This is a genomic window from Bacillus cereus group sp. MYBK220-1 (assembly GCF_051916445.1).
Classification (GTDB): domain Bacteria; phylum Bacillota; class Bacilli; order Bacillales; family Bacillaceae_G; genus Bacillus_A; species Bacillus_A cereus.
Window position 1 is genome coordinate 1 of record NZ_JBQAGQ010000009.1, and the last position, 115,343, is coordinate 115,343.

The following is a 115,343-nucleotide window of genomic DNA, read 5'->3' on the forward strand; positions in this document are numbered from 1 at the left end:
CAGCGTTCATCCTGAGCCAGGATCAAACTCTCCAATAAAGTTAGTTTGTCTAGCATCTAAAATAAAAATTGACGTTTCACGTTGTTTGTTTCGTTCAGTTTTCAAAGAACTTGTCCGCCGCTTCAGAAGCGACTTCATCATATTAACATCTTAATTTTTCGATGTCAACTAAGTTTTAAAATTTCTTTTTTGTCGTTTTCTGCGTTTCCGCATCAGCGACGTTTATTAATATACCATCACACTTTTTAAATAACAAGTGTTTTTTTATAAAAATATAAAAAAATTATCTACCCTACTTCCTTCTATAGAAGTAACTATTATCCTTACTACTGAAAATAGTTATTCTAATTGTATGCTAATACACTCCGTTCAACCAAATTGTATTTCACAATGCCTTCCCAAATTTTCATTCTCTTCTATATTAAAGCTTATAATCATTATCCTTCTATAAAATAACTATACAAATTAGCCTTAAGAAAAAATCCCATCTACATTAAACAGCCACTCGCGCGCATTATCCCCTTCCTTCTCATTCAAAAATTTACCCCCTACAAATTAACAACATTCCAATCCTAATACAAACTTAAGGATATTGTTAGAATTTTTTTACATTTAATTAATGAAAAATATCCATTTTTTGTTATATAGTAAGAAAGGACGCACTCAACTATAAATAAACCAATGGAGGAATTATTTTATGGATAGGTTAACAAAGTTTTCATTAAAAAACCGAGCTGCCATTATCATCATGATTTTTCTCATTTCCATACTCGGTGTTTATTCCGGCTCTAAATTACCTATGGAATTTTTACCGAGTATCGACAATCCAGCAATTACCGTCACAACCTTATCTCAAGGACTCGACGCTGAAACGATGACAAAGGATGTAACTGATCCTCTCGAAAAACAATTTCGCAATTTAGAACACGTCGACACCATTACTTCTTCTACATACGAGGGATTATCACGTATCGACATTGCGTATACATCAAAAGCAAACATGAAAGATGCAGCACGCGAAGTCGAAAAAGCCGTCAATACAATTAAATTACCTAAAGATGTAACCAAGCCCGTAGTTAGTCAATTAAACACTTCTATGATTCCACTCGCCCAAATTACTATCCAGAAACAAAACGGTTTTTCAAAAGCAGATGAAAAACAAATTGAAAAAGAAATCGTACCACAACTCGAAAACATTGATGGTGTTGCCAACGTTATGTTTTTCGGAAAATCCACCTCTGAATTATCTATCGTACTTGATCAGAACCAATTAAAAAACAAAAACGTAACATCACAGCAGGTACTAACTGTTTTACAAGGAAAAGAAACTTCTACTCCAGCTGGGGCAATTACTGTTAATCAGGAAGAATACAACCTCCGCGTCATTGGGGACATAAAAAATGTAAATGACATTAAAAACATCACTGTGGCACCCCAAGTGAAATTGCAAGACATTGCTCAAATTGAAATCAAACAACACTACGATACAATCTCACATATAAACGGAGAAGAAGGCACAGGATTAATCATCATGAAAGAACCGAGTAAAAATGCAGTTGCCATTGGAAAAGAGATTGATAAAAAAGTTAAAGAGATAGATAAGGAATATAAAGATCAATTTTCCATTAAACTTTTGGCTTCAACCCATGAACAAGTTGAAAATGCTGTTACTAGCATGGGAAAAGAAGTAATACTTGGAGCAATCGCGGCAACTCTAATTATCTTAATCTTTTTACGTAACTTCCGAACAACACTCATCGCTGTTGTCAGTATTCCATTATCCATTTTATTAACACTCTTTTTACTACATCAATCTAACATTACACTTAACATTTTAACCCTCGGTGGTTTAGCTGTTGCGGTTGGACGTCTCGTCGATGATAGTATCGTTGTCATCGAGAATATTTTCCGCCGTTTACAAAAAGATTCTTTCTCTAAAGATATCATTCTCGATGCAACGAAAGAAGTCGCAGTCGCAATTACTTCTTCTACTTTAACAACGGTCGCTGTTTTTTTACCTATCGGCCTCGTATCAGGAGCAATCGGAAAATTAATGTTACCTATGGTATTAGCAGTTGTATATTCTATATTATCATCCTTAATCGTTGCACTAACAGTTGTTCCACTTATGGCTTTTTTACTACTCAAAAAAACAAAGCATCGAAAGCCAAGTTCTTCATCACGATATGTCGCTACATTAAAGTGGGCTCTTTCTCATAAATTCATTATTCTACTTACTGCATTTTTATTATTTGTAGGATCAATTGCAGCTTATATATTACTACCGAAAGCAAACATAAAATCTGAAGACGACACAATGTTATCTATTAACATGACATTTCCAGCCGATTATAATGCTGAATCTCAAAAACAAAAAGCATTTGATTTTGAAAAGAAATTACTTTCTAATTCAGATATAACAGACGTTATTTTACGAATGGGATCTAGCGCAGAAGATGCACAATGGGGGCAAACAACTAAAAATAACCTCGCTAGTATATTCGTAGTCTTTAAAAAAGGTTCTGATATTGATCAATATATTAAAGAGTTAAAAAAGGAACATAAAACTTTTGAGCCTGCTGAACTTGATTATATAAAAACAAGTTATTCAAGCTCTGGCGGCGGTAATAACTTACAATTTAACGTAACAGCTACTAACGAAGCGGATTTAAAAGAGGCGGCTACTATCGTTGAAACAAAACTAAAAAGCATGAATGATCTTTCTAAAGTAAAAACAAATTTAGAAGACTCTAAGAAAGAATGGCAAATTCATATTGATCAAACAAAGGCTGAACAACTAGGTTTAACACCAGAAATAGCTGCGCAACAAGTAGCATTCCTTATGAAGAAATCACCTATTGGCGAAATTACAATTAATAATGAAAAAGCTACTATTATGATAGAACACAAAAAAGAAAACATTAATAAACAAGAAGATATTTTAAATACAAACATACTATCACCTATTAATGGACCAATACCTTTAAAAGACATCGCAACTATTTCAGAAAAACAAACACAAACAGAAATTTTCCATAAAGACGGAAAAGAAACAATCCAAATTACAGCCGAAGCTTCAAATGAAGATTTGAGTAAAGTAAACACAGCAGTAAATAAAGCGATGACTGACTTAGATTTACCTGGTGGTGCAAAAGTAAATATCGCAGGAGCTACTGAATCTATGCAAGAGAATTTTACAGATTTATTCAAAATTATGGGGATTGCAATCGGGATTGTATATTTAATTATGGTTATCACCTTCGGGCAAGCACGTGCTCCTTTTGCAATCCTATTCTCCTTACCATTAGCTGCTGTCGGTGGTATTTTAGGATTAATCATTTCACGAACACCTGTTGATGTAAATTCCTTGATCGGCGCATTAATGTTAATTGGGATTGTTGTTACAAACGCTATTGTATTAATAGAAAGAGTCCAACAAAATCGGGAACATGGAATGGAAACTAGAGAAGCCTTACTTGAAGCAGGTTCTACTAGACTACGCCCAATTATTATGACAGCTATTACAACAATCGTTGCTATGCTCCCACTCCTATTTTGCCAATCCCAAGCAGGAAGTATGGTATCAAAAAGTTTAGCCGTCGTTGTCATCGGCGGTTTGGCAGTCTCAACTGCTCTTACATTAGTAGTCGTTCCAGTTATGTATGAACTATTAGATAAAATCGGGAGAAAAAGACGCTCCCGTAGGAAAATAAGCACTTCTACAGAAACACCTGATATTTAAAAACAAAAGGCGTTATCTTCACAAATGAAGATAACGCCTTCTCTCTATTTAGTCATATAATCCATCATTTTTTCCACATATTGCTCTATAGGTTTACTAGAATCCACAATAAGGTATTCATTATTTGAAGGTCTTTTACTACCATTTAACCACTTTTTAAAACCTACTTCCGACTCCACCTTTTCAATTTGACTGATCATACGCTTACGTGTTTGCAGTCTCCTATTAATCTCTTCCATATCATTAAGATAACACTCAATATATTTATATTTCACACCATGTTTATTTGATAGTTCAATCCCTTTTTCAACCATTCCTTCATATAAACACGGACTATCCAATATAACACTATGCCCTTGTTCTAAATAAGAATCAATCAATACCCATTCGGCATCATACGCAAGCCCACCAACAATCGTTGATTCAATTCCTTTTACTTTTAATGATTTTAACAACGCGGATTTCAAAACATCATGATCTATAATTACAGCACCTGTTAATTTCGCTATATACTTAGAAACTGTCGATTTTCCTGACCCAGGAAAACCTGACATTTGCAGAAAAAACAAATTAAAGCTCCTCTCTAAATTACATCTGTTCTTCTTTATAATTAATCACAAATTCAACAATCATTACATCCATTCCTTCTATATTAAAATACAAAAGAACCCCCTACTTATAAATAGAGAGTTCTTCTTTATAATTTATGCCGCTTTTACCTTTTTCGTTGTTTTACTTTTTCTTTTCGTTCCTGTAAAGCGCTTGTGTAATATAGATGCTATCAAGCGTGAAATAACATTGAATAGTAATACCATAATAATTAATACAGCTGCAGATTTTGTCGCAATCAACTTCGCATCTGGAATAACTCCTTCAGAATTTAATTTCCAAATGTGAACCGCTAATGTTTCAGCTGGTCTAAACGGATTTAAAGGATGCGCAGGACTTGAGAAATCCGCTGCTGAATTTAAAATCGGGGATGTTAAACCCGCTGTGTAAATTAATGCTGCCGCTTCCCCAAATATACGACCCGCCGCTAAAATAATCCCTGTAATAATTTGTGGTAATGACGATGGGATAATAATACGAGCGATTGTTTGCCACTTCGTTGCACCTAATCCAAGACTTGCCTCTTTTACATTCTGAGGAACTTCTGAAATCGCATTTTCACAAACACGCGTTAAACCTGGTAAATTTAAAATAGTTAAAGCAAGAGCACCACCCATTACTGTGTATCCCCAACCTGTCATTGTAACGAACACTAACAAACCAAATAAACCAACAACAATAGAAGGTAAAGACGCCATCGTCTCTATACATAGACGAACAAAATTTAAAAAACGTCCTTGTTTTGCGTACTCTGCTAAATATATTCCAGCACCTAATCCAAGAGGAATAGATATAATAAGCGTTATAACAAGCATGTAGAATGAATTGAATAACTGCGGACCAATCCCACCACCAGCTCTTGTATTGCTTGGTTCTCCAAACAAGAAATTAGGATCCCAAAATCCCCATCCCTTTTGTAAAATCTCAAATACTAAGAACACTAGCAAAGCTACAACTAAAGCCGCAACTGCATAAAAGATACCTGTCCAAACTTTATTTACCGTTCTTGCATTCATTATTATCGCTCACCTCTTTGCCCAATCGCTCGAATTACTAAAATAAACAGGAATGAAATAACAAGTAAAATCATCGCTAAAGTCCATAGCGCATTGTTCCAAGCAGTTCCGTTCAATGTATTCGTCATGTCCATTGTTAAAATACCAGTTAACGTCGCTGTCGGACTATATATTCCTTCTGGTAATTTAATCGTATTCCCGATTACCATTTGAACCGCTAACGCTTCACCGAAAGCACGCGCTAAGCCTAAAACAACACCTGTTAAAATCCCTTTTTTCGCAGCAGGAACAATCACTCGGCTAATCGCTTGCCATTTCGTTGATCCTAGACCATAAGAAGCTTCTAAATAATCAAATGGAACAGAACGTATTGCATCAGAAGCGATACTAGCAATAGTAGGTAAAATCATAATACTTAATACAACAATACCTGCAATTAAACTAAAGCCTACTCCCCCAAACGAATCACGTAATAGCGGTACTAAAATCGTAACCCCTAATAATCCGTATACAACCGAAGGAATACCAACTAACAATTCTAGAACAGGCTTCAATACTTTATTTCCAAACTTTGGCGAAATTAAATTCATGAATATAGCAAGAGCTATAGCAATTGGTGCACTAATAATAACCGCACCTAACGAAACCACCGTTGAACCTACAATGAAAATTAAAGCCCCGAAGGATCCTTGATCAGCATTTGGATTCCATTTTGTCGATGTTAACATCTCAGTAAATGAGATACCACTTTGTGTAAAAGATTGAATACCTTTCCCACAAATAAACGCAATAATAGCTAATGTAATTAAAACTATAAAAATACCACAAAACGTAACAAGTGATCTTCCTATATATTCACTTTTCACGTAATTAATTTGTTTTTTCCCCTTCATCACAGGACAGACCCCACTTCACAGATTGAAATGAACAGGACTGGCCTTGCAGCCAGCCCCATAAAATTTTATTACTTATTTAATTTAGACATTGGAATGTAGCCCATATCTTCTACTTGCTTTTCAAAATCTTTACCTTTTACATAATCGATGTAAGCTTTCGTCGCTTCCTTCGCTTCACCTTTTGTTACCATATATTCGTAAGACCAGAATGGATATTTACCAGACGCGATGTTTTCAACTTTCGGTTCAGCACCATCAATTTTCACTGTTTGTAGTGCGCCTTTTTTCTCGCCCACCATGTAAGACATCGCTAAATAGCTCACCGAACCAGGAGTAGAGTTAATCGCTTGCTCTACTGCACCGTTAGAATCTTGTGTTGTACCAGTTCCATCATTAATTTTCGCGTCTTTCATAATCGTTTTTTCAAATGTAGCACGTGTACCAGATGAAGCTGGACGATTAATTACATTGATTTTTTCATCTTTTCCGCCAACTTCTTTCCAATTTGTTACTTTTCCAGTGAAGATATCTTGTACTTGTTGCATTGTTAAGTTATCAACTTTTACATCTTTATTTACGACAAGAGCGAATGCAATACCCGCTACCTTGTTATCTACTAATTCTTTCGCCTTTTCAGCATCTTTTATTTTATCTCCGGATGGAACATCTGAATTACCAATTTGTACTGCACCAGATGCTACTTGGTTAATCCCAGTTCCACTACCGCCACCTTGAACTTGAATAGAAACTTTTGAATTTTTCTCCATGAATTTCTTTCCAGCTTCCTCCGCAAGAGGTAGAAGAGCTGTAGATCCAGCCGCTGCAATCGTACCTGATAATTCTTGTTTTGTATTATCGCTTCCTTTAGCAGTGTCTTTACTAGTTGTATCTTCTGCTTTCCCACAACCAACTAATGCTCCTGCTACCACTAAAGCTGCTAAAGAAAATTTAATACCTTTTTTCATAACCATGTCTTGTACCCCCATTTGGATTATCACTTTTCGAATTCATTTTCTTTCGAACACAAATTCATTGTAGGACAACAATATTATGTGAGTGTTAAGCAATTTTTAATTTTAAGTAAATGACGATAATAATCTTTAAAAGCTAGAAATCCCAACATTTATAGTTAAATAATCCAACAAAAACCACACTAACTACGCCGCAATGTAAATATATTCTTAACAATGTAAATTCAATGTAAATGTTTTTCTCTCTTTTTCCCTTTTCGTTAAAGTTACATTTACAATTCCGCTGTATTTTGTAATTTTTATACACCTAATTTATGCACATTAAAAATAATTTCAGTAATATTTTTTAGTACAACTAAATAAATTGGAACAATTCTAAAAATAAATGAATATTTTTAAAGTACTAATTGACAACATAATCCAATGTAGTCTACTATATTACTAACAAAAAGTTTACCTTAGGAAACTTTTTAAACTCAAACTAAAAATATAGAGATGAGGTAACTTTTATGGTATCGGCTAATATAAAACCACTTTCCGAATTTAAAATAGGAGAGTTTGTACAAATTGAGAAGATACAATTAGAAGGAACTATGAAACGACGCTTATTAGATTTGGGATTTATCCCGGGGGCGACGATTAAAGTATTGCAACGCAGTCCACTTGGAGATCCGGTCGCTTATCAAGTGAGCAACACAACTATTGCACTGCGTAAAGAAGAAAGCTCCCTTATTTTCGGGGTATTAATAGGAGATGATTTCAGATGAGCAAACATCGTATCGCTTTAGCTGGTAACCCGAATACAGGGAAAAGTACATTATTTAATACTTTAACAGGCTTAAAACAACATACTGGAAACTGGACGGGAAAAACTGTTTTAAAAGCTGAAGGAGAATATGAACATAACGGAAGTAATTATACATTAATAGATTTACCGGGAACTTACTCACTATACTCAAATTCCGCAGACGAAGAAGTAGCGAGGGATTATATTATATTTGAAAAACCAGAAGTAACTGTAGTTGTTATAGACGCAACTGCTATGGAAAGAAATTTAAATTTAGCACTCCAGGTGATGGAGATGACAAATAATGTAGTCATTTGCATTAACTTAATTGATGAAGCCCAGAAAAAAGGCATCCTTATTGATGAAAAGAAATTAGCAAAATCACTTGGTGTGCCTGTCGTTAAAATTTCAGCACGTAACCGAGTAGGTATTGGTCATTTGCTAAATGTTATTGCAAAAGTAGCAAATAAAAAACTAATTCCAGCACCAATTAAAATTACTTACAGCGAAAAAATCGAAAATATGATTCAGGAATTAGAACCACAAATTTATAAAGTGTTCGGTGATACGTATCCAGCACGTTGGATTGCGTTACGTATATTAGATGGAGATAAAAATTTCTTAACTACACTTCAAAAACACCATAATGAACCACTTGTAAGGGAGGTCGTAATTAATGGAATCTCACTCAGCCAGTAAAGCTCTTCCATTAGACTATATTATTCAACATGCACAAACACTTTCAAAAGAAGATATACGAGATGATATAGTCGGAGATATTTACCGAACATCTGCAAGCATATGTAAAGAATCCGTCCAATATACAAATACTGATAAATTATATCGTTCCGAAAAACTAGATAAAATTTTCACATCTCCAATCTGGGGATTCCCAATTATGCTCGGTATTTTATCTATTATTTTTTATCTTACAATTGCAGGCGCTAACGTACCATCTGATATGATTGCCGAATTCTTCGGATGGGCCGAAGGATATTTAACATCTTGGTTCCAAGCTGCGCATGCACCTGAATGGTTACATGGCATTTTAATACTTGGTTTGTTCCGTGGTATCGGTGCTGTTATTAGCGTTATGTTACCACCTATGGCAATCTTTTTCCCTATGTTCGCGCTATTAGAAAACTACGGATACTTACCACGTGTCGCGTTTAATATGGACCGCTTATTCAAAAGATCCGGCGCACACGGGAAACAATCTTTAACAATGGCAATGGGATTTGGTTGTAATGCAGCAGCCATTATGTCAACACGTATCATTGAATCACCACGTGAACGTATGCTAGCAATTTTAACGAACAACTTCGTTCCTTGTAACGGTCGCTGGCCTATGTTAATTTTAATGGCTTCACTATTTATGGCTGCTGGTTATACAGGCAGTATGCAAACATTGGTTACTGCTGGCGTTGTAGTCGGAATGGTTGTAATTGGTGTTATTATGACATTAACTGTTTCTTGGGTACTATCAAAAACAGCCTTAAAAGGGGTTCCAACTCACTACACACTTGAGTTACCTCCGTACCGCAAGCCAAAAGTTTGGAATACAATTGTTCGCGCAACACTCGATAAATCAATCTATGTTTTAAAACGAGCTATAGTTGTTGCTGCCCCTGCGGCTGCATTAACTTGGTTACTTGCTAACATTTTTATTGGTGACACAAGCTTACTTATGTATTTTGTAAACTTCCTAGATCCATTTGCTAAAATGTTAGGACTTGACGGCTTTATTCTAGCTGCATTCATTCTTGGACTACCCGCTAATGAAATTGTAATCCCAATTTTATTAATGTCTTACTTATCAACTGGGGCCTTAACTGAAATAGATGATTTTAATCAAATTAAAAATCTATTCCTAGAAAATGGTTGGACTTGGTTAACAGCGTTAAACACAATGTTGTTCTCACTTCTTCATTTCCCGTGCGGAACAACACTAGTTAACATATACAAAGAAACAAAAAGTGCAAAATGGACATTCTTATCGTTTGCAATCCCTACCGTTATCGCCATTGTTGTTACATTCCTCTCTACACAATTGGTACATTGGTTAGGGCTTGTATAAAGCAAAGCATACATAGAAGGTATCCCCCTTCACATATGCTTTGCACGAAAGAAACCTGAAATTATTCAGGTTTCTTTTTTTGCACATCAGTATTCCACGGCTGTGCTCCATACGTTGTGAGTTTTTTATGAATAAAATATATAGTTCCTGGAAGAACTGCCATTAATATCGTGCAACTAATTCCTAATCCAGTAAACAACTTTCATCACCTTATTTCACTCTTTTCGGTAAAGCTGAACCTGAATGTTCAATTGTTGGATGAACATGAACAGTAATTTCAGCATTACTAAAGTAATTTTCGCCTTGATCCCAATTCTTACTTATTTTTGTCCATTCTTTATAATTATGTCGCTTATACACTTCCCCTAACTCTAATACATCTACCTTATATTTTTTTTGAACAAGCTTAATCGATTTTTGAATACGCTCCTCCATTTCTTCCGATATATCCTTCTCTAAACTCTTTTCATTCAAAACCTTTTTATGATCACTAAAGTGCAACTCAGCTATTGTACCTTCCAGAAATAAATGAATATTAAATTTCGGTTTTGTAGCATTCGTTGTGGATACTTTAATTTTTCGACGTAACTTATGAATTTCATATGTAATAAGTTGATTCTTTTTACGGATGGTAAAAAAACCTCCAATTTTTTTACCTATTATATAATTCATCCCTACTGTTTCTTCCCCACTCAAATTGCCTACACACTTATTATCCTTTCCACGAAACAATGCTGCACCGTTCATTTGTACTCCTTGTTTTGTTAGTTCCAGAATAGGTAATACAAAACTTCGGTTAGAGATCATCTTTTCCTGCACCTCACCAATTCTTGCAGCCTCAATCATTTGGGCATTTTTCGGAGGGTGTTCAGCTAACATATCAATATACTGCGCCGGTAAATTTTCAGGCTTGGCACTTTGTTTTAAAATAGCTTCGGCATTTTTATTAGAAACGAACAAACGAATATTTCTTCTCATCTCATGATCGCGAATATATACATCTAACGTATTTTGTAAAATGTATGGATGTGAAAGTAATTCTTCAGAGAAAATAATCACCTGTATATGAGGGAAAAATAATGTACGACTAATTTTTTTGGCGATTATTCTTATTTGTTCAAATACACTATCTGCTTTTGCACTAACATTAATATAATTTTCGCTATCCCCACCCCCTTGTCCACCCTGTTGAGACAATTTACTGGGGAGTACCATCTGATAGGTCCCTTTCATAATTGGATTCGCTTTCTTCTCCTTCACAATATCGTAAGCCGCTCCTACTACAAATCCTCTTTCTTCTATCTCTTCTAACTCAGAACACCCACTCATAAATCCAGTTAAAGCCATAACCATTATAATTTTAAGAAGGTGTTTCATTTCCACCATTCCTTCTTTTTATTTTATATACAATCAAAACGAGCAAAGGAGCTAACAAAACAAACCCCATATCTATCCAAGCTAAATAAGTCCCATAACTTGATAAAGTATTCAAACTACTAGGTATCATATTCACCATAAAAATAATAGGGGCACTTACGAAAATAAAAATTTGTTTCTTCACTTTCGGAAACATAGCACAAAACAATAAAGATGCGACGTCATAATACATTGCTGTAGTGTTATAAATAGTAATAATCCAAGTCGTAAAAAAAATCGCATCAAACCTTTCTAAAAATCCTCCACCAATTTCAATTTCTTTCCCTAATTCAATTGTTGGATATGTCAATCCACGTGTTGTCATATAAGTAAAAACACTAATACAAGTTACATAAATTAAAATGTATGACAGCACGTTTACCATCACCGCTTTCGCGACTGCCATTGGCGCTTTTTTCGCTGTCTTATCATTCAGCAAAACCGCATAAAATAACGCTACTTCAAATCCAATAAACGTAAAAATAGAATTTTTAACTCCAACAGCATATTGACTTACTTTCGTTTGAAAAGCTGGTAGTAAATTATTTATTTCCATTAAATTTATATTCAATAAAGAAAGAAGTACTATCGCAATTAAAACAATAGGTAAGAATAAAACATTTAACCTTAATAAGGCTGCTCTTGATCCTGCTATTCCATAAATAACAACTAATAAGAAGAAGAAAGACAGTAGTTGTATTGGTGTATCACTAAATAAATACGTTTGAGAAATAACTGAAATCATTCGCGATTCATATGCTGTCAAAGCAGCAAACGTTAATACTAAAATACTACTAATTGTGTATGCAACAGGCTTCGTCAAATGCGCACTCGTATATTGAACAAAATTTTGTTTTGGAAATAAGATAGCCACTCTCGTCACAAACCAGCCTAAAACTGCGCAGATCAATCCACCCAAAAGCAAGATAATCCAACCGTCCGAAAATAAAGTTTGGTTAGCGATATCTCTTGGCATAGACAATGCCCCTATACCAATAATGGTCGATGATACCGCAAACCCAATTTCACGAGATCCAATCTCTTCATCGCCATACTCAAATGGTTTCACTTATTTTCGCTCCTTTGGACGTATTGTAGAATCTTTTGTTTGTAAGTACTCTGGTCTATCTTTCAACATCGATTTTGGCATGCGAATAAATTCTTCTTTCCAATCTTTATAAAATGCAGGAGCAATTGGAGTTGTATACGGTATACCAACACTTGTTAAATTTGTAATATGAATAGCAAGTGCGATCAGAGCTAGAATGATCCCATACAACCCAAAAGCCGTTGCAGCTAATACAAAGACGAAAAGTAAAATTCGGAACGTAATCGTAATACTATATACAGGAAGCGAAAACGTAGCAATCGCAGTAACTGCAATAATAATAACTAAAAACGGATTTACAATCCCTGCATTTACCGCAGCTTCTCCAATTACAAGACCTCCTACAATCCCTATCGTTTGTCCCATCGGTTTCGGCAATCGGATTCCAGCTTCTCGTATTAATTCCATAGTCAAGGCCATCATTAACGTTTCAATATATGCTGGAAATGGAACACCTTCCCTCGCACCTGCAATTGAATAAGCCAGTTTAGAAGGAATAAGTCCTTGATGATAAGATACAAGTGCTACATACATAGCTGGTAACAAAACCGCAATTATACCTGAACCCATACGTAAAAATCTTAATAACGTTCCAATCACCCAGCGCTCGTAATGATCTTCTACAGATTGAAAAATATCAACAAACACAAGTGGTGCAATAAGAGCAAACGGGGATCCGTCTACTAAAATGGCCGCCTTCCCTTTCGCTAATGAGGCTATAATATTATCAGGCCTCTCTGTATTCAAAAACTGTGGAAATGGGGATAAATTATTATCCTGAATTAATTGTTCAATCGTACCTGTTTCCAAAACGACATCTGTCACTATTGATTGAAGACGGCGATCTAACTCTTTTACAATGTGAGGATTAATAATATCCTCTATATATACTAGGGTTACTTCTTTCTGCGATCGCTTCCCCATAATATAAGATTGGAACCTCAACTTTGGATCGCGTAAACTGCGTCGGATTAACATTTTATTCACATTAATATCTTCATTTAATCCAACTCTCGGTCCGCGTATTAAATCTTCTGTCACTGGTGGTTCTAAACTTCGCTTCTCCCAGGCCCTACTATTAATAACGATAGCGGTTTGAATATTATCAATTAATATAACTGTATCTCCCGCTAATATCGCATTCATAATATCTGGAAACTTCGTCTTTACACCCACTTCTGCGATAGAAATAAAACGATCCAATAACGTTTGAACAACAGCTTCCTCATTTATAATTTCTTCGTATTGCAGTGTGCGAATGACATATTTATAAACATTATCCTTATCTGTCAATCCACATAAAAACACAACCGCACAACGTGTAAAACTCCCAGCAAGAGCAACTTCTCTAATTGTTAAATCATTAGGTGAACCTAACTCATCCCTAATTTCTTTCATAACTTCAAATAAGTTACCTTCAAGCTCTAACAATTTCCCCACCTAGCTTCCTTTTCAACAAGTTTTTAGTTAGATTCCGCTAATAGAAGGAAATATATACAAAAAAAGAGCTATCTCTTTTCAAAGATAGCTCTAATAAAGTAAAACTTTAATCAACCCTCACCAATCGGGCTTTTACGGACAGTTTAATCCCCACCTAACTTCTTTGCTTCCGCTGAATTTTGAGGTGGGGGTCTTACTGCCCGTTAATGCAGGATAAACGAATTACTTTTCTACTATTATAGTGTTTTTCTTTATAAATACACCTTTTGTAAATCCACTAACTACAAACATCACAATTATATTAATTAACAATGCGACTATACCTACATTCAAATCTTTTATATACTGCGGGAAACTCGGAAACATCGTGGCTATAGTTGAACCAGATAAGGTAATATATGCGACCACTAATAGCCCAACTCCCATTCCTGCAATCGCCCCTTGCTTCGTAATAATTTGACGTGGAAACAAGCTACATACAAGTGCAGGGAAAAGTTGCGTAACGATACTGTATCCCATTAATAGAAGTGCTCCTATTGTTTCTCCTCCCTTAAATGTAAATAAAACTGCCACGAGCGTTACTACAGGCACAAATAATTTTGCCATCTTAGCAACTTGTCTATCTGAAGCAGACGGGACTATCGTTCGGTAAATATTTTTTGCTAACAGTGTAGAAGCCGCCATAACAAGCATAGACCCTGGAACCAATGCCGTTAATACTCCCGCACTACCAATAATTCCAATAAACCAAGGATCAAAAGTTTGTAAAGCAAGACGGAATAACGAAAGATCTACATCCGCTCCCTTTAACCCAGGAACTTGCAATATAGCAGCAAATCCTGCAAAAAATACGAAAAGTAAAACTAAAGAATACAATGGCATAATTGCTGCATTTTTACGAAATACTTTTTCATTTTTTGCAGAAAAAGCAGAAGCAAATGTATGAGGCCACATATAAAAACCGAGGGCCGTTAATATAATAGTAGAAACAAACCAAGAAATACTCATTCCTTCTTCAGGTAAAGATAAAAATCCCGGTTTCGCTGCCTCTACAGCCTCAAACATCGGCTGAAATCCTCCATAATAATGATACGGCAAATATATACCTAAAAACATAACGATAAACAGTATCATAATATCCTTCAAAGCAGCCGTCCAAGCCGAACCATGTATACCTGAAACCATTACATATATAGTTATAACAATAGCACCGATCCATACTGCAACAACAGGTGACACCCTTCCGTAAGAAGCTTCTGAAACGATAATTCCCAGTCCTTTTAACTGTAAAACAAGATATGGGATGATGGAAACAACACCAACAATCGAAACAATAAGTCCAAGCGCTTTACTTCTATATTTCTTCGCAAAAAAATCCGACTGTGAAACAAGGTTATGCTCTTTCGCATACTTCCAAATGGGTGGCAATAAAAAATACGATAAAAGATAAGCTAAAGCACCATATCCCAAAATATAAAAGGTAGGTGCTCCTTTACTATACGCCCAGCCGCTTCCCCCTAAAAATGTAAACGTCGTATAAATTTCACCTGCCATAAGGAGAAAAACAAAAATAGTGCCAAATCCTCTTCCTCCAACTGACCATTGTTCTAAATTCATATCTTTTCCATGTTGTGCCCGAATCCCTAAAAATAGTGCGAGAAACAAAAATAAAATAATGATAAGTAATGCAGTCATTTTACATCCTCCTTATTAGCAGGATCAAACACGTACACAAGCCACATACAAAAAGATGTAATAAACACTGATAATAATACCCAAAATAATAAAAATGGCATCCCTAATACGTAAGGAGTAACTGAATTCGCAAATATTGGCCCAACTACTAAACAAAGAACTGGGATAAGCGCTAGAATGTGTATTTTCTTCATCTCATTCTCCTTTACTTATAAAGTTCATAATGGCTGATACAAAGACTTCCACTCCAATCGGTAATGCATCTTCGTCAATCGTAAAACGAGGGTGATGGTGAGGATATATAATACCTTTCTCTTTATTTCCCGCTCCGATAAAAAAGAATGTCCCCGGTGCCTTTTGTAAAAACGCTGAAAAATCTTCTCCAGCCATCGTCGGCTGTAAACGAACAACCCTATCCCTTCCATAAAGTTGTAATGCCGTTTGTTCAATAAGCTCTGTAGCTTCATAATCATTTACAACTGGTCGATATCCATATTCATATGAAAATGTATATTTCGCTCCGTAAGATTCCGTAATATGCTTCACAATCCGCTCAATCTTCTTCTCTGTTTCACCTCGTAATTCATGTCTTAAACTTCTTACTGTCCCTTCAATCTCGGCTTGCTCTGGTATTACATTATGAGTTGTCCCAGCATGAAATTGCGTAACAGATATTACGAGAGAATCTAATGGATTCGTGAGGCGAGATACAATTTGCTGAAGTTGCGAAACGACTTGTGTTCCGATTGCAATACTATCCATCGTTTCATGAGGGATTCCAGCATGTCCACCTTTTCCCTCTATCTTAATTTTAAAAACATCCGGTGCAGCCATTGCAGGACCATAAATAACACCTATTTTCCCAACCTCTAACGACGCCCAAAGGTGAGCACCAATAATATAATCCACACCTTCCATTACACCTGCAGCAACCATCTCCTCTGCACCACCAGGAAAATTCTCTTCAGCATGTTGGAATAGAAAACGAATCTCCCCTTGAATCTTCTCTCTTTCTTCTACCAACTTATGTACAACCCCAAGTAATATCGCTATATGTCCATCATGACCACATGCATGCATTACACCTTTATATGTAGAAATAAAATCAAACTCATTTTCTTCATGAATAGGAAGAGCATCCATATCGGCTCGAATCGCAACTGTTTTGCCCGGATGTTTACCTACTAACTTTGCCATCACACTATATTTAGTCGGCCGTGACACTTCTAAATATGGGAATTTCCGAAGTATATCGAACACAAACTGCGATGTTTTCTCTTCTTGAAAAGATAACTCTGGATACTTATGAAAATGCCTTCTCCACTCAACTAACTGATTTTTTGACAAAACAAGTTCCTTTGCAACATCCATTTCTCTTCTCCCCTTCTTCACCAAGTTAAATGTTATTATAACGTGAATTGTTAATTTTTAAAAGAATCTTCTGAATTTTCAGTGTTAATAAACCAAAAAGAAAAAGCCATCCCAAAGATGACTTTTTCATTATTATAAAATAGTAATTGCTTGTTTTCCCATTTGCTCCCAAGCTTTCTCAAATTCTGCTCGCGGAACAGCCAAACGTGGATTATTTTTAAGAGGATCATTTACATATACAAAGTTTTGATCATATCCAATTACTACTGCACTATGCTCATAATATGTAATTTTCACTTCGCCTGAACTCGTATTCCATGTTTCAAAACTACTTTCAGCTAGCGGCTTAAACGTCGTATTAATAATGACCCATACCGGAGAGCCAGAACTAATTACTTTATATATATCTTGCATGTCTCTACCTGTTAAATTAATTACTTTTTCAGGAACATATTTTTCTGCTAAATCAAAGATTGGTTTATTGTATACACCATACCCAGGCTCTGCCTTTGTATAAATATTTCCCACAAATCCCTCGTAAGGATTTCCACGCAAACCATTTTGTTCAAATGGAACACGATGAATTTCGCTAGCAAGTTGCATCTTATCTACTTGTACACCTTTATATTGCAGCAACATAGCTAAACTTGTCACTTCACACCCTCTAGGTAATTCTGGTAATTGTTTAATAAACGGAACATCTTCAATCATAGCTGCTTCTTTCATTTCAGATAGAAACTCTAAGCGTAGAACTTGCGCCTTTTGCATGATTTTATCTTTTCCTATAAAAAATGCAGCAGCAAGTATAATCCCAAAAACAAAAAGATATTTTAACTTTTTCATTATAAACAAAACTCCATTAATTATTATTTTACAGATACACCTCTTATCATTGTACCCTTCTTCTTACTAGTTTGCTAGAAAGATCATGTGAATTATCGATCATAGAATTAATTATAAAAATTCTAATTATTTTTAATAAAAAGAAAAATAAATATACATTTACAGAATATTTTGCTAAAATCAAAATTGTTAACATAGTGAAGATATCACCATGTTAACAAACATTCTTAGAGTATTTAGTCATAGTTCGTTTTTTTACATACTCCATTCATTTCATAGCAAATAAACCGAGTGTGTGTTGCATCCCCCACTAATGATTAAAAACTCAGAATAAAACGAAGTTCACACATTCAAGAAAATACGGGGTGAGGGGCATATGAATCAACAAATTGAACAAACAGATTTAAAACGAACAATGAAAAGTAGACACCTATTTATGATTGCACTCGGCGGTGTTATCGGAACCGGGTTATTTATGGGATCTGGTCAAATTGTCCATAATGCCGGACCTGGTGGTGCTATTCTTGCATTTTTAGTCGGTGGATTTGTTATGTATTTAACGATGTTATGTCTTGGTGAATTATCCGTCGCTATGCCAGAAGCAGGTTCATTCCAAAGTTATGCAAGCAAATTCATTTCACCTGGTTTTGGATTTGTTGTCGGTTGGATGTATTGGTTAAATTGGGCTGTTACAGTTGGCGTAGAGTTAACAACTGTAAGTATTTTAATGAAACGCTGGTTTCCAGACGTTTCTTCCTGGATTTGGTGCGTTACATTTGCAGCAGCACTCTTCCTCGTAAACGCTTTATCAGCAAAAGCATATGCAGAAGCAGAGTTTTGGTTCGCAAGTGTAAAAGTCGCGACAATTGTCATTTTCATCGTGCTTGGTGGCGCTGTTATGTTCGGTCTACTAGACTTTAATGGAAAGCCAGCTCCAATGCTTCATAATTTCACTGAAAATGGCGGGCTATTTCCCAACGGTGCATTAGCTGTTCTTCTTACGATGATTACAGTAAATTACTCCTTCCAAGGAACAGAATTAATTGGAATCGCTTCAGGAGAAAGTGAAAATCCTGAAAAAACAATTCCAAAAGCAATAAAAAATACAATTTGGCGAACTCTCTTCTTCTTCGTCTTAGCGATATCAGTTGTTGTAGGTTTACTCCCATGGCAAGAGGCTAATCTAGTTGAAAGTCCCTTTGTACTTGTATTTGATGTAGCCGGTGTCCCATATGCAGCAGATATTATGAACTTTGTTATTATTACAGCTGTATTATCCGTTGCTAACTCTGGTCTATATGCAAATTCTCGTATGCTGTGGGCGATGGCAAAACAAGGAATGGCAAGCCCAGCATTTACGAAATTAACTAAAAAAGGTGTACCGCTAAATGCATTAATTTTCAGCCTAATTTTCGCTAGCCTGTCCTTACTAACAAGTGTATTTGCGGCAGATACTGTCTTTCTAGTTTTAACATCTATTGCAGCAATGGCTGCCGTTGTAGTTTGGATGTCAATCGCCGCTTCACAGTTTTTCTTCCGTAGAAATTTCGTGAAAAATGGTGGCGACATAAATGATTTAAAATATCGTACACCGCTCTATCCACTCGTTCCAATCGTAGCGTTCTCGCTCAATTTCATTACATTTGTTAGTTTGGCTTTCATTCCAGATCAAAGAATTGCTCTTTATTGCGGCATTCCATTTATGATTATTTGTTACATTTTATACCAAGTTAAATATAAAAAAATTGTCACACTTGAACAGCCACGAACTGTCACACAAGAAATAAACTAAATATACAAAATATTCAGCTATCTTTCTTATCATAAGATAGCTTTTTTCTATTTCTTGGATATCCTGGTATAACTTTATTTATCTTAAAATTTTCACAATCACGTTTTTCTCTGGAAAATAGTTTACAATGTAATCAAGTTACAAATGATATTCACCTTAAAAAGTGTGCATTTGTGTCTATTTTTTAACAATATATCAAAAACTATTGCCTTCTATAAATTAATAGGTTTATATTGTTTTATTGGCATAGTTTCAATCCAAGGAGAAAGGAGATTTTCAATCGTGCAACTAAAGAAAGCGTTTTGGAAGTTGGCTTCACTTCTTCCGTTATCATTACTTCTGTTCCTCGGTGGCTGTGATAAAAAACTCGCAGTATTAAATCCGCAAGGACCTGTTGCAAAAGCACAGTATGATTTAATTGTTTGGTCATTCTTGCTTATGTCATTAATTATCGCAATTGTATTCATTCTGTTTACAGTCATCTTGATTCGTTATCGTGAAAAACCAGAGAATATGGACTATGAGCCACCTGAACAACACGGTAACACATTACTAGAAATTATTTGGACGCTTGTTCCTGTTATTATCGTTATCGCATTATCGATTCCAACAGTAAAAGCAACTTATGCTTCGGAAGAGGTTCCGAAAGAGTCCAAACATATTAAACCAGTTGAAATTTATGTTACATCTGCAAACTGGAAATGGTTATTCAGTTACCCAGAGGAAAAAATTGAAACCGTTAACTATTTAAACATCCCAGCTGGTGTACCAATTCAATTCAAACTGACTTCTGTCGGCCCAATGAATGCTTTCTGGGTACCAGAACTTGGTGGTATGAAGTACACAATGGATGGCATGATTATGGATCTTTATTTACAAGCTGATAAGCCAGGTTCTTACCTAGGCCGTAGTGCGAACTTCTCTGGTGAAGGATTCACACACATGGAGTTCGAAGTTGAAGCAAAAACTAAAGAGAAATATGACAAGTGGGTTAAAGAAGTACAAGAAACTGCTCCTAAACTAACAGAAGCTAAGTACAACGAAATTGTTAAACCAGGTGTAGTTGGTCGTATGACATTCTCTAGTCACCACTTAAGTTATGTAGATCCAAAATCACTTGAATATTGTGATTATAACTACTACAAAAACAAAAAATAATAGCTATTATTCCAACAGATTGGAGTGAACACAGTGAAGCTTGATGAATTCTTTGTCACAGGTGACCCGATTATTTACGGTGCAGACGCTTCTATCGTTCTTGTGACATTAGCAATCATTTTCGTACTAACAAAGTATAAAAAATGGAAATGGCTTTGGGACGAATGGTTAACAACTGTTGACCATAAAAAAATCGGAGCTATGTATATTATTTCTGCGGTTATCATGTTATTCCGTGGTGGTATGGATGGTTTAATGATCCGTGCACAGTTAACATTCCCAGAAACAACTTATTTAAACGCTGAACACTATAACGGAATCTTTACAACGCATGGTACAGTAATGATTCTTTTCATGGCAATGCCATTCGTTATGGGATTAATGAACCTTGTAGTACCATTACAAATTGGTGCTCGTGACGTTGCATATCCGTTCTTAAATGCTTTAAGTTTCTGGTTATTCTTTGTCGGAGCAATGTTATTCAACATCGCTTTCGTAATCGGTGGTTCTCCAGACGCCGGGTGGACTTCTTACTTCCCAATGGCAGGTACAGAGTTTACTTCGGGCGTAGGAAATAACTACTACGCAATTGCATTACAGATTTCAGGTCTCGGTACGCTAATGACCGGTATTAACTTCCTTGTTACTATCTTAAAAATGCGTACACCTGGTATGACTTTAATGAGAATGCCAATGTTTACTTGGTCAATCTTAATTACAACAATTATCATTATTTTTGCTTTCCCAGTATTAACAGTTGCTCTTGCATTAATGACATTTGACCGTCTATTCGATGCTCACTTCTTTACGATGGCGAGCGGCGGTATGCCGATGTTATGGGCCAACCTGTTCTGGGTATGGGGTCACCCTGAAGTATATATCGTTATTTTACCGGCATTCGGTATTTTCTCTGAAATCATTAGTACATTCTCACGTAAACGTTTATTCGGTTACAGTGCGATGGTATACTCAATGGTTGCAATTTCTTTACTAAGTTTCGTCGTATGGCTTCACCACTTCTTCACGATGGGTGCAGGTCCAGCGGTTAACTCATTCTTCTCGATTTCGACAATGGCGATTTCGATTCCAACCGGGGTTAAGATCTTTAACTGGTTGTTTACACTGTATAAAGGACGTATTCGTTTTACGGTTCCAATGCTTTGGTCATTGGCATTTATTCCAAACTTCGTAGTCGGTGGGGTTACAGGGGTTATGCTTGGAATGGCAGCAGCTGATTATCAATACCATAACAGCTACTTCCTAATCGCTCACTTCCACTACGTATTAATCGCAGGTACAGTATTCGCTATGCTTGCTGGATTCACATTCTGGTATCCAAAAATGACTGGTCATATGTTAAATGAGCGCCTAGGTAAATGGACATTCTGGATCTTTATGAGCGGATTCAACATCTGTTTCTTCCCAATGTACTTCTTAGGTTTAGACGGTATGACTCGTCGTATGTACACTTACTCTGAAAGTCTTGGATGGGGATGGCTAAACCAAATCGCATCTGTTGGTGCGGTAATGATGGGTATCGGCTTCCTACTTCTTTGCTACAACGTAATTTGGAGTGCACGTCATGGTGAACGTGACACAACTGGAGATCCATGGGATGGTCGTACACTTGAATGGGCAACTCACTCTCCTGTACAACATTACAACTTCGCGAAGCTTCCTGAAATTAAAGAAGCTGATGCTTTCTGGTACATGAAAAAACGCGGAGAAACAGTTACACCAGCAGCAGAAGATATCAAACCAATTCACATGCCAAGTAACTCTGGTGTGCCTATTATTGCGTCTGGATTCTTCGGTCTTGCAGGTTTCGCATTAGTATTTAGCTGGTTCTGGCTTGCAGCAATCGGTGGTATTGGTATTTTAGCTTGCTTAATCTATCGTTCATTCGATTATGATGAAGGTTACTATATCAGTGTTGATGAAATTAAAAAAACAGAACATATAGCATGAGAGGTGAAATGATATGGCGGCTTTAGATAAAAGCTTACCTTTGGAATATCAATCCGAACAAAGCAGATTGAATATCCTAGGATTCTGGATTTTTCTTGGGGCTGAAATTATGCTGTTCGCAACACTTTTCGCCTCTTATCTAGTCCTTGCTGGTCGTACGGCAGATGGCCCAACACCAGCGCAACTGTTTGAACTTAAAACGCTTTTAATTCAAACATTACTACTTTTAACAAGTAGTTTCACATGTGGTATCGTAATTCACGAAATGCGTAAGCACAACCAAAAAGCGATGCTTGGATGGTTCGTCCTTACATTACTTTTAGGTGCAGGTTTCCTATTCTTCGAGATTGAAGAGTTCATTATGTATATTGGTGAAGGCGCAACAATTCAAACAAGTGCTTTCTTATCTGGATTCTTCGTTCTTCTTGGAACGCATGGAGCCCACGTAACAGGCGGTATCATTTGGGCAATTTGTGTTATTATCCAAATTTTAAAACGAGGTTTAACACCAGTTACAGCTCGTAAAGTATTCATTATCAGCTTATACTGGCATTTCCTTGATCTTGTTTGGGTCTTTATTTACACACTAGTTTACTTGAACGGGATGGTGGCGTAAATGGCTCAAAACAACAATCAAGCAAACGGACATGCGCATAGCGGATTCCCTTGGTCACACGTTTTCGGATTTATTTTATCGCTTGCATTAACGTTTCTAGCGTTATACGTGGCACTTTACACAACATTGCCACTTTCAACAGTCTTAACAACTATTATCATAATGGCTGTTGCGCAAGCATTGTTACAATTAATTATGTTCATGCATTTAAAAGAAGGAGAAGGAAGAGTTCAAATTCTTACTATGATCTACAGTTTCTTCGTTGCAACTGCAACAGTTGGTTTAACTGTATGGATCTTCTTCTCAATGTAATGTACATGAAAAAGACTGCTGAGATTCCTCAGCAGTCTTTTTTTATCCCCTCTATTACATCCACATTACGGAATTAACAGCATAATCATGAAAAATATACTTATTATGACAAATGTTAAGAAAAGTCTTTCTTTATGAAATCGAATCCATATGCGTTGCTTTTCTACCTATTATATGGCTAAATAGGTACTATATTTATTTGAAGGGAGAGAACGCAATGGAACATCATACTTCTGTTCTATCACTTATGGTTGTCGTTGCAATCGCGTTTTTCGTTCCCCTTTTGTTACAACGCTTTAAATTAAAAGCACTTCCTGTGGTCGTTGCAGAAATTATTGCAGGAATCTTTGTAGGTAAAAGTGGGTTTAATATTATTGAGCCAGATATATGGCTTCAAGTTTTATCAACATTAGGATTTATCTTCCTCATGTTCTTAAGCGGTTTAGAAATTGATTTTTCTATCTTTAAACAAAAAGGGAAAAAAAATACGACAAACGAACCAAATACATTTCAGGCAGCAAGCATTATCTTCTTATTTATTTTCATCTTATCTTATGCCCTATCATTACTATTCGTATGGCTAGGATTCGTAGATAATGCAATGTTCATGACTTTAATTATTTCAACTATTTCTTTAGGTGTTGTTGTACCAACATTAAAAGAGAATAACCTAGGAAAAACTGCAATCGGACAAATCATTTTATTAGTTGCTGTTATTGCAGACTTAGTTACAATGATTTTACTCGCTGTTTTCGTCGGATTAAATTCCGAAAGCGGCCAAAGTATGTGGCTCTTACTTATTCTATTCGGTGCCGGTATTGTCATTTACTTTATTGCAAAACGCTTTAAAAACATTCCATACTTAGATAGTTTAAAAGCTGGTAGTGTACAAATTGATACACGAGCTGTTTTTGCACTCATTTTAATCTTAGTTGGGTTATCGGAATCTGTTGGAGCAGAAAATATTTTAGGGGCCTTTTTAGCAGGTGTACTTGTATCGTTATTATCACCAAATGAAGATATGGTGGAAAAACTTGATTCTATCGGCTATGGTTTCTTCATCCCTATTTTCTTCGTAATGGTTGGTGTAAATCTAGAGGTGTGGTCTATTTTCAAAGAACCTTCTAGCATGCTAATGATCCCAATCTTAATTGTAGGACTCTTTATTTCAAAACTCTTACCATCACTCGTCTTAAGAAAATGGTATCCACGTAATATCGTACTTGGAAGTGCAATTTTATTAACATCGACACTTTCTTTAGTTATTGCGGCTGCACAAATTGGTGAAAAACTGGAGATCATCAGTCCGAGTTTATCTGCCTCTCTTATTTTAAGCGCAGTTATTACTTGTATTTTTGCACCTATATTGTTTAAAAAAATGTTCCCAAAAGTAGAAACACCAAAACCAAAAGTAGCTATTATTGGCGCGAGCAGAATTACCCTTCCGTTATCACTAGATTTAAAACGAGAAGATTATGACGTAACGCTATATATGATGCGTCAAAACAAAATAAATGATGAAGAAGCGAAATCGCACGACTTCCCTATCGTGAAATTGGATGACATCACAATCGCATCATTAACTGAACAAACAGCATTTGATGCAGATCGCGTCGTTGTTGCAACAAGTGATGATGAACAAAACTTATTATTGGCAGAACATGCAAAAGAGCTAGGTGTTGAACATGTTATTGCAAGTGTAGAAGATCCACTTCTACAAGAAAAAGCAACGCAAGAACATATCGCTGTATTCTCAACAATTAACTCTACACGTATTTTATTACGTGCGCTTATTGATAAACCTAGTCTCGTTCGCTTAATTACAACAGCAAACGAAACAGTCCGTGAAGTTGAACTACGGAGCAATAAATATAACGGCGTTGCACTTCGTCGCCTTCCGTTTTTAGGTGATGTACTAGTCATTCAAATTTATCGTGGAAATAAAGCATTAATCCCACATGGGGATACAAGACTACAACACGGTGATACATTACTTGTAACAGGCTCAAAAGAACATATCGATACACTAAAAAACATATTAGAATAAAAAAATGCCCCTCACATAATTGAGGGGCATTTTTTCCATTTCATATGGTAAAATGTTACTATCACATATTATGGGGATGGATTACATTATGTCTATTATAACTTTAGCTCTCTTATTATTAGCCGAAATACTCGTTGCCATTATTCTCATCGGTGTTAGTATTGAGATTTGTAGGTACGGATGGAAAAAATCGAATGGAATAAAATATTCTTGCCTCCTACTTTCACTCCTTCTCGGAACTGCTAGCATACTCGGACTTCTCGCCGCACCTGCCTATTTCTTTATACAATTAACAGAAAAAGCGTTATAAGAAAGGATGTTAATATGATTACCGTGAAAAATATTGAGGGATCTGAAACTTACGTATTACGTCAAAAAATTTTACGCCCCAATCAAACATTAGCAGATTGTAAATACCCTTCCGATTATGAAACAGACACCTTCCACTTAGGCGCATTTATAAACGATGAACTAATTAGTATCGCTTCCTTCTCAAAAGAAATATATCCCGACTTACCAACGGGTATTCATTATCGTCTACGAGGAATGGCAACATTACCTGCATTTCGAAACAACCGTGCTGGAAGCTCCTTAATTCAGAAGGCGGAACAAATCTTGCAAGAACGCCAAGCAAATATATTATGGTGTAATGGCCGAATTACTGTAGCTGACTATTACAAGCACTTAGGCTTCCAGGAATATGGTGAAATCTTTGAAATTGAACCGATTGGCCTTCATAAAGTACTATATAAAAGAATATGAGAAAAGCTTTCCTCCATATGGGAAAGCCTTTCTTATATTTCAATCTTCTCTTTTTATTTTTTTCATATATATGTATATAAACAAACTTGGAACTAAAAAACAAGCAAACATAATAAGTCCTGTCATACTAATTTCCTTTATCGAAATATCTGGTGTTACAACGATACAAATAGCTAAAATCCCAATAATAATACCTACCGGAATGAATAATAGCTTCATAAAATAACGACGCGACACTCCGCCCGTATGCTCATACACTTCCACTGAATTTTTCAGATTTAAAAAGTTAATAATTATTATCCCGCCCATAAATACCATTAATAAATCCGAAACACTTTCATATCCTGCCCCTTGCAAGACATAGCGGTAAAAGACGATAGCTAGTATGACGATATTTTGTAAGATGAAAGCTAATCTAATATGTTTTAACCCTTCAATCATTAAACGTTCATCTTTCACGATTTTCATCCTACCACTCCTTTTCCTCCCAAAACAAATCATTCAACGTTTTATCTACTGCATAACAAATTTTTAAACATAAATCTAAAGATGGATTGTATTTCCCCTTCTCAATTAAACTAATCGTTTGCCTTGTAACGCCTACTTTTTCTGCTAATTGTTGCTGTGTTAAATCTAATTGAACACGCGCGACTTTTATTTTACTTACAGCCATTCATGTTCCTGCTACTAAAAATATAGACAAATGTATATTCTTAGAGTATTCCTGCTTCTACGTGCCCTGCCTCGCTAATCACTTGCTACTACAGTTTGCTGTGACACTTCACAGGCGTAAATTCCGATGTAGCCCACCGTACATATATACAATCTATTTACGTTAGTATTGTATATTTTTTTGCTTGTAAAAGGTTGATTGACGCATTTAAATCTCTATCTATTACATTGCCACATTCACATGTATATACTCGGTCAGACAGCTTTAAATCCGACTTTTTTTGACCGCAACATGAACACATTTTAGAAGATGGATAGAATCTGTCCACTTGCCGTAGTTCAATTCCATATTCCCTACATTTCGTTAATAACCATGTTTTAAAAGCATAAAAACATTGTTGCGCTACAGCTTTAGATAGATGTTTGTTCTTCATCATACCTTTCACATTCAAATCTTCTACTACAATAAACGTTGGCTTGGTTTTCACCACATCATTTACAATAGACTTTACATACGCTAATCGAATATTTGCTAGCCTAGCATGTAGTTGTTGCACCCTAAGAATATTTTTGTTTATATTCGCTCTTTTATTAGTAACAGGTTGTTCACCTCTCTTTCTTATATTTTCAAATTTGCGTGATAAAGAGCGTTGTTCACGTTTTAACCGTTTTTCTATCTTTTTTACTTGTACTGTTTTATTTATATTTTTGTGAGTTTTTCCATCGCTACGTACAGCGAAGTCTTTAATTCCCAAATCAATTCCTAGACCTACTGTATTGAGAGTTGCATTTGGTTTTACCTCTTTCACTTCACAGAGTATAGACACATAGTATCTTCCTGCTCTTTGATATACTGTACCACTTTTTACAGTTGTATTTTTTGAAATATATCCATACTCTTTTAACCTTATCCAACCAATTGTAGGGACTTTTACTCTATGTCTTTCTACTGTCCAATCTGTTTTGTTGTTTTTCGGAAAGTAGCACTTCACATCTTGCTTCTTCTTTTTTTTATATCGTGGAAACTTAGATAAACCTTTAAAAAACCGCTTAAAAGCTTTATCTCCATTCATAATCGCTTGTTTTACCGCTTTGCTCGACACTTCTTTAATCCACTGGTCACACTCTTTTGTATGAATGTTGTTTAACCATTTGGAAAAGTCATAACCACTAAGAAATTTCCCCTCCGACTCATATACCTCTTTATTTTTAGAGATATACAGGTTATATACATATCGACACACCCCAATAGTTTGACGGATTTTACTAATTTGTTCAGTTGTCGGTTTGATTTCTATTAAATATGCTCTTTTCATAAGTCTTCATCCTCCGACATTTTCTTTTTGTATTTTCTCAACCCATATATTCTACAGCTAAATACATGAATGATAGATATTAAATCCTGAACAAGTTCTTCTTGAATACCCATATATTTCTTATACTGTTCTTCTGTATAATATCTTCTTCCTTTTGGGTTTCGGTAAGCAGGTAAAACACCTTGATTGTCCCACCTTTGCAATGTCTTAACAGAGACATTAAGCATTTCTGAAAATTCTTTCGGTTTATATTGTTTCATAATTACTTTTCACTATGTATGCCTACTTTTGTCTATGTTTTTGTTTACTGTTTCTTTCTCCTCCACCCTTATTATAATATATATTCCAATAAGTAATTTATATTTTACATTACTAATTTAAGTTTCACTTTATTATACACAAAAAAGGAGCCCCTCATAAGAAGCCCCCTCTCCTATATTATAAGAATAAATGACATCCAAATAAAATTGTAAATAAGTATAGTAACGGATGCACTTCCATCCCTTTCCCTTTCACAATTTTCAAGACTGGATACACTAAAAATCCAATTGCAATTCCATTCGCAATACTAGATGTTAACGGAATACCTATAAAAATTAAAAATGCTGGTAACGCATCTTCAAATTCATTCCAATTAATATCTCGAATGCTTTGTGCCATTAAACTACCTACTATAATTAATGAAGGAGCTGTAATAGCGGCTACACTTGATAAAGAAGCAATAACAGGACTAAAAAATGCCGTTATAATTGTTAGACCAACAACTACAATCCCTGTTAATCCAGTTTTACCACCTGCAGCAATACCTGCTGAGGATTCAATCGTCGCTGCTGTTGGGCTTGTTCCAAAGATAGAACCTGTAGTCCCGCCAATTGCATCTGCAATAAACGCTTTACCAAAACGCTTCTCTGTATTGTCTGTAATTAAACCTGCTTGTTTAATTAAACCAAGTAATGCACCTGTTGTATCGAATAAAAGTACAAGTAAAAATGAAAATACAACGCCGTATAATCCGTATTCAATTACATCTGAAAAGGCATTGATTGGGTTTGAAACGATGATACCCTCTGGTAAATGAGGCATCGCCACAATTTTATCAGCAAACTTCAATTGCCCTGTAAAGAAGGCAATAATTCCTGTCACAATCATACTAATAAATAATGCACCACTCACACGCAATGTCATTAATACCGCCGCTAATATTAAACCAATTAAAGTTAAAATAACAGCTGGGGAATGAAAATCACCAATCGTAACTAAATTAGACGGATGATCCACGATAATTCCAGAAAGGCGCAATCCAATAAAAGCAATAAATAGTCCAATTCCACCTGCAATTGCATGCTTTAAACTATCAGGAATTGCTAAAATTAACTTTTGCCTAAACGAAGTAAAAGATAATAAAAGAAAAATAATCCCCGTTACAAATACAGCTGAAAAGGCAACTACATATGTAATCCCTTCTGCCTTCTGTACAACAGAATAAGCAAAATATGCATTCATTCCCATAGCTGGAGCAATAACAATCGGGTAATTCGCGAAAATCGCCATACCTACTGTTCCAACAACGGTTGCAATAATTGTTGCTGTAAACGCTTGGTCAAATGGTACACCTGCATCAGATAATATTTTTGGATTGATGACAAGAATATACGCAAATGTAAAAAAAGTTGTGATGCCAGCTAAAAACTCTTGCTTCACAGAAGTGTTATATTTTTGTAATTGAAACATGCTTATGTACCCTTCCTACACCTGAATTATTATCACACATTCTTTTTCTTACTAGTATGTGAGAAAATATAATACTTAATCTTAACAATCAATAAAAAGAAGAGTCAATATATTCCCTAATAGTTCGAATTTTAAGTTTAAGTCTGACAAGTACAGATGTAGTACAGTTCATTATGATTATTTTTGTAGCATAACAGATAGAAATGTTTTATAATTTGAAATAGTTAAATATTTAGCAAACGCATTCAAATATCGTTCACTCTACAAGGGGGATTCTTCTTATGCAGCACACAAACAAATCTGGAACTTTAAATCGTGGTTTAAAAGAACGACATATTACTTTAATGTCACTGGGCTCAGCTATTGGCGTTGGACTATTTTTAGGATCCGCTTCCGCCATTAAACTAGCAGGTCCTTCTATTTTGCTAGGCTATATGATTGCCGGTCTCGTTATTTTTTTCATTATGCGAGCGCTTGGGGAAATGGCAATTGAACAACCTGTTGCTGGTTCTTTTAGTAAATATGCATATGATTATATTGGACCACTTGCTGGTTATATTACTGGTTGGAATTACTGGTTCTTATGGGTTGTTACTTGTATGGCTGAGATTACAGCAGCTGGTATTTACATGCAGTACTGGTTCCCAGATATCCCGCGCTGGACTTGGGCATTACTTGCTCTATTATTAATGAGCGCTTTTAACTTCTTATCGGTAAAAGTATTTGGAGAACTTGAGTTTTGGTTTGCTCTCATTAAAATTGTCACAATTATCTGTATGATAGTGGTCGGAGCTGGTATTATTTTATTCGGATTCGGAAACGGCGGTATCGCTACTGGTATTTCAAATCTTTGGTCACATGGTGGCTGGTTCCCAAATGGATTTTCTGGGTTACTACTCTCCATGCAGATGGTACTATTCGCTTATTTAGGCGTTGAATTAATCGGTGTTACAGCTGGTGAGGCTCAAAATCCGAAGAAAACACTCGCAAAGGCAATCGATAACGTATTTTGGAGAATTCTACTCTTTTACGTTGGGGCATTATTCGTTATGATGGCAATTTATCCATGGAACGAACTTGGTGAGAAAGGCAGTCCATTCGTATTAACATTCCAACAAATTGGTATCGCAAAAGCAGCAGGTATTATTAACTTTGTCGTATTAACAGCAGCTCTTTCTTCTTGTAACGGTGGTTTATTTAGTACAGGCCGTATGCTATATACATTAGCTCAGCAGAAAAAAGCTCCTGAAAGATTTGGTCGTTTAAATAAAAATGGCATTCCAAGCCAAGGAATTGTAGCAACTGCTATCGTTTTACTAATTGGTGTTATATTAAACTATCTCGTACCTGCAAAGGTATTTACATGGCTTACTAGCATTTCAACTTTCGGTGCAATTTGGACTTGGGGCATTATATTAGTTGCTCAAATTAAATTCCGTAAAAGCTTGCCTACTCAAAATAAACAAAAGTTATCGTATAAAATGCCTTTATACCCATTAAGCTCATATTTCTCACTCGTTTTCCTTGTATTAGTATTGGGTATAATGGCGTATTCAGAAGATACACGAATTGCATTGATTGTCGGCCCAATTTGGCTTATCGGCTTAGCAATCGTATATTACATGAAAGGGTTTCATAAGATGGATGAAACACCTAACTCAAAAATTAGTTAAGCAAAACATCCCTTCCTTATTACTTGGAAGGGATGTTTTTATATCTATATAAATATTTCTCAACAAAATTCACGGTATTTTTACAATTTTTTAATATTTTTTATGTTTTCCGTCTTTATTTTTACAGAAAAATAAATTACATTATTAAAGCATATATATTTATTATTAGGGGGATTCTTCTATGAAGAATAAAAAATGGATTACATTTTCTTTAGCAACAGCAATTACACTAAGTATAGGGACCTCGTTCATACCGTCTACTTATGCCGAAAGCTCTGTAGACCCAGCTCCTGAAATTGCTGCAAAAGTTGTAAATCAAAACAATGGGAAGAAAGTATTATTCGATAATACACACGGTCAAACTGCTGGGACAGCTGACTGGGTTATTGACGGCGGCTTTTCTGACTTCGGAAACGGCATTGCAAAAAACGGATATCACGTAAAGGAACTTCGTAAATCAACACCTATTACGTACGAAGACTTAAAAGATTACAATGTATTTATCGTTCCAGAAGCTAATATTCCTTACAAAAAATCTGAGCAGGACGCTATGTTACAATATGTAAAAAATGGTGGTAGTATCTTCTTTATTGCTGATCATTACAATGCAGATCGTAATAAAAATCGCTGGGACTCTTCTGAAGTATTTAATGGATATAGACGCGGTGCTTGGGATAATCCAGCAAAAGGAATGTCTAATGAAGAAGCAAATTCACAAGCTATGCAAGGAGTAGAAAGCTCTGATTGGCTCTCTGACAACTTCGGTATTCGCTTCCGCTACAATGCACTTGGTGATGTTTCAGCGAAAACAATTGTATCGCCTGAACAATCTTTCGGAATTACAAAAGGTGTTTCGTCTGTAGCAATGCATGCTGGTTCTACTCTAGCAATTACAAACCCAAAACTAGCAAAAGGACTTGTTTACCTTCCAGAAAATCCATCAAAATGGAATAACGCTGTTGATAGTGGCGTTTATAATGGCGGTGGTATTGCAGAAGGCCCATATGCTGCTATCGCAAAAGTAGGACTTGGAAAAGCTGCCTTTATTGGTGACTCTTCTCCTGTTGAAGATGCTACGCCAAAATACGTTCGTGAAGATTCTGGTCAAACAAAGAAAACTTACGATGGTTATAAAGAAGAAAACGATGCGATTTTATTAGAAAACATCGTAAATTGGTTATCAAATAAAGAGACATTTACAAGTTTAGATCAAGTAAATGGTTTACAACTTGATTCACCTACAGCTCTACAAACATTTGAACAGCCAAACTTATCAACAGAACCACAACCTGAACCTTGGAGTGCACCAAATGCAGGTTATCAATGGTTTAATACAAATACTTTTAAACCAGGTTCATACGGTTATAACGGTGCGGTAACAACAAGCGACTACGTCGTTACACACCCTAGCATTCTACCAAACAATGAAATTTTCCAAATGAAGATTCAAGTAAATAACTTACTACCTAATACAACGTATAACAACTATTCTTTAGGTATCTTCACTACTGGTGGAACACAAGTGGCTAAAGTACAAAATGCAAACGGCACTTGGCCATCTACTTTCGGATATAGTAGTGCATTTTCTTTCACAACAAACAGCTTAGGCTCTGCTGAGAAAGTTGTAAATGTACAGATTGATTCAAATACAACTGGACAAGCAACGCTTCGTCTACGCCAAAATACAACAACGAAATATAATGAAACTGTAACGATTAATAAGAAATAATAAAAAAGGCAATCCATACATGGATTGCCTTCTTCTCACTTCTCTTCCTTCGAGAAAAACATTCTTGAAATAACGATACCTATACTACCGACGATTAGGAATAACACTGCCCTAATCATCATCGATACCTCTGGTAAGTCAAGTAAGAATAACTTCCCTACCGTTACGACTAAAACGACTAAACCAGCATATAATATTTCATTCATATCCCTATTTCTTCCAAACCAAACCGCAAATAATGCATATACCATCCATAATAACGATACTGATACACTAATTACGCTTCCATCTGTAGATAAAACTTCACCGATTCTCGTAATTGTAATAAATACAATTATCATAAACCAATAGAGCACTATAGAATACATATATTTGCCGAAGCTCGCTAATACTTCTTTCGCTTCTCTCATGCAATAATAGAACGTTCCTATTAAAATAAGATGAGCAACAAAGCCTGCCGAAATAAATTGATCAAACGGGCTAAAAATAGTCTGTATCATTCCAATTGCGTAAACCGTCGCACTAACATACAATTTTATCTGTTGTTTTACTTTAATAGAAGTGACCATGCCGAGGAAACCTTGTAACAATAGTACAATCGCTGCATTCACTAAACTATACTCATATAAAATTGCTAAACTAAATGCTCCCATTGCGAAACCAAATAAGAGATTTGTAAATGTAGAATGTCTATTTTTCCTATATTCACATACGAACATAGCGGCATGTACGAATGCACTAATAATCAATCCCCATGTTGTAAAATCAGGTATTTTTGAAATAGCTAGTATAAAGAACACTGCATTCGCACTAAATATCGCCAAACGTGGTTCTAGTATAAAACTTCTCTCCGTAAACATATGCCAAAATAATAGTAAATGAATCAAACCATATACAATCGTTAACTGTATTTGCAAGTTCTCTACTAACATTGACATAACAGCAAAGAAAACGAAAAGGACAATGGCAGCAACAGCGTAAGAAATCATATATAAGTATTTATAACGATTTTTCAACGCATACCATAATAAACTAAGTGTTAATACTGTCTCATATCCAAAGAAAATATAAGGATTAGGAGTCGTACTATTTAACAAGAATGGTACGAAGAACGCACCGACCGCTACGAAAATAGTGAGATATTCCGATTGATATCTTTTCGCTAAATAAATACCTAAAATAACCCATGCAATATTACAGAGAAACGCGACACTTGCCGGAATAAATCCATATAAATAATGTGCTGCAAACGTCGTTAGAACAATCCCGGTAATACTTCCTCCAGCTAATACTAATCCTAACGCTTGCCGCTCTCTTTTAATTTGAATATCTCCTATATAATACAACCCGATAGATAATGCGATACCAAACACAATTCGTATCGCTGGTGTTAATAAACCAGCATCTACCCCTGCTTTAAATAACCAGATCACTCCAAGCAACATAATACCGACAAATACACGCGGTAACCACGTCTGACAAAACTTAATAATATTAAATGGCTCTGGTTTAAAAGCCGATATATCTACTTGTTTTACCTCAGGTTCTTGCAAAGGCTCTTTTATCTTAACTATTTCTTCTTTTGGCTTTTCCTCCATTACCGTTTCAATATATTCTTTCTTGTTCTTACTAACATGTTGCTGAGCGTTTTCTACTTCTATTTCCCTTTGCTTTACTTTTAATTCAGCAAGTGCTTCTTGAATTGTTTCAATTGCCGTTTCGAGTGCTTCTATTTTCTTATCCAAATCCTTCTTCATACGCTCCCCCCTTATTCGTAACTCTCATTGAACCTATATATTACCAATTATCTTTATCATACTCTTAGTCTATTCATTTTCAATAGTATTTTTCCAAAAAAAGAAAGGTGTCTTCCCAAAATAGGAAAACACCTTTTTACTCATTTATTCTTATTTAGAAAAATGCTAACGATAAAACCAAGACACATGCCTACAATAGCTGGAACAATCCACCCAACGCCTTCTGTATAAAACGGGATGTATTTTAATGCTGACGTCCACTGATTCATCATTACATTTTTATTTAAAATGTCAATTGCACTAAATAACGCTACAACCAAAACAGTTACTGCATATACGTATGCATACTTTCCAATATACTGATGGAATAACCCTAGAATAATAAGCGTTAACGCAATTGGATAAATAAATCCAAGAATTGGTACTGATACTTTTAAAATTTGCGTTAACCCTAAATTAGCTAAAATCATACTAACAACGCTTACTATAAATGCCCACAATTTATAAGATACTTTCGGAAATGCACTCGCAAAAAATTGACTACAAGACGTAACAAGTCCAATTGAAACACATAAACACGCGATAGTAAAAATAAGACCTAATAAAACGACTCCGCCCTGTCCAAATAATGTAATCATAACTTGTGCTAACACTTTCGCACCGTTATCAAATGTTCCTAATGAGCCACTAATTGCCCCCACATATCCAAGGATGACATAAATAATCGATAATAATAGTCCTGCCCCAATTCCAGCAATACTCATATATTTCGCTAAACCTTTATCATCTTCAATACCCTTTGCACGTAATGCATTTGCAATAACAATTCCAAAGATTAAAGCAGCTAACGCATCCATTGTTAAATATCCATCTAAAAACCCTTGAAACATAGGAGCTTGGCCATAGTTCCCTATTGGTTCTTTCATATCTCCTACTGTTGTAAACATACTCTTTATAAAAATGAGTGCAATCATACATAATAATAATGGCGTCAAGACTTTTCCAAACAACCCCATTAGTTTAGATGGTGATAAACTTAACCAGTAAACAATACTAAAGAAAATAACTGTGTAAAACAATAATAATCCGTTTCCTGCTTCAGGGAATAACTGACCTGGCCCCATTTCAAAGGCTAAACTTCCCGCACGTGGTATACCAAGCCCAGGTCCAATAAATACATACACGATACATGGAAAAATAATTGCAAATGAAGAATGAACCCTACCCGCTAACGTTTGAAAACTTCCTGCTTTTGCAATAGAGATAACACCTAATATAGGAAGACCTGTTGCTGATATAATAAACCCTACTAATGAAATCCAAACATGTTCTCCTGCTTCATACCCAAGGAAAGGTGGAAATATCAGATTCCCTGCTCCAAAGAACATAGAGAATAACATAAGGCTAATAAGTAAAATTTCTTTTTTCTGTAACAATTTCATTTCTTTCTCCTTCTTTAATTTCATCTTTTATGAAATCAATTTCACATATAAAAAAGTACAATAACCCGCTTCCTTGCAAAGAAAACATAGTCCATAGTCTATCACAAAAGAAACACCCATTCTATAGCTATTCCTCTTTTCCAATTTCTTCTGAAAAATCAACCTTTATTGACTTATAATAGTTAATAAGGTAAAATATTAAATGTACAAAATTATTAACTTTGTTTTTGTTTGTGTCAGGAGGAAAATAACATGGAATCAGCGATACAACTAGAAAGAGAACAACAAAGAAAAAAGAAACATCCTCCAGGTTTATACTTACTCTTCTTTACAGAAATGTGGGAAAGATTTAGTTACTATGGATTACGAGGATTATTAACATTATATTTAACGACAGCTTTAGTAAGCGGTGGTCTTGGGTTTAGTCCCGCATGGGCACTCTCTATTTACGGATTTTACACTGGAGCCTGTTATTTCACACCAATGATTGGTGGATACTTAACAGACCGTTTTCTAGGTAGACGAAAAGCAATCACAATTGGTGGTATAACAATGGCAATCGGTAACCTTACACTATTTGCCTTGCAAAACCAATTAGGCCTATACCTCGGATTAGCGCTTATTATTATCGGTAACGGATTCTTCAAACCGAACATCTCTACACTGGTTGGAGAATTATACGAAGAGAACGATCCAAAACGTGATAGTGCATTTACCATTTTCTATATGGGTATTAACGTCGGGTCATTTTTAGCTCCACTCGTTTGCGGATTTTTATCAGAAAATTTATTCAAAACAACAGTTGATGGCGTTGTACATTACGGATTCCGTTACGGTTTCTTAGCCGCTTCAATCGGAATGATCATTGGACAAATTTTATTTACAACACTATCAAATCGCTTCCTTGGTAATATCGGTAAAAAACCAACTCGCGATTTACAAACAGCTGCTGGACAACCATCAGTAGGAGATACACCGTTAACAAAAAAAGAAAAACAACGTACCGCTGTTATCGTCATTTTAACATGCTTCGTTGTCTTCTTCTGGGCTGGCTTTGAACAAGCTGGTAGCTCATTAACATTATATACAAACAAATTTGTAGACCGCTCTGTGTTCGGATGGGAAGTTCCAACATCTTGGTTCCAATCAGTCAATCCATTATTTATTATTTTGCTTGCTCCAGTCATTTCTGCATTATGGGCAAAACTTGCAACTCGCAAGCAGGGTGATTTAAAAATCCCAACTAAAATGGGACTTGGTATGATCTTGCTCGGTATCGGTTATATCATTCTCGTTATCGCTACATTAAAAACAGGTAGTGATGAACATAACATTACAGAAAAAGCAAACTTACTGTTTATCGTCTTTACGTATCTTTTCCATACGTTAGGTGAGCTATTCTTATCACCTGTCGGACTATCAATGGTTAGTGCGCTTGCTCCGGTAAAATTAGCATCTTTACTAATGGGTGTATGGCTAGCAAGTTCAGGTATCGCCAACATTTTAGGCGGACAACTTGCAAGCTTCACAACTTCACTTGGATACGCTGAAGTATTCACAGTTATTGGCGCTGTGGCAATTGTACTAGGTTGTGTTTTATTATTAATTTCTAAGAAATTAGTGAAATGGATGGATTAAAAAAGATGAGGAATTTCTCCTCATCTTTTTTTATGCTGTTTTACCTTTTTCAATTGCTTGTTCGTACAGCTCTTTATGTTCTTTATATTCACTTGGTACGAAACTCTTATAGAAGAATGAGAACCAGCTGTCTCCCTTTTTATACCCTTCTTCTCGAATTTCCGCTGCTTTTTTATTCGATTTAAATCCTTCAGTAAACCATTTCTTTAACAATTCATTTCTTTCATACTTAGCAGGAACTTTTAAATCATAGTTTTCAAATGCATACTTATAGCCAGCCTTTTCTACTGCCTTTTTTGTAGACTTATAGCCTTTTTCATACGCTGTTTCATATGCCTTCACGTATACTTCTTTCTCTCTATTTCCAGGATTCTTTTCAGCTAGTTCTTTCCCTGTCTTTTCCCCTAACTCAGCTTGCTCTTTTTCAATTTTTTCTGTTCTTTCTTTATTCCCTACTTTGAATCCGTCTGCAAAGTTTACCTTAAACTCTGGAGCAACTTGACTATCGTCCATCGTCTCTTGTGCTAAACCTTGTTCTTTTCCTTTTTCAAAATGCGTTTTCTTCTGCTCTTCTAAAGACCATACGGCTGCATAAGTCGCTTTAAACGCTTGTTTATATGCATCAGATTTTCCAGCTACATGCACTTCTGCATCATTTTTTCCTGCTTTAAAATCAGTTTCTCCATTCTTTTGACCTTCAAGTTGACCTTTTTCCATATCAGCTTGGCGCTGCGCTTCCTCTTGCTTACGTGCCTCTTCAGCTTTTCTTTGTTCCTCGGCTACACGTTGTCTCTCTTCTTCAGCTTTACGCTGTGCTTCTGCATTACGTTGTTTTTCCGCCTCAGCGTTGCGTTGCGCTTCTACAGCACGTTGTTTTTCCGCCTCAGTATTGCGCTGTGCTTCTGCTTGTCTCTCAGCTTCTACAGCACTATTATTATTCTGGCTAGGAGCTGGGCTCGTTGCGCCACTACTAGAAGCTGGTTTATTGTGATAATGATATTCCCCGTACTGTAATCCCCATTTCTCACAATTTGTACGACACGTATGTCCGCCATTAGCATCTGTACGCCCTGGATGTGCATAAGCTGAAATTGGAGCTACCAATAACGCTATACTCGTTGTTAAAAGAAGTTTCTTCACCTGTTGTCTCACTCTTGTTCCTCCCAAAAATAGAATTCTAACTTTATTATACATAAATAGAAGAATGTTTAAATACAAACCAAAATATTCTATTATTTCTCAACATTAGTAAAAAAAGAAGGTGAACTCTTTAAAGAGTTCACCTTCTTTTTTTACTTCTTCGCCTTCGTTCCTACTAAATCACCAGCAACAACATAACGCTTAGAATTATCCTTTACAGATACACATGTAATAAGCGTTATCTCATCTTTCCCATGATCCTCTACAACTTCCCACTTATCAGGAGTTACTTCAGATACACCAGTAACCGTATACTCATATTCATTTTCATTGTCATACAAATAAATTTTATCGCCTTTTTTCAAAGAAGCTATATCACTAAATAAAACACCTTTTTTAGACATATTATGTCCTGCTAATGCGTAATTTCCTTTTCCCATAACTTGATTCTCTTTTACTGTCGCTGCACCTGATAATAAGTTTTTTTCAGTAGAAGCTTTTAAAACAGGCAGTTCTACTGAAACACTTGGAATCGAAATACGACCAATTACTTGTTTCTTATCTAATGATGCATTCGCTACTTCCGCCAAGTCTGGTTGATTAATTTTGGAAGCATCTACAAATTCCGTCTCATGCTTTTCATAATCCATCTTTTGAACAGCCTGCACATTTTCAGTCTGTTTCTTTTCAGCCTGATATCCATCATAAAATGGCTTTCCAATTAATACTCCACCTACAACAAATAGCAGAATTGCTACTATACTATAAATTCTTTGCTTATTCATACACAGTTCCTTTCCCTTACAAAATCTTACTCTATATAAAATGATAAAATAATATCGCTATATGTACAAGTATTAGCTTAAAAAGAAACCTTCTTGCCAGTGCAAGAAGGTTTCTTTTTAAGCTAATTTATTTCTGTATAGTGATACGTGAAATACTGTCATTTGAATAAAGAAAATAGAAAATAGAATATATAATGGGTATCCAGGAAGATATTCATTAATAATAGGCGAAAAAGTTAAAAATCCAACTGCACAAGGTAACACAAACCATAACGATACAAATGTTGTTCGACAAGCTTTATCCGTAATCACTTTTTCACGTTCATCTTCTAGCGGAAATAATAATGGATACATCCAAAAAGATAAATTCTTATATTTTTTCTTTTGAATTCTATAAAAAATTGTAACTATAATTGCTCCAATAAATAATAAAATGAATGGTACTCCATTAAACCATACTTCAAATGGGAATTTCTCGTTTTTAATTATATCTGCTAACTCTGTAATAACACTATAAAATTCAACAAATGTCCAGCATGCTAAAGCAGTATAAAGCACGTTTATGATATAAGAAAAAACAATTCTATTCATCCTCTTCCCCCTCCTTATTTAAAACAAACACATCTTCCATCTTTAACTGAAACACATCACAAATCGTAAGTGCTAATAACAACGAAGGAACGTAATCCCCTTTTTCAATTGCAGCAATTGTTTGTCTCGTTACTCCAACCTTTTCTGCTAATACACTTTGCGTAAAGTTAAAACGAGCTCTTAATTCTTTTACTCTGTTTAAAATGGTCAAATTTACCACCTCTCACCATTATTGTATGCTATCCTTAACAAAATGTAAACTCAACTTAACATTATTATTATAAAAAAATCCAACTCTACGTATTGTAAAGTTGGATTACGTTTTAGTTTAAAATTGTAACTTTAACGATTTTTCTTCCCCATTGACTAGAAGACCCTTTATCAGGCATTAACACATCAATTCTGTTACCTTTAATCGCTCCACCAGTATCTGCTGCAATTGCGACTCCATACCCTTCAACATTTACAGTTTTGCCTAATGGAATAACTTTTGGATCTACAGCAATTAATTTCATTCCTGGGTTTGCAGTTAAGTTATAGTGTCCCCATGCAGAAAATACTTGTTGACCTGGTGCATAACCATTTTCACCTGGATCAGCTGTATAAGCTGTAGCTTCTACATAAATTTCTTTCCCACCAGCAGTTGGCTTAGAAGATGGTTCAGGTTGTGCAGGTTCTACCTTCGAATTATTATTAGCTACTGGTTCAACCGGTTTACTAGCTTTTTCTTGCTTTTGCTTTTCAGCAATTTCTGCTTGCGCTTTCGCTAAAGCTTCTTGCTCTGCTTTTGCAGCCGCTTCTGCTTTTGCACGCTCTTCTGCCGCAATTCTTGCTGCTTCTTGTTCACGAGCAATTGTTTCTTGTACTGCCTTCATATTTGATTCAATTTTAGCTTTCTCTTCCGCTGCTAAATTAAGTTGGCTTGCCACTTCATTATATTTAGCTTGAACTGTTTGCAAGTTATCTTGACGTTTTTTCAAGTTATCTTGCAGTTCAGCTTGTGCTTTTGCTAATTTTTGTTTATCTACTACTAAAGATGCTTCTTTTTCGTCAATTGTTTTCTTGTCCTCTTCAATTTGACGAAGATCTTGTTCTTGTAGACGTAAAATTTCTTTATCAGCTTCTAGAATAGTAGAAACTGCGTTCATACGTTGTAAGAAGTCTGCAAAGTTTTTTGACTCTACTACAACTTCTACTACTAAACTTGTATTTGAACTGTTTTGAACAGAAACCATACGTTTTCTCATAATATCTTTACGAGCAAGGACTTTATCCTCTAAAACGATAATTTCTTCCTTTTTTTGTTCAATCTGCTTATGTGTTTCATCAATTTTACGTTGAATAGCAGCTTGATCCTCTTTATTTTTTGCAATTGTATTATTTAAATTATGTAGTTCGTTTTCGATACCTTTAATTTCTTTACTAACAGCTTGCTTTTCTTGCTCTTTCTTTTGCATTTCTGCATCGTTTTGTTGCAATTGCTGTTGCATGTTGTTAAGTTTCTCGTCGTTTGACTCTGCTTTAACAGCGACTGTACTAGAAAGACCGATAATTCCTGCTAATACTAGACAGCTGATTCGCTTAAAATAGTTCATAATCCGACTCCCTTCTTATACAGTTATACATGATTTATTTTACAGTTTGTTTACAAAACGATTAAATACAGTTTATTTTTCGTGACGAAAAAAAGAGAATTATGAATAAAATGTAATAGATTCTTAAATATTTAACAATTCCTATATTTAAAAAATACAAAAGATGCTAAAATCCAAATATAGAGAAAATATAACTTTCGAAGGCGGTTGAAATAAATACATGTTTACTCAAAAAAAATCACTCCAACATACAATTGCTCAATTAGAAGAGCGTATACAAGAATTAGAATTAGAATTAAAACAAAAGGATATTGAAAAGCAAGAGACTATTTCTACTATCCACGATCGTGTACAAAGCGTTGTCCAAGAGCATCAACTTGTAAATAACCAACACAATACACTTCAAAATTTAGTTCAACAATTAAGTTCATGTTTCGAAAATGTTTCAACACGTACGACACATTCCAATGAGTTAAATAATGAAATGTTACAAAAGGAACAAAGCTTAATTCAGTCTATTGCAGAAATTATTGACTGCTCTAATGAAGGAAAAGAATCCGTTCACCGCTTACTTATTGTAATTAATAAATTAGGTGAACAATCTCAACGCACGTCTAATAGTATGAATCATCTAAGCGAACGCTCAAAGGAAATCGAGCAAATTGTAGAAGTCATTCAAAACATTGCAGCACAAACAAATTTACTTGCATTAAATGCGAGTATTGAAGCCGCACGTGCTGGGGAGCACGGTAAAGGATTCGCTGTCGTTGCCAATGAGGTAAGAAAACTAGCGGAAAGTACAGCAGAAAGTACAAAAAACATCGGCAACTTAACGAAAAAAATTCAAGAAGAAATTGAAAAAGCATATGATAACACAAAAGATAATTTACATTTAGTCGATGAAGGTGTAGAAATGAGCGCCGATACAAATGCTAGAATTGAAAATATTTTAGTTATGATTCAAACGTTACAAAATGGTGCTACAAATGTTATTAAGGCTATCGAAAACCAAAAGTCTTGTAATGATGACATATTACGAGAATTCGCTAACACACAACAAATGTTCCAAAAATTAAATACTACTATTATGAATCATATTCATGATGCTGAAAAAGTCGATGTTCAATTGTCTAAAAGTCTTCAAGAAACAGTAACTTCTTAATTAAAAATAAAAATCCCTTATACTGCTATAAGGGATTTTTATTTTATTTTGAATATTTATTTCTTTTCAATATTCATCCATATCTTTGTTATAATGGAAAAGTTGTTTCTTTCAACTAATAAACAAGGAGGTTATTATGGAACAATTTTACTACGTTTTAAAATATTTAATTCTCGGTCTGTTCCAAGGACTAACAGAACCAATTCCGATTTCTTCAAGTGGTCATCTCGTTTTAGCACAACATTTGCTAGGACTAAAAATAGAAGGGTTTAGCTTCGAACTACTTGTTAATTCAGCTTCATTATTAGCTGTATTACTTATTTATAGAAATGATTTAATTCGTCTAACGAAGAATGGTCTCTCTTATATATTTACAAGAGCAGAAGACGCAAAATCAGATTTCTTCTTTATTATTTATCTTGTTATTGCAACCATTCCAGCAGGTGTTATTGGTGTTTTATTTAAAGATTACATCGATCAGTACTTAAAAGGTGTGAAGATGGTTGGGATTTCCCTTCTTATTACTGCTGTCGGCCTTTGGATTATTAGAAATTTACGCGGTCGTAAAAATGATGGCGACCTTTCTATGAAAGATGCAATCATCGTCGGATTAGCACAAGCTTGCGCACTGATTCCCGGAATAAGCCGATCTGGTGCCACAATCGTAGCAGCAATGTTACTTGGTATGAAGCAAGAAACAGCTCTTCGCTTCTCATTCTTACTATACATTCCTGTTAGCTTAGGTGGCTTGTTGTTAAGCATTACAGACATTGCAAATGATCCAAATCTAGACACATTATTCGTACCATATGTCGTTGCATTCATCGCAACATTTATCATGACGTATATTTCACTAAAATGGTTTATGAACATTATGGCAAAAGGAAATTTAAAATATTTCTCTTTCTATTGTATTATCGTAGGTGTACTTACTCTTATTTTCTTATAAAGTAAAACTTACAAATTGAAAGCGAGTCATCTAGTGTAATAGAATGACTCGCTTTTTTATACCTTTATTAAGTTAAAACCTATCATTTACTTTGAATTTTCTGAATAGTATAATATTATTTAAGTTCACTATTACAGTAATTCTATCTTTCCTACTATTATCGTAAAAGAGGTGTTTATATGTTTATAGTTACTAAACTCATTCACATTAAGTACGGATATGAAAATGAGCTATTTTATGGGCTTAAACAATATTATCCTTCCCCTGGAACGAACGGTTGTATTAACATAGAGTTTTCACATGTTCATCGTACAAATGATAAGGCAGAATATATGATTCGTATGTTATGGAAAACACAACAAGATTACCATACATGGCTTTCTCAAAAAGAAGGCAATGAAACTTTGAAGCACAAAATACAAGGCTATATCCTTTCTTCCAAATCAAATGCTACCTATGTGCATTAACCCTTCTCTTTTTATTCCTTACGAGGGACAAAATGATAAAGTGAAACTTTAATCAGCCCTCATCAATTGGGCTGTTCACAAATAACGAGGTAAGGACCCTCTTACTTTTCATACTGTAAGAGGGCTTCTCTTATGCATACACTTTCTTCTCTTGACAATACAAACGAATAACATGTTTATTTTGTTGAAATACATCATGCGTCAGCCGAATAATAATAAAGTTTCGTTTTGTTTGATCATCATGAACAAAAATCTGTTCTCCCTCCTGAAAACGCCATGCACTTTCAAAAGTCGTAATATGATCCCCACTTACAGAAAAAAGTTCATATCGCATCTCTTGTACCCTCTCTCAACTTATATAATCATAATATCCTCATATTAAATTTATTATAACTTAATTCCTATAAAATTAGTAATTATTTCTATTTCGAAAGATTTTAACTTTGTATTTAAATATTTTTAGCGCTATAATGATAAACGAATTTTTATTGAAAGGAGTTTTACTTTGACTGCATATTTATTTCCAGTGAAAACAGCATTTATTTTATTTCCCTTTTTAGCAATGTTTCTTTTAATTCCTTTTTTAATATTTAATTATCGAAAATACGGTTATTTAAATAAATGGCGCTCATTTATTTTATACTCATTATTACTTTACTTATTAAATGCCTATTTTCTTGTTATTTTGCCGTTGCCACAAACGTTTGATACTTGTAGCCTACAACCGGCTAATACACAACACATGCAACTCTCACCATTTTATTTCATACAAGAGATTAGTAGTCATACATCGGCAGTTTTAACGAAACCAACTACTTATTTCTACTTATTAAAAGAGTCTGCGTTTTTACAAGTTGCCTTTAATGTTCTATTAACTGTTCCATTCGGCATTTACTTGCGTTATTATTTCCGACGTAGTTTCTTACAAACAATTTGCATTTCCTTTTTCCTTTCACTATTTTTTGAGCTAACACAAGTGACTGGATTATACGGTATATACAATTGTGCATACCGATTATTTGATATCGATGATTTGTTTTTAAATACATTAGGTGGCGTAATTGGTTTTATCATTGCACCAATATTTACGTACTTCCTTCCGAAGACAAACGAGTTAGATAGTCATATTAATTTGGAAACGAAACCAGTCGGATTCATTCGTCGCCTTATCGCGATGCAAATTGATTGGATTTTCTTATCTATCGTCGTACCTGTCGTTAAAAACAAAGGAAATTCTTTCTTCGTTTCTAATATGCAATCTTACACCAATATGTATGAACTCATTTTCATTACGTGTTCAATCCTTATTTACTTTATTATTATTCCATACTTTACGAATGGAAAAACAATTGGGAAAGCATTGCTTCGCATTCACGTGAAAGGAAAATCAAATCGTATTACATTAAAAGAACTATTTATTCGCTACGGTATATTTTATTTTGCGCTAGGCGGAATCAATTATATTCTTTCTAGTAGCTCTATTTTAAATCACACAGAGCCTTTAGTATTACTCGTTACATTGTTATTCCTATTTATCATTAACGGCCTATTCATTATTCATGTTTTACTGCATGTATTTAGCCGTGATAAACTACTATTTTATGAACATATTAGTCATACAAGAAATGCAATTACACTAAAAAAAGCTGACAAATAATTATTTGTCAGCTTTTTCATATACATAATGTGAAACCTTAATCAGCGGGGGTCTTACTGCCCGACAAATAGCGGGATAAATAACTTTTCTGCATAAGGATTAAAAAACATTCCAAGTTCATCTAGAGATTTCCTCACCTGTAAAAACGAATGAAACTCTGGATATATATCTTGTAATTGCTCATATGATAATGTATGCATTTTCCCCCAATGCGGACGCCCTTCATACTTCAGAAAAATTTTTTCCACTTCGCCAAAGTAAGCAGCATATTTCATACCTTTATACATATGAACAGCGATATACGCTGAATCTCTTCCATAGGCTGGACTAAGCCATATATCATCCCCTTTTACATAGCGGCATTCGATCGGAAAGTGCACCTTATACTTTTTCTTTTCAATAAGATTTGAGATTTCTTCTACAACCGTCCTCATATACTTTGAAGGAATGCTATACTCCATTTCATAAAATGGTACCGTACGTGATGTAGCAAATACTTCATAGCTCGGGCCAATTATTTTTGTGTTTGGTACAGCTTTAGCTGATAATCGACTCACTCCTTTACTTATAGAAGGAAACCATTTACACCCTTTAGATAGTAAAGAGAACATCCTATTTTCAAGTAACTCCACCTTTAGTTTATGCCATTTCAAATCACTGCCTTGATTCGTTGTTTCGTTCGTAAGTTTTACTTGTACTTCATCAGAATAAGGAAAAACGAAAAATTCAAAATGACGATGCTTCTTATATTCTTCTAGTTTGTTCATTACAGTGGATAATGACTGTTTTTCACTTTCATAAACGAGTGAATACGCTGGAATAACCTTCAATTTTATCTTTACAATGATACCTAACATTCCAAGTGACAACTGAAACGCTCTCCAATATTCTACGTTCTCAGCTTCCGAACAAACTATACTCTCACCATTAGATAGAACTGCCGTAATCTCTATAACTTGTGTTGATAGGCTCCCAAAGGTAATACCCGTTCCATGAGTCCCCGTACTAATCGCTCCTGCAATAGATTGCGAATCAATATCCCCTAAATTTTCTTGCGCATACCCTTTTTCCTCAAGTAACTTCCCTAAATCATATAACTTTGTTCCTGCCCATACTTCAGCAACCATCTTCTCTGCATCAATATTCACAATACCCTTCAATTCATCTAAAGAAACTAAAACTTCTTCCGTTTGCACAAGGGGTGTAAACGAATGTCCTGAACCGACAACACGAATTTTCTTCCCCTTTTTTCGCGCAAGTCCCACAACTTCTACTACATCTTGTATACTTTCTGGATACATCGTATAATGCGGCGTTCCTTCTACATTCCCTGTCCAATTTCTCCACTTTTGTCCCTTTATAGAAAGCATTGGCCATCCCCCCGATATGTTGAATACTCCCCAACAATCTCTCCTTTTTTAACACGATACAAAAAGGGAAAACGCTCACATAACTCACCAGCTTTACTATGGCGAAACAAAATGGACTCTCCTATATCCACTCGTTCCTCACCTTTATAAAAAATTGGCGTTTGTACCTCGCCAGCACCTTCTAAAGCTAATAGTTTTGCACCCTTCGGTCTCCAAACTTCAGGCTCTTTATCTTTTCCAACTGCTCCTGAAGCAATATATCCACCACCTAGGCAAGTGTAAATAAACGGGACTGGTTTACGCACAACTGGTAAGGCAAATCCGACCGCTGGATAAAATTTCACCTCTTTATAATAATCAAACAGCTTCGGAGAATAAAAAGCAGAACCTATTGTAATCTCTGAAACTGAATTATCTTTCTCGGTTGTTTTTATACTTCCTGTTCCGCCTCCATTTACAAACCTTAGCTCAATACCAAGGTTTTGTATTGCTTTTACAATATGTTCTCTTCTTTCTTTCACTTCTAGCACTGATTTCTGCTTTAAATATGAAATTATTTTACTTTTCAACCATTGATTCGGTATATGATCTCCCACCCCAGCAATTTGAGCTTCATAACCCATTACACCATCTAACATTAAATATGATGACCTTCTCACCTTTTCTACTACTTTCAACGCATCCTGCACATTTTTTACTGGGGACCTTTGTACACCAAAATGAAATTGAAAGAAACGACTACTCATATCAATATCCAAACAAACACGAAAACATCCTTTAGATTTCTCAGCAATGCTTTCTAAATACACAATATGCTCTTCACAATCCACCATACAAGTTATAATGAAACCTTTCTTTGTTAACAAACTAATTTCATACAGAGCTCTTTCATCGTAAGCAGGATATCCAAGCAATAAATCATTAAATCCTTGTTCTATTAAAAATAAAATCTCTCTAGGTGAAAAGCACATAATACCTTGAAATCGATCATTTGCAGCTAAAATCTTTTGCATAATCGGAACAGAGCGTAACGATTTACTCGCTATACGAATCTTCTTATTTCCACTTAACTCTATAATCGATTGAATATTTCTATCTAAAGCCATTTCATCCAAAAATGCACACGGTAATGGAACTTCTTTAAAAATTCCTCGATCCACATTTTTCTCTCCTCTTCTCAATATGTCTTATACATATTGGAAAGAAAGTGTGATTTTCCTGTTTGCAAATAAAAAAAGTTTCTTCTTTACGAAGAAACTTTTTGAAACTACTTCATAGAAATAGTCGCCTCTACTGGATAATGATCAGAGTAATCATTATACGTATATTTTTGGAACCACGATGTAACAGTCCATTGTGGAGATTTCGGCTGTAACACCTTATTCTCTATATATGATGGGTTCGCATGGTCTTTACTTGCAATAATATAATCTAAATACTCAGCAGGACTATCAGGGAAATTATATTTTGCAATACTGTTTGTCGTTGCGTCCCAAGTCGCTGTATGTCCAGTATAAGATGGTACAGAAGCGTTCAATGTTTTAAACATAGATGCATACTCTGAATCATTCTTGTTCTCTGCATTAATTTTATTTACGTTCATATCACCGCCAATTAACACATACTCATTATTTGGTATATTTTTATTTTTAATAAAGTCTTGAATTTCTTTTAATTGGTCTGTACGTACAGATGCAGGTGAAGTTTTTCCGCACATACTATCTTCCGCTTGCAAATGTGTACCAATCACGTGAACGAAGCGATCATTTTTCTTAATTTTCGTGTATACAAATCCTTTATTCGATAAATTATCTGGCCCGCATCCTTTTGCAAATACATATTGAATCTTTTCAGCGATTGGCCATTTGCTCACAATCGCAACGCCACCATCTTCAGGAGTTGAAGATGAATAGTTTCCTAACGTTTTATCCCATTCACTTCCACTACTACGACCTAATACTGCTGTTTGATTTGGATATTCTTTCTTCAAATTCCCTAATAAACGATCTGAAGCGCTATTATCAAACACTTCATTTAATATAACTACATCTTGATTCTTTATATAATCTGCCGCCCCGATTAAATCAGCACGCTCAGTTTGTCCCCAGTTCGGATATAAGTTTGTTGATAGCATATATACATTATGCGTCATCACTTTTAATGTATCATTTTGATTTGTAGACACTTCTGCTTGAGCTGACGTTCCGCTATATAAAGCTCCTAAACCAACACCTAAGCTAAGTACACCTTTTAGCAATTTACATTTCACGTTTCATACCCCCATGTATTGTATAGTGATAAAAAGGCCAAATACTCTATTCTGAGATTTGACCTTTTTTAAATACTTAACGATTTCCGTACGTATCAAACCAAAGCTGAATATATCCAGCAGTAACACGTTGTGCATCCATTAAACGCTTACCTGTCATTGGTGTAACTTCAGCGCGCCATTTATCTGCATATTCTTGTGATACAGCAGCTCTCACGAACCAATCTTTCGTATTATCATTTACAATGCCAGCGTAATCTTGTTTCGCAACTACTGCTGCTCCATGAATCCAATCTTCTGGATTCGTACCTTTCCAGTTCCAATATCCATTTCCATCCGTTACTTTATAATTATCTTTTATCGTATCTACAAAGTTTTCATATTTAGAATGGAATCCTTGTGGATACGATAGATTCGTAAAGTTTGCCGCATGCATCGGTTGGTTTACATCCCCTAAATAATGAAGAGATAATCCTAAATAGAAGAACGCTTGTTTCATATCTTTATTTTTATAAGACTCACCAGCTAATTTAAAATATTTAGCTCCTGTTTCCTTTGCTTGCTTTGCATACGGAATATAAGTTTTCCCATTGTCAGGGTCATAGAAATGTGAAGCAAATGTGCTATTATCATAATAAGGATTTTCATAGTCAGCAGCATAAATACCGTTCTCTAACTCCGTACGCCATTCATTTAATAGTGCAACTCGATCTTGTTTTACAAGTGTTGTATTACGAGACATAATATCAATTGCACGGTTTACAATCCATAAATGAGAATTCACGCCTTCTTTATGTTTATCTTCAGCAGACCAGCGCGGAATAACTCCAAATCTCTGTGCCCCATCATTTTCATGAGCAAATGCAACACTTTGTAATGGAGCAACTAATGTAATAGCTGCTGCTAAAGCAAGTACTTTCTTTTTCATATAAAATCCTCCATTTTATAATTGAATTATTGTAAACATTTTGTTAGGATCCTATGATGTCGTCCGGTTAACCTATGACTAGAATATCCCACCTTTCACGAAATTTCTATCACTAAATTAAAATATGCAAATGTTCATATCATTATAACTTTATACACAGTGAATATAATGAATGAATACACTTTCATTTTAATAAACTATTATTAAGGCTTGTCTAAACTAATGTAAAAAAAAAGTAAAGCATCTGAATGCTTTACTCTTTTTTTCTATTCGATAATATACTTGGCAATTGTACATTAACTGCTAACTTATGAATAAATCCAAACACTAGTCCAATCCCAATAAATATGTATAAGATTGTAAATATCTTTCCGAAATCAGTTTGCGGACTAAAATTCCCATCACCGACAGTCGTCAACGTGACCACACTAAAATATAAAGCGTCAATAGGACGTAATCCTTCAACTGTACTATAAAAAATCGTACCCGATATTAAAGTCAGAATTGTTAATACAAATAATACTTGAAATTCTTTATCTTTCCACGCTCGTAAACAGGCTCTTAACATTCGCTTTAAAGTTAACAAAAATGAAAGCATTAGATTCTCCCTTCCAAACAAAAATACATTGAGTCAAAGGAAAGTCTATCACCTTTCAGTATAGAAAAAAAGTAGCCCTCTTCTATTTCTAGAAAAGGGCTACTTTATTCGATTCTATCTTATTTAGGTGAAACAAGAATTTTCACTTGTGTTTTATCTTTTACCAGTGCTTCAAATCCTTCTTCAACAACTTGATCGACTGTAATTTTTTTCGTAATTAATTTCTCTGCTTGAATTTGACCAGAGCTAATTAATTTAATAACGGCTGGGAAGATGTGACGGTATCCTAAAATACCAATAACTTCTTTTTCTTTTAATACTAAATTATTTGGAGTAATTGTTGCGTCTTTTTCCCATACACTAACAATTACAGTTTGTCCTTCAAAGCTTGTACTTTCAATCGCTTGACGTAGTACAACTTCAACACCTGTTACTTCAAAGCTAACATTTACCCCTAAACCATTTGTTAAGTTACGAATTTCAGCTAACACATCTTGAGTTGCTGGATTTAATACATAATCCGCACCTGCTAATTTCGCTAACTCTTGACGTTCTTTAGAAAGTTCAACTGCAATAACAGGAGTTGCTCCTGCTGCTTTAGCTGCTTGGATAACAAGAAGTCCAATTGGACCGCAACCAAATACCGCTACAGCTTCCCCTTCTTTTAATTTACTTTGACGTACTGCATGAACTGCTACTGCTGCTGGTTCTACAAGCGCACCTTGTTCATACGTCATTTCATCTGGAATGTGATGAACCATATCTTCTGGTACTACTGTATATTCAGAGAAACCGCCGCCTTCTCCGCCAAGACCGTGGAAAACAAGTTGTTCACAAACATTGTAATGTCCATGTTTACAAGCTTCACATTTACCACAAGAATAAATTGGCTCTACAACAACGCGGTCTCCCACTTTATGAGATGTAACTCCTTCACCAATCTCTATTACCTCACCACTAAACTCATGACCTAAAATAACAGGTGCTTTCACATGTGTTAATGGATGTTCTTCTGTTGGAATAAAAATAGGCCCTGCTAAATATTCATGCAAGTCTGTCCCACAAATACCACACCATTTAACTTTGATTTTCACTGTTCCTGGTTTTACTGTTGGTTCTGGTACTTCTTCTACTCGTACATCACGTTGATTATGCCAAAGTAGTGCTTTCATTTTATACATCCCTCTCTATGTATATACTTAACCTGGTGAAGTTTACAATTCTATTATAATACTTCTATCCATATATTTCAAAAAAACAATCACATTCCCACTAATTTTTTACAAATAACGTTCAATATTTTGTCACTTTGTACTTTTTTCCACATCTGTTAATTCAATTTCATTGCAGGTGAAATTAGCATTGTGCCATAATAGCATAGGAGAGGTGAATATCGCTTGAAATATTTTATTTACTTTATCGTTATCGTGGCATTTTTAGATACATTTTCACAATTACCTATTATGAGTACTTTCGCTCAAAGCCTTGGAGGAACTCCTCTTATTATCGGGCTAGTTGTCGGTATGTACTCATTCGCTAATATGATCGGTAATATTATTGCTGGAGCCGCTGTCGATAAATTTGGTGCAAAAAAAATCCTTTATATAAGCATGGGAATTACGAGTTTCATAGTCTTGTTATACACCGTTGTTCAAAGTGGTGAACAACTATTAGTTGTGCGCTTTATGCATGGATTTAGTGATGGCTTTTTAATTCCTGCTGCCTTTACATTTTTATCAAAACAAACAAATGCAAAAAGACAAGGAAAAGCAATGGCTCTATCTGGTGCTGCTGTTGGAACAGCCGCAATCGTAGGACCTGCTTTCAGCGGTATTATGAAAGCAACAGCTGGCGTAGAATGGGTCTTCATTACTATTTCTATTTTAATGGCTCTTGGTACGATCGTATCTCTATTCTTCTTACCAAATAACGTATCAAGAAAAGATACATCAAGAACACAAATGATGAACAAAGAAGATATGGTTGAACTTTTAAAATCAGAACCGTTATTACAAGCATATATTGGTGCTTTCACATTAATGTTTTCACAAGGAATTGTCACTTACATGTTACCAGTAAAAGTTGAGGCATTAGCGCTTAAAGCATCCACAACAGGCATGATGTTAAGTGTATTTGGTATAACTGCTATCCTCTTCTTCTTACTTCCAACAAATCGTATTTATGATCGATTTAATCGTTCGAAACTAATGCTAATCGGAATTGCAGTTATGGCATTCGCATTATCTTTACTCGGATTATTTGCTACAAAAGGTATGCTCTTTATCGTAATGATGATTTATGGAATTGGATTCGCAATCCTCTTTCCATCTATTAACGCTTTACTCGTTGAAAATACTACAGACGATAATCGCGGAAAGGCATTCGGATTATTTTATGCCTTCTTCTCATTAGGAGTTGTTGCTGGCTCCTTTACAGTCGGCGCAATCGGAGCATCACCTAGCGTCAGCTTCATTATCGGGACAGCATTTTTATTAACATTTGCTGGGATGATTTATGTAAGAAGCAAAGTAAAAAAGACAATGATGGGATAATCCATCGTTGTCTTTTTTTTAATGCATATTGATATAACTCGTAATATAATGGAAGCGTTGGAATAATGCCAATTAATTTAAATATAAAAGGTAACCGCTCATCTCCTTCTTCATATAAACGAAAAACAAAAACTGTAGTTAAAGTCCAAATGACGCTAAACAAGAAGATACATTTCCAAACAATTGAGGTTAATATTTGTATATCAAATACAAAACCAAAGATCCCTATCGAATAGAACTCTTTTTGCCCAATATATTACTTTTGTGTATAACCAAATAACAATGTAAATAAATTGAGCCGTAGAGGCAATAATACATCTCTTCTTTTAAACAGAAAGTTTATAAATACTGACGATACTTCGACAATTTCCTCGGAAATATTTCCTTTCCCCACATAATTTGATACAGTACACATGAATAAACACTTGTATTACATAAAGTGAAACTTTAATCAGTGGGGGTTTGGTTCCTCCCCACTGATTATTAGTTGAACCAATCGGGCTTTTACGGGCAGTTGATCTCCCAACTAACTTCTTTACTTCCACTGAATTTTGAGGTGGGGATCTTACTGACCGTTAATGCGGGATAAACTAAAATAATAACTTACTGTACAAATCAAAAAGCACACTCTTCATATGAAGAATGTGCTTTTATGTTATTAACGTTTAATCCAAACAGCGCCTGCCGATTTATCTTCTGCCTGTCCAACAACTTGGAATTTAAGTCCAAGGTTTGGAACTTTTCTTCCTGCGTCTGCAATTTGCTTGTTACTATATACTTTTGAATCATCAAAAGTTGTAACACCTTGTAATCCAGAATAGTTAAACTGACCACGTGTTAATGAATTTACACTCCATGCTGGTGTTTTATCAAATGAAAATGCAGCATCTGCAATTTGCATGCCCGTATTACCGTATGCTGGTTTTCCGTTTAAATTACCAACTAGCGCTTCTGGATGAGAATCTACAACACCCAGGAATCCTTCACCTGGATGCATCCCAACCCAGTTATCTTTGAAACTATCATCTGCATACCAAACGACAAGGCCTGTATTATACACTGGACCTTTTCCTGCTTTTAAACCATTATCTGATCCCGCATAGTTTCTCCACTCTAAGTAGTAATAATGAGCTTTCTTCTCTGTCCCATCAGAAACAACAAAACCATTTAAATTCATTTTAGACTGTCCTTCTACATCATCAGAAAATACAACTTGTCCATCAACAGTTACATTTACATTGTCCATCGCAAAACCTTTATATGTTACAGCCGGATCTGTAATATAGTCGAATTGTAGTTTCACTTTTTTGCCTTTAAATTGACTTAAATCATATGATTTATCAATCCATTTCCCATCTGTTGTATCTTTATCTCCTTGGACTACTTTTTCCCCAAGTCTATCAATTAATGTTTTCGTTCCATCTTCTGTTACTGCATGTACTTCGACGAAATCGCACTCTGCTTCTAACTCATAATTTGCTTTATAATCGAATTTTGCATTTGTTCCTTTCGTTAAATCAAAGAATGGTGTCTCTAACGTTGTATGCATATCATCGCCTCTTGTACTATAATATGCATGCTTTCCAAACTCCGGTTTAATCGTTTCAACACTTTTACCTGGTAAGTTAACACGTACAACGCCTGGACGATTTGATTTCGTAACACTTTGATCAATATAGGTAGGAACTCCCACACCACTCTTAATTTTATCGTAATCTACTTCTAATATTTTTGCCCAGTTGCCACCCATATTCTTTTGTAAGAAATCTTTATTTTGTGGTGAAAAACTAGTCGGCTCTGTTCCTGCGATTTTCCCTGTCCAACTACCTCCACTCATTAATGACCAAGCTTCGACTGGTGAACCATTTCCAGTATATTTCGTGTCATATTCATCTGGTAATCCAAGATCATGTCCAAATTCATGTGCAAACACACCTACAGCTCCATCTTCTGGTTCAATTGTGTAATCATGTGCTGCTACTTTACCACCAAAGTAATCTACCTTTGATTTCGTACCTTCAATCGCTACTGGATCTACTGCTAATTTTGAACGATGTGACCAGATCGCATCATCACCTAATTTACCGCCACCAGCTTCTTGACCAACACCAGCATGGATTACCATTAAATGATCAATTACACCGTCAGGTTCATTTTGATTCCCGTCCCCGTTTGTATCATATCTATCAAATTGATCAAACTGGGATAAATCTAGTCCTTTCTCAGCAGCTGCATGCAAAGCTTCTTTCACTAAATCACGTGCACCCTTTGGACCTTTATTATCGTGACCACTGCTACCATCAGCTCCATAATCAGATGCTTTTCCTGGAACAGTTAGCCACTCCGTTACATATCCATCTGTCGTATAACTACCACCAGACTGCTCTTCATAGTATTGTTTAAACGTTTTTACTTTTGAACCATCAAATAAAGTATACGGCTCATTACCGAACAACATCTTTTGATAATGTTCTCTACTAAAGTCTTTCGAATACATATAACCTGGTGTTTGATCAATATTATTATGTTTATAATCACTAAATTCAACGAGTAACACTAATACTTTATCCGATCGAACAGATCCCTTATATGGAGCTTGCTTTGCTTTTGAAGTTGGAACTTGCCCATTCAATTGCTTTTTATTTGGTTCTGGCTTTTGCTCAAGGCTAACATTTTTTTCAGCCTTTTTTACATTTTCCTTTTCTTCCATCTTTTTCTCTTTTACTTTTTTTGTGAAATCAGACGTTTCTTGTGAGTGAGCATCTGGAAGAATTTCTTTATTCGCCTGATCTCCTTGTTTCTTTTCAATATATTGCTCGACAGCTTTTTTCGTCTCTTCTTTAGAAGATGCTGGATTAATTGTTCCTCTTTCTTTCAGTGCTTCCGCTAAACGATCTTCTTGAATTAAATTGTAATCAATTGGTGTTGTAGATACATTATCTTTCTCTTTTGCTGGCGTTTCTGCGTATGTTAATGGAGCACTCATTACAGATGTGCATCCGATAATTGCCGCAATTGCTAATGACGATAACACTTTAAATGGCGCTTTTCTTCTCATTCCATTTCTCTCCTTTTATAAAACTTAAAATTCAGATAAATAAGTACATTTTTGTCGAAATCCCCGTTTACTACCCTCCCTATATAAAAAGGCATAATTCTATAAACGTTAAGCTTTCTGTTATAGAATCATGCCCTCCAGTTTTCTGGTCAGACCCTCTATCTTTTTATCCCTTGGTTCAATTAATAATCAGTGTGGGGATGAACAAAGTCCCCACTGATTAAAGTTTCACTTTATATCGAAATATGAAAAATAAAGAGTTATGTGATATATATTAAATATCTTATATAACAAATTTAAAAGACAATATGCAAAATTGCATGAAAATTCTTTTAAATAAAAAAGAATCCTAGTCAATTAAACTAGGATTCTTGCTTTTCTATTATTTCTCTTGTGTTTTTTCCCAATCAGCTAAGAATTTCTCAATTCCTTGATCTGTTAATGGGTGCTTCACTAATGAAGCAATTACGTTTGCTGGGATTGTTGCAATATGTGCACCGTTTAATGCTGCGTCAGTTACGTGAACACTGTGACGTACAGATGCTGCAATGATTTCTGTTTCGATGCCATGAATCGCAAAGATTTCTGCGATTTGACGAATTAAGTCCATACCGTTATGACCGATATCGTCTAAGCGACCTAAGAATGGTGAAACGTATGTTGCACCAGCACGAGCTGCAAGTAACGCTTGAACTGCTGAGAATACTAATGTAACGTTTGTACGAATTCCTAAGTCAGAGAATGCTTTTACTGCTTTTAAACCTTCTGTTGTCATTGGAACTTTTACAACAACGTTTGGAGCAATTTTCGCTAATTCTTTTCCTTCTTCAATCATTTTATCAGCTTCTAAGCTAATTACTTCTGCACTTACAGGACCTTCTACAACGTTGCAAATTTCACGAATGCGCTCGTGAAAATCTACGCCTTCTTTTGCTACAAGTGATGGATTTGTCGTTACTCCAGCTAATACGCCTAATGCATTTGCCTCTTTAATTTCGTTAATGTTTGCTGTATCAATAAAGAATTTCATTTGTTATTCTTCCTTCCTAATTTTCATTTTATATTTATTTTTTTTTCTTAATAAGCTCTAATTCAATCGGAATAGATTTGTCCACTTTTTTACCTTGTGTTATCTCTTTTGCTGTTTGCATCGCCTTCTCTCCGATTAATTCTGGTTTTTGAGCGACTGTTGCAGCCATACGCCCATCGTTAACCGCTTTCACAGCATCTTCTGTTGCATCAAATCCAACAACTACTACATCTGTTTTTCCAGCAGACTTCAACGCTTCAAGTGCACCTAATGCCATCTCGTCGTTATGAGCAAACACGGCTTTAATATCGCTATTTGCTTGCAAAATGTTTTCCATAACAGATAATCCTTTCGCCCTATCAAAATCAGCCGCTTGTTTTGCAACTACTTTTAAAGACTTATCGGCTACGTTATGGAATCCTTTCCCACGTTCACGAGCGGCAGAGGATCCAGGGATTCCTTCTAACTCAGCAACGTTTGCTCCTTCGCCGACTAATTCACGAATGTAATCACTAGCCATTTGACCACCTTCAATATTATTAGAGGCAATGTGAGAAACAACCTTACCTGAATTTGCAACGCGGTCTACTGTAATAACAGGAACGTTCGCTGCATTTGCAGCACTTACCGCTGAAGCAACAGCATCTGAATCGGTCGGGTTAATAACAACTACATCGACACCTTTTTGAATTAAATCTTCAACATCGTTCGTTTGCTTTGCTGCATCATTTTGTGCATCAACAGCAATCAATTCAATGCCGCTTTCTTTCGCCTTCTTTTCTGCACCCTTTTTCAAAGTTACAAAGAAGGGATTATTTAAAGTTGAAACAGAGAATCCAACTTTAATAGTTTTATTTCGACCTTTATCGCTAGAATCCTTTGCCCATTCTGGTGGTTCCATTGAACAACCAGCAGTAACGACCATAATACATGCAACGAGTATAAGTAACCATTTCTTCATGAACTGTCCCTCCATTACGCTTCTTTTCTGCGATCAATTAATACAGCTAGTAAGATTACAAGTCCTTTTACAACTTGTTGGAAGAAAGAAGATACACCTAATAAATTTAAACCGTTATTTAGTACACCAATAATAAGTACACCGATGAATGTACCAACAATCCATCCTCTTCCCCCAGAAAGACTTGTTCCACCTAATACAACTGCTGCAATTGCATCTAATTCGTAAGAAGTACCTGCAGTCGGCTGTGCAGAATCTAATCGTGATGTTAAGACAATACCTGCAAGCGCTGCCAAAATTCCGGAAAGACCGTAAATCATTACTTTAATTCTCGTAACATTAATACCTGATAGTGCTGCTGCTTCTTCATTTCCACCAATTGCAAATGTACGGCGACCAAATGTCGTTTTCTTCAAAATGAAGTACAGTACTGCGAAAGCGATCATCATTGTAACAGCGGGTACCGGAATACCAAGAAAATAACCACGGCCAAACATTTGGAACATTAAATGATCACCAAGACCAGTGATCGGACGTCCGTCCATATAAACAAGCGTCAACCCACGAAAAATAGTCATTGTTGCTAAAGTTGCAATAAATGGAGCTACTTTTCCTTTCGCAATGATGATACCGTTTACAATTCCCATTACAAGACCTGCTAATAGTCCAACTGCCATTGCAAGGAACGGATCCATGCCACTTGCCATCATTCCAGCTACAAGTGCACTTGATAATGCTAAAATAGAACCTACCGATAAGTCAATACCCCCTGTTAAAATTACGAAGGTCATTCCGAATGCAATAAGCGCATTAATCGATACTTGACGCAGTATATTAAATAAATTTGGAATTTCAATAAACGCTGGATTTAAAGCTGTAATTACGACGATAATTAATACTAAACCGATTAAAGAACCAAGTTGTTGTAATACATTCCCCTTCTTAGCCATCCTTACTCTCCCCCTGTAGCTAGTGCCATAATAGACTCTTGTGATGCCTCATCTTTCCCTAAAACTCCGCCGACTTTTCCTTCATGAATAACAAGAACTCGATCACTCATCCCTAAAACTTCCGGAAGCTCAGATGATACCATAATAACGGCATCGCCTTGCTCTGTAAGCTTATTCATAATAGAGTAAATTTCTTTTTTCGCTCCAACATCAACACCCCTTGTTGGCTCATCTAAAATGAGTAATTGCGGATGAATGCCTAACCATTTTGCGATTACAATCTTTTGCTGATTTCCACCAGAAAGAGATTTCACTGCCTGCTCTCCGCTAGATGCTTTCACATTAAGAAGCTTCATCATATCCTCTGTAAACTGTTGTTCTAGCTCGTTGCTTAGAACACTTCCCTTTGAAAGACTTTCTAAATTCGGTAAAGCTAAATTTTCTCGAATTGAAAAATCTAACACTAATCCTTCAGACTTTCTATCTTCTGTAATGAAAGCAATTCTTTGTCTAATTGCATCTATTGGACTATCAATCTTTACTTCTTGTCCATTTATAAAAATTTGTCCAGAGTCTAAAGGTTCATAACCAAATATCGCTTTCATAATATCAGTGCGACCAGCCCCCATCAAACCAGCTACACCAAGGATTTCACCTTTCCTCACTTGAAACGAAACATTTTCAAATTTCCCTTTCTTCGTTCCGTTACGCATTTCAAAAATGACATCACCAATTTGACTATTTCGCTCTGGGTAACGTTCACCAATGCTGCGCCCCACCATCATACTCACTACTTCATCAAATGATGTTTCTGGAATTAATCTCTTTCCCACGTATTCTCCATCACGCAAAATCGTAATAGCATCACATATTGAGAAAATCTCTTCCATACGATGCGAAATGTACACGAATGAAACACCTTCTTTACGTAACTTATTGATTACTGTAAAGAGCGTTTCGATTTCACGATCCGTCAGTGCCGCAGTAGGTTCATCCATAATAATAACGCTCGCGTTTGTCATTAATGCTTTCGCAATTTCGATAATTTGCTGTTGTCCAACCGATAATTCCTCTGCTAACATAGCGCCTCTTACATGCAACCCTAACTCCGCTAGTTGCTGCTGCGCAATCGCGTTCATTTGTCGAGTGCGTAAAATACCTGTTTTCCCATACATTAACTCTTTACCGAGAAACATATTTTCAGCTACTGTTAAATTCGGCAATATGTTTAGTTCTTGATGTATAAATGCGATGCCGTACTCTTCAGCTTCTTTCGCATTTTTAAAGGTGCGCTCTTGCCCATCAATTGTGATTGTCCCACCATCTTTTTTGTATACACCTGTTAAAATCTTCATGAGCGTTGATTTACCCGCTCCATTTTCCCCCATCAATGCATGGACTTCTCCTGTTTCAATCATAAACTGTGCATTCTTCAGAACAGGATTTCCATTGAACGCCTTTGAAATGTTTTTCATTTCAATATGCATTCCCATCACTTCCCTTTATTAAAAAATCACGCCTGCATGTAAAATTACATTTGCATAAGGCGTAGCCTCGCCTGTACGAATAATCGCCTTCGCTTTCTTTGTATGCTCTTTAAATTGCTCATGAGATACATACTCAAATGCTGGCTCTGTTAATTTCTGCTCGATCTCTTTATTTACTGCCGCATTATTTATAATGACTTCTTCTGCTAACGTCACTTTTTCGATTACCATATCATCAGCTACAACTTGTAACACTTCTAAAAAACTCGGTTTTCCAATCTCAACAGCTAAATCAATTCGTTTTACTCCATCCGGAATCGGTAACCCGCAATCAGCAATTACAACCGTATCTGTATGCCCAAGTGAAGCAAGGACTGCCGCGATTTCACTATTTAATACACCATGCTTTTTCATCCAACAATCACCTGCACTTCACGTACTCGATCTCTCGTTGGCATACCGCCCTGTGCTCCAAGTTTCGTTACAGAAAGACCACCGGCAATATTCGCGAAACGAATTGCTTTTTGAAGTGTCTCTCCTTCAGAAAGTGCAACTGCTAACGCACCATTAAATGTATCACCAGCTCCAGTTGTATCCACTACATCAACAGCAATGCTAGGAACATGTACAATCTCCGTGCCATTATGGAAACGAACACCGTTAGAACCTTCTGTCATCAATAATTTATTGGGATACTTCGCCAATAAATCTTCAATTGGTGATGTAAAATCATCTAATACGATGCGGCACTCATGTTCATTTGGCGTAATATAAGTTGCCTTTTCTAAAATGTCTTCTGATAAAACTTGTGCTGGCGCTGGATTTAACATAACAGGAATATTATGTTCCTCACAAATAGCCAATACATATTTTACTGTTTCAAGTGGAATTTCTAGTTGAAGAACAACCATATCCGCTTTTACAAGAAGGTCTTTGGAGCGATCTACAACTGACTTATTTACAAGAGCATTTGCCCCTTGTACGACAACAATACTGTTATCTTCTTCTGCTAAAACGATATGAGCAATTCCTGTCGTTCCATCTGTAACCGGTACCACATAATCGATAAAAATGCGTTCGTTCTCTAGATTTTTTCTAACTACTGTTCCATAATCATCATTTCCTACCGCTCCAACCATTGCTACATTTGCTCCTAACCTAGCTGCAGCAACTGCTTGGTTTGCCCCTTTCCCTCCTGGGATTGTATGAAACGCTTCACCAATTACTGTTTCTCCTGCTTTCGGGCGTTTTTTTGAAACAGCCACTAAGTCCATTGAAATGCTTCCTACTACTGCAATATTTGGCATCTGTTTCATCTCCTTACTTCGTTGTATTTCGTTCTATAATTTCAATCGGCAAACGATAATGTTTCTCTTCTAATGTATTTCCTTCCATTTGCTCTAACAACAACTCTGTTGCAATTTTCCCCATTTCATATATCGGTTGTGCAACTGTCGTAATAGATGGATACATCATTTCCGTTAAAGAAATGCCATCAAATCCGATAATTTGTAAATCATCTGGAATGGCAATCCCCTTTTGAAGTGCCGCCTTTACAATACCGATCGCAATTAAATCATTCCCAGCGACAATACCATCAATATGCGGGTATTCTTCTAATAATTCCATCGCTACACGCTCACTATTTGCTGGATCAAACGTACTCTCTGCAATCATATATGAAAGATTATTTTGCGTAATAACGTCTACAAAACCTTCAAAACGTTCATTTGCAGTACTCACATCACGTGGACCGCGAATATGTGCAATATGTTTACATCCTTTATCTAGTAACAACTTTGTCGCAGCCTGACTTCCTGCATAGTTATCTGCATATACAGTAGGAATACGCTCATTAAACATACGGTCAATCGCAACAACTGGAACAGATAAATTCATGTAATTAACACTATTTTGTGGATTCGTTGCTACAATAAATCCATCTACATTATTTTGTCTAAGTACATCAATATATTGTTTCTCTTTTTCTAAACTTTCATCAGAGTTACAAAGGACAACTGTGTAACCTTGTTTATGTGCTACATCTTCTACGGCACGTGCAACTTCCGGAAAGAATGGATTCACGATATTTGGAACAACTAAGCCAATTAAACGAGACTTTTTATTATACAGTGAACGCGCTACTGTACTAGGCTTATAATCTAACATCTCAATTGCACGTTCTACCTTTTTTAATGTATCTTCGTGAACATATCCATTTTTATTTAGAACTCTGGAAACGGTCGCAACAGATACTCCCGCTAATTTCGCAACGTCTTTGATCGTACTCATTCTCTTTTCTCCTCATTTCATGTAACCGTTTACAGAAAATAATATAACGTATTTCTAAAAATACGTCAATCATTTCTCACTAAAAAGCTTTTAAGGTTATACTCAAAAAAGCACCGCCATAAGGCGATGCTTCTTCATTACGAGTATGATACAGTTTTTTCTTTTTCTTCTACAACAGGCTCTTTAGCATCTTTTTTACGATCTGATAATTTAATTTTTTGTAAGAAAATCGTAAAGATGGCACCTACTACGATAAATACTAATCCTGTTAAGAATACAGTATGAAGCGAGTCTACTAAAGAGTTTTTCAAAATAGGTACAATGCTGTTAGCGAACGCTTCTGGCATTTGTTTTAATGCCTCTGGGCTAAATAGCATTGAATATAAACCTTGTGGATCTGTGTGAATCATATCTTTAAATTTCGTTACCATTTGTCCCGCTTCTTTCGGGAATGTATCTAATACAGGTACTAAATTTTTTGTTAATGTCGTACCTGAAGTGTTATTCATAATTGACCCTAAAATTGTAATACCAAATGTACCACCGATTTGTCGGAAGAATTGACTTGATGACGTTACGACACCAAGGTCTTTTTTCGGGAAGCTTTCTTGTAACGCTAATGTTAATGTAGGCATTACAAGACCCATTCCTAAACCGATAACCATCATATAAGAAGTAGCTGTAAGCTTCGTTGTGTGCATATCCATCGTTGTTAATAACCAGAAACCACCGGCCATAATAAGCATACCTGCGATAATTTGTGGTTTTACACCAACTTTTAATACAAGTTGCCCACCGATAATACTCATCACAATCATTGTAATCATCATTGGAGTCATAATTGTTCCTGATTCAGCAGCACTTACTCCTACAATCCCTTGCATGAAGAATGGTACGAACATAATCGCACCGAACATTCCAATACTCATAAAGAATCCAATCGCATTCAGTATTGTAAATGTGCGATTTTTAAAGAAGTGCATTGGTAAAATTGGCTCTTCAGCTTTCGTTTCAACGATAACAAAGCTAACGATACCAATTACAGCTAGTGCAAATAAACCGATAATTTGCCAAGAATCCCATGCATAATCTTTTCCGCCAAACGTTAGCGCAAGTAATAAACTTACAACACCGAGAATCATCGTAAAGATTCCAGCGATATCAATTTTAATTGGTCCTGTTTGTTTATGTGATTTTAATCCCATTGCAATAAAGATTGTTGCTAAAATACCAACCGGTAAGTTAATGTAGAATACCCATCTCCAGTTCACTGCATCTACAATCCAACCACCAACTTGTGGTCCAATTACAGAAGCAAGGCCGTATAACGCCCCAAAAATACCTTGCCATTTCGCACGTTCTTTTCCCGTGAACATATCTCCAATAATAATCATAGCCATTGGCATCATAATACCGCCACCAAGACCTTGAATACCACGGAAAATAATTAATTCTGTCATACCATTTGCCATACCACATAACGCCGAACCAATCATGAAAATAACTAGCCCTGTTATATATACGTTACGACGACCAAGTAAATCAGCTAATTTACCTGCAATTGGTACAACTGTCGTTGATGTTAACATATAAGCTGTTGTTAACCATGTCATTAAGCTTAATCCACCTAGGTCACCGACGATACGTGGCATTGCTGTACCGACAATTGTTCCATCTAATGCAGCAAATAGCATCGCGATAATTAAACCGATTAACAACAACTTTCTATTTTGATTTTCTTGTTGCTCCATGTAATCTCCTCAATTCCTCTTAGTTATTCTCTTTTTTCTCTTGTGTCCCGCAAATAATGGTTTCTAACTTCTCAAAGAGACGTAATAAATCTTCTCTTTCTTGCAACTCTAAATGTGAAAAGTATTTTGCAATATGCTCGTTACGAGCTGTCATTGCCTCTTCTACTCTAGCTTTCCCCTTTTTCGTTAACTCGATGATGACAACGCGACGGTCATCTTTGTCGTGATAGCGTTCTACAAGTTCTTGATCGATTAGACGATCAATCATCACTGTAATCGCGCTAGGCTTCACATACATCTTTTTCGCTAATGTTGTCGCTCTTGAAGCCCCATAATGATCTAGAATCTTTAAAATATAAAACTGCGGTGGTGTAAGTCCTGTCGCTTGCATTTGTTCTAATAACTCCGTTTGCATTTTCTTTCCAATCGAAAAGGCAAGAGCTTGAATTTTATCGATATGCGTCATATCATTTGGCATGTTATCCACCTCTTATTTAAACAATAAAATATTTAATGTATTTAAATATTAATCCCACGAATAAAATCCGTCAATACTTTTATTCATAAAAACGTTTACATTTTTGTCACAAAGTTGTATAATTTTCGACGAAGTTAATATTGACAGTCACGGAGAAACGGAGTACACGGCTATGAATCATAAAAAAGGAAACTTTTTTATATTTCATGGCCTTTTTATGTTCTCTGTCTTAAAACGCTTCGAATTAATTAGGGGAGGATTTTCATTTTATGTTTTTCACACAATTATTTAAACCTGCGCCCCACGCGGAACGCTTACCAGCTGATCGCGTTGATAGCGAATACCGTAAATTACGTTTACAAGTATTCTTAGGTATCTTCATCGGTTATGCAGGTTACTACTTTGTTCGAAAAAACTTTTCACTAGCAATGCCATACTTAATCGAGCAAGGCTTTAGTAAAGGGGAACTTGGGGTTATCCTTTCAGCAGTTTCTATTGCTTACGGATTAAGTAAATTTCTTATGGGTATCGTATCCGATCGTTGTAATCCTCGCTACTTTTTAGCAGCTGGGCTATTTTTATCAGGTATCATTAATATTATTTTCGGCTCATTTTCTTTCATTACAACGAGCATTATACTTATGTTTGTACTTCAGTTTTTAAATGGATGGGTACAAGGTATGGGATGGCCTCCTTGTGGTCGTACGATGGTTCACTGGTTCTCTATTAGCGAACGTGGTACAAAAATGTCCATTTGGAACGTCGCTCATAATGTTGGCGGAGCGCTTATGCCTTCCCTTGTAACATTAGGCTTATACTTCTTCGCAGATGACTGGAAAAGTATTTTTTACTTCCCAGGTATTCTTTCAATTTTAGTTGGTATTTATGTATTAATTACGATGAAAGATACGCCTCAATCTTGCGGACTACCTTCTATTGAAGAACATACTGGGGAATATCCACCAGATGAAAAAGTAAAAGATCGCGAACGCGAGCTTTCAGTAAAGGAAATTTTATTTAAATACGTATTAAACAATAAGTTTTTATGGTACATCGCTATTGCGAACGTTTTCGTATATTTCGTACGTTACGGCGTTGTAGACTGGGCTCCTACTTATTTAGTAGAAGAAAAAAGCTTTACTCATAGTAGCTCACGTACTGCTTACGCTCTATATGAATGGGCTGGTATTCCAGGTACACTTCTTTGCGGATGGATGAGTGATAAACTATTTAAAGGACGTCGTGCACCTGCTGGTATTTTATTTATGGTTGGTGTATTTATCGCAGTTCTTGTTTACTGGTTAAACCCTCCTGGTAATCCAATGGTTGATAGTATCGCACTTGTCGCAATTGGATTTTTAATTTACGGACCGGTTATGTTAATTGGTCTACACGCTCTAGATTTAGCACCAAAGAAAGCTGCTGGAACTGCAGCAGGCTTAACTGGATTCTTCGGTTACTTAGGCGGAGCAGCTTTCGCTAGTGCAGCTATGGGCTTTATCGTAGATGCATTCGGATGGGATGGCGGATTCATCTTATTACTTGCATCTTGCGTACTTGCAATGTTCTTCCTTGCTCTTACTTTAAATACAGGGTCAGTAAAATCAAAACAAGCTTAAATAATATATAACAACCATAAAAATAGCTCTTAGCATTTACATACATGCTAAGAGCTATTTTTTATTTTCATTGCTGTTCCTACTAATGATAACAACCAATTCCTTCCCTACTATAAGATTAAAAGATTTGATGAAACACCTTTATTAAAACAGCTAACGTAACAGATGCAGCAAATCCCCCTAAACAAATAAGACTGACACCTTGGCTATATGACAAATTTTGAAATGATTTCATTGCTTCCATCCTCCCTATCTCCCCTTTGATACTTTTATTTTACCAATGGGAAAAATTTCATAACATCGATTTCTCTAACAACTAACTTACAAATTTGTAAGTTAACATCTTTTCAACTTATATATCTAGTATTTCCACAAATAAGAGTCATTTATACATAAAAAAAGACCTCAGTTATACTAAGATCTTCGTTACATTCTATTTCATTTTACAATCATCACTGGACATTTCACACGCTTTGCTATTTTATGACTTACACTTCCCAGCACCATTTCTTGCAGTGTATTGAGCCCTCTACTTCCAGCAATGACAAGATCTATATCTCCTGTATTTACATATTGAACAATTGTATCTCCAGGATCACCATGTAATATCGTAATTGTATAAGAAATGTTCTCTTTCTTTAATAAACCTTCAATCTCTTTTAATTTATCTTTTCGACTAGCTGATATTGTTTCTAAATCTGTTTGACCTTGTATAATATCTGATTTTGCCGTTCTATTATCTACTACGTACACAACTTCAACATTTGTTTCTTCGCTACATTTTGCAATATATGTTGCATGTTCCGCTGCTCGAAGTGCATGTTCAGAACCGTCACATGCTAATATAATTTGTTTGTACATATGCTGAATCCCCTTTTCGTTATCCTACTCGTATTATATAATAAAGCCCCCTAAAAAGGAGGCTTTTAACTAGCAATTCTTTTATTATAAGTAGCTAAATTTGCAACAAGTTTTGAGCTACGTTCATTTAATCCTGTTATACTTACTTTCACACCACTTTGTTCATACTTCATGATAACTTTATCAATTGATGCCACTGCTGAATCATCCCATACGTGCGCATGAGTAAAATTCATTTCAATTTCTTTTACATCTTCATTAAATGAAAAATTAGTTATGAAATCGGCTGTAGATGCAAAGAAAAGTTGACCGTGAATTTCGTATATTTTCTTATTTTCAATATATAAATGTTTCACGTGAATCTTTGCCATATTGAATGCAAATAAAACCGCACTAATTACTGTTCCGATAATTACACCTAATGCTAAATTATGTGTAATTAGGACAATCACAACTGTTACGATCATAACAAATGAGTTTCCTTTTGGTACTTTATGAATTGTTGTTACAGAGTTCCAATCAAACGTTCCGATTGAAACCATAATCATAACTGCAACTAAAGCTGCCATCGGAATATGAACGACATAATCTCCTAAAACGAATAGTAATACGATTAAAAATCCGCCCGCTACAAATGTTGATAGGCGACCTCGTCCACCTGATTTAATATTAATAACAGATTGACCGATCATTGCACAACCTGCCATTCCTCCGAAGAAACCAGCAACAATGTTTGCGATCCCTTGTCCGCGTGCCTCTTTATGCTTATTACTTTCCGTATGCGTCATATCATCTAAAACTGAAGCTGTTAATAATGATTCTAGTAAACCGATAATTGCAAGCATAACTGCATACGGTAAAATAATCCCTAATGTCTCAAGTGTAAAAGGCACGTCAGGAATACTAAAGAACGGTAATTCTTTCGGCAGGCTTCCCATATCTCCTACTGTTTTCAACTGTAATCCGCTCATAAGTGCAATACTCGTCACAATAATAATTGAAATAAGCGTAGAAGGTACAACCGTTGTAATACGTGGAAATAAATATATAATTGCAAGTCCTAATACAACGAGTGCATACATTTGCCAAGTTGCATTTTTAAAATGTGGCAATTGCGCTGTAAAAACTAAAATTCCAAGTGAATTTAAAAAACCACTCATAACAGATTTCGGAACAAACTTCATAAATGAGCTCAGTTTGAACACGCCAAAAATAATTTGGACAATACCTGTTAATATTGTTGTAGCAAATAAATATTGCAAACCATGATCTTTAACAAGCGTTACCATTAATAATGCCATTGCACCTGTTGCAGCTGAAATCATTCCAGTTCTCCCGCCAACAAATGAAATGGTAACTGCAATACAAAAGGCTGCGTATAGTCCAACTGTCGGATCCACGCCTGCAATAACAGAGAAGGCTATCGCTTCAGGGATTAACGCTAAAGCAACGACAATTCCTGATAACACGTCCCCTCTCACATTAGAAAACCAGTCATTTTTTATCGTTTGAAACAAAATACCACTCCTCTACTCCTTTATAATTTGATTTTCTCCATAAGAAAATCTAGCCGACTGCACGAAAGCTATTATATAACGAGTAGAAGATTTTTTGCTATGTAAAAGTTTCCTAAAGAAAAAGACACTACCTTAGTAGCATCTTTTTTCATTTCATTAATGTCCACCGTGTCCTTGACCACTTTCCTGAACAATTTCTAACCTCTCATCTAGTATTCCTTGTGTTTCAAATGAAATATCACTCGTACTTCCTAATAAGAAACCGTGATTATATGGTCCAAGTGTTGGATCATCTTTAAACTTCGGCTGAATGCTTGCAAGGAAGTCATACACTGGTTGTGAAGCTTTACCTTCTTCTAATAATACAACAGGTGCATGTTTACCCATATGTGAAAAAGGTGCCCCAGCAACTGCTAAATCTGGTGTTTTACTTGAAACAAATGATAAACCGTGACCAGGTTTTGTGAATCCCCAGCCAAATTTTGTTTTTTCATCTTTAAATTTAGCGAACGCAATCGAGTTTTCTGTAGGGGTCTCTCCACTAATACGCGTTACTTTCCCGTATTTGCTTAGCTCTTTTTCTACTTCTTTTGAAACAATTTTTTCTGGCCCTAATACATATATATTTGCTTTATCTTTTCTCATTTTTAGTGCCTCTATTGTCGCTTCTGGCACTTTATTCTTTTCTGTATAGAGTAGTGGTTCCGGCATATGAGAAATCCAATTTACAGCGGGGGTTGTATATAAACGTCCTTCTTCTGCAGACGAACCGATAATAACACTATTTGGGTAGCTTCCTGTTATATCGGCATACTCCTTATCAACATCCTTCGCAAATATAGCTGGGTCCGTTTCTTTTATTTGTTTTACTTTATAACCTTTTAATTGTTCAAGCGCGCTAGTACCTACATCTCCCATCACCATAATTTGTGTTCCATCTTTCGTTCCGATTGGATTTAATCGTTTTATTTCTTTTAACGTCATTTCCGGTATCTTTTCTTTTTCTATAAATAAAATCGGCCCGTTATTCGGATGATGAATAAGATCTGCACTCGCAATACCTAATTGCCACTCGCTTGCTGGTACTAAAATAACAGCACCTGGCTGGTTCTCCTTATGAGTTGCTGGCCATATCGTTTGCGAAGTTAATACTGCCATTTGCGAAGGATCATTTGTGTTTAATCTCGTTACATTTTTTAAACTTGTCGTTAATAAATCATTAGATGCACCTTGGTTCATTTCTTTTGGCGCCGTTACCTCCTGATTCATTTTCATTTCCTTTTGTTCTGTTTTCTTCTCTTTTGTAGATTCATGGTTTTTATGGTCTGTATTCGTTTGTCCGCATGCAGCAAGACCAACTGCTGTAATTATTGTTATCCCAAAAATTCGGGTCATTTTTTTCACTATACCGCCTCCGTATTAATCATTTTTGAGCCAATATGATTACCTAAAATGTAATTTCAACTCCACAATAACAAGCAATTCTGAAGAAATTATGCAGACACATCATAATCTGCACCATTTCTTCATGATTTTGCATTACACTTTAAGTAACGATTATAAATATGGAGGGCTCTCTATGATTGATATACTGCTCGTAGACGATGAACCGAGAATGCTTGAATTATTAACGCTTTATCTTACACCAATTGGATATAACTGCGTATGTGCGACTTCAGGAGAAGAAGCTATTTTACATATAGAAAATCGAAACTTTAAATTTGTTTTACTCGATATTATGATGCCAAAGATGGACGGATGGGAAACGTGCAAAAAAATCCGATCTTTTAGTAACATTCCTATTATTATGGTTACAGCTCGTGATCAAACAGTAGATGTCGTTCAAGGATTAAAAATTGGAGCCGATGATTACGTAACGAAACCTTTCCATGAAGAAGAACTTTTCGCAAGAATTGAAGCCGTTTTAAGACGTACAAATGAACATAAACAAATCCAATATCACGGTATTGTATGGGATGAAACAAAACACTTCGTTTCTGTCCATAATGAAGAACTCCTTCTCACACCAATTGAATTTTCTTTACTCGGATTATTTTTACGCCATGTGAACTACGTATTAAACCGTGATCAGCTCATCGAACGAATTTGGGGATTAAACACAAATACAGAAGATCGCACAGTCGATTCACATATTCGTAATTTACGTGATAAATTGCGAAAAGCAAATTTTCCTATTGATCATCATTTAAAAACCGTGTATGGAATAGGTTATCGATGGATTGATACTGAACAGTAAGGGGCAAAACGATGAAACGAATTTCAATTCAATTCGGATTTTATTTTTTAATTGTTACACTTTTAATTGAAAGTGTTCTCTTTATTTTGCTCTATTATAGTCTTGTAAACACTAGAGTAAATGAAGAAATGACAGCTTTATTAAAGCGAGGAAATAGTCATCGAGATGTACTTGAAAAATATTACGATGAGCAAACCATCTCTCACGTAGCATTAATGGAATCTGAAGCTGAAACAACTGTCGTTATTACAAATGCAAATAAAGAAATACTAGCTAAATCTAACGAAATAAACACGACTATAAACGATCATATTAGTAAAATGCAAACTCGAACAGACCATAATGGAGCGATTATAGAAAATCATTGGAAAACATCTAATTATATATGTACAGTTAGCCCCATTGTAGTAGATGGAAAACATGAAGGCTATGTGTACATGTTTCTTGGAACAGAATCAATTGAAAAGTTAGTTAATGGATTAACGAAACAATTCATTATTGCTGGTGCCATCACATTTCTACTCACAGTCATCACAATTTTCCTATTATCACGTTTATTAACAAAACCATTGTTACACATGAAACATGCAACTGAAAAAATGAGTAAAGGCGATTTGTCCGTTTCGTTAACGACTACTCGTAATGATGAAATTGGTGAACTGGCATCATCTATTCAAACGCTCGCAAATGATTTGCATTATATGAAAACAGAGCGAAGTGAATTTCTAGCAAGTGTTGCTCACGAATTACGAACACCGTTAACATACGTAAGAGGTTATGCTGACATTGCTTTAAAAGAAAGCACCCCTTCTGAACAACGTTTGCGATATTTATCAATTATAAAAGATGAGTCTGATTACATTACAAACTTAGTTCAAGATTTATTTTCACTTGCACAAATGGAACAACATAACTTTTCTATTCAAGTAAAGGAAGTGCATTTACACACCTTCCTTACGCGTATATGTGAAAAAGTAAACGCCATGTATAAAGAAAGGTACAGTAAAGTTTCTTTCTCTTGTCCTCCTACACTGCTAGTAAACTTAGATGAACAACGATTCGAACAAGTTGTGGTGAATATTTTAAATAACGCTTATAGACATTCAAAAGAGCATTCTCATATAAACATTTCTGTTACAGAAGAACATAAACATATTTCCATTGCAATTGAAGATGAAGGCGAAGGTATTCCACCTGAAGACCTCCCTCACATTTTTGACCGCTTTTACCGTGTCGATAAAGCAAGATCACGAGCTACAGGTGGAACTGGTTTAGGACTATCTATCGTGAAAGAAATTGTAGAGCTACACGGCGGGACGATTACTGTCACGAGTGAAGTTGATCATGGATCTTGTTTTATCATTTCATTACCATCTGTAAAGAAACACGACTACCATCAGTAGTCGTGTTTCTTTATCCCGCATTAACGGGCAGTAAGACCCCTACATCAAAATTCAGCGGAAGCAAAGAAGTTAGGTGGGGGATCAACTGCCCGTAAAAGCCCGATTGGTTCAACTAATAATCAGTGGGAGATGAACAAAACCCCCACTGATTAAAGTTTCACTTTATCATTTTACTTTATAATATAAATTTACAAATTGCCCAAAACGTTTCGTATCCGTCAAAGTTAAATTAATTTCTGGGTTCTTGTCTTGAAATAACGGAACTCCAGAACCTAATATATGCGGTGTAATCGTAACAACATATTCATCAATTAGATTATTCTTAAAGAATTCTCTCAGTAGCTCTCCTCCACCAACCATCCATATTTTAGATCCTTCTTTTGCTTTTAACCTTTTTGTAAACTCCACTACATCTTCATTTACAAACTCTACGTTTCCGTCTGAACCTTTTTCTGAACGAGAAAAAACATAACATGATTTATCTAAGTACGGGAATGTTTCCGTATGCTCTACTACATAGTCGTACGTTTTCTTTCCCATAATTATTGTATCAATTGTTTCATACATTTCTGTATAACCGTTATCTCCCTCTCCTTCTGTTTCCATTAACCACTCTAAATCATCATTTTCTTTCGCAATATATCCATCTAAGCTCGCCGCAATAAATAAAACTATTTCACGTGACATATCTTTTCCTCCTTGCATCTCATCTTGATAACATATGATGTAAACAATATACTAACAATAAAACATGACAATTTATGTCATGTTAAAAAGAAAAAAGGTGATACATTTGTCAAAAGCTAAACGCTTATTAGATATTCTTATATTTGCTTCTGCCAAAAAGACATTTACAGCGCAAGAAATAGCTGATGAATTTAATATCTCCGTTCGTACTGTCCATAGATACATTTTAGATTTAAGTGATATGGGGTTGCCCATTTACGCAGAACAAGGTCGTAACGGCGGCTATAAAGTATTAACGAATAGAGTAATTCCGCCTATTTTATTTACGGAAGAAGAAGCAGTCTCTATCTTTTTTGCTTTTCAATCTTTAAGTTACTATCGCGACTTACCTTTTAACACAGAAATCAATTCCGTTACACATAAACTGTATAGCTCCCTACAACATGATGCAAAAACGAAAGTTGATAAAATACGTTCTTACATCGCTTTTTGGAATCCTAAGCGCACAATTGATACACCTCTTTTAAACGAAGTGTTAACCGCGGCTATTGAAAATAAAAATTTACACTTTCAATACGAATCTAAATCGGGGTTAAAAACAAAACACGTTCATCCTATCGGTGTATATGCTCATGACGGGCTATGGTATTTACCGTCCTATGACTTCAGTAGAAAAAAAGTATTACTGTATCGCATCGATCGTATTCTTTCCATATTATCAACGGAAGAAAATGAGGATACATTCATGAATTTAGAAGAGTGGTTTGCCTCTAACTCTAACGTAGTACACATCCCTACTCAGTTACATGTTTTACTGACAACAGAAGGCGTACGCCAATGTAAAAGCGTCCCTTATCTTGAGGAATTCGTTATAATAAACGAGGATGGGACAGGATATATAAATTCAACAATTGATAAAGGAGAAATCAATTTTATTACCCCTTTATTTTATAGACTCGGAAAAGATGCAAAAGTTTTAGAACCGACAGAATTGATAGATGGTTTACGTATGCGTGCGAAAGAAGTTTTAAGTATGTATGAAGACTAAAAAGGCGTAAGAGAAATTCTCTTACGCCTTTTTAGTGTGCAGTATTTTCTCTATCTCTTCTTTTAACAACGTCTTTATTTCTTCCAAATTATGATTCTTCTTTTCTCCCGATTGTACCGTATAAAACTCAGCAAATGAACGCTCTTTATATCTTGGTACAACATGCATATGATAGTGCGTAAGTTCATTAAAGATTCCACCATTTTGACAAATCGTAATTCCGTCAGGTTTATATAATACCTTAATCGCTTTTGCAATCAGCTTAGAAGCATCCATAATGGATTTTGCTACAACATCATCTAATTCGTCTACTTCTACAACATGTTGCTTTGGCACAATTAAAGTATGTCCTGTATAGAAAGGTTCATGATCTAAAAAACATGTTACATAGTCATCTTCATATATTTTATATATTTTTTCCTCTTCGTTTGCTAATTTACAACCTAAACATTCCATCATACTTTCTCCCTTTATTAAAAACATAAAAACGTGAGAGCCGTATTCTCACGTTTTTATGTTTCATTTTATCCCGCATTAACGGGCAGTAAGATCCCTATCTCAAAATTCTGCTGTAAAGCAAAGAAGTGAAATAGGAGATCAACTGCCCGTAAAAGCCCGATTGGTTCAACTAGTAATCAGTGGGGGATAAACACTCCCACTGATTACAGTTTCACTTTATTAATTCAATTGTTTCCGTAACCTTTATACTATCTTTTACAGATTGAACAATCGTACAATTTTTCACTGCAAGTTGCAGCGCCTTGTCCAGCTGCTCTTCTGTAATGTTTTCTGCTTTAATTTTATAGTGCAAATGAACACTTTCAACTGGCTTCGATAAAGCTTCACTTCTACCAATTTCAGTTTCGATTGTAAACGTATCATATGTAATACGTTTCTTTTCTAAAATTGTTCGAAAGACAATTGCACTACATCCTGCGATAGAAGAAATGAGTAATTGTAACGGTGAATACCCGTTTTCTTTTCCAATCGCTAATTGACCATACGATAAATCTGCTTCTATATCATCGTGTTTGATTGTTAGTTTCATTTGTTTTTTCCATCTCCACTTTCATCGGTTTCTGCCGTTTCTTACTAATATAATAATATATATAGCAGAAAATGATAAATGGAATACCACAGTATAACGCCATTCTTTGTTCAGGAATAAACGCTAAACTAATAACAACAATGCTATTTGTAATTAAGGCTAAAATCGGGACAATTGGGTATAGTGGTGTTCTATACTTTAAGTCCTCTAACTTTCCTCCGCCTTTTATATACTGACTTCTAAAGCGAAGTTGCGATAGAGCAATAATGATCCAACTTGAAACAGCCGATAAACCAGCTATAGATAATAAGTACATGTATACTGTATCTTCTGCAAGGAAACTTGTGAATAAAGAAAGGCCAGCTACAGCAATCGTTACAACTAGCGCTGTAATTGGAATACCACGCTTATTTACTTTCTGGAAGGAAGTTGGTGCCATTCCTTCATTTGCAAGTGACCATAGTATACGCGTCGCTGCATATAATCCAGAGTTCGCTACAGATAATAACGCAGTAATAATAACGAAGTTCATAATATCAGCTGCGTATGGAATACCAATTTTATCAAATACGACTACGAATGGACTTTCAATTACGCCTGCTTCTTTCCAAGAAATTAATCCTACTAAAATCGTCATTGTTAAAATGAAGAATAACATAATGCGCCATACTGTATTACGGATCGCACGTGGAATTGTTTTTTCTGGATTTTCACTTTCTCCCGCTGCAATCCCGATTAACTCTGTTCCTTGGAACGAGAAGTTAACTGTAATCATTGTAAGTAATACAGCAGCTAGTCCATTCGGGAATAATCCACCATCACTTACAAAGTTAGAGAAAAGAGGTGCTGCTTCTTTTCCGTCATATGATATAAACCCTAATAATGCACTACCACCAAGAACAACAAATGCAAGAATTGTAATTACTTTAATACTAGAGAACCAAAATTCTAATTCAGCATAACTTTTCGCCGAAATTGCGTTTGAAGCATATAAAATAACGCCGAATACAAGGCACCATACCCAAACATCAACATTCGGAAACCATCTTTTCATCATTAAACCGATTGACGTTAATTCTAATCCTACTGTTACTGCCCAGCCAAGCCAATATAGCCAGCCAATCATAAAGCCTGTTCCTGGTCCAATAAACTTCGTCGCATACTTTTGGAAAGAACCTGAAACTGGCATTGCTACCGTTAACTCTCCAAGACAAAGCATTGTTAAATACATAATAAATCCGCCTACTAAATATGAAAGGATGGCTCCCCCTGGTCCAGCCTGATTAATGGTGTAACCTGAACCTAAGAAAAAACCAGTTCCGATTACACCACCTAGTGCGATCATAAATAAATGTCTACTCTTCATCGTACGATGTAATTTCTCATTCGTTGGTTGCTGCATCTAAATCCTCCCCCTACCAATACCCCTATATCTTGTTAAAATTTTCTGATAATAAAAATATACACGAAAGCGATTACATTTTCTATATAAAATTAAAACTTTTCTGATAAAATAATATAAAAAATCGAATTATTGCAAGATTTAGATTCTATTTAGAGGAAAATAAGGAGAAACAAGGAAAAAACCCTTACATATATTGTAAGAGTCAACGGAGTTCTAACCTTCTCGATAAAATTGATAAACTATAATTTACGATAAAATACATACAAGCTACTACTATAAACGTTGGAATCGTATAATTCACATTTTGTCCGCTAATAATTTGAGCATTATGCATAAGCTCTGGCAGTGATATAACGACTGCTAGTGATGTATCTTTCAGCAATGAAATAAACTGACTAACAAGCGGCGGGACCATTCTTCTTAATGCTTGCGGTAAAATAATATGCCAAAGTGCTTGAACATACGTTAATCCTGAAGATCTTGCGGCCTCAATCTGTCCTTTTTCAATAGATAATAGGCCACTTCGAACAATTTCAGATATCATTGCTGCTTCAAATATTGTTAAAGCAACAATTACAGCTGTTATAATTTCTAATTTCAATCCTGCTTCTGGAAGTGCAAAATACGTGAAAAATATAATTAAAAGTAGTGGTAAGTTTCGAATCACTTCAACGACAATTCCTAATATTTGTGAGACGACAGGGATTTTCATGTAGCGCAATATTCCTATTACGCTACCAATAATAAAACTAAGTATAATTGCTACGAGCGCTACCTCTAACGTTATAAGTAATCCTTTTAATAAAAAGAGAATATGATCTCCTGTAATTGCTCCCTTAAAATCCATTTATACCGCCTCCTTTGCTAAGCGTTTTTCTAAATAACGCACTAGCATACTGAGCGGAATTGTTAATATTAAATAAAACATCCCGACAAATATATAGACGTCGAACGTAACAAATGTCTTCGTTGAAATTAAATCTCCTTGATACATTAAATCCGTACCAGCGATAATTCCAAGTATTGAGGAGTTTTTAACTAAATTGAGAAACTGGTTTCCTAAAGGGGGAATTACAATTTTCACAGCTTGGGGTAACACAACATAATACATCGCCTGCACATACGTTAGCCCTGAAGAGCGAGCAGCTTCCATTTGCCCTTTCGCAACTGATAAAATACCAGCGCGAATGACTTCAGCAATAAAAGCTGCCGTATATACGGTAAGCGTAGCTGTTCCTGCTACAAAACCATTTAAAGTAATTCCTACTACAGGTAAAGCGAAATAAAATATAAATGCAATTAATACGAGCGGAATATTTCTTACAAATTCTACAATAGCAGCTCCCAACCAATTTAAAATGCGAATCGGTGCAATACGCATTACCGCCAAAATTACTCCTAAAATAAAGCTTCCTATTAATGCAATTACACTAGACATCACTGTATATTTAAAGCCCTCTAAATACATATCAATGTTATTCGTTAGTATAGAAAAATCAGGCACATATTCTCCCCTCTTTCTTTACAAGAAGAGGATGAGCATCCCTCATCCTCTTACTCTTCAATAAGAATAAAGCCCCACTAATTAGAGTTTCACTTTACTTCTCTTGTTTTTGACCAATCCATTTCTCATACAATTTATCGTATTCTCCATTCGCTTTCATATCTTTTAGTAAGCTATTAATCTCTTTCGTCAAATCATCTGCACCTTTTTGCACTGCAATTCCGTATGGTTCATCCGTAAAAATTTTCCCTACAACTTCATAATTTGAATCTTGTTTTGCCATGCCGTAAAGAATTGCATTATCTGTCGTTAAAACATCACCTTTTCCTGCTTTTAACGCCGTAAATGCCTCACTGTAATTTTCAAATTCTAAAACAGTCGCTTCCGGTGATTTTTGGCGAATGTTATTTGTCGATGTTGAACCTTTTACGGCTAACACTTTCACACCCTTTTTCACATCATCAATACTTTTAATATTGCTCCCTTTTTTCACGAGTAACGACTGCCCTGCTTTAAAATATACATCTGAAAAATCAACCTCTTTTTTACGTTCTTCCGTAATTGTCATTGTTGCGATAATTGCATCAATGTCACCGTTTTTCAGGAGTGGAATACGCGTTTTAGACGTTACTTCTTTTAATTCTAGTTTCTTTTCATCTCCGAGGATTTTTTTCGCAAGCGCCTTTGCAACATCAACATCAAATCCTTCTACCTGCCCTGTGGAAGGGTTTTTCAATCCAAATAAGTTCGTATCATTCTTCACCCCAACTACTAGTTTCCCGCGCTTCTTAATTTGCTCAACGGCCCCGCCTTGCTTCGTATTCGTTTCTTTCGCCTCATCTTTTTTACTTCCGCACCCAGCAACGACAAGTACGAATAAACATGAAAATACAATTAAGGTGAACAACTTTTTCATTTTAAGCATAAAATTCCTCCTTTAATGATTTAACACTCGACTTAAAAATAAACGTGCTCTTTCTTGTTCAGGACTCGCAAAAAATTGCGCCGGTGTTGTATCCTCAATGATCTCACCATCATCCATAAATAAAATCCGATCAGCTACTTCTCGCGCAAATCCCATTTCATGCGTGACAACGACCATCGTCATCCCTTCTTTAGCTAGCGTTTTCATAACATCAAGTACTTCCCCGATCATCTCTGGATCAAGAGCAGACGTAGGCTCATCAAATAGCATAATTTCCGGCTGCATCGCAAGTCCTCTAGCAATTGCCACCCGTTGCTGTTGTCCTCCGGATAATTGATGCGGATATACGTTAGCCTTCTCCGGGATTCCTACTTTCTCTAAATAAAACATTGCTGTTTTCTCTGCTTCTTCTTTGGAAACTTTATTTACTTTAATCGGTGCTAATGTAATATTTTGAAGAACCGTTTTATGTGGATATAAATAAAAATGTTGAAAGACCATCCCAATATTTCGCCGCAATTCATTCATGTCCGTTTTTTTATTGTGTACCTCTGTATTTTGTACAATTAATTCTCCATCTGTAATTGCCTCTAATTGATTTATACATCGAAGCAATGTACTTTTTCCTGATCCTGAAGGCCCGACAACTACTACCACTTCCCCTTTTTTCACTTGCACATTAATATTTTTCAAAACTTGAAAGTTACCATAATATTTATTTACATTACGAAATTCTATCAACATACTCCCCCTTCCCCTAACAATGCATGTACATTCTTTTTATATTCAAAAATAGTCCCAAAAATAACTTTTAGCTTCAATTTGTCCATAAAAAAAAGCAAAGGGTTTCCCCTTTGCTTCTTCATTTCTATTCTGTTAAGATACTTCTTCTTTCTTATCTTTCCCGTATTCATGCTCCCAAAAATCAGCATTTTTAATTCCTAATGGCCCTGGATCGAATACTGGATCTTTTCCTTCTTTTTTCTGTTTTTCATAATCCTTTAATGCGACTAATGCAGGTTTTTGTAATAGTAAAATCGCAATGATATTTACCCATGCCATAATTCCTACCCCAATGTCGCCTAAAGCCCAAGCTGTTGCTGCTGTTTTTATACAGCCATAGAATACAGCTCCTAAAAATACAAACTTTAGTACCATAGACATCCAAGGACGGTCTTTATCACGATTTAAGTATGCAATATTCGTTTCTGCAATGTAGTAATACGCCATAATTGTTGTAAACGCGAAGAATAATAACGAGATTGCAACGAAACCGTTTCCAAATCCAGGAAAAACAGATTCTACCGCCGCCTGTGTATATCCTGGTCCTGGCTGAGCACCATTTAGTTTATTAACGATAAAGTTTTTTCCGCTTGCATCAAATACGTTATACATGCCTGTAATAATCATCATAAATGCTGTTGCTGAACAAACAAATAATGTATCAATGTAAACGGAAAATGCTTGCACTAAACCTTGCTTAGCTGGATGTGATACTTCGGCTGCTGCTGCTGCGTGTGGTCCAGTCCCTTGTCCTGCTTCATTGGAATAAATACCACGTTTTACCCCCCAAGAGATTGCTAAACCGATAATACCACCGAAAGCAGCTTCTAATGCAAATGCACTTCTTATAATTAACATAAATGCTTCTGGCAATTTTTCAATATTCATAGCAACAATGACGCAAGCTACTAAAATATAGCCTATTGCCATAAACGGTACGACAACTTGCGCTACGTTAACAATTCGCTTTACTCCACCGAAAATGATAAGAGCTAATACGACAACTAATATAGCCCCTGATGCGGTAGTATTAATACCAAAAGCAGTTTCTAAACTTACAGCAATACTATTTGCTTGCACACCTGGTAGTAAAAGCCCCGTTGCAAGAATTGTCGCTGCAACGAATACTAAAGCATACCATTTCACACCTAAACCTTTTTCAATGTAATAAGCAGGTCCACCACGAAATTGTCCTTGATGTTTCGTCTTATATATTTGCGCGAGTGTTGATTCTACATAAGCTGATCCTGCTCCTAAAAAGGCTACTGCCCACATCCAAAATACAGCTCCTGGTCCACCGAATGCAACGGCTGTTGCTACCCCAGCGATATTTCCTGTTCCAACACGTCCTGATAACGAAAGTGCTAACGCTTGGAATGAAGAAACACCAGCCTCTGATTTTTCTCCTTGAAATGTCAGCTTCACCATTTCTCCTACGTGCCTTACTTGTAAAAACTTCGTTCGAATAGAAAAATATAAACCTACTCCTAAACATAAATAAACAAGTGCTGGACTCCAAACAATATTATTTAACCAATTTACGAAAGTTTCCAACATTCCCCCTCCTTCTTTATAAAGAATATTCAGAATATATATAAAATTATAAGTGCATACCGAATCTAGGACAATATTATTTTAATAAAGTAAACATATTTTTGTATAAAAAAACAAAGTATATATTTGTTTTATATACTTTGTTTTGAACTAAATGTATTATATATTCACAATTGCTTCTCTTTTAATAATTCTTTCGTATAGCTCTTCTGATAATTTCAAGAAGTTATCAGGCATATCTTTCCCTTTAAACTTCTTTTGAAGCGTTCCATATAAACCTATATCACGTAAACGTAAAAATAGTGGTAACGATTCATACCAACTATCCGCCAGCCTGTGCTCATACTCATATCCTTTTCGTAACACTTGTAACTGTTTACGAGCAAAATCTGTCTTCTCTTCTGCTGTCCACGGTGTAAATAGAACAGAGTAGTATAAAACCATCGCTAAATCATGTATAAAGTAATTATAAGCAGCATCATCAAAATCAAAGATTGTTAGCTCTTTACCATCATAATGAAAATTACCTTGATGAATATCACCGTGCATAAGACCGAACGTTTCTCTTTCAACTGGAAGAGCCTTAATTTCATCCATTAATACCGCTGCAATCTCTTTCACTTGACCATCTTCTAATTCATTAACAATTCCACTTTCGTCTTCTTCCCACGTATCACGGTAGTCTGTTTTAGGATAATCCATTGTAAGGCGATGCAGTTGCCCAATCGCTTTTCCCCACGCTTCAAAATAAGCATCTCCCCAATAAGGCGATTCTGCTCCTTTTACTTGCTCACCTTTTGCATATATAAATAAAGAAGCGAAAAAGAAAGTCCCATCCTCTGCTACGATTTCTTCTACGAGATTTCGAGACGTTGAATAAAGAGGTCCTGCTACCTTTGCCCCATTCTCCGCAACATATCGTAAAAAATCTAGTTCAGCCTCTACCTCTTGTTTAGAACGATGAGAAGAATGTGTTAAACGTAATACGTAATCTTCATCATTATCACCCTTCGCCTTAAAAATATAATTCTCAAAATCTCCAAGTGGCTTTTCTTCTACTGTTACATGAAACAAATTCGCTGCTCTTTTTAAAATCTCTTTCGTAAAAACACGTTCTACAGCTATTTCCATATATATCCCTCCTATATATCTTCTTAATTCGACACAAATGTTAGAAGTACTGCTATGAAATTGAATAATGCACAAAAGACAATGTAACGTAACCTTCAACCCTCTTTTTAAAAAATAATTCAAGCATAAATTTCTCACAAACGACAAAAATTAACAGAAACAATTGCACTTTAAAAGAGGTGGAAATTATGACAGAGAAAAAAGAACAACAAGAGAGTAAAAAACAAAAGCATATGTTTCCATCACTTCCGGAGAACATTAGTTACATTGAAAATAAACTTTCTCATTCTGATGATATAAAAAAATTAGATCTCCCTTTTCAAAACGGAAAAGGAATAATCTTATATATCGAATCTTTAGCAGATCCAAATCTAATTCATCAGTTAGCTCTTGAGCCTTTATTGACACGGTCAGACTTAGCTATAGATAAAGCTTTTTCTACATTAAATATGAAAAAAGAAACGAATTTAAATTATGGTGTGCAGCTTTTATTACAAGGTAAATCCTTATATTTTCATGAACACGTCGACAGTTTTTGTATTTTCGAAACAGCTCTATCCTTAAAGAGAGATATAGCAGAACCTGATAATGAAGGAATTGTCCGTGGACCGCATACTGGTTTTGTAGAAGACTTAGCAACCAATTTAGCTTCCATTCGCAAACTCATAAAAAGTCCACATGTCGTCATTAAATATTTCACACTTGGTGAAGAAATGCATACGAAAGTGGCAATTGCTTATATGCAAAACATAGCGAATGACGATTTAGTTACAGAGGTAAAAAGAAGGTTAGAAACGATTAAGACAGATGCACTTATGCCTCCAGGATATATACAAGAATTTATAGAGGATACGTCTTTCTCACCATTTCCGCAGCAATTAAATACAGAGCGTCCAGATAGAGTCGCAGCAAATTTAATGGAAGGACGAGTTGCTATTTTATCTGATGGAGATCCAACAGCTCTTATCGTTCCTGTTACATTATTTGCTTTTTACCAATCACCAGATGACTATAATAACCGCTGGATTGTTGGTTCTTTCGTCCGAATGATTCGCCTAGTAAGCTTCTTGATTGCCTTTCTCTTACCAGCTATATATATCGCAACCGTAGCCTTCCATCCTGATGTATTGCCGCTCGAACTTGTGTATACAATTAAAGCTTCATTAGAGAAAGTACCACTTCCTCCTATTTTTGAAGCTCTCTTAATGGAATTAATCTTTGAATTATTACGGGAAGCTGGTATTCGCTTACCAAGCCGAGTTGGACAAACAATCGGTATTGTAGGTGGTTTAGTAATTGGTGATGCGATTGTAAAAGCCGGACTCGTTTCTTACACAATGATTATCGTTGTAGCTTTAACTGCAATCTCATCTTTTCTCGTTCCATCAAACGATATGAGTTCAGCAGTTCGAATTCTTCGTTTTCCATTAATGATTCTTGCTGCTATATTCGGATACGTCGGAATATCATTCGGTCTCATTATAACTTTCGTTCATTTATGTCAATTACATTCATTTCATACGCCATATCTTTCTCCTGTTGCCCCGATGCGGATAAAAGATATGAAAGATTCTTTTGTAAGACTTCCAATTTGGTCGTTTTGGGAACGACCACATGATCCAAAACCGAAAAAAATGCAACGACAACATGTAACGAGAGAGGATGAGGACGGTGACAAACACGCAAAGTAAAATTTCGCTCGTTCAATTTACCTTTTTCGTTATTCAATGCCAAATCGGAGTTGGTATCCTTTCTCTACCTAACCGTCTTCACCCGATAGCAAAAGGTGGCGGATGGATTTCTGCTCTCATCGCCGGGCTTGCAATTCAGCTTATTATTTTACTTATGTGGCTTTTTTTAAAACGATTTCCTGATGCAGATATGTATGAAAGTGTTTGTATGCTATTTGGTAATAAGTTTGGAAAACTATTAGGTTTTGCTTATGTTTTTTATTTTACGCTTATTGGTATGACGGTTATGTTGAATGCTTGTAATGTCATTAAAGTTTGGATATTACAAGCCACTCCTTGGTCTGCCATTCTCATCCTATTTACAATAGCTTGTTGCTATGTAGCCTATAATACATTTAAAGTAATTGTACGATTTTATGTCATGGCTTCTATTCTTATTTTCCCAATGGCACTTTTAATTGGACTTGGGCTCTCACGGGCTGACTTTTCTTATATTTTTCCAATTACAGAAGCTGGATGGTGGAATATTATTCAAGCATCCAAAGAAACAATTACAGCTATGTATGGTTTTGAAATCATTCTTATCGCTTTCCCAAAAGTAAACGGGAGTTCTGTGGCAAAACTGAAGGCAATTTCTATCGCTAACGGATTTGTAACTCTTTTTTATACTTTTACTGTTTGGATTTGCTATATCGTATTTAGCCCAAAACAAATCGAGCTTATTCCAGAACCAGTTGCTTACTTATTACGCTCCTTACATATCGGGATTATAGACCGGACTGATTTACTATTTATACCAATATGGATGATAACAGTTGTGGCTTCTATTGCTAGTTATTATTGCGCTGCTTCAATCGGAGTTGGGCATATATTCAATCTTGCTAATCATAAAAAAGCTGTTCCAATCGTCGGTATTATTGCTTTTAGTGTAGCCTTATTTATAGATACACCTGAAGAATTAAAAGTAATTTCAACTTTCACTGATAAGTTCACGTATATTTTCATCGTTGTCCTCCCTCTTTTATTTCTACTTTATTCAGTAATAAGAAATAAGAAAGGAGAACATTATGTTCCAAAAAAGAGTTAAATTACTTTTTATATTATGTACTAGTTCCCTCCTTTCTGGCTGTTGGGATCAAGAGCCATTAAGAGAAGCCAGATTAGCTTATAGCATTGGTTATGATATTACGGAAGAGAATAAACTTCAGCAAACGCTTGAACTCGTAAAAAGTTCAAGCGGCGAGCAATCTTCATTCGAAAATGAAATACATTCAGCAAACGGGCATAACATAAGGGATACAAGCGATGCCCTTAAAAAAAATGTGACTGGGAATATTCGCTATTTTAAATATGGCGTTCAATTACTCGGAACCAAAATCCTAAAAAAAGGTATATTACCTTATTTAGATGTCAGCTTTCGGGACCCAACAAACCCAACTGCTTTAGTAAAACTTATTGCAGTAGATGGTGAAACATCCGAGATACTAGAAAAAAAGAAAGTAGGAAATTTACTAATTGGAGATTTTCTAAAGAAAAAAGTGAAAAGTTTAGAAGATATGAGTGTGTTTCCAAAAGAAACTTTAGAAACAGCTTCTACAAAAATGTTAGATCCCGGTAAAGACTTTACCCTCCCTTCTATAAAAATAAAAGGAAAAGAAGTGATTACAAACGGTCTAGCTTTATTTAATAATGATAAATTAACTGGGCATTTACCTTTGAAACAATCTGTTTTATTCGTATTATTAACTGGAAAAATGGGAACAAGTGCCCGTATAACCCAAAAGCTTACTAGCGATGAATCAGAGAAAACATCTGATTATTTAACAATGGAAATTAGCAATCGAAAGTTAAAACGCGACTTAAAAATAACAACAGATAAAAAAGGAAATGTTTATGCTCACATTAAGCTCCAACTAAAAGTTATAGCGCTTGAAGCTCCGAGAGATAATCTTTACAAAATGGATGAAAGAAAAAAACTAAATAAAGAATTGTCTACACAACTTACGAAAGAAGCTAAAAAGATAACGAAAAAGTTACAAAAAGCAAACTGTGATGCTTTCGGTATCGGCAGACACCTTATCGCCTATCACCCTGACTTATGGAAGAAGAAAAATTGGAATAAAGATTATGCAAAAGTAAAATTCAAACCTGAGGTAGAGGTAAACATTTTGTACAGTGGTGTCCTAAAATAAAAGGTTGTATGCCGCATGGGCATACAACCTTTTTATTTCGTATATCGATACACAATTGATTCATATGGTCTTAAGTTAAGTTTTGCAATATCCTTGCTGGCATCTTTATAATTCGACAGTAGTACTTCTTGTTTCATTCCATCTAATTGAACGTGCGCTTGTACAGAGTACGTTATTTCTTCTCCATAGAAGTTATTGATAACAAGTAATACCTCATCATTTACAGTACGTGTATATGCCCAAATCTTAGGATGATTTTCATCCAAAATAGCATATTCTCCTTCTGTAAGAACATCATACGTTTTTCTAAGTTCTATTAACTTTTTATAATGATAAAATACGGACTCTTTATCTTCTAATGCCTTCTCTACGTTTATTTCTTTAAAGTTTTCAGCCACTGAAATCCAAGGTGTACTTGTTGTAAAGCCACTGTTCACCTCTTCATTCCACTGCATTGGAGTACGGGAGTTGTCACGAGATTTTTGCTTTAAAATCCCTATAATCTCTTCTTTTGATAGCCCTTCTTTTAGCTTTATATCGTATATATTTAACGATTCCACATCACGATATTGCTCGATGGACTCAAATTTAGGATTCGTCATACCGATTTCTTCCCCTTGATAAATATAAGGCGTTCCTTGCAGCATGTGCATGGCTGTCGCTAACATTTTTGCAGATTCGTTTCGGTACTTTCCATCATCACCAAAGCGTGACACGATGCGAGGCTGATCATGATTACACCAAAATAACGCATTCCATCCTCCGCCCTTTTGCATTTCAATTTGCCAGCTAGACATAATCTCTTTTAATTTAATAAAATCAAACTCTGCTTTCGTCCACTTATCACCATTCGGATAGTCTACTTTTAAATGATGGAAACTAAACGTCATGCTTAATTCATTACGCTCAGGATTAGAATATTTAATACAATTATCAATTGTCGTAGATGACATTTCTCCAACTGTAATGACATCTTTTCCTGCAAAAACATTTCGGCTCATCTCTTGTAAATATTCATGAACACGCGGACCATCTGTATAATACTTGCGTCCATCACTTGTCGCAGTACTACCTTCATCGTTTAAGAAACATTGGTCTTTTGAAATTAAGTTAATGACATCTAGTCGGAATCCTGTTACTCCTTTATCCAGCCAAAAACGCATCATATCATATACTTCTTCACGAAGTTTTTCATTTTCCCAATTTAAATCAGCTTGTGTTTCATCAAATAAATGTAAATAATATTGCTCCGTCTTCTCATCATATTTCCAAGCAGATCCACCAAACTTAGACTGCCAATTATTTTTTTCATCACGCCAAATATAGTAATTACGATATGGACTATTTTTATCTTCTTTCGCTTCTTTAAACCACTTATGTTCAGTCGAACTATGATTTACAACAATATCAAGCATAATCTCAATGTTACGTACTTTCGCTTCTGCTAAAAGTTCTTCAAACTCTTCCATCGTTCCGTAAGATGGATCAATGCTGTAGTAATCACTTACATCATATCCATTATCATTTTGTGGTGATTGGTATATCGGTGTTAACCATATATAATCCACTCCGAGTTCTTTTAAATAATCTAGTTTCTCTGTAACACCTTTTATATCCCCGGTTTCTCTATTGTAATAACTATTAAAGCTCTTCGGATAAATTTGATAGACTACACTTTTATGCCAATCCTTCATGTTTAACTTCCTCCTACTTCTGTTTGACTCTTTTTGCAAATAACCATGTTAAAGTAAACGGGATTACAACTGCAATAATCATTCCTACAATAAACATTGGAATCGATTTCGGAATGATAGAAATAAATGCTGGCAATCCGCCAATTCCGATAGCAGGCGCTAATACACCATTTAATGTAATGAATATCGCTGCCACAGCAGACCCTATAATCGCTGCATAGAACGGGAACTTATTTCGTAAATTCACCCCAAACATCGCTGGTTCTGTAATACCGAAGTATGCTGAAATGGCTGATGTTGATGCCATACTTTTATCATTTTGATTTTTAGAAATCCAGAACATCGCAAGTGCCGCACTACCTTGCGCAATGTTAGAAAGAGCGATCATCGGCCAAATAAATGTCCCGCCATGTTGTGCAATCAATTGTAAATCAATTGCAATAAACATATGATGCATACCTGTAATTACAAGCGGTGCATATAACGCTCCAAATAATACTGCTCCAACTACTGGTACTGTTTCATATACACCTACTAATCCTACTGTTAATAAATCTCCAATATGACGTGTAACCGGACCGATAATTCCTAGTGCTAACACACCTGTCACAACGATTGTTGTAATTGGTACAACTAATAATTGAATTGCATTTGGTACATGTTTCTTTAAGAAAATTTCCACTTTACTTAATACAAATGCTGCTACTAAAACGGGTAAAATTTGTCCTTGATATCCTACCTTCTCAATTTGGAATAGTCCTAAAATATTGAAGTACTCAATCTTTTGACCCTCTAAACCAGTCGCTGCTTTTCCATAGTCCCAAGCGTTTAATAAGGCCGGGTGCACAAGCATTAATCCCATAACAATCCCTAGTATTGGACTACCACCAAAACGCTTCGTTGCTGACCAACCGACAAGTGCTGGTAAGAATACGAATGCTGTATTGGCCATCATATTAATTAAATCCCAAAGCCCGCCTAAGTTCGGATAAACATCTAATAAATTTTTCCCATCAAAAAATAAGTCCTTTGCGCCTAATAGATTGTTAATACCCATTAGTAAACCAGCTGTTACGATCGCTGGTAATATCGGCATAAATACATCCGAAAATATTTTCACAAACTTTTGAGCTGGATTTAACTTCTGATTTCCAGAGTCTTTTACGTCCGCTACAGTCGATTCTTTCATACCTGCAAGCGTTATCAATTCAGCGTAAACACGATCTACATCCCCTGGACCAATTACAATTTGAAATATACCAGCGTTATGAAACGCTCCTTTCACTAATGAAACAGACTGTAATTTATCATTATCTATTTTACTTTCATCTTTTAAAGCGATACGGAGCCTCGTCACACAATGTGCAGCTTGTTCAATATTGTCTTTCCCACCAATATACTGCAACACTTCCTCTGCTGTTTTACGATAGTCTTTCCCCATATTCCCGTCCCTCTTTTCTTTTTTTGATACCGTTTACAATTACATATTAACTCGTATATATAAGTTAGTCAACACTCGTATATACGAGTTTGTGTTTTTTTTATAAAAAAAAGAGATGAAACAATATTTTGTTCCACCTCTTTACTTCCTGCGTGCCACATCCGAAAAGTGAAAAATATCTAAACGGTGGCGTGATTCTGTATATTCAAACTGACTTCCATCATACAAATGTGTAAAGTTTTTCACAACGACAACATAGTCTGTTCCATTTAAATCTAAATACTTTCTGTCATCCTCTGTACATGGCTGTACTTCTATTACCCTCTGCGAATAACTAATATGTAGCCCAAGCTCTTTCTCGATGTATTTATAAATCGATGCAGTTGCAATTTCTTTCGTTAATCCTGGAATAAACTCAGATACAAAATGATTTATATCTAAAATTACTTTTTCTCCATCAATATTTCGTACACGTTTAATATGGTCAATCTCTGTTTTTTCTTTTACATTTAATAATTTCGCAATGTCTTTTGTGGCTTTTTCTTTGTCCATTTCCACAACTTCCGTAATACAATGACGTCCTAAACGTTCATTTTCTTCTTGGAAACTTACAATACCGCCAAAATTAAATTCAATATTTTTTCGCTTTAAAACAAAAACACCTTTCCCATGAATTTTTTGCACATATCCACGCTCTTGCAGTAAATCTACAGCTTTTCTTACCGTGCCTCGGCTTGCCTCATACTGCTTCATTAATTCTGTTTCTGATGGGATTTTGCATCCCTCTTTTAATTGTTTATTATCAATAGATTTACTGATTTCTGTATAAATTTGTTCATACTTACTCATCATCTACAATAGCCCCTTGTCACCTTCTAATTCTATATGTATTATAACATGCTTCACTCTTCTGCCAATCTCTCACTTATTTTCCAGTACAAGAAAAATATAGGTAAATATTTAATCTTTAAAACGTATTTTTATAAAAATTTTTATATTTTTCTTTTCATTCAAAAAAACATGTAGTATACTAACTTCAAAATCAGAGGAGAAAGGGAGCAAAGAACTATGCTTACTTATACAACAACTGTAGTTACATTTGCACAAAAACATCATCATCATACGTAACCCTTGAAACCTAGCGGAAAAATTACGCGTAGGTACAAGGGTTATTCCCGTTGTACCTACGCTTTGGCGAAAGAGCCATGTAGGTATTTTTTTATCTACATGGCTCTTTTTTTATTGTCAAAAAGCTAGTAAAAAATGATGTTTAAGCAAAACTTACTACAAAGGAGTTAACAAAAATGGAAACGAAAAAATGGGGATTATGGGTTTTAACAGCATTTGTTATCGGGAATATGGTTGGCGGTGGCGTATTTATGCTTCCAGCAAATTTAGCACAAGTATCAGGGCCAATGGGTTCTACACTCGCATGGAGTATTACAGGCCTTGGCGTATTTATGATTGCACTTGTATTTGGAAATTTAGCGATTCGGAAACCAGAATTAAAAGCTGGACCACAAAGCTATGCTCAAGCGATGTTTCCTTCAAAAAAAGCTGGTAAAGTTGCAGGATATAGTATGGCATGGGGATATTGGGCTGCTAACTGGGCTGCAACAGCATCTGTTATTATTTCCTTTGCTGGATATTTATCAACATTCTTTCCAGTTTTACAAAGTAAGCAAATTCTTTTTTCAATAAATGGATTTTCACTGGAACTCGGAAAAGGATTAACTTTCCTCGTATGTAGCCTTATGCTGTGGGGAATTCAATATATTCTTTCTCAAAATATTGATCGAGCTGGAAACATGAATCTACTTGCTACCATTGCAAAAATTATCGGATTTACAATGTTTATTGTAATTACATTATTCATTTTCAACGCCTCTAATTTCGGAGACGGTCAAACCTTTATGAATGAAGCAGGACAATCAATCTCATTAGGTGGACAAATCAATTCAGCTGCTATTGCAACACTCTGGGCATTTATCGGTATTGAATCAGCAGTTATGCTTTCTAATCGTGCAAAATCACAGCGCGATGTAAAAAAAGCTACGATTTTCGGATTAATTATCGCTCTTCTTATTTACATGTCAATTACTTTACTTACAATGGGAGCTCTTCCGCAAGATGCTTTAAAAGAGTCTCAAAAACCATTAGTAGACGCATTAAATTTAGCAATTGGAAATAAAGGTGCATATATAATGGCTTTACTCGCTCTTATATCTTTATTTGGATCTACAGTTGGCTGGATTGTTGTTAGTTCAGAAGTACCTTACCAGGCAGCAAAAAATGGACTTTTCCCTAAGTTTTTCGGGAAAACAAATAAAAAAGGTAGTCCTTCAAAATCACTATTGATTACAAATGTAATGACGCAAATTTTCTTATTTTCAACGATTTCTGGTACTGTTTCAGAAGCGTATAGTTTCGCTATCGTCGTAGCAACATTAGCCTATTTAATTCCATACCTTGTTTCTACCTTGTACCAATTAAAATTAGTTATTACAGGAGAAACGTATGATATACTGCCAGGATCTCGAGTAAAAGATGGAATCATTACGACATTAGCGTTAATATACTCCATTTGGGTTATCAAAACGGGAACTGCTGATTTAAAAACATTCTTCTTAGGAATTGGATTGTTCGTATTAGGTCTTATTCTTTATCCAGTACTAATGAAAGACTCACAAAAAACGGATTAAATAAAGAGAAGCTGCTGGCTTCTCTTTTTTATTAAAAATCTGTAATTAACTTTTCTTTTAGCTCTCCTACAGATAAAGGTTTCGCATAATAAAATCCCTGTACATAATCACAGCTCATTGATTGTAACAAACTCTCTTGCTCTACTGTTTCAACTCCTTCAGCAACTACTGCTAAATTTAAACTATGAGCAATTTCAATAACGGATTTTACAATCGTTCGTTCTGGTTGTGCGTGATCATAATGAAATTCACGAATAAAATTACGATCAATTTTTACAATATCCAGTGGTAGTTGTTTTAAATAATATAAGGAAGAATAGCCAGTCCCGAAATCATCCAAAGCAATTAAAACACCCATATTTCTTAATTCTTGTAATGTAGCAATAATATAATCAAAATGACGGACTGCAATGCTTTCCGTTATTTCTAATATTAAACGGTTCGGAGGAAAGCCAGTTCTCTTTAAAATGCTACGTACTGATAAAATAAAACGTTTCTGCATTAATTGTTGTATAGATAAATTCACAGATAACTTTAGTCCTTCTTGATAATTCGGCAATGTTTTAAACAAGCGACATGATTTTTCTAATACCCAGTCTCCTAGTTTTATAATAAGTCCAGACTCTTCAGCTACAGGGATAAATTCGCTTGGTGAAATAGGTCCGTCTTCTGTCATACAACGTACTAGAGCTTCTATACCAGAATATCTCTTCGTTTTCAAATCAATAATAGGCTGCAATGCTACATCTAACTCTTCATCACGAATTGCCTTTTGCAAAGCAAACTCAACTTTCATTCTACGATTTATTTTCGCGCGTAGCTCATCTGTAAAGAAACACGCAGCGTTTCTCCCCTGTTCTTTTGCACTATACATAGCTAAGTCAGAGTTTTTCAATAACGTTTCCACATCTTGTCCGTCTTGTGGATAAGAACAAAGTCCTAGACTAGCTGAAATGTATACTTCATGGCCTTCCAGCATAAATGGTGCCTGAAAACATGACAACACAGATGTCGCTAACTGACTCATATCATCTTGTCTATGATTTTTTGTTAACAGCACAAATTCGTCGCCACCTAGCCTAGCCAGAACATCTTTCTCTCCTAGTACATAATGCAACCTTGAAGCAACTTCGCTTAAAAGTAAATCCCCTATCATATGACCTAATGTATCATTTACTAATTTAAAACGGTCCAAATCAAAGTAAATCATACCAAATTCTTTTTTATCTGCAATCAATTCGTTAACGGTCGTTATTAATTGTAAACGGTTAGGCAAACTCGTTAAAGCATCATGATAGGCAAGTTCCCTATAACGACTTTCACTTAGCCGCAATCTATGTTCCGCTTCTTTTCTACTACTAATATCATTTCGAATTGCGATAAATTGGTATGGCTCTCCTTTTTCATTTAAAAATGGAACAATTGTTGTTTTGACCCAATAATATGTACCATCTTTTGCTCGATTCCGAATCTCACCTGTCCATACTTTCCCATTCAAAATACGTTTCCATAAATCTTGAAAAAAGGTTTTTGGATGATGTCCTGAATTTAAAATACGGTGATCTTTTCCAATTAATTCTTCTCTTTTGTATTTAGAGATTTCACAAAATTTATCATTTACATATGTAATAAGACCTTTTCGATCTGTAATTGCAACAATTGAAGACTCATCTAATGCTAACTTTAAATCTCGCAATGAAGAGTCATATAATGCATGACCTCTCTGTTCTAGCATGCGCATCTCTCCTTGCTTCTATCTGACTAAAACACAACCTGTTTCTCTTCATAGAAATAGAGATATTTCATTTTCTAATACTAGCCCATTACATAAATTATCTTTTTGAATAGACCGATTAAAATAACATAATATTATTTGTAATAAAAAGCAATATTATACCGTTCTAATTATAAATAGTAGCTTCTCATCTCCCTAATTATTTCGCGCCTTATTATACTGCAATCCCTTTAAGTGTCTCTATGCAAGCCTTGTTTCCAACTAATACCACTCACATCTGATCTCTTTGTTTTTAATAACGAAATAGAAATTAGAGCATACTACATAACTATTCACGAATAATAATATAAAACTCTACATCAATGTATATGTTTTTGAATTACAATAACAAAATATTAACATATTTTCACCTTAATTTTGGAAGTATTTTATAAATAAATACCGTATTAAACTAAAAAAGAGGATAGCCTCTTTTTTAGTTTAATACGAATATGGTATTTGCTGATAACCTGGGTATGGCATTGGATACGTTACAGGGTATGGTGATGGATAAGCTACTGGATATGGAGCGGGATAATACCCTCCACTTGTTGCACCTGTTAATGCACCAGCTGTCAGTCCGCCTAACACTCCTCCTGCAAAGCTTCCAGGGAAAAATCCGCCTCCCCATGAACTACCACCACCCCAGCCCCATCCGCCTCCGTGATGATGATGGTGATCATAGTGATTGTGTCCTCCATGGTGATGATGTCCACCGTTATGATTGTGCCCACCATGATGATTTCGATAATACAATCCATTATTTTCTATATAATTCATGTTTCTCCGCTCCTTTTCGATTTTTTCATTTTCATATACGTTAAGAGTGGGATAAAAAATGGGATAGTACACTGTATGTAGGACAAATGCGGAAAGTATAGGTGAAATGTCTATATTTTGTAAAAAAAGCAAAACACCTTATAATAAAGATGTCATATTACATCTTCTATTTAAGAAGTCTATATTGAAAAAAGATTAGGGGAATTATATAGAAATGAAGAAGCCTATCGTTCAATTACTATTAATATTTACAATTGTATCTATCGTTCTGTTCCTATTAAATACATCGTATATTTCGTTATATACATTTGTCGGTGCTCTATGGTCCATCACAATTGTCGGAATTTCATTCGTTATTTTTATAGAAAATAGATCTCCACAAAGTACGTTAGCATGGTTTTTAGTATTAGCACTTCTTCCTATTATAGGTGTGCTTTTATACGCTATTTTCGGACGCAGCCGCTGGAGAAGAAAAAAACATCTCCATCGTTCAGAAGAACAAAGAAAATTATTCCGTGAAATATTAGAAGGAAGAAGACTAGAGTTATTACTCACAGTCCCACTAAATGAACGTTCCATACATTTAACAGAAGTCATACAAAAATTTGGAGGTGGTCCTGCCGCAGATAAAACAACTACAAAACTTTTAACAAACGGAGATCAAACATTTTCAGAAATTTTGCGAGCTATAGAGCAGGCAAAGCATCATATACATATTCAATACTACATTTATAAATCTGATGAAATTGGTACAAAAGTTCGAGATGCTTTAATACAAAAAGCAAAAGATGGTGTTATTGTACGCTTCCTTTATGATGGCCTTGGAAGTAATACGTTACGACGACGATTTTTGCAACCTATGAAAGAAGCTGGGATTGAAATTGTAGAATTTGACCCTATTTTTTCAGCTTGGTTACTTGAAACTGTCAATTATCGTAACCATCGAAAAATTGTTATTGTAGATGGAAAAATTGGTTTTACCGGAGGACTCAATGTCGGTGATGAATATCTTGGCCGTTCCAAGAAATTTCCTGTTTGGCGTGATAGTCATTTAAAAATAGAAGGAAAAGCATTATATAAATTACAAGCAATCTTTCTAGAAGACTGGCTCTATGCCTCTAGTGGTTTAAATACTTATTCCTGGGATCAATTCATGAATAGACAATACTTCCCAGGTAAAGAGATTTCAAATGCAGAAGGTGCTGTTCAAATCGTAGCAAGCGGACCAAGCTCCGATGATAAAAGTATTCGTAATACATTATTAGCTGTTATGGGCTCTGCAAAAAAATCCATTTGGATCGCTACACCCTACTTTATTCCAGATCAAGAAACTTTAACATTATTACGCTTAAGTGCAATTGCCGGAATAGATGTACGGATTTTATATCCAGGTAAAAGTGATAGCATCATTAGTGATCAAGCATCTCAATCCTATTTCACTCCGCTTTTAAAAGCTGGTGCTTCTATTTACAGTTATAAAGATGGTTTTATGCATGCAAAAATTGTACTCGTTGATGATACAATTGCAACTATTGGAACAGCGAACATGGATGTACGTAGCTTTGAATTGAATTACGAAATTATTAGCGTGCTTTATGAATCAAAAACAGTTCACGACATTAAACGTGATTTTGAAGAAGATTTTAAACATTCAACTGAAATTAAATGGAACTCTTTCCAAAAAAGAAGTATAAAAAAACGCATATTGGAGTCTTTCATGAGGCTCATTTCTCCTTTACTGTAGGCAATCAACTTCATCTTGATTGCTTTTTCTTTTCCCTTTATCCTCCTTCCTTTTCTTTGCATACCATATTAAAACAAGTTATCATAAGATGTATTACTTTATGAAAATAATGTTAGGTGGGAAATACATGTTAGAACAATTTCATATACATGCTGATTTAAAACAACAGCTTTCTACGATTCATGAAAAGAATAAACAAGAAGCTGGTGAAAATGCACATTTAATCGGAACGAAAATATATAAAGCGTCTGATAATAGCATTATTGAAGATGCGATTACAGCACTTCTTCTTGGCAAGAACATTCTATTAAAAGGACCGACTGGTAGTGGTAAAACAGTACTAGCGGAAACTCTTTCTTCTTTATTCCAAAAACCAATGCATAGCATTAACTGCTCTGTCGACTTAGATGTAGAGGGTATTTTAGGATACAACACACTACAAACGAAAGATGGTGCATCTGAAGTTTCATTCGTTAACGGTCCTCTTATGAAAGCAATGAAGAACGGTCACTTCCTATATATTGACGAAATCAATATGGCAAAACCTGAAACGTTACCACTTCTTCACGGCGCATTAGATTACCGTAAAATGATTACAAACCCATTTACACAAGAGGTTGTATACGGTGATGACGAATACCGTGTAATTGCTGCGATTAACGAAGGTTACGTTGGAACAAGTGAACTAAATGAAGCGTTAAAAAACCGTTTCGTTATTATTGAAGTTCCTTACATTCAAGGTGATACATTAAAAGAACTATTATTAGCAGAATCAAAATTAAATGATGTTGCAACAATTGAAAAGTTTGTTGCCTTTGCAAGCGACCTTATGCCTTTAGCTCGCGATGGACGTGTAAGTGAAGAAGCAGCAAGTATTCGTGGTATTATCGACGCATGTGATTTAGGTGTATATATTCCTGTTATGCGAGCGATTGAACGAAGCATAATTGCAAAACTTAATGATGAAACAGAACAAATGACTGTCCGTGAATTAGCAGAAAGTTATTTCTTTGAGGGATAATTTATGAGACAAATTTTTAGTGACAAAAAAATTGATGCGTCGCTGTTTCTACAAATGGAAAACTTAATGTATGCCCTTCTAAAAGAAGACGATGCCTATCTTGAATATGGCTATAAAGCATACTACGACGAAATTGAAAAGAAAGTTGTCATTAGTCACTTTTGGGATGATCGAAAAGAAGAAGATACAGTAATCGGATTAAAAAGCGAAGTGTTCTTAAAAGCACTTGGTAATAAACATTACTCGGACATGACTTTAATTCGTTCTTATGCGATTGAATTGCAAGAATCGCCCCTAAAAAAGTTTTTAACACAATTATTTGTTCTATTAGAAGATTTACGCGTTGAGGAAATCGTAAAGAACTTACGTCCTGGCACGAAGCATGTTTTTAAACGTCGAAAAGAAATGTACCGCAATTATTTCGGCTCTCAAAATGAAATAAACCGTGTTCGTAATTATCACGGTGATCGTCTATTTTGCCTATGCTATCTTTCATTAACTAGCGATAAATACGAAATGTTTAATAATGAATATTTTGAGCAAATTGAAGCGATTTTACATGAAACATTCCAAGCACGTAATACAGAAGATATTATGTATATCGTTGAGAAAATTCGCTATCGCTTAGCGGCGCTTCTTGAAAGCGATATGCTTAACAACTATTTCGGACATGCTCCACTTTACTTATCTGTCCTTGCAGACGAAAAGAACTGTCGCGTCGAAGATTTAGCAAATGATGATACGCAGCTTATAGATGACGATGAAAATAAAAACAAAATGGATGAAAGTTTCTCCACATGGCATCGTGAAAATAAAAATAACGAAAACGAGAACTTTTTACGCTTTGAATTAGAAAGCGGAACAAAAACTAATATGATGGGTGATACTGCCCGTGAATCAGAAGATGGCGACCAAGCACTTGGTTCTGTACAAGGTACTTCACAAAAAAGTACACAATCCAACTTTGATGGCGCTGATACAGAAGAAGCAAGGGCTTCACACGCTTCTAGCCAGCACGACGGTGCATACGGTAAGTATAATGTAGGTGCTTCTCATACATTTAAAGAAGCTCGCAAACCAAACTCAGATGAGAAAAAAGATTACCAAGCTATCAAATCAGTCGTCAATAAAGATGTAAAAGAATTAAAGAAAATTATCGAAAAAACAATTGAAAATAAAACGAATGCGAATAGTGATAAATATTACGGAAGACTTCGTAAGAAATTCCTTCGTATTTATACCGAAAAACAACCGCGTATGTTTTATAAAAAAGGACAAGAGTCACAAGAACTCGATGTTGCATTCCAACTATTAGTTGACTGTTCTGGTTCTATGTATAACAAAATGGAAGAAACGAAGAAGAGTGTTGTACTATTCCATGAAGCTTTAAAGTCTTTAAAAATCCCGCACGCTATTAGCGGATTTTGGGAAGATGCCTCTAGCGCTAAACCTGAAGATAAGCCGAACGTTATCCATGAAGTTGTAAATTATAAAAACTCAACGTTGCCAAACGTTGGTCCAGAAATTATGCAACTTCGTGAAGAAGAAGATAACCGCGACGGATATATTATTCGTATCGTTTCTGAAAAACTTGCCAAAAGACCTGAGAAACATAAATTCTTACTAGTCTTCACAGACGGTGAGCCTTCTGCGCTAGACTATCAACAAGACGGAATTTTAGATACGCATGAAGCTGTTAAACTCGCGCGTAAAAGTGGTATGGAAGTAATCGGTATCTTCATCGAAGAAGGCGAAGCGAAAGAAGCAACTTATCAATTGATGAAAAACATTTATAACCATCACTTCTTAGTTGCAAATCATGCTGAAGATTTACGATTGAAGATTAAACCATTGCTGAAAAAACTATTACTGAAGACGATTGAATAGAAAATAGGAGCCTTGTGGCTCCTGTTTTTTCGTTCAATTACTTTGTTTCTGGTTGAAACTTGTATGGAATGGCTACTTCTAATAAAGATTCAAATCCTCCGTCATAGTATGGGAAACGCTCATTCGCAATTGTTCGATCTACCCACTCTATTGCAGAAATTTCACCTTCATCTTCCGCAATAAGTTCCCCTTTTACTACATTCGCTCGGAATGTAAAAAATAGTGCATGATTCCCTGATTCTTCAAAGAATTTTTCATTGATCGCAACAAGCCCCCCAGCCAAGGCGGTTAAACCTGTCTCTTCTTTCACTTCTCTTATTAGTGCTTCCTCTAATATTTCACCTTTTTCCACAGCCCCACCTGGCAATGACCAAACGTTTTGTTCTACATTATGTACCATTAATATTTTATCTGTTTCTTCGTCATGTATTAGTGCGTATACGACATCAACTCTTTGCATAAGACTTCTCTCCTCCCAAAAATAATGAAGAGCCGATTCCTAAGAATCGACTCTTCCTATTAATTCATCACTAACTCAGCTGTGAGCTTTTTTTTTAACTTAGCCAGCATGTCAGTTGTCATTTTGTCTAAATCGTATTCTGCTTTAAAGCCCCACTCTTTCATTGCTGCTGTTGCGTCAATAGAGTTCGGCCAGCTATCAGCAATTGTTTGACGAGCTGGATCTACTGCATAATCCATTGTAAACGTCGGAATGTGTTTACGAATTGACGCTGCAATTTGCTCTGGCTCGAAGCTCATTGCTGTAATGTTAAATGCATTTCTATGCACTAGCTTACTTGGATCAGCTTCCATTAATGAAATGATCGCTTGTAAAGCATCAGGCATATACATCATGTCCATATATGTTCCTTCAGCAATGTATGAGGTGTATGCACCTTTTTTAATCGCCTCATAATAAATTTCAACTGCATAATCAGTCGTTCCGCCTCCTGGAGGCGCTACGTAAGAAATTAAACCTGGGAAACGGACACCGCGCGTATCTACGCCAAATTTTTGATGATAATAATCACACAGTAATTCTCCTGCCACTTTGTTTACCCCATACATCGTAGTAGGACGCTGAATTGTATCTTGCGGTGTATTATCTTTTGGCGTTGATGGACCAAATGCACCGATAGAACTTGGCGTGAAGAACTTACAGTTTAATTCACGAGCTGCTTCTAGAGCATTTACAAGTCCACCCATATTTAAATTCCATGCAAATAACGGATTTTTTTCTGCTGTTGCTGAAAGTAAAGCTGCTAAATGAATAATTGTATCTACTTCATTACGCTTTGCGATATCATGTAGTTTTTGTCCATCTGTTACATCTAACGTTTCAAATGGACCAGACGTTACTACTTCACTATCTGTTTCACGAATATCTGTTGCAATAACATTTGATGGGCCGTATACATCACGAAGTTTCATTACTAGTTCAGAACCAATTTGCCCTAAAGAACCGGTTACTAGAATTTTTTTCATTTTCCCCACTCCTCATTTGCAAGCTATTCAAAAGATGTCGTTACTTAAATGATGCCCATTTCTTTTCCTACTTTTTCATACTTAAGAATTGCTTCATCTAACATTTCTTTCGTATGAGCTGCTGTAGGCATATTACGAACGCGCCCTGTTCCTTTTGCTACAGTTGGGAACACGATAGATTTTGCGTATACACCTTCTTCATTTAGACGTTTACTAAATTCTTGTGTTAATACTTCGTCCCCAATGATACAAGGTGTAATTGGCGTTTCACTTTCCCCAATGTTAAAGCCAAGTTCTTTTAATCCTTGTTTTAAGTAGCGACCATTTTCCCATAAGCGATCGTGTAACTCTGTGCTTTCCATTAAGATTTCAATTGATCTCATGCAAGCTGCTGCATCAGCTGGTGTTAATGCTGTAGAGAATAAGAATGGACGTGAACGAACTTTTAACCAGTCAATTAAATTTTGTTTCCCTGCTACATATCCACCAATTACCCCAATTGCTTTTGATAATGTACCAATTTGGAAATCAACTTTATCAGAAAGACCGAAGTGCTTTACAGTTCCTGCACCTTTTCCAAGTACACCTGAACCGTGTGCATCATCTACGTATGTCATTAAATCTAACTCTTCTGCAATCTCAACAATTTCTGGTAGTTTTGCAACATCTCCATCCATTGAAAAGACACCGTCTGTAATTACCATTAATTTATTGTAAAGACCTGATTCTTTCGCCGCAATTGCTTTTTGGCGTAAATCTTCCATATCCGAATGTTTATAAACAATAATTTTTGCTTTTGATAGACGACTACCATCAATAATAGAAGCATGGTTTAATTCGTCTGAAAGAATTGCATCATTTTTATCCATAACAGCTGAAATCGCTGCCATATTACAGTTAAATCCTGATTGATAAGCAATTGCTGCTTCTGTATGTTTAAACTTTGCAATTGTTTCTTCTAACTTAATATGCAAATCTAAAGTACCGTTAATTGTACGAACAGCCCCTGCTCCAACACCGTACTTATGAATAGCACCAATTGCTGCTTCTTGCAAACGGCTATCTGTTGCTAATCCAAGATAGTTGTTTGAAGATAAGTTAATATATTCTTTTCCGTCAATTGTAATGATCGGTCCATTTGAACTCTCAAGCGGATCAATTACGTTATAAAGCCCCTTTGATTTTAAATCCTCTAAATTTTCTTCTAAAAATTTCGCAAGTGTTTTACTAGACATCGTGAAGCCTCCCATCGTTCATGTAAGCGGATTATTGTCTTAATAGTTCTAATAATCCCTCTACTAGCTTAACACGTTTTCAGAATTTATTATAGAAAAATAGTTTAAAGTAACCGCTTACAATTTTAGATTATATATGATTCATTACAATAAATCTATCATTTACTTTTCATATTTGATAGAATTAAAAAAATATTTCGGGAGGTTTCAAACATGGCATTTACAGAATCTGATGTATACAATAACACAGCATTTTTCGAACAATATATGAAACGAAGATATCGAGAAAATAGCCCAAATGAATCCATTGAAAAACCAGTATTCTTTCAGCTCATTGGTCATGTACGAGGAAAACAAATTCTCGATTTAGGCTGTGGTGATGCTAGGTTTGGCGCGGAATTATTAGAAAAGGGTTGCTACTCTTACACCGGCATTGAAGGCTCCGAACTTATGTATGAAAAAGCTAAAAAACAACTAGAAAATAAAAATGGATCTGTTCATTTTTTAAACCTCAAAGATTATACCTACCCCTCTTCCACTTTTGATTTAGTAACATCTAGACTCGCCTTACATTATATTGAACATCTTGATACCATTTTTCAAAATGTATTTCAAACTTTAAAAACAAATGGCACCTTTACCTTTAGCGTTCAACATCCCGTTATTACTTCTTCATTTGAAAGCTTACAAACGAGTGGTAAAAGAACGAGTTGGCTCGTCGATGATTACTTTAAACTAGGCAAACGGGTTGAACCATGGATTGACCAAGAAGTTATTAAATATCATCGTACAACGGAAGATTATTTCACATTATTACAGCAAGCCGGATTTACCATTACATCATTAAAAGAAGCTACACCAAATCCAACCTATTTTCAAGATGAAGAAGAGTATAAACGTCGCTTACGTATTCCTCTCTTCCTCTTATTTTCTTGTACCAAATAAAAAAAACGATGAATCACTCATCGTTTTTTATCTCATTGCCTGAGCAACTTCTTTAACTACACGTCTTCCTCTTCCGTGCGGGATACAAAGTGGTGTTCCAAACAACGGATCCGTACTAATTTGGCACTCCATTCGGAATACATCACGTACTAGTTTCTCATCTACCACTTCTTCAGGTTTACCTTGTGCATATATTTGTTTATCTTGAATGGCTACAATGTTATCTGCATAGCGGCATGCTAAATTTAGATCATGTAATACCATAACAATTGTTCTTTGTTCTATTTCATTTAATTCGAATAATAAATCTAGCACTTCAATTTGGTGAGTCATATCTAAATATGTAGTAGGCTCATCCAGTAAAATAATATCTGTATCTTGTGCAAGTGTCATTGCGATCCAAGCACGTTGACGTTGTCCACCTGAAAGGGCATGCACATCACGCTCAGCAAATTCTGTCATACCTGTTGCTGCAAGTGCCTTCTGTACCATTTCCTCGTCTTTTTCTGACCATTGCTTCAGCCATGTTTGATATGGATAACGCCCTTGCTTTACAAGTTGTAATACTGTAAGTCCTTCTGGTGCTTGTGGTCCTTGCGGTAAAATCGCCATTTGACGAGCAATTTGCTTCGTTTGCATACTTTGAATTGCTTGATTATCTAACAAAATATCACCATTTGTTGGCTTTAATAATCTGGCTAGTGAACGTAATAAAGTTGATTTCCCGCAACCGTTAGAACCAATAAAAATTGTAATTTCTCCTTTTGGAATTTCTAAGTTCAGCTCATCAATAATAATTGTTTCACCATAAGACAACGTCAAGCGTTTCGTCTCCAATGCTTTTTGCATATTCATCTCCCTTTATGAATTCCGACTTTTATAAAGTAAATAAATGAAATAAGGTGCACCAATTGCTGATGTAAATACCCCTGCTGGAATTTCAAGTGGTGTGAAAATTGTACGCCCTATTAAATCTGCAGCAAGTACTAGAATTGCACCGACAATAGCTGCAACTGGGAGCAATGCACCGTATAAAGAACCAACTAATCTTCGTGAAATATGTGGTGCCATTAAACCGACAAATCCAATCCCTCCGGCAAAAGCTACCGCACCACCAATTAAAGCTGTACTAAGTAATAACATAAATACACGCGACTTTGTTAAAGGAACCCCAAGTCCTACCGCTATATCATCCCCTAGCTCTTGTGCATTTAAATGCCTAGCTGCGATAAATGATATTACTGTTAAAATGAGAACCCAAGGCGCAAGTACCATAACATTTTGCCAAGAAGAGCCGTAAACGGTACCCGTAATCCATACATTCGCTTGGCTCGCTTGATAAATTGGTGCTAGCAACATAAATAATGTTGTCGCCGCCTTCGTTAATGCCCAAAATCCAACACCAATTAAAACGAGACTAATTGGTGATAATCCATCATTTTTCCATGCAAATAAGTATACAAAAACCGCTACAATCGTTGCTCCTGCAAAAGCTGCGAGCGGCATATAATGAATACTTACCGTTAGTGCATTATTTTTATCACTAAATAGCGCTAAAAATAATACAACTGCGACACTTGCCCCGCCCGTAATCCCGATGATATCAGGAGAAGCAAGTGGATTTCGAACGAGCCCTTGTAAAATACAGCCCGCTACCGCAAGCGCAATTCCTACGAGGATAGCAATTAAAATACGTGGCATACGAAACTTATTTACAACCATATTTGACATTGCATCGCCATTTCCAGTAATCGCTTGCCATACGTCATAAGGAGCAATTTTCATGTCTCCCATACCTGCGCTCGCAAAGAATAATCCTATTAAAACAACTAGTAAACTGAATAAGACGAGACAAGCTCGTTTATACATTAAAAACGAGAGCTCGCCTTTTCCTATACGAAACGGAATATATTTCTTCATTTGCTAAGCCCTCTCTTACGTGCAATATAAATAAAGAATGGAGCTCCAATAAATGCTGTCATAACTCCTACTGGTACTTCTTGTGGCATAATGACATATCTTGCTGCTATATCAGCCAATATTAGTAGTATTGCACCTAACAATCCGCTATAAGGCACTCTCCATCTGTGGTCAACTCCAACAAGAAATCTCGCAAAATGCGGAGTAATAATTCCAATAAATCCAATTGGGCCAGCAACCGCAACTGAACCACCAGACAATAGTACAATAATAAGTAACACGAATGATTTCATTAAAATTGTTCGTTGTCCAAGTCCTTTCGCGACGTCTTCTCCCATCATCAATGTATTTACTTTCCCTGCCATCATAAGAGATGCAATCCATCCTATTAATAAATATGGGAATACAGATTGTAAAATTTCTAACTTTCTCCCTTGCACAGATCCAGCAAGCCAAAATAATACCTCTTCAAGTGCTTTTTCATTTAACACAAGTAATCCTTGTGTTAATGATGAAAATAATGCACTAATTGCGACCCCTGCTAACGTTAACTTAAGAGGAGTAGTCCCTTCTTTTCCTAAAGAACTAGAAGCAAATACAAGTACAGCTGCAACCGCCGCTCCTAAAAAGGCAATCCATGTGAAAACTGATAATGATGTTACTGAAAAGATTACAATTGCTACAACTATAAAGAACGCAGCACCTGAATTTAATCCAATAAAATCTGGAGAAGCAAGTGGATTCTTAGTTAAAGTTTGCATAAGACAACCAGCAATGGCTAAACTAGCACCAACACTAGCTGCAATTAACGCCCTAGGCAGACGTACATTTTGAATAATAATATGTTCATTGGAACCGTTAAAATGGAAAAAAGCATCCAATGCTAGTTTCCAACTCGTATTTGTATATCCGAAAATAATACTTCCCCAAATACAAATAACGACTGCAATGATTCCAACAAATAATCCAATCCATTTTGCTCGATTTGTTTTTAATAACATGCAGCGTTTCCCCTTCAATGTATAATGATACGTTGTTAGTGTATTTCAACTTAATTCTCATTGTCAACGGAAATGAGAATTATTTTCACCCATATGTATTGACAATCAAAAGATAAAGGCTTAATATCATGCTTGCTATTGAAAAATATTCTCAACATGTAGGGGGTACATAATGAATTTCATGCGGAAGAAATCGTTTACAGTATTTGTATTTTTACTAGCATTTTCAATGCTTTTAAGCGCTTGTGGAAAATCAAATAACAAAGAAGAATCTACAAAAGAAGATAATAAAAAAGAAGTGGTTACTGTAGAACATGCAATGGGTAAAACAGAAGTTCCTGCTAATCCAAAACGTGTAGTTATCTTAACAAATGAAGGAACTGAAGCTTTACTTGAATTAGGTGTGAAACCAGTTGGTGCTGTAAAGTCTTGGACTGGTGACCCATGGTATCCACATATTAAGGATAAAATGAAAGATGTAAAAGTTGTTGGTGATGAAGGACAAGTTAACGTTGAAACAATTGCTTCTTTAAAACCAGACTTAATTATCGGTAATAAAATGCGCCACGAAAAAGTGTACGAACAACTAAAAGCAATTGCACCTACTGTGTTCTCAGAAACATTACGTGGTGAATGGAAAGATAACTTCAAATTTTATGCAGAAGCATTAAATAAAGAAAAAGAAGGTCAAAAAGTTGTAGCTGATTACGAATCACGTATAAAAGATTTAAAAGGCAAACTTGGCGATAAAGTAAACCAAGAAATCTCTATGGTTCGTTTCATGCCTGGTGATGTTCGTATTTATCATGGCGATACATTCTCTGGTGTTATTTTAAAAGAACTTGGATTTAAACGTCCTGGAGATCAAAATAAAGATGATTTTGCAGAGCGTAACGTATCTAAAGAGCGTATTTCTGCTATGGATGGTGACGTATTATTCTACTTCACATTCGATAAAGGAAATGAGAAAAAAGGATCTGAACTAGAAAAAGAGTATATAAACGACCCTCTATTTAAAAATTTAAATGCAGTAAAAAATGGTAAAGCATACAAAGTTGATGACGTTATTTGGAATACAGCTGGTGGCGTAATGGCCGCTAACCTACTATTAGATGACATCGAAAAACGCTTTGTTAAATAATATTTCCTTAACCAGCTCCCTTCTGTGGAGCTGGTTATTTTTCAATTCACTTAAATGTCACATTATTTCGTTTTGTATTTTTATTCCCAATATGTTATATTAAGAAAGTAAATAGAATATATTTTCTTTATATCAGAATAAATATTTTAATCTAAATTTTCTGATTAATCACTATTTTATTTTCTTTTAGAATTCAATTATTACATTTGAAAACGCTTATCATCTCGTTTTCAGGGCAAAATACAGTAACGGTTGAAGAAAAATAGAACTTTTTTAGAAATTTTCTTTCTATTTCCATATAATTCTATTGACTTCTAAATATTTTGTAAATTAAAATGATTACATAAATATCCGTTATACAGGATTAGGGGGAAACAAAAATGGATGCAGCTTTAAAATTAGACAAAGCTGGAGAGCAACAATCACCAAAAAAACATCCACCAGGGTTGTACTTGTTGTTCTTAACAGAAATGTGGGAAAGATTTAGTTATTATGGAATGCGTGGCCTTTTAGTTCTTTATTTAACAACTGCTGCGGTTAGTGGCGGGTTAGGATTTGATAAGGCATTTGCAGTGCAATTATACGGTTATTTTACAGCAGCAGTATATTTCATGCCAATTCTTGGCGGATGGCTAACTGATCATTACATTACAAGACGTCATGCCATTACTCTCGGCGGAATTATTATGGCAATCGGTAACTTTGTACTATTCTCAATGAACACAAAAACAGGACTTTTCCTTGGATTAATATTATTAGTTATTGGTAATGGATTCTTTAAACCAAATATTTCTACACTGTTAGGTGAATTGTATGATGAAAATGATTCACGTCGTGACAGTGCATTTACTATCTTCTATATGGGTATTAACGTAGGTGCTTTCTTTGCTCCACTTATTTGTGGATTTTTAGCAGAAGACTTCTTTAAAACAAGCGTTGATGGCGTTATGGTTATGGGATATAAATACGGTTTCTTAGCAGCTTGTATCGGTATGATTGTTGGGCAAATTGTTTTCAACTTATTAGCTCCTCGCTACCTTGGTAAAGCTGGAACAACAGTTGTCGGTAAAAAATCAAAAAATCAACCTACAATTGAAAAGAAACCTTTAACAAAACAAGAAAAAAATCGCACTTGGGCAATCGTAATTTTAACTTGTTTCGTAGTATTCTTCTGGGCAGGCTTTGAACAAGCTGGTAGTTCTTTAACACTTTATACAGATAAATTTGTTGATCGTACAATTTTCGGATGGGAAGTGCCAACATCTTGGTTCCAATCCGTTAATCCAGCGTTCATCGTACTCCTTGCACCATTCGTATCTATGCTATGGTTAAAACTTTCTAAATCAAAGCGTGGCGATTTAAAAATACCAACAAAAATGGCATTTGGTATGATTTTACTAGGTATAGGTTACCTGGTTTTAACATTAGCGGTTCTAAAAACCGGAAGTAGTGAAGCTGATATAACTGTTAAAGCAAACTTATTATTCATCGTTATCACTTATATGTTCCATACAATTGGAGAACTATTCTTATCACCAATCGGATTATCTATGGTAAGTGCAATTGCACCTGTTAAATTAGCATCATTATTAATGGGTGTATGGTTAGCTGGTTCAGGTATGGCTAACTGGTTAGCTGGTAAACTTGCTTCCTTTACACAATCATTAGGATACCTTGAAGTATTTGCAAGTATCGGGATTATCGTTATCGTCTTAGGATTTGTACTTCTTCTATGCTCTAAAAAAGTTGCAAGTATGATGGAATAACAAAAAGACGCTTCTAAAATTAGAAGCGTCTTTTTTATTATTTCTCCTCTAAAGCTGTCACGTCCACATGAACGCTCTCACCAGGATTAGATACATCATACACTTGAGCACTCCCCTTCTGCTCATCACAGCTCTCAATCCATACTGGTACGCCCTCATATGTAACGTCAATTCTACTTGAAGAAGATAAGATTTGTTTCACACGTTTTACATCCATACTACTATCCCTCCTTTTGCTTACTACACTCCTTTCTATTTTTTCTTTTCCTTTTAGAATATATTCCGTAAGGCAGCATGTTGATTGATAGTCATTTCTTCCTCACATGCTAATATTTACTCTCTCGCTACCTTTCTGACAAATAAAAAAAGACGTATATTCTACACGTCTTTTTCCATAATATTCAAATTTTAAGAAAATAATGTTTTTACTACCGCACTTACTTTATCATTATGGATTTGATAATACACTTCTAATCCTCGTCTTTCAAAGCGTACTACTTTATTTTGCTTTAACTTCGTTAAATGTTGTGAAACAGTTGATTGTGGAATTTCTAATACTTCCTGTAGCTGTGTTACATTACATGTTCCTCTTTGCATAAGTTCCATTACTAGACGTAGACGAAGTGGGTGAGCTAACGCTCTTAACATTTGTACATCTTCTTCTGAAATACGACATTCGAATTGATTTTGGCTCATAAAGTTCCCCTCATTTTCGTTTTTATTTGCGTTTTTATGTTCTTTTTATTTATTTATATATCTGTTCTTATATTTCCTGTTACGACATAACTTTATCAACCTATAAAGCCGAAAAAATTTTCCATCTTTATCAGCAAAAATTCAGGAAAAAATCCTTGCTGATTTTGAATATTATACTATATGATATAACGAAAAAGCAAAATAATGGCCTACGAATACTTTGCTTGCAAACGTTGTTTTATCAGGCTTTTTGTTATATTTTCACCTCATTGAAATGCACAGTAACGGTATTGTAAAATACCGTCTATAATTGATAACCTATCGTAATGTAGTTGAACTATAATTAACCTCTTTGTTACGCTAAAAGGAATTTTCAGTAAAAAGAGATGATGTGATATTAAAAATTTGTTTCTTATTTTTTATTCGTATTGCAAGCGGTTGGATTGTTGTGCAAAACTTCCTATTAAATCCACTCACCGTTCCCCCCACTAGATCAAACAGGACAGATAATTGCATATATCAAACTTTATACTTAATATAAAAGACTTCATCTAATATACGCCTATAAGGAACATGCCATCTGAATAAGCAAAATAATATGCACATAGTTTATACAGCACACTTAAATTCATTTGAGTGTGTTTTTTGTCTACTTTATGAACAAAGCTTTTCTTTTAACACTATTATGGAATAATTATACTTTTTTACGTTGACAATAGTGTTGAAGGAGAATATACTAAGCATGTAAGTTGATTGTGAATAGTTTCACAAATAATGTGAATTTCTTCACATATAATAGATAGGAGTTGTCATTATTATGAGTACTTGGACACAAATTTATGACCCATTAAACAATATTTGGTTATCTGCACTAATCGCAGCACTTCCAATCTTTTGTTTCATCATTTGTTTAATGGGATTCAAAATGAAAAGTTACATGGCTGGTCTTTATAGTGTGATTGTCGCTATTATCCTTGCAATATTTGTTTATAAAATGCCAGCAACAGTAGCTGTAGCATCTGCCGGATTCGGTGTTTTATCTGGATTTTATCCAATTTGTACTATCGTTATCGCCGCAATTTTCCTTTACAAATTAACTGTTAAAACAGAGCAATTCAATATTATTCGCGATAGTATTTCAAGCATTACAAATGATCAACGTTTACAAGTATTATTAATCGCTTATTCTTTCGGTGCTTTCTTAGAAGGCGCAGCTGGTCTAGGAGTTCCAGTTGCTATTACAGCTGCACTACTTGTAGGTATGGGCTTTAATCCATTAAAAGCAGCAGGTATTTGTTTAGTAGCTAATATTGCTGGTGGTGCTATGGGTGCTATGGGTATTCCAGTTACAGTACCAGCACAATTAACTCAACTTGACGCATTAACTATTGGTCGTCAAACTGTTCTTATTTTACCTTTCATTAGTGTTATCTTACCTTTCTTACTTGTTTCAATGGTCGATGGAATTAAAGGTATTAAAGAAACTTGGCAAGGTATTCTTGTAAGTGGTGTTTCTTTCGCTATTACTCAATTCGCTGTAACTTACTTCTTAGGCGCAGAACTTACTAATATTTTCGCAGCCGTTGTAAGTATGATTGCTCTTGCATTATTCTTACGTGTTTGGCAACCAAAATCTTCTACTAAAGAAGAAAAACAAGAAACTAAAGTATCACATACATTCAATCAAATTTTATATGCTTGGTCTCCATTCGTATTCTTAACTGCATTTGTAACAATCTTTAACTTAAAACCGATTAAAGCTTTATTTGCTCCAGATGGTGCGTTAGCAAACTTAGTATTTAACATTCAGTTCCCTGGTCTTCATAATGCTGTTATGAAAACTACACCAATTACAAAAGCTGATACACCTTTCGCAGCTGTTTTCAAATTTGATGTATTCTCTTCTACAACTACTGCGATTGTACTAGCAATTATCGTTTCACTTATCGTTTACCGCGTAAAAGGTAAAATGGTTAAAGAATTAATGATTGAAACAATGAAAGAATTAAAAGCTCCAGTATATACAATTTGTAGCGTTATCGCTTTAGCTTACGTAGAAAACTACTCTGGTATGTCATCTACACTTGGACTTGCATTCTCTTCTACTGGTAATGCATTCCCAGTTCTTTCTCCAATCTTAGGATGGATTGGCGTATTCATTACAGGTTCAGTAGTTTCAAGTGGTTCTTTATTCGCACCACTTCAAGCAGTAACAGCAGACCAGTTAAACATCGTTCCTTCTACACTCGTTGCCTTAAACGTAGTAGGTGGTACAATGGCAAAAATGGTTTCACCACAATCTGTAGCAGTTGCTTGTGCCGCAGTTGGACTAGTTGGTAAAGAATCTGCCCTATTTAAAACAGCAATGAAATATAGTTTAATCTTCTTAGCTGTTATTAGCTTACTTCAATTAAACGCTGTATTTAATATCTTTTAAAAATAAAACACCGATCCAAGTGGATCGGTGTTTTTCACATTACATTTTTTTATTTTTTAATAAAGAAGCTCCAGCAATTTCAGGGTGAGTCATTTCGAATGGATCTAAAATAATATCCAATTCCTCTTCTGTCAGTACACCATGTTCTAAACATAACTCCCTAACAGATTTCCCTGTTTCAATTGCTTCACGTGCAATACGAGATGCTACTTCATAACCAATATGAGGATTAACTGCTGTAATAATTCCAACACTTTTCTCAACATATTGCTTCAGCAATTCTTCATTTGCCGTAATTCCTTCAATACAATATTCACGGAATACACGGAATCCATTATTCATAATACTAATAGATTGAATTAAATTAAATACAAGCACAGGCTCCATTACGTTTAACTCTAATTGTCCTGCTTCTGATGCTAAGCAAATTGTATGATCGTTTCCGATTACTTGGAATGCGACTTGGTTAATCACTTCTGCCATAACTGGATTTACTTTTCCTGGCATAATCGATGAACCTGGCTGACGTGCTGGCAATTGAATTTCAGCTAACCCAACACGTGGACCAGACGCCATAATACGAAGATCGTTTGCAATTTTAGACATGTTCATCATACATACTTTAAGTGCTGCAGATACCTCTGTGTATGCATCTGTATTTTGCGTTGCATCAACTAAATGCTCTGCACCAACAAGTGGGAATCCACTAAACGTTCTTAAATGTTTTACTACTTGTTCAATATACGTAGGATTTGCATTTAATCCTGTACCAACAGCTGTCGCGCCCATATTCACTTCATATAAATGTTGACGAGACTGTTTAATTCTTTTTATATCACGCGCAAGCACTCGGCTATACGCTTCAAATTCTTGTCCAAGGCGAATTGGAACTGCATCTTGTAAATGTGTGCGTCCCATTTTAATAACATGATCAAACTCTTTTGCTTTTTTACGAAAAGCAGAATGAAGTTCTTCCATTGTAATAAGAAGCTTTTCTAACATCATAAGAGTTGCAATATGAATTCCTGTCGGAAACGCATCGTTCGTTGATTGGGCCATGTTCACATGAGTGTTTGGGCTAATTTTCGCATACGCCCCTTTTTCATATCCCATACGTTCTAACGCTCTATTCGCAATTACTTCATTTGTATTCATATTAATAGAAGTTCCGGCTCCACCTTGAATAGGATCCACGATAAATTGATCATGAAACTTTCCATCAACAATTTCTTGCGCTGCTTCTGCAATTTCATGCCCAATGTCTTTAGCTAAGTAACCAGTATCTATATTCGCAAGCGCCGCCGCTTTTTTCACAATTGCCATTGCTGTAATGAGTGATGGATGAATGCGATATCCTGTAATTGGGAAGTTTTCTACGGCACGTAATGTTTGTAC

The 115,343-nt window shown here is 35.5% G+C and carries 103 protein-coding genes and 2 pseudogenes (1 of these 105 running past the window's edge); 35 read left to right on the top strand and 70 right to left on the bottom strand.

All coding sequences use genetic code 11. The features are described 5' to 3' along the window. The first annotated feature begins 697 nt into the window (after positions 1 to 697). Complete coding sequence (locus ACTFRU_RS25015) at positions 698 to 3,742, top strand: efflux RND transporter permease subunit (protein ID WP_440037950.1); 3,045 nt, start codon at positions 698 to 700, stop codon at positions 3,740 to 3,742. A gap of 44 nt (positions 3,743 to 3,786) precedes the next feature. On the opposite strand, the gene ACTFRU_RS25020 is transcribed toward ACTFRU_RS25015, so the two are convergent. The 4 genes from ACTFRU_RS25020 to ACTFRU_RS25035 all read right to left on the bottom strand — a co-directional run bounded on the left by ACTFRU_RS25020 (position 3,787) and on the right by ACTFRU_RS25035 (position 7,234). Continuing rightward, complete coding sequence (locus ACTFRU_RS25020; RefSeq protein ID WP_000465755.1) at positions 3,787 to 4,311, bottom strand: AAA family ATPase; 525 nt, start codon at positions 4,309 to 4,311, stop codon at positions 3,787 to 3,789. Positions 4,312 to 4,446: 135 nt separating this feature from the next. Continuing rightward, positions 4,447 to 5,367 carry a phosphate ABC transporter permease PstA gene (pstA, locus tag ACTFRU_RS25025; RefSeq protein ID WP_000994141.1) on the bottom strand — a complete coding sequence of 307 codons (921 nt, stop codon included), beginning with the start codon at positions 5,365 to 5,367 and terminating at the stop codon, positions 4,447 to 4,449. A 2-nt stretch (positions 5,368 to 5,369) separates the two neighbouring features. Further along, entirely contained in the window at positions 5,370 to 6,260 is an 891-nt protein-coding gene (gene pstC, locus ACTFRU_RS25030; protein WP_000676676.1) for a phosphate ABC transporter permease subunit PstC, read from the bottom strand. Positions 6,261 to 6,331: 71 nt separating this feature from the next. Then, positions 6,332 to 7,234 carry a phosphate ABC transporter substrate-binding protein PstS family protein gene (locus ACTFRU_RS25035; RefSeq protein ID WP_000245108.1) on the bottom strand — a complete coding sequence of 301 codons (903 nt, stop codon included), beginning with the start codon at positions 7,232 to 7,234 and terminating at the stop codon, positions 6,332 to 6,334. A gap of 509 nt (positions 7,235 to 7,743) precedes the next feature. Here ACTFRU_RS25035 and ACTFRU_RS25040 point away from each other — a divergent pair. From ACTFRU_RS25040 to ACTFRU_RS25050, 3 genes are read left to right on the top strand one after another with little or no spacing between them, the layout of a single operon-like run. Next, a complete protein-coding gene (locus tag ACTFRU_RS25040) occupies positions 7,744 to 8,001 on the top strand; it encodes a FeoA family protein (protein ID WP_000252982.1) in 258 nt (85 codons plus the stop codon). Next, complete coding sequence (locus tag ACTFRU_RS25045) at positions 7,998 to 8,720, top strand: FeoB small GTPase domain-containing protein (RefSeq protein WP_000033871.1); 723 nt, start codon at positions 7,998 to 8,000, stop codon at positions 8,718 to 8,720. The genes ACTFRU_RS25040 and ACTFRU_RS25045 overlap by 4 nt, the downstream gene beginning before the upstream one ends. Next, a complete protein-coding gene (locus ACTFRU_RS25050) occupies positions 8,698 to 10,098 on the top strand; it encodes a nucleoside recognition domain-containing protein (RefSeq protein WP_000443602.1) in 1,401 nt (466 codons plus the stop codon). Before ACTFRU_RS25045 ends, ACTFRU_RS25050 begins: the two co-directional genes overlap by 23 nt. Before the next feature lie 61 nt (positions 10,099 to 10,159). On the opposite strand, the gene ACTFRU_RS25055 is transcribed toward ACTFRU_RS25050, so the two are convergent. The 8 genes from ACTFRU_RS25055 to ACTFRU_RS25090 all read right to left on the bottom strand — a co-directional run bounded on the left by ACTFRU_RS25055 (position 10,160) and on the right by ACTFRU_RS25090 (position 17,971). Continuing rightward, positions 10,160 to 10,297: a hypothetical protein gene (locus ACTFRU_RS25055; RefSeq protein WP_000493997.1), complete on the bottom strand. Its 138-nt coding sequence runs from the start codon at positions 10,295 to 10,297 to the stop codon at positions 10,160 to 10,162. An 11-nt stretch (positions 10,298 to 10,308) separates the two neighbouring features. Continuing rightward, on the bottom strand, positions 10,309 to 11,475 hold the full coding sequence (gene gerLC / locus ACTFRU_RS25060; RefSeq protein WP_000681632.1) for a spore germination protein GerLC: 1,167 nt from the start codon (positions 11,473 to 11,475) through the stop codon (positions 10,309 to 10,311). Beyond that, entirely contained in the window at positions 11,459 to 12,583 is a 1,125-nt protein-coding gene (gene gerLB, locus ACTFRU_RS25065) for a spore germination protein GerLB (RefSeq protein ID WP_000802009.1), read from the bottom strand. The genes gerLC and gerLB overlap by 17 nt, the downstream gene beginning before the upstream one ends. Next, a complete protein-coding gene (gene gerLA, locus ACTFRU_RS25070) occupies positions 12,584 to 14,062 on the bottom strand; it encodes a spore germination protein GerLA (protein WP_002023287.1) in 1,479 nt (492 codons plus the stop codon). 222 nt (positions 14,063 to 14,284) lie between these two features. After that, on the bottom strand, positions 14,285 to 15,757 hold the full coding sequence (locus tag ACTFRU_RS25075) for a sodium:solute symporter family protein (RefSeq protein WP_000125937.1): 1,473 nt from the start codon (positions 15,755 to 15,757) through the stop codon (positions 14,285 to 14,287). Further along, positions 15,754 to 15,951 (bottom strand): DUF3311 domain-containing protein, encoded by a 198-nt coding sequence (locus ACTFRU_RS25080; protein ID WP_006919289.1) that lies wholly within the window; start codon positions 15,949 to 15,951, stop codon positions 15,754 to 15,756. The genes ACTFRU_RS25075 and ACTFRU_RS25080 overlap by 4 nt, the downstream gene beginning before the upstream one ends. 1 nt (position 15,952) lies before the next feature. Continuing rightward, on the bottom strand, positions 15,953 to 17,128 hold the full coding sequence (locus ACTFRU_RS25085) for an amidohydrolase (RefSeq protein ID WP_049107275.1): 1,176 nt from the start codon (positions 17,126 to 17,128) through the stop codon (positions 15,953 to 15,955). A gap of 132 nt (positions 17,129 to 17,260) precedes the next feature. Further along, a complete protein-coding gene (locus tag ACTFRU_RS25090) occupies positions 17,261 to 17,971 on the bottom strand; it encodes a C39 family peptidase (protein ID WP_000734488.1) in 711 nt (236 codons plus the stop codon). Positions 17,972 to 18,347: 376 nt separating this feature from the next. On the opposite strand from ACTFRU_RS25090, the gene ACTFRU_RS25095 reads away from it, so the two are divergent. From ACTFRU_RS25095 to ACTFRU_RS25130, 8 genes are all read left to right on the top strand, one after another. Continuing rightward, positions 18,348 to 19,763, top strand: a complete 1,416-nt coding sequence (locus ACTFRU_RS25095) for an amino acid permease (RefSeq protein WP_001075749.1) — start codon at positions 18,348 to 18,350, stop codon at positions 19,761 to 19,763. 282 nt (positions 19,764 to 20,045) lie between these two features. Beyond that, the gene (locus tag ACTFRU_RS25100; RefSeq protein WP_001176165.1) at positions 20,046 to 20,921 is read left to right on the top strand and encodes a cytochrome aa3 quinol oxidase subunit II; all 876 of its coding nucleotides are present in this window, start codon (positions 20,046 to 20,048) and stop codon (positions 20,919 to 20,921) included. Positions 20,922 to 20,954: 33 nt separating this feature from the next. After that, entirely contained in the window at positions 20,955 to 22,889 is a 1,935-nt protein-coding gene (qoxB, locus tag ACTFRU_RS25105; RefSeq protein WP_000762366.1) for a cytochrome aa3 quinol oxidase subunit I, read from the top strand. A gap of 13 nt (positions 22,890 to 22,902) precedes the next feature. Then, positions 22,903 to 23,505 (top strand): cytochrome aa3 quinol oxidase subunit III, encoded by a 603-nt coding sequence (gene qoxC, locus ACTFRU_RS25110; protein ID WP_000729317.1) that lies wholly within the window; start codon positions 22,903 to 22,905, stop codon positions 23,503 to 23,505. Continuing rightward, positions 23,506 to 23,817 carry a cytochrome aa3 quinol oxidase subunit IV gene (qoxD, locus tag ACTFRU_RS25115; protein ID WP_000068425.1) on the top strand — a complete coding sequence of 104 codons (312 nt, stop codon included), beginning with the start codon at positions 23,506 to 23,508 and terminating at the stop codon, positions 23,815 to 23,817. A gap of 217 nt (positions 23,818 to 24,034) precedes the next feature. Next, a complete protein-coding gene (locus ACTFRU_RS25120; protein ID WP_000399960.1) occupies positions 24,035 to 25,864 on the top strand; it encodes a monovalent cation:proton antiporter family protein in 1,830 nt (609 codons plus the stop codon). A gap of 52 nt (positions 25,865 to 25,916) precedes the next feature. Continuing rightward, positions 25,917 to 26,174, top strand: coding sequence for a DUF4022 family protein (locus tag ACTFRU_RS25125; RefSeq protein WP_440037951.1), 258 nt, complete (start codon positions 25,917 to 25,919; stop codon positions 26,172 to 26,174). A gap of 14 nt (positions 26,175 to 26,188) precedes the next feature. Beyond that, a complete protein-coding gene (locus tag ACTFRU_RS25130) occupies positions 26,189 to 26,626 on the top strand; it encodes a GNAT family N-acetyltransferase (protein ID WP_000633767.1) in 438 nt (145 codons plus the stop codon). A gap of 39 nt (positions 26,627 to 26,665) precedes the next feature. On the opposite strand, the gene ACTFRU_RS25135 is transcribed toward ACTFRU_RS25130, so the two are convergent. From ACTFRU_RS25135 to ACTFRU_RS25155, 5 genes are all read right to left on the bottom strand, one after another. Continuing rightward, entirely contained in the window at positions 26,666 to 27,094 is a 429-nt protein-coding gene (locus tag ACTFRU_RS25135; protein WP_000706629.1) for a hypothetical protein, read from the bottom strand. A gap of 1 nt (position 27,095) precedes the next feature. Continuing rightward, a complete protein-coding gene (locus tag ACTFRU_RS25140; protein WP_000301183.1) occupies positions 27,096 to 27,299 on the bottom strand; it encodes a helix-turn-helix transcriptional regulator in 204 nt (67 codons plus the stop codon). A gap of 157 nt (positions 27,300 to 27,456) precedes the next feature. Next, complete coding sequence (locus tag ACTFRU_RS25145) at positions 27,457 to 28,614, bottom strand: RNA-guided endonuclease InsQ/TnpB family protein (RefSeq protein ID WP_063535666.1); 1,158 nt, start codon at positions 28,612 to 28,614, stop codon at positions 27,457 to 27,459. Continuing rightward, positions 28,611 to 28,874 (bottom strand): MerR family transcriptional regulator, encoded by a 264-nt coding sequence (locus ACTFRU_RS25150; protein ID WP_000816201.1) that lies wholly within the window; start codon positions 28,872 to 28,874, stop codon positions 28,611 to 28,613. Before ACTFRU_RS25150 ends, ACTFRU_RS25145 begins: the two co-directional genes overlap by 4 nt. A gap of 178 nt (positions 28,875 to 29,052) precedes the next feature. Continuing rightward, positions 29,053 to 30,345 (bottom strand): NCS2 family permease, encoded by a 1,293-nt coding sequence (locus ACTFRU_RS25155; protein ID WP_000487192.1) that lies wholly within the window; start codon positions 30,343 to 30,345, stop codon positions 29,053 to 29,055. A gap of 281 nt (positions 30,346 to 30,626) precedes the next feature. Between ACTFRU_RS25155 and ACTFRU_RS25160 the strand changes: the two genes are divergently transcribed. Continuing rightward, positions 30,627 to 32,018: an amino acid permease gene (locus ACTFRU_RS25160; RefSeq protein ID WP_076876465.1), complete on the top strand. Its 1,392-nt coding sequence runs from the start codon at positions 30,627 to 30,629 to the stop codon at positions 32,016 to 32,018. Between the two features lie 181 nt (positions 32,019 to 32,199). Beyond that, positions 32,200 to 33,747, top strand: coding sequence for a DNA-binding protein (locus tag ACTFRU_RS25165; protein WP_000791506.1), 1,548 nt, complete (start codon positions 32,200 to 32,202; stop codon positions 33,745 to 33,747). 35 nt (positions 33,748 to 33,782) lie between these two features. Here the strand turns inward: ACTFRU_RS25165 and ACTFRU_RS25170 are convergent, their stop codons facing one another. Together ACTFRU_RS25170 and brnQ1 are read right to left on the bottom strand one after the other, a co-directional pair. Continuing rightward, positions 33,783 to 35,504, bottom strand: a complete 1,722-nt coding sequence (locus ACTFRU_RS25170; RefSeq protein WP_076876463.1) for a DUF2339 domain-containing protein — start codon at positions 35,502 to 35,504, stop codon at positions 33,783 to 33,785. A gap of 140 nt (positions 35,505 to 35,644) precedes the next feature. Then, the gene (brnQ1, locus tag ACTFRU_RS25175; RefSeq protein WP_000771692.1) at positions 35,645 to 36,946 is read right to left on the bottom strand and encodes a branched-chain amino acid transport system II carrier protein BrnQ1; all 1,302 of its coding nucleotides are present in this window, start codon (positions 36,944 to 36,946) and stop codon (positions 35,645 to 35,647) included. Between the two features lie 252 nt (positions 36,947 to 37,198). On the opposite strand from brnQ1, the gene ACTFRU_RS25180 reads away from it, so the two are divergent. After that, on the top strand, positions 37,199 to 38,584 hold the full coding sequence (locus ACTFRU_RS25180) for a peptide MFS transporter (RefSeq protein ID WP_000443143.1): 1,386 nt from the start codon (positions 37,199 to 37,201) through the stop codon (positions 38,582 to 38,584). A gap of 30 nt (positions 38,585 to 38,614) precedes the next feature. Here ACTFRU_RS25180 and ACTFRU_RS25185 read toward each other — a convergent pair whose 3' ends face one another. The 5 genes from ACTFRU_RS25185 to ACTFRU_RS25205 all read right to left on the bottom strand — a co-directional run bounded on the left by ACTFRU_RS25185 (position 38,615) and on the right by ACTFRU_RS25205 (position 42,695). Then, the gene (locus ACTFRU_RS25185) at positions 38,615 to 39,736 is read right to left on the bottom strand and encodes a YHYH domain-containing protein (protein WP_152122655.1); all 1,122 of its coding nucleotides are present in this window, start codon (positions 39,734 to 39,736) and stop codon (positions 38,615 to 38,617) included. Positions 39,737 to 39,876: 140 nt separating this feature from the next. Next, positions 39,877 to 40,509, bottom strand: coding sequence for a class A sortase (locus ACTFRU_RS25190; RefSeq protein WP_001041727.1), 633 nt, complete (start codon positions 40,507 to 40,509; stop codon positions 39,877 to 39,879). Between the two features lie 117 nt (positions 40,510 to 40,626). After that, positions 40,627 to 41,100: a hypothetical protein gene (locus ACTFRU_RS25195; RefSeq protein WP_006920833.1), complete on the bottom strand. Its 474-nt coding sequence runs from the start codon at positions 41,098 to 41,100 to the stop codon at positions 40,627 to 40,629. Then, positions 41,093 to 41,311, bottom strand: coding sequence for a helix-turn-helix transcriptional regulator (locus tag ACTFRU_RS25200; RefSeq protein ID WP_000154019.1), 219 nt, complete (start codon positions 41,309 to 41,311; stop codon positions 41,093 to 41,095). The genes ACTFRU_RS25195 and ACTFRU_RS25200 overlap by 8 nt, the downstream gene beginning before the upstream one ends. Positions 41,312 to 41,423: 112 nt before the next feature. Further along, the gene (locus ACTFRU_RS25205; RefSeq protein ID WP_006920835.1) at positions 41,424 to 42,695 is read right to left on the bottom strand and encodes a 3D domain-containing protein; all 1,272 of its coding nucleotides are present in this window, start codon (positions 42,693 to 42,695) and stop codon (positions 41,424 to 41,426) included. 484 nt (positions 42,696 to 43,179) lie between these two features. On the opposite strand from ACTFRU_RS25205, the gene ACTFRU_RS25210 reads away from it, so the two are divergent. The 3 genes from ACTFRU_RS25210 (at position 43,180) to ACTFRU_RS25220 (ending at position 45,273) form a co-directional block, all read left to right on the top strand. Then, positions 43,180 to 43,857, top strand: a complete 678-nt coding sequence (locus ACTFRU_RS25210) for a methyl-accepting chemotaxis protein (RefSeq protein WP_000939456.1) — start codon at positions 43,180 to 43,182, stop codon at positions 43,855 to 43,857. A 136-nt stretch (positions 43,858 to 43,993) separates the two neighbouring features. After that, positions 43,994 to 44,806, top strand: coding sequence for an undecaprenyl-diphosphate phosphatase (locus tag ACTFRU_RS25215; RefSeq protein ID WP_000434794.1), 813 nt, complete (start codon positions 43,994 to 43,996; stop codon positions 44,804 to 44,806). 179 nt (positions 44,807 to 44,985) lie between these two features. Beyond that, on the top strand, positions 44,986 to 45,273 hold the full coding sequence (locus ACTFRU_RS25220; RefSeq protein ID WP_000471249.1) for a hypothetical protein: 288 nt from the start codon (positions 44,986 to 44,988) through the stop codon (positions 45,271 to 45,273). Positions 45,274 to 45,403: 130 nt separating this feature from the next. Here ACTFRU_RS25220 and ACTFRU_RS25225 read toward each other — a convergent pair whose 3' ends face one another. Then, positions 45,404 to 45,607, bottom strand: a complete 204-nt coding sequence (locus ACTFRU_RS25225) for a hypothetical protein (RefSeq protein WP_001268332.1) — start codon at positions 45,605 to 45,607, stop codon at positions 45,404 to 45,406. Positions 45,608 to 45,778: 171 nt separating this feature from the next. Here ACTFRU_RS25225 and ACTFRU_RS25230 point away from each other — a divergent pair, with 171 nt between their 5' ends. Then, entirely contained in the window at positions 45,779 to 46,930 is a 1,152-nt protein-coding gene (locus ACTFRU_RS25230) for a VanZ family protein (RefSeq protein ID WP_000128028.1), read from the top strand. Between the two features lie 53 nt (positions 46,931 to 46,983). On the opposite strand, the gene ACTFRU_RS25235 is transcribed toward ACTFRU_RS25230, so the two are convergent. From ACTFRU_RS25235 to bdhA, 6 genes are all read right to left on the bottom strand, one after another. After that, complete coding sequence (locus ACTFRU_RS25235) at positions 46,984 to 48,300, bottom strand: D-arabinono-1,4-lactone oxidase (RefSeq protein WP_284996992.1); 1,317 nt, start codon at positions 48,298 to 48,300, stop codon at positions 46,984 to 46,986. Next, positions 48,288 to 49,460, bottom strand: coding sequence for an amino acid deaminase/aldolase (locus ACTFRU_RS25240; RefSeq protein WP_000373736.1), 1,173 nt, complete (start codon positions 49,458 to 49,460; stop codon positions 48,288 to 48,290). The genes ACTFRU_RS25235 and ACTFRU_RS25240 overlap by 13 nt, the downstream gene beginning before the upstream one ends. Before the next feature lie 107 nt (positions 49,461 to 49,567). After that, positions 49,568 to 50,569: a sphingomyelinase C gene (gene sph / locus ACTFRU_RS25245; protein WP_000649835.1), complete on the bottom strand. Its 1,002-nt coding sequence runs from the start codon at positions 50,567 to 50,569 to the stop codon at positions 49,568 to 49,570. A 76-nt stretch (positions 50,570 to 50,645) separates the two neighbouring features. Further along, entirely contained in the window at positions 50,646 to 51,497 is an 852-nt protein-coding gene (gene cerA, locus ACTFRU_RS25250; protein WP_000730995.1) for a phospholipase CerA, read from the bottom strand. A 253-nt stretch (positions 51,498 to 51,750) separates the two neighbouring features. Further along, positions 51,751 to 52,095, bottom strand: coding sequence for a potassium channel family protein (locus ACTFRU_RS25255; RefSeq protein ID WP_000948210.1), 345 nt, complete (start codon positions 52,093 to 52,095; stop codon positions 51,751 to 51,753). Positions 52,096 to 52,214: 119 nt separating this feature from the next. Next, on the bottom strand, positions 52,215 to 53,267 hold the full coding sequence (gene bdhA / locus ACTFRU_RS25260; RefSeq protein WP_000645827.1) for a (R,R)-butanediol dehydrogenase: 1,053 nt from the start codon (positions 53,265 to 53,267) through the stop codon (positions 52,215 to 52,217). A 225-nt stretch (positions 53,268 to 53,492) separates the two neighbouring features. On the opposite strand from bdhA, the gene ACTFRU_RS25265 reads away from it, so the two are divergent. Continuing rightward, the gene (locus tag ACTFRU_RS25265) at positions 53,493 to 54,647 is read left to right on the top strand and encodes an MFS transporter (RefSeq protein ID WP_000873272.1); all 1,155 of its coding nucleotides are present in this window, start codon (positions 53,493 to 53,495) and stop codon (positions 54,645 to 54,647) included. On the opposite strand, the pseudogene ACTFRU_RS25270 reads toward ACTFRU_RS25265, so the two are convergent. The 11 genes and pseudogenes from ACTFRU_RS25270 to ACTFRU_RS25320 all read right to left on the bottom strand — a co-directional run. Beyond that, positions 54,568 to 54,876, bottom strand: a pseudogene (locus ACTFRU_RS25270) (hypothetical protein); the annotation flags it as partial. The gene ACTFRU_RS25265 and the pseudogene ACTFRU_RS25270 overlap by 80 nt on opposite strands. Positions 54,877 to 55,305: 429 nt before the next feature. Beyond that, the gene (inhA2, locus tag ACTFRU_RS25275) at positions 55,306 to 57,705 is read right to left on the bottom strand and encodes a M6 family metalloprotease immune inhibitor InhA2 (RefSeq protein ID WP_001252990.1); all 2,400 of its coding nucleotides are present in this window, start codon (positions 57,703 to 57,705) and stop codon (positions 55,306 to 55,308) included. 382 nt (positions 57,706 to 58,087) lie between these two features. Then, complete coding sequence (fsa, locus tag ACTFRU_RS25280) at positions 58,088 to 58,735, bottom strand: fructose-6-phosphate aldolase (RefSeq protein ID WP_000667661.1); 648 nt, start codon at positions 58,733 to 58,735, stop codon at positions 58,088 to 58,090. Between the two features lie 34 nt (positions 58,736 to 58,769). After that, a complete protein-coding gene (gene rbsB, locus ACTFRU_RS25285) occupies positions 58,770 to 59,696 on the bottom strand; it encodes a ribose ABC transporter substrate-binding protein RbsB (protein ID WP_000758998.1) in 927 nt (308 codons plus the stop codon). Between the two features lie 14 nt (positions 59,697 to 59,710). Further along, a complete protein-coding gene (locus ACTFRU_RS25290; RefSeq protein WP_001074641.1) occupies positions 59,711 to 60,646 on the bottom strand; it encodes an ABC transporter permease subunit in 936 nt (311 codons plus the stop codon). 2 nt (positions 60,647 to 60,648) lie between these two features. After that, positions 60,649 to 62,133, bottom strand: coding sequence for a ribose ABC transporter ATP-binding protein RbsA (rbsA, locus tag ACTFRU_RS25295; protein WP_006918021.1), 1,485 nt, complete (start codon positions 62,131 to 62,133; stop codon positions 60,649 to 60,651). An 18-nt stretch (positions 62,134 to 62,151) separates the two neighbouring features. Continuing rightward, on the bottom strand, positions 62,152 to 62,547 hold the full coding sequence (rbsD, locus tag ACTFRU_RS25300) for a D-ribose pyranase (protein ID WP_086412264.1): 396 nt from the start codon (positions 62,545 to 62,547) through the stop codon (positions 62,152 to 62,154). Next, a complete protein-coding gene (rbsK, locus tag ACTFRU_RS25305) occupies positions 62,544 to 63,440 on the bottom strand; it encodes a ribokinase (protein WP_001132860.1) in 897 nt (298 codons plus the stop codon). Before rbsK ends, rbsD begins: the two co-directional genes overlap by 4 nt. 13 nt (positions 63,441 to 63,453) lie before the next feature. Next, the gene (gene rbsR / locus ACTFRU_RS25310) at positions 63,454 to 64,425 is read right to left on the bottom strand and encodes a ribose operon transcriptional repressor RbsR (protein WP_000104047.1); all 972 of its coding nucleotides are present in this window, start codon (positions 64,423 to 64,425) and stop codon (positions 63,454 to 63,456) included. Between the two features lie 137 nt (positions 64,426 to 64,562). Next, complete coding sequence (locus tag ACTFRU_RS25315) at positions 64,563 to 66,176, bottom strand: MDR family MFS transporter (protein WP_000437641.1); 1,614 nt, start codon at positions 66,174 to 66,176, stop codon at positions 64,563 to 64,565. 19 nt (positions 66,177 to 66,195) lie between these two features. Further along, positions 66,196 to 66,654 (bottom strand): MarR family winged helix-turn-helix transcriptional regulator, encoded by a 459-nt coding sequence (locus ACTFRU_RS25320; protein ID WP_001132365.1) that lies wholly within the window; start codon positions 66,652 to 66,654, stop codon positions 66,196 to 66,198. Between the two features lie 269 nt (positions 66,655 to 66,923). On the opposite strand from ACTFRU_RS25320, the gene glpT reads away from it, so the two are divergent. Beyond that, complete coding sequence (gene glpT, locus ACTFRU_RS25325; RefSeq protein WP_000466385.1) at positions 66,924 to 68,273, top strand: glycerol-3-phosphate transporter; 1,350 nt, start codon at positions 66,924 to 66,926, stop codon at positions 68,271 to 68,273. A 118-nt stretch (positions 68,274 to 68,391) separates the two neighbouring features. Here glpT and ACTFRU_RS25330 read toward each other — a convergent pair whose 3' ends face one another. The 4 genes from ACTFRU_RS25330 to ACTFRU_RS25345 form a co-directional block, all read right to left on the bottom strand. Further along, positions 68,392 to 68,508, bottom strand: coding sequence for a DUF4027 family protein (locus ACTFRU_RS25330; RefSeq protein ID WP_000834733.1), 117 nt, complete (start codon positions 68,506 to 68,508; stop codon positions 68,392 to 68,394). A gap of 203 nt (positions 68,509 to 68,711) precedes the next feature. Further along, positions 68,712 to 69,134: a universal stress protein gene (locus ACTFRU_RS25335; protein WP_000277999.1), complete on the bottom strand. Its 423-nt coding sequence runs from the start codon at positions 69,132 to 69,134 to the stop codon at positions 68,712 to 68,714. 65 nt (positions 69,135 to 69,199) lie between these two features. Next, positions 69,200 to 70,651, bottom strand: a complete 1,452-nt coding sequence (locus ACTFRU_RS25340) for a SulP family inorganic anion transporter (protein WP_000487920.1) — start codon at positions 70,649 to 70,651, stop codon at positions 69,200 to 69,202. 156 nt (positions 70,652 to 70,807) lie between these two features. Further along, positions 70,808 to 72,055: a hypothetical protein gene (locus tag ACTFRU_RS25345; RefSeq protein WP_006918012.1), complete on the bottom strand. Its 1,248-nt coding sequence runs from the start codon at positions 72,053 to 72,055 to the stop codon at positions 70,808 to 70,810. Between the two features lie 175 nt (positions 72,056 to 72,230). On the opposite strand from ACTFRU_RS25345, the gene ACTFRU_RS25350 reads away from it, so the two are divergent. Both ACTFRU_RS25350 and ACTFRU_RS25355 read left to right on the top strand, forming a co-directional pair. Further along, on the top strand, positions 72,231 to 72,908 hold the full coding sequence (locus ACTFRU_RS25350; protein ID WP_006918011.1) for a response regulator transcription factor: 678 nt from the start codon (positions 72,231 to 72,233) through the stop codon (positions 72,906 to 72,908). Between the two features lie 11 nt (positions 72,909 to 72,919). Beyond that, positions 72,920 to 74,311: a sensor histidine kinase gene (locus ACTFRU_RS25355; protein ID WP_006918010.1), complete on the top strand. Its 1,392-nt coding sequence runs from the start codon at positions 72,920 to 72,922 to the stop codon at positions 74,309 to 74,311. A 165-nt stretch (positions 74,312 to 74,476) separates the two neighbouring features. Here ACTFRU_RS25355 and ACTFRU_RS25360 read toward each other — a convergent pair whose 3' ends face one another. After that, the gene (locus tag ACTFRU_RS25360) at positions 74,477 to 74,998 is read right to left on the bottom strand and encodes a dihydrofolate reductase family protein (RefSeq protein ID WP_000085783.1); all 522 of its coding nucleotides are present in this window, start codon (positions 74,996 to 74,998) and stop codon (positions 74,477 to 74,479) included. Between the two features lie 64 nt (positions 74,999 to 75,062). On the opposite strand from ACTFRU_RS25360, the gene ACTFRU_RS25365 reads away from it, so the two are divergent. Continuing rightward, the gene (locus ACTFRU_RS25365) at positions 75,063 to 76,046 is read left to right on the top strand and encodes a helix-turn-helix transcriptional regulator (RefSeq protein WP_171009799.1); all 984 of its coding nucleotides are present in this window, start codon (positions 75,063 to 75,065) and stop codon (positions 76,044 to 76,046) included. A 21-nt stretch (positions 76,047 to 76,067) separates the two neighbouring features. On the opposite strand, the gene ACTFRU_RS25370 is transcribed toward ACTFRU_RS25365, so the two are convergent. From ACTFRU_RS25370 to ACTFRU_RS25410, 9 genes and pseudogenes are all read right to left on the bottom strand, one after another. Further along, positions 76,068 to 76,529, bottom strand: a complete 462-nt coding sequence (locus ACTFRU_RS25370; protein ID WP_162840096.1) for an HIT family protein — start codon at positions 76,527 to 76,529, stop codon at positions 76,068 to 76,070. Between the two features lie 187 nt (positions 76,530 to 76,716). Next, the gene (locus ACTFRU_RS25375; RefSeq protein ID WP_000778831.1) at positions 76,717 to 77,094 is read right to left on the bottom strand and encodes an OsmC family protein; all 378 of its coding nucleotides are present in this window, start codon (positions 77,092 to 77,094) and stop codon (positions 76,717 to 76,719) included. Beyond that, positions 77,069 to 78,496: an amino acid permease gene (locus tag ACTFRU_RS25380; protein WP_001187097.1), complete on the bottom strand. Its 1,428-nt coding sequence runs from the start codon at positions 78,494 to 78,496 to the stop codon at positions 77,069 to 77,071. The genes ACTFRU_RS25375 and ACTFRU_RS25380 overlap by 26 nt, the downstream gene beginning before the upstream one ends. 205 nt (positions 78,497 to 78,701) lie before the next feature. Continuing rightward, a complete protein-coding gene (locus ACTFRU_RS25385; RefSeq protein ID WP_000345965.1) occupies positions 78,702 to 79,346 on the bottom strand; it encodes an amino acid ABC transporter permease in 645 nt (214 codons plus the stop codon). Then, entirely contained in the window at positions 79,347 to 80,003 is a 657-nt protein-coding gene (locus ACTFRU_RS25390; protein ID WP_001112676.1) for an amino acid ABC transporter permease, read from the bottom strand. 94 nt (positions 80,004 to 80,097) lie between these two features. Beyond that, complete coding sequence (gene glnH / locus ACTFRU_RS25395; protein ID WP_000916488.1) at positions 80,098 to 80,928, bottom strand: glutamine ABC transporter substrate-binding protein GlnH; 831 nt, start codon at positions 80,926 to 80,928, stop codon at positions 80,098 to 80,100. 12 nt (positions 80,929 to 80,940) lie between these two features. Then, positions 80,941 to 81,860 (bottom strand): annotated as a pseudogene (locus tag ACTFRU_RS25400) (amino acid ABC transporter ATP-binding protein). Beyond that, the gene (locus tag ACTFRU_RS25405; RefSeq protein ID WP_000447396.1) at positions 81,805 to 83,265 is read right to left on the bottom strand and encodes an alanine/glycine:cation symporter family protein; all 1,461 of its coding nucleotides are present in this window, start codon (positions 83,263 to 83,265) and stop codon (positions 81,805 to 81,807) included. The pseudogene ACTFRU_RS25400 and the gene ACTFRU_RS25405 overlap by 56 nt, the downstream one beginning before the upstream one ends. A 159-nt stretch (positions 83,266 to 83,424) precedes the next feature. After that, entirely contained in the window at positions 83,425 to 84,396 is a 972-nt protein-coding gene (locus ACTFRU_RS25410) for a phosphotransferase enzyme family protein (protein ID WP_000401644.1), read from the bottom strand. Between the two features lie 188 nt (positions 84,397 to 84,584). Here ACTFRU_RS25410 and gerKA point away from each other — a divergent pair, with 188 nt between their 5' ends. Genes gerKA through gerKC form a run of 3 tightly spaced genes read left to right on the top strand, consistent with a single transcriptional unit; the run spans position 84,585 to position 88,279 of the window. Then, positions 84,585 to 86,087 carry a spore germination protein GerKA gene (gene gerKA / locus ACTFRU_RS25415; protein WP_000136667.1) on the top strand — a complete coding sequence of 501 codons (1,503 nt, stop codon included), beginning with the start codon at positions 84,585 to 84,587 and terminating at the stop codon, positions 86,085 to 86,087. Beyond that, complete coding sequence (locus tag ACTFRU_RS25420) at positions 86,068 to 87,174, top strand: GerAB/ArcD/ProY family transporter (protein ID WP_000185774.1); 1,107 nt, start codon at positions 86,068 to 86,070, stop codon at positions 87,172 to 87,174. The genes gerKA and ACTFRU_RS25420 overlap by 20 nt, the downstream gene beginning before the upstream one ends. Continuing rightward, on the top strand, positions 87,155 to 88,279 hold the full coding sequence (gene gerKC / locus ACTFRU_RS25425; RefSeq protein WP_000486849.1) for a spore germination protein GerKC: 1,125 nt from the start codon (positions 87,155 to 87,157) through the stop codon (positions 88,277 to 88,279). Before ACTFRU_RS25420 ends, gerKC begins: the two co-directional genes overlap by 20 nt. A gap of 32 nt (positions 88,280 to 88,311) precedes the next feature. Here gerKC and treC read toward each other — a convergent pair whose 3' ends face one another. The 3 genes from treC to treR form a co-directional block, all read right to left on the bottom strand. Beyond that, positions 88,312 to 89,973: an alpha,alpha-phosphotrehalase gene (gene treC / locus ACTFRU_RS25430; protein WP_025710089.1), complete on the bottom strand. Its 1,662-nt coding sequence runs from the start codon at positions 89,971 to 89,973 to the stop codon at positions 88,312 to 88,314. Between the two features lie 13 nt (positions 89,974 to 89,986). Continuing rightward, positions 89,987 to 91,414, bottom strand: a complete 1,428-nt coding sequence (gene treP, locus ACTFRU_RS25435) for a PTS system trehalose-specific EIIBC component (protein WP_000513935.1) — start codon at positions 91,412 to 91,414, stop codon at positions 89,987 to 89,989. Positions 91,415 to 91,555: 141 nt separating this feature from the next. After that, the gene (gene treR / locus ACTFRU_RS25440) at positions 91,556 to 92,266 is read right to left on the bottom strand and encodes a trehalose operon repressor (RefSeq protein ID WP_000987240.1); all 711 of its coding nucleotides are present in this window, start codon (positions 92,264 to 92,266) and stop codon (positions 91,556 to 91,558) included. A gap of 452 nt (positions 92,267 to 92,718) precedes the next feature. On the opposite strand from treR, the gene ACTFRU_RS25445 reads away from it, so the two are divergent. After that, entirely contained in the window at positions 92,719 to 94,116 is a 1,398-nt protein-coding gene (locus tag ACTFRU_RS25445; protein WP_000448447.1) for an amino acid permease, read from the top strand. Positions 94,117 to 94,147: 31 nt separating this feature from the next. Here the strand turns inward: ACTFRU_RS25445 and ACTFRU_RS25450 are convergent, their stop codons facing one another. Together ACTFRU_RS25450 and ACTFRU_RS25455 are read right to left on the bottom strand one after the other, a co-directional pair. Continuing rightward, complete coding sequence (locus ACTFRU_RS25450; protein ID WP_000893345.1) at positions 94,148 to 95,851, bottom strand: putative bifunctional diguanylate cyclase/phosphodiesterase; 1,704 nt, start codon at positions 95,849 to 95,851, stop codon at positions 94,148 to 94,150. A gap of 480 nt (positions 95,852 to 96,331) precedes the next feature. After that, positions 96,332 to 96,670, bottom strand: a complete 339-nt coding sequence (locus ACTFRU_RS25455) for a hypothetical protein (RefSeq protein WP_001106382.1) — start codon at positions 96,668 to 96,670, stop codon at positions 96,332 to 96,334. 214 nt (positions 96,671 to 96,884) lie between these two features. Between ACTFRU_RS25455 and ACTFRU_RS25460 the strand changes: the two genes are divergently transcribed. The 3 genes from ACTFRU_RS25460 to ACTFRU_RS25470 all read left to right on the top strand — a co-directional run bounded on the left by ACTFRU_RS25460 (position 96,885) and on the right by ACTFRU_RS25470 (position 101,322). Then, positions 96,885 to 98,414: a cardiolipin synthase gene (locus ACTFRU_RS25460; RefSeq protein WP_000743031.1), complete on the top strand. Its 1,530-nt coding sequence runs from the start codon at positions 96,885 to 96,887 to the stop codon at positions 98,412 to 98,414. A 127-nt stretch (positions 98,415 to 98,541) separates the two neighbouring features. Next, a complete protein-coding gene (locus ACTFRU_RS25465) occupies positions 98,542 to 99,435 on the top strand; it encodes an ATP-binding protein (RefSeq protein ID WP_000892973.1) in 894 nt (297 codons plus the stop codon). A gap of 3 nt (positions 99,436 to 99,438) precedes the next feature. Next, positions 99,439 to 101,322: a vWA domain-containing protein gene (locus ACTFRU_RS25470; RefSeq protein ID WP_088859388.1), complete on the top strand. Its 1,884-nt coding sequence runs from the start codon at positions 99,439 to 99,441 to the stop codon at positions 101,320 to 101,322. 37 nt (positions 101,323 to 101,359) lie between these two features. Here the strand turns inward: ACTFRU_RS25470 and ACTFRU_RS25475 are convergent, their stop codons facing one another. Genes ACTFRU_RS25475 through ACTFRU_RS25485 form a run of 3 tightly spaced genes read right to left on the bottom strand, consistent with a single transcriptional unit; the run spans position 101,360 to position 104,042 of the window. Then, positions 101,360 to 101,782, bottom strand: a complete 423-nt coding sequence (locus ACTFRU_RS25475; RefSeq protein WP_001189940.1) for an NUDIX hydrolase — start codon at positions 101,780 to 101,782, stop codon at positions 101,360 to 101,362. A gap of 59 nt (positions 101,783 to 101,841) precedes the next feature. After that, a complete protein-coding gene (locus ACTFRU_RS25480) occupies positions 101,842 to 102,807 on the bottom strand; it encodes an L-threonine 3-dehydrogenase (protein ID WP_440037952.1) in 966 nt (321 codons plus the stop codon). A 44-nt stretch (positions 102,808 to 102,851) separates the two neighbouring features. After that, positions 102,852 to 104,042: a glycine C-acetyltransferase gene (locus ACTFRU_RS25485; protein WP_088859387.1), complete on the bottom strand. Its 1,191-nt coding sequence runs from the start codon at positions 104,040 to 104,042 to the stop codon at positions 102,852 to 102,854. Between the two features lie 213 nt (positions 104,043 to 104,255). Here ACTFRU_RS25485 and ACTFRU_RS25490 point away from each other — a divergent pair, with 213 nt between their 5' ends. Beyond that, the gene (locus ACTFRU_RS25490; RefSeq protein ID WP_025710092.1) at positions 104,256 to 104,987 is read left to right on the top strand and encodes a class I SAM-dependent DNA methyltransferase; all 732 of its coding nucleotides are present in this window, start codon (positions 104,256 to 104,258) and stop codon (positions 104,985 to 104,987) included. Positions 104,988 to 105,014: 27 nt separating this feature from the next. On the opposite strand, the gene ACTFRU_RS25495 is transcribed toward ACTFRU_RS25490, so the two are convergent. Genes ACTFRU_RS25495 through ACTFRU_RS25505 form a run of 3 tightly spaced genes read right to left on the bottom strand, consistent with a single transcriptional unit; the run spans position 105,015 to position 107,908 of the window. Continuing rightward, positions 105,015 to 105,836 (bottom strand): ABC transporter ATP-binding protein, encoded by an 822-nt coding sequence (locus ACTFRU_RS25495; protein ID WP_033695236.1) that lies wholly within the window; start codon positions 105,834 to 105,836, stop codon positions 105,015 to 105,017. A gap of 12 nt (positions 105,837 to 105,848) precedes the next feature. Next, the gene (locus ACTFRU_RS25500; RefSeq protein ID WP_025710094.1) at positions 105,849 to 106,907 is read right to left on the bottom strand and encodes a FecCD family ABC transporter permease; all 1,059 of its coding nucleotides are present in this window, start codon (positions 106,905 to 106,907) and stop codon (positions 105,849 to 105,851) included. After that, positions 106,904 to 107,908: a FecCD family ABC transporter permease gene (locus tag ACTFRU_RS25505; protein WP_025710095.1), complete on the bottom strand. Its 1,005-nt coding sequence runs from the start codon at positions 107,906 to 107,908 to the stop codon at positions 106,904 to 106,906. The genes ACTFRU_RS25500 and ACTFRU_RS25505 overlap by 4 nt, the downstream gene beginning before the upstream one ends. A gap of 172 nt (positions 107,909 to 108,080) precedes the next feature. Here ACTFRU_RS25505 and ACTFRU_RS25510 point away from each other — a divergent pair, with 172 nt between their 5' ends. Beyond that, positions 108,081 to 109,049, top strand: coding sequence for an ABC transporter substrate-binding protein (locus ACTFRU_RS25510; protein ID WP_001010272.1), 969 nt, complete (start codon positions 108,081 to 108,083; stop codon positions 109,047 to 109,049). 380 nt (positions 109,050 to 109,429) lie between these two features. Beyond that, positions 109,430 to 110,815 carry a peptide MFS transporter gene (locus ACTFRU_RS25515; RefSeq protein WP_000338327.1) on the top strand — a complete coding sequence of 462 codons (1,386 nt, stop codon included), beginning with the start codon at positions 109,430 to 109,432 and terminating at the stop codon, positions 110,813 to 110,815. A 37-nt stretch (positions 110,816 to 110,852) separates the two neighbouring features. On the opposite strand, the gene ACTFRU_RS25520 is transcribed toward ACTFRU_RS25515, so the two are convergent. Together ACTFRU_RS25520 and ACTFRU_RS25525 are read right to left on the bottom strand one after the other, a co-directional pair. Further along, positions 110,853 to 111,032 carry an acid-soluble spore protein H gene (locus ACTFRU_RS25520; RefSeq protein ID WP_000382679.1) on the bottom strand — a complete coding sequence of 60 codons (180 nt, stop codon included), beginning with the start codon at positions 111,030 to 111,032 and terminating at the stop codon, positions 110,853 to 110,855. Positions 111,033 to 111,223: 191 nt separating this feature from the next. Next, the gene (locus ACTFRU_RS25525) at positions 111,224 to 111,511 is read right to left on the bottom strand and encodes an ArsR/SmtB family transcription factor (RefSeq protein ID WP_000081428.1); all 288 of its coding nucleotides are present in this window, start codon (positions 111,509 to 111,511) and stop codon (positions 111,224 to 111,226) included. 817 nt (positions 111,512 to 112,328) lie between these two features. Here ACTFRU_RS25525 and ACTFRU_RS25530 point away from each other — a divergent pair. After that, complete coding sequence (locus tag ACTFRU_RS25530) at positions 112,329 to 113,948, top strand: L-lactate permease (protein ID WP_000109101.1); 1,620 nt, start codon at positions 112,329 to 112,331, stop codon at positions 113,946 to 113,948. Between the two features lie 39 nt (positions 113,949 to 113,987). On the opposite strand, the gene aspA is transcribed toward ACTFRU_RS25530, so the two are convergent. Beyond that, positions 113,988 to 115,343 carry the 3' portion of an aspartate ammonia-lyase gene (gene aspA / locus ACTFRU_RS25535; protein ID WP_000562131.1) on the bottom strand. Its footprint extends 78 nt past the window's final position, so the window shows 1,356 of its 1,434 coding nt (coding positions 79-1,434); the start codon falls outside the window, past its right edge; the stop codon is at positions 113,988 to 113,990.

What these genes read in the sequence shown, in the direction of transcription:
- glpT (WP_000466385.1), top strand. Translation starts at nt 66,924, where the DNA reads ATGTTTTTCACACAATTATTTAAACCTGCGCCCCACGCGGAACGCTTA.
- cerA (WP_000730995.1), bottom strand. Translation starts at nt 51,497, where the DNA reads ATGAAAAAGAAAGTACTTGCTTTAGCAGCAGCTATTACATTAGTTGCT.
- ACTFRU_RS25320 (WP_001132365.1), bottom strand. Translation starts at nt 66,654, where the DNA reads ATGCCAAATGATATGACGCATATCGATAAAATTCAAGCTCTTGCCTTT.
- ACTFRU_RS25500 (WP_025710094.1), bottom strand. Translation starts at nt 106,907, where the DNA reads ATGAAGAAATATATTCCGTTTCGTATAGGAAAAGGCGAGCTCTCGTTT.
- rbsB (WP_000758998.1), bottom strand. Translation starts at nt 59,696, where the DNA reads ATGAAGAAATGGTTACTTATACTCGTTGCATGTATTATGGTCGTTACT.
- ACTFRU_RS25365 (WP_171009799.1), top strand. Translation starts at nt 75,063, where the DNA reads ATGACAATTTATGTCATGTTAAAAAGAAAAAAGGTGATACATTTGTCA.
- ACTFRU_RS25235 (WP_284996992.1), bottom strand. Translation starts at nt 48,300, where the DNA reads ATGCTTTCTATAAAGGGACAAAAGTGGAGAAATTGGACAGGGAATGTA.
- ACTFRU_RS25460 (WP_000743031.1), top strand. Translation starts at nt 96,885, where the DNA reads ATGAAGAAGCCTATCGTTCAATTACTATTAATATTTACAATTGTATCT.
- ACTFRU_RS25360 (WP_000085783.1), bottom strand. Translation starts at nt 74,998, where the DNA reads ATGTCACGTGAAATAGTTTTATTTATTGCGGCGAGCTTAGATGGATAT.
- ACTFRU_RS25490 (WP_025710092.1), top strand. Translation starts at nt 104,256, where the DNA reads ATGGCATTTACAGAATCTGATGTATACAATAACACAGCATTTTTCGAA.
- ACTFRU_RS25125 (WP_440037951.1), top strand. Translation starts at nt 25,917, where the DNA reads ATGTTACTATCACATATTATGGGGATGGATTACATTATGTCTATTATA.
- ACTFRU_RS25450 (WP_000893345.1), bottom strand. Translation starts at nt 95,851, where the DNA reads ATGCTAGAACAGAGAGGTCATGCATTATATGACTCTTCATTGCGAGAT.
- pstC (WP_000676676.1), bottom strand. Translation starts at nt 6,260, where the DNA reads ATGAAGGGGAAAAAACAAATTAATTACGTGAAAAGTGAATATATAGGA.
- ACTFRU_RS25160 (WP_076876465.1), top strand. Translation starts at nt 30,627, where the DNA reads ATGCAGCACACAAACAAATCTGGAACTTTAAATCGTGGTTTAAAAGAA.
- ACTFRU_RS25485 (WP_088859387.1), bottom strand. Translation starts at nt 104,042, where the DNA reads ATGTCTAGTAAAACACTTGCGAAATTTTTAGAAGAAAATTTAGAGGAT.
- bdhA (WP_000645827.1), bottom strand. Translation starts at nt 53,267, where the DNA reads ATGAAAGCACTACTTTGGCATAATCAACGTGATGTACGAGTAGAAGAA.
- treC (WP_025710089.1), bottom strand. Translation starts at nt 89,973, where the DNA reads ATGAAGGATTGGCATAAAAGTGTAGTCTATCAAATTTATCCGAAGAGC.
- ACTFRU_RS25215 (WP_000434794.1), top strand. Translation starts at nt 43,994, where the DNA reads ATGGAACAATTTTACTACGTTTTAAAATATTTAATTCTCGGTCTGTTC.
- fsa (WP_000667661.1), bottom strand. Translation starts at nt 58,735, where the DNA reads ATGAAATTCTTTATTGATACAGCAAACATTAACGAAATTAAAGAGGCA.
- ACTFRU_RS25095 (WP_001075749.1), top strand. Translation starts at nt 18,348, where the DNA reads ATGAATCAACAAATTGAACAAACAGATTTAAAACGAACAATGAAAAGT.
- ACTFRU_RS25515 (WP_000338327.1), top strand. Translation starts at nt 109,430, where the DNA reads ATGGATGCAGCTTTAAAATTAGACAAAGCTGGAGAGCAACAATCACCA.
- ACTFRU_RS25520 (WP_000382679.1), bottom strand. Translation starts at nt 111,032, where the DNA reads ATGGATGTAAAACGTGTGAAACAAATCTTATCTTCTTCAAGTAGAATT.
- inhA2 (WP_001252990.1), bottom strand. Translation starts at nt 57,705, where the DNA reads ATGAGAAGAAAAGCGCCATTTAAAGTGTTATCGTCATTAGCAATTGCG.
- ACTFRU_RS25080 (WP_006919289.1), bottom strand. Translation starts at nt 15,951, where the DNA reads ATGAAGAAAATACACATTCTAGCGCTTATCCCAGTTCTTTGTTTAGTA.
- ACTFRU_RS25480 (WP_440037952.1), bottom strand. Translation starts at nt 102,807, where the DNA reads ATGAAAAAAATTCTAGTAACCGGTTCTTTAGGGCAAATTGGTTCTGAA.
- ACTFRU_RS25225 (WP_001268332.1), bottom strand. Translation starts at nt 45,607, where the DNA reads ATGCGATATGAACTTTTTTCTGTAAGTGGGGATCATATTACGACTTTT.
- gerKA (WP_000136667.1), top strand. Translation starts at nt 84,585, where the DNA reads ATGACAGAGAAAAAAGAACAACAAGAGAGTAAAAAACAAAAGCATATG.
- ACTFRU_RS25085 (WP_049107275.1), bottom strand. Translation starts at nt 17,128, where the DNA reads ATGGATGTTGCAAAGGAACTTGTTTTGTCAAAAAATCAGTTAGTTGAG.
- ACTFRU_RS25140 (WP_000301183.1), bottom strand. Translation starts at nt 27,299, where the DNA reads ATGGCTGTAAGTAAAATAAAAGTCGCGCGTGTTCAATTAGATTTAACA.
- ACTFRU_RS25220 (WP_000471249.1), top strand. Translation starts at nt 44,986, where the DNA reads ATGTTTATAGTTACTAAACTCATTCACATTAAGTACGGATATGAAAAT.
- ACTFRU_RS25180 (WP_000443143.1), top strand. Translation starts at nt 37,199, where the DNA reads ATGGAATCAGCGATACAACTAGAAAGAGAACAACAAAGAAAAAAGAAA.
- ACTFRU_RS25015 (WP_440037950.1), top strand. Translation starts at nt 698, where the DNA reads ATGGATAGGTTAACAAAGTTTTCATTAAAAAACCGAGCTGCCATTATC.
- ACTFRU_RS25210 (WP_000939456.1), top strand. Translation starts at nt 43,180, where the DNA reads ATGTTACAAAAGGAACAAAGCTTAATTCAGTCTATTGCAGAAATTATT.
- ACTFRU_RS25045 (WP_000033871.1), top strand. Translation starts at nt 7,998, where the DNA reads ATGAGCAAACATCGTATCGCTTTAGCTGGTAACCCGAATACAGGGAAA.
- ACTFRU_RS25505 (WP_025710095.1), bottom strand. Translation starts at nt 107,908, where the DNA reads ATGTTATTAAAAACAAATCGAGCAAAATGGATTGGATTATTTGTTGGA.
- ACTFRU_RS25290 (WP_001074641.1), bottom strand. Translation starts at nt 60,646, where the DNA reads ATGGCTAAGAAGGGGAATGTATTACAACAACTTGGTTCTTTAATCGGT.
- treP (WP_000513935.1), bottom strand. Translation starts at nt 91,414, where the DNA reads ATGGGGAAAGACTATCGTAAAACAGCAGAGGAAGTGTTGCAGTATATT.
- ACTFRU_RS25380 (WP_001187097.1), bottom strand. Translation starts at nt 78,496, where the DNA reads ATGCAGCAACCAACGAATGAGAAATTACATCGTACGATGAAGAGTAGA.
- ACTFRU_RS25475 (WP_001189940.1), bottom strand. Translation starts at nt 101,782, where the DNA reads ATGCAAAGAGTTGATGTCGTATACGCACTAATACATGACGAAGAAACA.
- ACTFRU_RS25445 (WP_000448447.1), top strand. Translation starts at nt 92,719, where the DNA reads ATGGAAACGAAAAAATGGGGATTATGGGTTTTAACAGCATTTGTTATC.
- ACTFRU_RS25205 (WP_006920835.1), bottom strand. Translation starts at nt 42,695, where the DNA reads ATGAACTATTTTAAGCGAATCAGCTGTCTAGTATTAGCAGGAATTATC.
- rbsK (WP_001132860.1), bottom strand. Translation starts at nt 63,440, where the DNA reads ATGCCAAATATTGCAGTAGTAGGAAGCATTTCAATGGACTTAGTGGCT.
- ACTFRU_RS25145 (WP_063535666.1), bottom strand. Translation starts at nt 28,614, where the DNA reads ATGAAAAGAGCATATTTAATAGAAATCAAACCGACAACTGAACAAATT.
- treR (WP_000987240.1), bottom strand. Translation starts at nt 92,266, where the DNA reads ATGATGAGTAAGTATGAACAAATTTATACAGAAATCAGTAAATCTATT.
- ACTFRU_RS25170 (WP_076876463.1), bottom strand. Translation starts at nt 35,504, where the DNA reads ATGAAGAAGGATTTGGATAAGAAAATAGAAGCACTCGAAACGGCAATT.
- ACTFRU_RS25075 (WP_000125937.1), bottom strand. Translation starts at nt 15,757, where the DNA reads ATGACTGCATTACTTATCATTATTTTATTTTTGTTTCTCGCACTATTT.
- rbsA (WP_006918021.1), bottom strand. Translation starts at nt 62,133, where the DNA reads ATGCATATTGAAATGAAAAACATTTCAAAGGCGTTCAATGGAAATCCT.
- ACTFRU_RS25495 (WP_033695236.1), bottom strand. Translation starts at nt 105,836, where the DNA reads ATGCAAAAAGCATTGGAGACGAAACGCTTGACGTTGTCTTATGGTGAA.
- ACTFRU_RS25335 (WP_000277999.1), bottom strand. Translation starts at nt 69,134, where the DNA reads ATGTACAAACAAATTATATTAGCATGTGACGGTTCTGAACATGCACTT.
- ACTFRU_RS25035 (WP_000245108.1), bottom strand. Translation starts at nt 7,234, where the DNA reads ATGGTTATGAAAAAAGGTATTAAATTTTCTTTAGCAGCTTTAGTGGTA.
- ACTFRU_RS25530 (WP_000109101.1), top strand. Translation starts at nt 112,329, where the DNA reads ATGAGTACTTGGACACAAATTTATGACCCATTAAACAATATTTGGTTA.
- ACTFRU_RS25150 (WP_000816201.1), bottom strand. Translation starts at nt 28,874, where the DNA reads ATGAAACAATATAAACCGAAAGAATTTTCAGAAATGCTTAATGTCTCT.
- ACTFRU_RS25090 (WP_000734488.1), bottom strand. Translation starts at nt 17,971, where the DNA reads ATGAAAAAGTTAAAATATCTTTTTGTTTTTGGGATTATACTTGCTGCT.
- ACTFRU_RS25455 (WP_001106382.1), bottom strand. Translation starts at nt 96,670, where the DNA reads ATGAATTATATAGAAAATAATGGATTGTATTATCGAAATCATCATGGT.
- ACTFRU_RS25195 (WP_006920833.1), bottom strand. Translation starts at nt 41,100, where the DNA reads ATGAATAGAATTGTTTTTTCTTATATCATAAACGTGCTTTATACTGCT.
- brnQ1 (WP_000771692.1), bottom strand. Translation starts at nt 36,946, where the DNA reads ATGAAATTGTTACAGAAAAAAGAAATTTTACTTATTAGCCTTATGTTA.
- ACTFRU_RS25375 (WP_000778831.1), bottom strand. Translation starts at nt 77,094, where the DNA reads ATGAAACTAACAATCAAACACGATGATATAGAAGCAGATTTATCGTAT.
- glnH (WP_000916488.1), bottom strand. Translation starts at nt 80,928, where the DNA reads ATGCTTAAAATGAAAAAGTTGTTCACCTTAATTGTATTTTCATGTTTA.
- ACTFRU_RS25135 (WP_000706629.1), bottom strand. Translation starts at nt 27,094, where the DNA reads ATGAAAATCGTGAAAGATGAACGTTTAATGATTGAAGGGTTAAAACAT.
- ACTFRU_RS25155 (WP_000487192.1), bottom strand. Translation starts at nt 30,345, where the DNA reads ATGTTTCAATTACAAAAATATAACACTTCTGTGAAGCAAGAGTTTTTA.
- ACTFRU_RS25385 (WP_000345965.1), bottom strand. Translation starts at nt 79,346, where the DNA reads ATGGATTTTAAGGGAGCAATTACAGGAGATCATATTCTCTTTTTATTA.
- qoxC (WP_000729317.1), top strand. Translation starts at nt 22,903, where the DNA reads ATGGCGGCTTTAGATAAAAGCTTACCTTTGGAATATCAATCCGAACAA.
- rbsD (WP_086412264.1), bottom strand. Translation starts at nt 62,547, where the DNA reads ATGAAAAAGCATGGTGTATTAAATAGTGAAATCGCGGCAGTCCTTGCT.
- ACTFRU_RS25255 (WP_000948210.1), bottom strand. Translation starts at nt 52,095, where the DNA reads ATGCTTTCATTTTTGTTAACTTTAAAGCGAATGTTAAGAGCCTGTTTA.
- gerKC (WP_000486849.1), top strand. Translation starts at nt 87,155, where the DNA reads ATGTTCCAAAAAAGAGTTAAATTACTTTTTATATTATGTACTAGTTCC.
- ACTFRU_RS25190 (WP_001041727.1), bottom strand. Translation starts at nt 40,509, where the DNA reads ATGAATAAGCAAAGAATTTATAGTATAGTAGCAATTCTGCTATTTGTT.
- pstA (WP_000994141.1), bottom strand. Translation starts at nt 5,367, where the DNA reads ATGAATGCAAGAACGGTAAATAAAGTTTGGACAGGTATCTTTTATGCA.
- ACTFRU_RS25120 (WP_000399960.1), top strand. Translation starts at nt 24,035, where the DNA reads ATGGAACATCATACTTCTGTTCTATCACTTATGGTTGTCGTTGCAATC.
- ACTFRU_RS25370 (WP_162840096.1), bottom strand. Translation starts at nt 76,529, where the DNA reads ATGTTTTTAATAAAGGGAGAAAGTATGATGGAATGTTTAGGTTGTAAA.
- ACTFRU_RS25350 (WP_006918011.1), top strand. Translation starts at nt 72,231, where the DNA reads ATGATTGATATACTGCTCGTAGACGATGAACCGAGAATGCTTGAATTA.
- ACTFRU_RS25165 (WP_000791506.1), top strand. Translation starts at nt 32,200, where the DNA reads ATGAAGAATAAAAAATGGATTACATTTTCTTTAGCAACAGCAATTACA.
- ACTFRU_RS25040 (WP_000252982.1), top strand. Translation starts at nt 7,744, where the DNA reads ATGGTATCGGCTAATATAAAACCACTTTCCGAATTTAAAATAGGAGAG.
- gerLC (WP_000681632.1), bottom strand. Translation starts at nt 11,475, where the DNA reads ATGAAACACCTTCTTAAAATTATAATGGTTATGGCTTTAACTGGATTT.
- ACTFRU_RS25510 (WP_001010272.1), top strand. Translation starts at nt 108,081, where the DNA reads ATGAATTTCATGCGGAAGAAATCGTTTACAGTATTTGTATTTTTACTA.
- rbsR (WP_000104047.1), bottom strand. Translation starts at nt 64,425, where the DNA reads ATGAGTACGATCAAAGACGTTGCGAAATTAGCGGGAGTATCTGTTGCG.
- ACTFRU_RS25470 (WP_088859388.1), top strand. Translation starts at nt 99,439, where the DNA reads ATGAGACAAATTTTTAGTGACAAAAAAATTGATGCGTCGCTGTTTCTA.
- ACTFRU_RS25050 (WP_000443602.1), top strand. Translation starts at nt 8,698, where the DNA reads ATGGAATCTCACTCAGCCAGTAAAGCTCTTCCATTAGACTATATTATT.
- ACTFRU_RS25410 (WP_000401644.1), bottom strand. Translation starts at nt 84,396, where the DNA reads ATGGAAATAGCTGTAGAACGTGTTTTTACGAAAGAGATTTTAAAAAGA.
- qoxD (WP_000068425.1), top strand. Translation starts at nt 23,506, where the DNA reads ATGGCTCAAAACAACAATCAAGCAAACGGACATGCGCATAGCGGATTC.
- ACTFRU_RS25330 (WP_000834733.1), bottom strand. Translation starts at nt 68,508, where the DNA reads ATGAAATCATTTCAAAATTTGTCATATAGCCAAGGTGTCAGTCTTATT.
- ACTFRU_RS25525 (WP_000081428.1), bottom strand. Translation starts at nt 111,511, where the DNA reads ATGAGCCAAAATCAATTCGAATGTCGTATTTCAGAAGAAGATGTACAA.
- ACTFRU_RS25465 (WP_000892973.1), top strand. Translation starts at nt 98,542, where the DNA reads ATGTTAGAACAATTTCATATACATGCTGATTTAAAACAACAGCTTTCT.
- ACTFRU_RS25355 (WP_006918010.1), top strand. Translation starts at nt 72,920, where the DNA reads ATGAAACGAATTTCAATTCAATTCGGATTTTATTTTTTAATTGTTACA.
- ACTFRU_RS25130 (WP_000633767.1), top strand. Translation starts at nt 26,189, where the DNA reads ATGATTACCGTGAAAAATATTGAGGGATCTGAAACTTACGTATTACGT.
- ACTFRU_RS25315 (WP_000437641.1), bottom strand. Translation starts at nt 66,176, where the DNA reads ATGGAGCAACAAGAAAATCAAAATAGAAAGTTGTTGTTAATCGGTTTA.